Source organism: Sphingomonas leidyi (assembly GCF_011761945.1).
In the GTDB taxonomy this organism is placed as follows: domain Bacteria; phylum Pseudomonadota; class Alphaproteobacteria; order Sphingomonadales; family Sphingomonadaceae; genus Sphingomonas; species Sphingomonas leidyi.
The window spans coordinates 887,626-1,002,968 of record NZ_JAASQV010000002.1 but is presented as its reverse complement, the minus strand read 5'-3'; the positions used below and the strand labels follow the sequence as shown (position 1 = coordinate 1,002,968).

The window sequence follows — 115,343 nt, the reverse complement described above, 5'->3', positions numbered from 1 at the left end:
GCGGAATTCACGACTCATTATTGATGAGTCATCAGAATTTCTTCGTCATGCTAAAACCTATTATTCTTGGGTCAAGCGTAAATACATTGGCCGTCAGACCGCTGTCATCGCTATTGATGAACGCATCCGTAATCGGCGTCTTGTTGAATACGTTCTTGATATAGAATTGCGTCGAGAATCCACTTTCCGGACGATCGAGCGTCACGGAGATGTTCGCGTTGTCCCACGACCGCAAACGATCGATCGATGTGTTGTACACACGTGACCAGCTCGAGCTTTGGCGATAATAATCGCCCCTGAACGCGAGATTCCATTCGCCGATCGGGAGTACATATTGCGCGCCAATATTGACTGTCCAATGAGGAGAGTTCGGTAGTTCGTTCCCACCAAGATCAGCGTAAAAACCCCTGCCATTATTTGGCGCATCTGTTGCCGGATTGTACACAATCCCGGTAAGATTGGAGAAATAGCTTCCGGCGGTGAAATTCTTGCCGACTTGCCCACCGCAAAATGTCGACAGATCGCCAGGGCCGCTTGCGTTGTTGAACGAGGATCGTTTGATGATCTTCTCAACAAGCGCGCGCGGCGCAATGCAGTTGGAAGCCAGTTGGATCCAGGGTTTGACAATGACCCAATCCGGATTTCCCTGCGTGCGATTCATGACGTCGACTGACTTCATGCCGTTCGCGATGCGCGTGCCGAGATATCCGACATTGGCGTTCAGGCTGATGCGTCGCGTCGGCCGCCACAGCATTTCGAGCTCGGCACCCCAGATATCGGCATTGTAATTTTCATTCAGAGCAATGCGGTCGACGATCTGGGAAACCTGATAATCCTTGTATTTGTAATAGAAGGCGGTCGCATTCAGCGTCAGCCGTCCGCCGGCCAGGGCATTTTTCGTTCCGACCTCAAACGCATTGACGCTTTCGGGCTTGAAGGTCCGAGGCGCGGGAAAGAATTGCAGATAGGCCGGATTGGCCCCAATTCCCGGAGGGTTGGTGCCGCCCCCTTTGTAGCCATGCGCAAAGGATGCGTAGAACAGGGTCTCGTCCGTGAAAGCGAGGCGTGGCTTCCAATCCACGACGAACCTTCCCGTTACGCGGCCCCATTTCTGCACGATATCCGGTGACGCCTGATATCCCTCGTTGATCAGGCCAAATCCCAGGATCCCCGTGCCGAGGAGCAGTTGCGTCGGGATGGGCGTCGCCGTCTTCCTGTCGTCGGTGTAGCGAAGCCCTGCCGTAACTTTCAGCCGGTCGGCGGCCTTGAAATAGACTTCACCGAACCCCGCATAGGATTCCGTTTTGGCGATATTCTGGCTACGAAAATAATTGTGCCCATTTCCGTTGAGAGAGCTCAATGGATTTGGATCGACATAGGTGCAATCCGCTCCCCCGGTCCACCCGGCACAGTCCCTGACGACGCCGCTGGTATTTCCCGTTCCCAGAACTGTTCTGGCGATGGCGGTGAACAGATTATTGAATACGTAATAATCTTCTTTTATCTTGAAATTTAGATAGTTGACCCCAAGGTTGAACTCCAGCCTTCCGTCGAATGACGATTGCAGGCGGAATTCCTGATACCATTGCTTGCTATGGGAATTGACCATGTCCGCGCCGAGGATGCTGGACGAAGCGCCCAATTGGGGGTCGTCCAAAATACCTCCGATGGCGATGCCCTTGGTCGCCAACGGCCTGGTCCTAAGAGCAAATAGAACGCTCGAATCGTTGAATACACTTCCGCTATTGAATCTATTGTAGTCCTGAAAGGAATGGTATGAATCCTCGGAATATGAGGTGCTGGAATAGAATTTCAGATTCTGCCCCAGGCTTGCCTCGATATTGAGCTGAAGAATATCGTTCTTCGCACGAAACTTGGGATCTATGGCGGTCGCGATCTCTCGAAGATTGCGGGATTGCATCACGCCCGCATAGGGATCTCGCGTATCGTCGATCAACATGATCGGAGCGGCTCCGCCCACGGCTCCGGCCTTGTATCCCAATGAGATCAGGGAGGCGGCCGCGTTGATATAGGGCAGGGAGAAGCCGTTCGGAACGCCATAGGCGCCGTCGTCATAGAGCGAGCCCGGCAAGCAACCCTGGCTCAGGGCGCCCCTGATCACGGGCGTAAGGGCCTTGCCATCCACCGAGGCCGGCCCGGGATCGGTATGACAAAGCTGCTTGCCCGTGCGCGAGCGATTGTCATCTTCGTAGAAATGTTCCCACGCCGCATTGATCCTGAAACTGCGGCCCGGCTGCCAGGTCGCGGTGACGCGGCCGCCCCAGAGGTTGCGGCCGTTGACGCGCTGATCGGTGACGGTGTTGTAGTCATATCCGTCGCGGTTGGTCCAGGCGCCGGCGGCGCGCACGGCGAGCGTATCGGTGATCGGCAGATTGACCATGCCGGTTGCCCGCATCGACTTGTAATTGCCGGTCTCGAGCTTGAACTCGGCGGCAAGCCTGTCGGGGTTGGCGAAATTCGGGATCATGTTGACCACGCCCGCAGTTGCGTTGCGGCCATAGAGGGTGCCTTGCGGCCCGCGCAGCACTTCGACGCGTTGCACGTCGAAATATTCCTGTTCGAACAGACGATTGCGGATCAGCGGGGTATTGTTGAAGCTGACCGCCACGCCAGGATCGGAGGTGACCGATAGCGCCTTGGTGCCGACGCCGCGGATCGAGAAATTGTAGCTCGCGAAATTCGACTTTGAGAATGAGATGTTGGGCACCGCACGGACAAGTTCCGAGCCCCCCTCGATCTTCATTTCATCAAGCGTTTTCGAGGTGAACGCGCTCATCGCAATCGGCACGCTCTGCATCGATTCCCGGCGCTTCTGCGCGGTCACGATGATGTCATTGCTGAATGGCGCTTGCTGCCCGCTTGCGGGCTCCTCGGCTGGCGCTGTCTGTGGCGGGGAGGCCACGAATTGGGCTTTTGGGGCGGCAGATGCCGCGCCTCCCGCCCGGATGATGAAGGAGCCTGCTCGGCCCGGTTGCAGTTCGGCGAAAAGATTCGTCCCCGCGAGCAGTTCGCGCAGGCCCTCTTCCACCGATTTGGTTCCGCGTACGGCATTGGTGCGCTTGCCGCGCACGAGCCTGCCATCCGCCATGATCTGGATGCCGGCCTGTTTCGCAAAGGCCGGAATGCTTTGCTCGGCTACCCCCGCCGAAAGATCGAATGATCGTGTTTGCGCTGCAACCGGACTGCTCGCCGCAATGGCGGCAATTGCTGCGCCGCAGTAAAATGCCGACGATATGCCTTTCACCCGCTACCCCTCCCCCAAGATCGGGAGGCGTACATTGCGCCCCCCTATATAGAGATGCTTGGGCGAAGAGTTTCCGACCCTCCCGTCCAAAGATATTCATTTCCCATTTGTATCTATTCTGATCCCTTCCTGGCTGAACTGGGCGCGGGCATTGAACAATGACGCTACGGAATGCGCGAAATTATCGGGCTCATTGACCTTGAAATACCCGACGATCGGCGAACGCCCCAATTCCCTGTCACCGACGATAATTTTACGCCGATTGTACCGATTGAGCTCCTCGACCGCGTAATCGAGCGTCTCACCATTGAGGGCCAGGTCGCCATTGCGCCATGCCAATGTGCGGTCGATCTCGCTATCGGTTCGCACTACTACGGCGTTTTGAGCGATATTGACGTCGCGTCCCTTCGCATCCGCGACAAAGGCGCGTTCGCCTTGCGCGATACGCGAGGGCGTCGTGGATTGGTCATCGCGCCACGCCTCGACGACGCCCTCCGTTACCAGAATGTCCACCCCGCCATCGGTTCGGCGCACCGAGAAGGCCGTTCCGACCGCCCTTATGCTGACGTCGCCGGCCCTGACCACGAACGGCCGCGTGCGGTCATGCGCAACCTCGAACCAGGCCTCGCCATCGTCCAGCGAAACATTGCGCATGTTCTTCGACATCGCGACGGTGATACGGCTGGCCGTGTTGACGGTCGCAACCGATCCATCGGCGAGCGGCGTTCGCTTGATCTCGCCCAATTGGGTTACGATCCGTTCGGTGCGCGGCAGCGCCAGAAAGCCCGCTATCCCGACCGCGACCAGCGCAGCCATCCCGCCGCCAACCAGCTTTCGGCGCGACAGCCAATGCGCCCGCTCGATACCATCTCCGAATTCGGGCTCCGAATCCGGCACATGTCCCGATACATGCGGCGCATCGTTGAAGCCTAGCCCGGCGAGCGCACGGCCGCGATCGAGAAAGGCCAGCGCGGCATCCGCGCGCAGCAACGCACCGGCACGCCGCTCGTCGCCTGCGAGCCATGTCTCGAACGCGCGTTGTTCCGGCTCGGACAGCGGACCATTCTCACGGCGAATGGCCCAATCCGCCGCTTCGCTGTCATTCGAAGCCGACGTCACGCAGTTTCCTTTCGATACGCTGTTTTGCCGGGCTGGCGGCTTCACGATTGCCGCCCGCGATGGCCTTCAGGATCAATCGCAATCCACGGGCCGAGAGCTTTTCGACGATATGCTCCGAAACGCCCATCCGAGCGGCAATCTCTCGCTGCGGCACGCCTTCGATCCGCCGCATCTCGAAAATTTCCCGGCAGGGCGAGGGAAGGGACGCGATCATCCGATGGACCCGCTCGAGATCGATCCTTGCCGCCGCATGGCGCTCGGGTCCGGGATCGTCGTCGGCGAGCGTCAGCTCATCATAATCGGAGAGGCTGTCGATCCGTACGATCCGCTCGCGCCGCACGCGCAGCAGCATCGCCGAGCGCGCCACGGTGAACAGATAGCCACGCCCATTGCGAATATGCGCCACGCTATCGAGGTGCGAGATTCTCAAATATGCGTCCTGCATGATATCGTCGATCTCGTATTCGGGGACGCCGACCGAGCGCAGCTTGTCGCGCACGGCGCTTTCGTGCGGAACGACATTCCCCGCAACCCAGGCTACCAGTTCGGCGCGATCCTGCCTCACGATCCGCAGCCCCCCTTTTTTATCTTCCTAAGACTATAGATGCTTGGGCGCGTAATTTCCGACCCCCCGGATCGATGAAAATGAAGTCGAAGCCGGACCGTTCGGCACGGCAAGGTGCGCAGAACCGGCTCTTGGGCCCGGCAGCTCCCGCGACATGGACTCAATTACTGCAATGGATAGGCAATTCGGGCGATGCCGCTAGGCGAAGCGGCCGAGCCGGAAATTGGCAAGCGGATCGGCGACTACGCCGTCCAGTATCTCCAGCGCGGCCAGCCGGCCCAGCGCGGGCGCCAGCGTGACGCCGCTATGGGTGACCGCGACATAGAGGCCGCCCAGGCGCGGCGCGAAGCCGACGACCGGCAAGGAATCCCTGGGGACCACGCGCTGGCCAATGCTGACCCGTTCGATCTCGGCCTTCCCCAAAGCGGGAAGATAGCAGGCGGCGGCGTCCTGGATGGCCTTCCCGAAGGCCTCCACTCCGGCACCCGCCGGTGCCCCGCCTTCATGCCCGCTGATGCTGGCTACGAAGCGCCCGTCGGCCATCTGCTTGAAGGTGCTGCGCGGCCCGAAGACGACTCGATCGAGCGCCGGCCTTTGCGGCCTTGTGTGGAGGAGGACGCCGGGCGAAGCGGTGAGCGGCAGCTGCACGCCGGCCTGTGCCGCCAGCGCCTCGCTGCCCAGGCCGGCCGCCAACACCACGGTATCCGCCTCGATCGCGCCGTCCGCCGTTCGTACGCCAACGACCTTCCCTTCCCGGACGATGAGCGAATGCACCGCCACTGGCGCCCGCAGCTTCGCCCCGAGCCTGCCCGCCCGCTCGAGCAGCGCGGCCACCGCACCGGCCGGGTCCACCGCGCCCTCTTCAGGGAAGAAGGCCGCCACCGAGACCGGGCCGATGGCGAGCCCCGGCAACAGCGCCTGGAGCCCGGGCGCGTCCAGGCGACGCCCGGCATAGCCCCATTGCTGCGCGATCCGCAGGCTCTCGCCCAGCTTCGCGGACTCGGCTTCGCTATCGCGCCAATAGGTGGCACCACCCCATTGCAGGGGAAGCGCCGCCCCCGGCTCCCGCTGCCAGATCCGCCAGCCGGCCATGCCCAGCCAGTTCAGCTGGAAATAGGGCCGCGAGCCGGTCTTGGTCGAGGCGTTGAGATAGGCGAAGGAATCGCCCGTCGCCCCCGCCGCAGGCTTGGACTTCTCGAGGAGGGTGACCGTCACGCCGCGCTTTGCGAGTTCGTAGGCGATTGCGGCGCCGACGATCCCCGCACCGATCACGATCGCCGAACGGCTCCCCGGTGCAACGGGACGGGCACGCGCTGCCCCGGGGAACAGCGGAACGGCGGAGAGCAGCCCCAATGTCGCGCGGCGGTCGATCCTCACTTGCCGGCCTTCGGCTTGGCGAGCGCCTGCACCTGGCCCCAGACACGCAGGAAGTTGCCGCCCCACAGCTTCGCGATATCCGCCTCGCCATAGCCGCGACGCTGCAGCTCGGCGGTGATGTTGACGGACTCGCCGACATCGTTCCAGCCGATGACGCCGCCACCATGGTTGAAGTCGGACGAGATGCCGACATGCTCGATGCCGATCTTCTTCACGACATAGTCGATCTGGTCGGCATAATCCTTCAGCGTCGCGCGATAGTCCGGGCTGCCGGTGATCTCATGGAATTCCGCGCTGTACTTCGCAAAGACCTCGGGCGGGAGCACCTTCACGCCCTTGTCCGACAGCGGCTGGATGCCCGCAGGCGTCTTGTCCTCGGGAATGCCGTAGCGGCGGCGGATCGCATTGAGCTTGGCAAGCGCTTCGGGCGGAAAGGCCTTCACCCAGGAGCTATAGGCGTTGATCGCGACCACGCCGCCCCTGGCCGCGATCGCCTGCAACGTAGCGTCGTCGAGGTTGCGCGGATGATCGATCACCGCGCGCGCGTTCGAATGCGAGGCGATCACCGGCGCGCGACTCAGCTCCAGCACCTGCCGCACCGCCTGCCCCGTGATCTGCGACACGTCGATGACCACGCCGAGATCGTTGAGCCGAGCGACGGCCTGCCGCCCGAGCGGCGAGAGCCCGCCATGTTCGCTCGGCTTGTCGCCGCGCAGCAGATTGGGCCGGGCGGAATCCGCCAGGTCGTTGTCGCCGGCATGGGTGAAACCGAAGATCGACACGCCCTTGTCGTGCCAGGCGTCGAGCTGGCGCAGATCCTTGCCGATCAGATTGCCGTTGAGGACCGACAGGATGATCGCAACCCGGCCCGAGCCCTCGATCGCGCGCAGCGCCTCGGGCGAATGGGCAATCGCGGCCTGTTCGGGATAGCGCGCGACCACGCCCTGGATGGCGGACAGCTTCTGCTGCCCCTTGGCCGCTGCTTCGGCATAGCCGGCGGGCGTCCGGGCGTTCTGAGGCACGAAGATCGCCAGCACCACGCCCTTCAGCCGGCCGCGCTTCGCCTTGACGAAGTCGAACTGGTCGGGGCCGTCCTTGCCCGGATCATGCTCCCCGGTGCCGAAGTCGAAGGGAATGTCGAGATGGTTGTCGAGATTGGGCAGCCGCTCCTGGAGGGCGGTCGCCGCCTGGAGCTGTTCCGGCGTGAAGCTCTGGGCATGCGCGCCGGCAAGGGGCAGCGCCGTTCCTGCCAGCAGCAGGAGCAGCTTCGAACGAAGGGCAAATCGGGCCATGGAATGTCTCGCTTGGAAAGAGGGATTATTGCGCGGGGCGAGTCAGCTGGCGGGCGATGAGCTGCCAGCCGCGCCGACCCTTGGTCCACACGTCGAGGCCCGAGAGGCGCGCGGTGCTGGTGGTGCCGTCGTCCTTGCTCAGGTGGAACGTCCAGCCGGCGGTGACATAGGCGACATCGCCGTAGCTGCGGACCCGGGCATCGGCGATGTCCACCGCGGTGAAGCGCTTGCCTGGCGCCAGGGTCCGGTCGATCTGCGCAGCCTTGGAAAGCACCTCGCCATCGGTATGGCCGTAGGAAAGGTCGGGGTGAAACGCGGCGTCCAGCCCTGCCCGGTCGCCCTTCACGACAGCGACGCGATAGGCGTCGATAGCCGCGATCACTGCCGCGCGTGTCCCGGCGGGGCCATGTTCCTCGACCGCTACATGCTCCTGCGCGAGGACGGGAATGGAGGACAGGCTGGCGGCGCCGGAAAGGCCGGCCGCGGCGATCAGTAATGCACTGAGATATCTGGATTTCATGGGAAGGGGCTCCTTAGAAGGACAGGTCCAGGCGAGCGAAATAGGTGCGGCCGGCACCGCCTTCGGGCGACAGGCCCGAATAGAGGGCGACCACGGGATTGCGGGCGGCGGGCAGGACCTGGTCGGGATGGCTATCGAGCAGGTTGTTGATGCCGGCCGAGACGCGCGCATTGGCGAACAGCCGGTAGCCCGCGGAGAGATTGACGACCTCCTGCGGCCCGAAGCGCTGGTCATAGGCGACCACCGCATTGCGCGCCCAATAGGTGCCGTAGCGGGTGCCGGAGAGATGCGCGTCGAACCCGCCATTGGTGTAGTCGGCCGCCAGGCGCACGAAGGTGTCGGGGTTCCATTCCTCGATCAGCCCGCGCGCCTCGTGCCCGATCAGCGTCAGGCCGCTGCCCGCCAGCACCGCCGGGGTCGCCTTGATGTGCGTGATCCTGGTATCGCTCAGATTGAAGCCGGCGCTCAGGTCGAGCTTCTGGTCCTGGCCGAGGCGCCAGCGATAGCGCGCGGTCGCGTCGATGCCGCGCGTGCGGGTATCGACGGCGTTGGTGAAATATTGCGCGCCCGAATAGGTCGGAAAGCCGGCGCTGGTGAGCACCTGGCGGACCAGCGTGCCGGTCAGCGTCTCGGACAAGGCGATGCGGTCGTCGATCGTCGTCTGGTAGAAATCGACCGTCACCGACAGGTCGCTGCTCGGCGTCCAGACGAGGCCGGTCGACAGGTTGGTCGCCCTTTCCGGCTTGAGCGGCGTCGCGCCGAGCGCACGGGCGACCGCACTGTCCACGCGGGCGAGCTTGTTCGTCGCGAGCACGCCGTTGGTGATGTTCGGAATCGTGCGCGAATAGGCGGACTGGCCAAGCGACGGCGCGCGGTAGCCGGTGCCGGCGCTACCGCGCCAGGCGAGCTTCGGCGTTACTTCATAGCGCAGCGCCAGGCGGGCGTTCGCGGTCGTGCCGAAGTCGGAATAATGCTCGACGCGTCCGGACGCGGTTACCCGCAGGCCCTTGGCGAGTTCGGTCTCGAGCTCGAGATAGCCGCCGACGACGTCGCGCGTGCTGCGCCCCGCGTCATCGGGCGAGAAGCCGCCAAAGCCCTGCGAAGCCGGGGTCGCCACCTTGCCGGCATTGGGACCGTCGAGGATCGGCACGCCGCCATTGGCCCAGGAGCCATGGTCGCCCTCGAACACCTGGTAAGCCTCGTGGCGATAGGCCAGGCCCGCCGCGACGTTGAGCGGCGCGCGCAGGAAACCGGTCTCGAAGGGGCGCTTCCAGTCGAAGGTGACATTGGCCTGTTCGTTGAGCAGGTCGCCGGTATCGAACGAGGTCGGGCTGGCAGTGCCCAGGCTGGCATTGTTGGTGTTGTAGACCAGGCTCTCCACCCGGTTGCGGCCATAATTGGCCCCCAGGTCGAAATCGCCCGCCTTGCCCGACCAGCGCGCGCCGCCGCCGATCGAGGCGTCACGCGAATGGACACGCAGGAAGGGCTGGAAGCCGTCAGGGAACAATGCGCGCACCGTCTGGTCGGCACTGGGCTGCCGCAGATTGCCGAAGCCCTCGTCCTTCCGCCAGCCATAGCTGCCGCTGAGATAGAGCGTCACTCCACCGACCGTGCTCTCGGCATTGAGCAGCAGGTTTTCGCGCTTGGTGGCGCCGCTGCCATAGAACCAGTTGCGGTTGGGATAGTTTGCCTCGCGCGGATCGCCGGCGAAATACATGGTGCGGTTGTCGCGCCCGGAAAGGCGGGTGCGCCCGATGTCCCACACGTCGAAGGCCAGCGTGACCGAGCCGTCGCCCGGCAGCTTGGCGCCGATCGAACCTTCGATGCTTTTGGTCTCGCCATCGCCCTTGTCGTTGACGCCGTACTGAACCGCGAGATTGCCGTGCCCGGCCTGCTTCTTGAGCACGATGTTGACCACGCCTGCGATGGCGTCCGAGCCATATTGCGCGGATGCCCCGTCGAGCAGCACCTCCACGCGCTCGATCGCGCTCAGGGGAATGCTGTTGAGGTCGACGGTCTGCGCGCCCTTGGCGACACCACTGCCGGCATTGAGCTGGGCAGTCGCGTGGCGGCGTTTGCCGTTGATCAGCACCAGCGTCTCATCCGCCGCCAGCCCGCGCAGGGACACGCCCTTGACGAAACTCGCCGCGTTCGACGACGGCACCGAGGTCGGGAAATTGAAGGACGGTACGAGGCGCTGGAGCGCTTCGGACAAGGTGCGGGCACCGGTGGCCTGCAGGTCTTCGCCGCTGACGAGCTGGACTGGAGCCGAGCTCTCGAGCGCCTTGTTGCCACTGCGCGAGCCCACGACGACGATGGCGTCCTGCTCGTCCGCGGCGGCACCGGACTGTGCCTGTGCCGGACTGATCAGCGCCAACGGCGCGGTGAGTGCCGCAACCGTCACTCCTCCGAATAAACGGCAGGCGCTTGCGCGCCTTCCAGGCATATTATCCTGATTCGCGCAGTCTTCATGTCGCATGACTATGCTATCCCCCTGAATGGACATCAGGCGGGTTGACCAATATGATTTCAGCACAACTTCTCGACTGCGAATCCCATCAGGAACCTCGCAGAACGGAATCATCATCCCTTTCGGGAATCACTGCAGAAACGCGCAACCCACCTTTGTTTTGCTTGCAGCTAAAAACCTACCGAAATGGTGGGAATTGGCGAGATAGTTAGACTTTGGGCCCAACTAGGCCAGCTATCGCTCCGGCTCCCGCCTGCCCGCGTATCCAATGAGCCGCCGGTGGTTACTTGTCCGGGCGCCGGGCACGTATCGGTGCGAGTGGCCGGTCGGCAATGCGCACCCATTCCTGTCATTCAGGGCAGGCAGGATCAGCTGCCGATTCCATTCGGGCTGCTCAATGCATCAAACTGGCCCAATCCAACCCGAATTTCGCAAGGTACTTGCGAAGCCGATCGGCATCATTGGCCGAGGTTCGACGCGCGCGTGACGCTTGCCGCCACCGTCATCTTCCGGCTCTGATCAGTGAGTCCCGACCCGAGGCTGTTGCCCTTCGGACCGGAGCCAGATCGTCACGCGTAGTCCCGGTCGCGCGTCCTGGAGTTCGAGCGCACCCTGATGCAGCCGGGCAATCGCCTGGACAAGCGGCAGGCCAAGCCCGTGGCCGGCGGGGTTCCGGCGTGCCTCCAGCCGCCCGAAACGACGCAGCGCCAACGGGAAATCGGCCTCGTCTATGCCCTTGCCATCGTCGGTGACCCTCAGCGCCACTCGATCCTCGCAACGCTCGATCACCAGCGTCACCCTGGTGCCAGGTCCATTGTGATTGAGGGCGTTCTCGATCAGATTGGTCATCGCCTGAGAGAGAAGCTCCACATCTCCGTCGACGAGAATGTCCGGCTCGATATCTGACAGAAGCTGACAGCCCTTGTCTTCCGCGACCGCGGAATAGCTTTCGACGACCATCGCGGACTGAGCGCTGAGATCGAACGTCCTGAAATACCGGCGCACGGTACCGGATTCGACTTCCGATATTCGCAGCAATGCCGAGAAGAGCGACAGGATGCGCTCGCTGTCTCCGATCGCGGCATCGACGGTTTCCAGCCCCGGCGAACCCGGCGGTATCTCTTCTAGCGCTCTTTCCAGCCGGTTCTGCAGATGCGTGATCGGCGTGCGGAGTTCGTGCGCGACATCGCTGGAAACCTGGCGGAGGTTGCCGATCAACGCTTCGACGCGACCGAACATCGAGTTGAACGTACTCGCCAGCTGGTCGAATTCGTCGCCATGGCCGCTGAGCGCGATGCGGGAGTCGAGATGACCGGCGATGATCGCAACTGCCGTGCGGTTCATCAGGTCGAGCCGGCGGCGGATCGCCCGCTCGAACAGCAGCCCGCATCCGATCGCCAACACGATCAACACAAGTAACGCCAGCGCAAGGAGAACAAGGGTAGTGCGCAACAACGCGGCCGCCGGCGCCGTATCCGTGGCGACGGTCAGGCGCAGCCCATCGTCGAGAGGAGCGGTAAGGGCGCGGACCGGAATTCCGTTGCCGGCATCGTCACGGAAGACGGCATCACGCCAGCCGATGGCGAGCAGGGGATGGCCGCGCTCGCCCGACAGGCGATGGCCCCAGGCGTTCACCAGAACATAGTCGAAGCTGCCGCCACGCTCGTCATCCTCGTCGATCGCGGCGAGCAGGGCCCTGTTCCCGCCCTGCTTCTGAAGATGGCGCAGGCTGCGCATCTCCGCTTCGATGCGGGCATCGATCTGGCCCCTGATCGCGTCGTGCCCGACGAGATATGCGATCCCCCCCAGCAATACTCCGGCGATTACCAGCCCGGCGACGAAGAGCAGCGTGATCTGTCGTGCGCTTCGCACGCCTCTAGCAATCATCCCGGAGCCTGTAGCCAACCCTGCGCGCCGTCTGGATCGCATCGGAGGCGAACCCGGCATTCAGCTTCTGGCGCAGCCTGCTCATATGGGTTTCGACGATATTGGTGTCCGGGTGGAAATGGAAATTCCAGACGTTTTCCAGCATCATCGCCTTGGAGACATATCTCCCCTCGTGCAGGACAAGCTGTTCCAGCAGTTCGAACTCGCGCGGCTGCAGCATGATCCGCTGGCCGGCGCGCCAGGCTTCGCGGCGACGGCGGTTGATCGTGATCGACGCATATTCATGAACGTCCTGAAACGCGCCCTTCGATCGGCGGAACAGCGCATCTATACGCGCGAGCAGTTCCGCCTGCGCGAACGGCTTCACCAGATAGTCGTCCGCGCCGTGCCGCAGTCCTTCCACCCGATCCTCGATGGATCCGAGCGCGGTCAGCATCAATACGGGATTGGTGAAGCCCGATTTGCGCAAGCTGTCGACGACGAGCACCCCATCGCCATCGGGCAGGATGCGATCGACGATCAGCAGATCGAAATGCTCATTCTTGGTCTCCACCAGCCCGGATTGCCCTTCCGGCACCTGTCGTACCTCGTGCCCGGCATTGGACAGGCAAGCGCCGATATAGTCTGCGATGGCGATATCGTCTTCGATCAGAAGCAAGCGCATCCATCGGCTCTGCCGCCACAAGGTTACAGTTTTCAGACGGCCGTTCGTTCGTTCGTCGGCGGCGCCAGCCCGATCGCGAAGATAAAATTGCCCCAAGGTTGGCCCCGCCGAGCGTCATTGTAACGGGACCGTCACACGGCATTCCTAGCCGCCGCCGCCAGAACGGCGGGGTCGCCCCGTTATTCCGTTCGCCAGGATATCGGGGGTCACCATGAACGCCATTCACCGTCGCCGCAGCTCCTTTGCGCTCGCCGCATCCGTCATGACGATTGCCCTTGTGGGTGCGATGCCGCCCGCGCTGGCGCAGGACTCCGCAACGACCGGGCGGGCGCAGGCGAATGCAAGCATCCTCTCCGGCCGCGTGCATGACGAAAACGGCTCCCCCCTGCCCGGCGCGCGCGTCGTCGTGCCCGAGCTGAACAGCGAAACCACCACCGATCTCCAGGGCGAGTTCGTGATGCCGGCACCGGCGCAGGGCGAAGTGACGGTCCGCGTCGAATATCTCGGCCGCCCGGACGCAAGCACGCCGGTGACCCTGGCGGATCGCAGGATAGTCGTCGACATCACCGTGCCCCGCGGCGCCTCGAGCGATATCGTGGTGACCGGCGCTTCGATCGTCGACAACACCGCGCGGGCCCTCAACCAGCAGCGACAGGCCGACAATACGGTCAGCATCGTCTCGGCCGACGCCATCGGTCGCTTCCCGGATCCGAACATCGCCGAGGCGCTGCAGCGCGTTTCCGGCATCGGCATCGAGCGCGATCAGGGCGAGGGCCGCTACATCAACATCCGCGGCGCACCGATGGAGTTCAGCACCGTCACCATCGACGGCGCGACGGTTGCCGCTCCCAGCCCGACGACCCGCGCGATCGACCTTGACACCATTCCGTCGGACATCGTCGCGAACCTCGAGGTGACCAAGAGCCTGCTGCCGAGCCAGGATGCCGACGCGATCGCGGGCTCGGTGAACATCGCCACCCGCTCGGCCTTCGACAGCAAGGGCTTCCGCCTCAGCGCATCGGCCGGCGCCAGCTACAACGACTATGGCGGCACGAGCGACAGGCGCGGTTCGCTTTCGATCAGCAACCGCTTCGGCGCCGACCGGCAATTCGGCATCCTGCTCGCCGGCAGCTATTCCAAGACGGATCGCCAGCTCGACAATGTCGAGAATGGCTGGGCGGTCAATGCCGCCGGACAGGTGCGCCTCGTCGAGACCCTGTTCAAGGACTATGACACCAAGCGCGAGCGCGTTTCGCTCAACGGCGCGCTCGAATGGCGCCCCTCGCCGGGCAACCGGCTCTATGCCCGCGGTTCCTTCTCGCAATTCACGGACGACGAATATCGCAATCGCCTGAGCATCCTGTGGAGCGAAGGCGCGATGGCCGCGGGATCGACGGATAGCCGCGCGACCTTCTCGAACACCCGTATCGAGAAGCAGATCCGCCACCGCGTGCAGCGCAACAAGATCTATACCGGCGCCGTGGGCGGCGAAAACCTGATCGGCGAAGGCAAGGTCGAATATTCCGCGAGCTATTCGGAATCGAAGCAGACCTATCCGCGCCGCGACGAATTGCTGTTCCGCTCGTCGCTGCGCCCCACCCTCAGCTATGATTTCGCCAATCCGGACAATCCGACCTACTCGCTGTTCACGACGAACGAGCATCTCCAGGCCGATCGCTATGCGTTCCGCGAAAATGCCTATCGCGCGAACGATACGCTGAACAAGGAATGGGGTCTTTCGGCGAAGGTCGAGCTGCCCGTCGACCTCGGCGGCCAGCAGGTGATGGTCAGCTTCGGCGGCCGCTATCGCGATCGCGACGTCGTGTCGGACGAAGAGCGTTTCCGTGACCGCCGTGCGTCCGCGGCGCCCAGCGGTTCGCTGACCAGCTTCCTCACCGACGAGCGCTCGGCGAACTTCAACTACAATCTCGGCTACAAGATCGATCCGGGCAAGGCGGACGCCTATTTCGATGCGACCAAGGGCGCGTCCGAGCGGCGCATTCCACAATCGATCACGGCCGACTATCGGGCGAGCGAGAAGATCCTCGGCCTGTTCGGCATGGCCAAGGCGGAATTCGGGCGCACCACGGTGATCGCGGGCGTCCGCTACGAAGCGACGGATTTCGAGGGATCGGCGCCCACCGTTGCGCTCAACGGCACGGTCGGCAAGGCGAATGTCGGCTCGCACTATGGCAAATGGTTCCCGAACCTGACCGTGCGGCAGGCGTTCACGCCGGAGCTGATCGGCCGCTTCGCGCTCAGCCGCGGAATCAACCGGCCGAATTTCGTCGATCTGGTGCCGCGTCAGCTCGACGAGACCGACAGCAGCCTGACGCGCATCACCGAGGGCAATCCCAATCTGCGGCCGACGCTCTCCAATAATGTGGACGCGGGCCTGGAATATTATATTCGGCCGGTCGGCCTGATCTCGGTCAACGCCTTCTACAAGGACCTGACCGACTATCGCTACACGCTGAGCCGCACCGTCGGCAGCACCATCTATGTGCGCCCGGAAAATGCGCCCGATGGACATCTGGCGGGTATCGAGGTGAACTGGCAGCAGCAGTTCACCTTCCTGCCCGGCCTGCTCAGCGGCTTTGGCGTGTTCGCCAATTACACCTGGACGGACGCCGAGATAAAATTGTCGCAGGCCTTTGCCGGCCGCCGGGTGATGCCGTTGCCGGGCCAGTCGAAGTCGAGCTGGAACGCCGCCCTGTTCTACGAGAAGGGCCCGTTCAACGCGCGCCTCTCCTATACCAAGCGCAGCGACTATCTGAACGCAGTGGACGCCAACGAGCCGCGGCTCGATCTCTATTGGGAAGGGCGCGGCCAGCTCGACGCGACCGCCAGCTATCAGGTCGTGAAGCAGGCCACCATATTCGTGGAAGCCAAGAACCTGACCAATTCGCCGGGCGTTCGCTATTATGGCGTGCGTGAGCGCGTCTACGAATATGAGAAGTTCGGCTATTCGATCTTCGGCGGCATCCGCATCAAGCTCTAAACGGGTCGTTCCGGGCTCGAGCAGGTCGAGCCCGGAATCGCAGGCGCTCGCCTCGCCGCCGCTCCAATCACTCGAAGGGGTGCCATGCGCGTTCCGAATACCTCGTTGGTCCTCTCCGCCCTGCTGCTCTCGGCCGCGACGACACTCGATGCCTGGGCGCAGATCGCGCCGCCCCGGTCGGCCGGCACGCCCTATGCCGCGCGCAACCTGCCCGATCGCATCGTCCTGACGCCGGGCGGGGATCCCACCCGGGAAATGGCGGTCGCCTATCGCACCGATGCCACCCAGCGCGTCAGCGAGGCGGAGATCGCCGTCTCGGTCGACGGCCCCACGCTGTCCGAAAGGGCGGTCAAGGCAATCGGCGCCAACCCGCCACACGCCAAGGAAAGTGCCAACGGTTCCGCCCTGTACCACCAGATTCGGTTTACGGGGCTCAAGCCGGATACCGTCTATGCCTATCGGCTGAAGGGCAGCGCGGGCTGGAGCGAATGGCTGCAATTCCGCACTGCCGCCGCCGAGCCGAAGCCTTTCCGCTTCCTCTATCTCGGCGACATTCAGAACGGCATCCTCACCTATGCCAGCCGCGTGATCCGGCAGGCATTCCATGCAAATGGCGGTATCGAGCTCGTGCTGCACGCCGGCGATCTCGCGGCGCAACGCGACGATCTCGACCATGACGACGAATGGGGCGAGTGGAACCAGGCAGCGGGATATAATTATGCGATCGTCCCGCAGATTCCTGCCACCGGCAACCACGAATATGTCGATGTCGTGCTGCCGAACGGTATGGAGAGCCGGAAGCTCGGGCCCTATTGGCCGCTTCAGTTCGCGCTCCCTGCGAACGGCGCGGAGCCGGCCAGGGCAACCACCTATTATGTCGATTATCAGGGCGTGCGCTTCATCGTGCTGGACGGCACCTCGGCGATCGACCTCGGCACGATGGATGCCCAGACGCGCTGGCTCGACGCGACGCTCGCGTCGAGCAAGGCGAAATGGAATGTGGTGCTGTTCCACCAACCGGTCTTCACCTGTGCCCGCCCCGAGGACATCGCCGAGATCAAGTCGGCATGGAAGCCCGTGTTCGACGCGCGCAAGGTGGATCTCGTGCTGCAGGGACATGACCATTGCTACAGCCGCCTGACTTCGGAAGCGGGACGGGAAGCATCGGCATCGGCGCGCAGGAACGGCGCGATCCAGGGGCCGGTCTATCTGGTATCGGTAACCGGCTCGAAAATGTATGCGCTGAACGACCGCTCCCGTACCCAGCCCGACAGGATCGCGGAGGCGACCGAGCTGTACCAGGTCGTCGACGTTGCGGGCGATCGTCTCCAGTTCCGCACCTATACGGTGTCCGGGAAGCTCTATGACGGGTTCATGCTGGAACGCGGCGCGGATGGCCGCAATCGCCTGATCGAGTTGCGGGAGCCGATGATCGCGGTTCGTACGTGCACCGGCATGATCGGTCCGGACGGGGGCACCTGTGTCGCCCGCGCAAAATAACGCACCGGACGCGGCGGGCCCGATGGAGTTGCGCTTGCCGATGGCCGGCTTTCCCCATCCTCGCGGCCCGCGGAAACATTCGCCTTTCGTTACGGGTACGCAATATCTCTTCCTCACCCGATCCCGGGAAAGAACGGTTCCAAGTCGAGACGCGTCAGGCTTGGAGGAACGGAGAGGCAGGCGCGATGAGGCCGACGGGGCCCAAGGCGCTGACAGACGAAGCTCGAACAACGCCGCCATCCCGGTCTCTCGAAGGGCGGTTCGGGCGCCGAGACCACAGAGGATCCAGCCGACTGCTTGAAGTCTCGTGCCGGCTTTGGGGCTGGCCGGCACGAGAGGGCGATCAGCGCGCCTGGGCGAGCGCGACGGCGTCAGGGCCCGCGGGGAAACGGAGCTGACCCCGAGTATCGTGAACCGCATCCCAGACGCCTTGCGCGACATCGATCTCCGAGGTCGTCATGGCCGGCTTCCCGAACGCTTCGAGAATGGGGCGTGCGAAGTCCGCATACCCACCGGGAAGCAGGTCCTCGACCGGGATGATGGCATTGGCCCCGAAGCGAGTGGTCGGGGCATAGCCAGGCTCGACCAGCTTGGCGCGGATATCGAAATAGCCGAGCTCGATTGCGAGCGACGCCGTGAATCCTTCGATCGCCTGCTTGCTGCCGGTATAGGCGGCGGCGAGTGGGAAATCGCCCAGAGCGACGCTCGAGGTCACATTCACGATCGTGCCGGCGCGGCGCTCGCGCATCTGCGGAATGAATGCCTGGCACATCGCCATGACACCGATCGTGTTGGTCTCGAAGAGCTGTCGGACGAGCGACATCGGCATCGCCTCGAAGGCACCGACGCCGCCGACCCCGGCATTGTTCACCAGGACATCGACCGGGCCGGCCTTCTCGACCAGGACCGCGATGCTTGCTTCGCTCGTGACGTCGAGCGGCAGGATCCGCAGCCGTCCGGTGTCCCCGACGAAGGACGCCGCTTCGGGACGGCGCATCGTCGCGATGACGTCCCAGCCCTTGGCGAGGAACAGTTCAGCCGTGGCCTTGCCATAGCCCGACGAGGTGCCGGTGATGAGGATCGTCTTGGTCATGTCAGTCTCCTTGGGGATCGATGACCGGGAGATAGACAGGGAAGCCGATACCTTATATAACTCAATGTCCATAATTTATTACGGATCGTCCAAACCATGGACCCCTTGAGCGATATTATCTCCTTGCTTCGTCCGAGCGCCGCCGTGTCGAAGCCGATCTCGGCCAAAGGGCGCTGGGGCGTCCATTACCACGCCCATGACGCACCCGGCTTCACGATCATCGTTTCGGGCGAGGCGTGGTTGACGTTCGACGGAGAAGATCCCCTTCGCCTTGAACAGGGCGACTTCCTGCTACTGCCGAGCACGCCGGCTTTCTCGCTGGGGAGCGAACCGGGAATCGTCGGAGCCCCCGCCGCCCCGCGCTCCGAGGCGGTGCGGCACGGCGAGCCGGAGGGCGAGGCCGACTTTGTCGCCCTTGGCGGCAGCTTTTCCTTCGAGCGCGTCAACGCCCCTCTCCTGCTGTCGCTATTGCCCGAACGCATTCACATTCCGGCTTCGGACGGGCGCGCGACGCGTTTCGGTCGATTAATCGATTTGCTCGCCGAAGAATGCGCGACGGATTACCCAGGCAAGGAACTGATCCTCCACCGCATGCTCGAGGCGCTGCTAGTGGAGGCTCTGCGCTGGAGCAGCCTGGCCAGCCGGTCCGTCCCGGCCGGCTTGCTGAGCGGGATGCGGGATCCGGCATTGGCTCGCGCGCTGCAGGCGATCCATGCCGATGTCCGCGCCAGCTGGACCGTCGCCGAGCTCGCCAGCGTTGCCGGCATGTCGCGGTCCGCCTTCTCGGCCCGCTTTGGCGACGTTCTGGGCTGTCCGCCGATCGAGTATCTGGCTCGCTGGCGCATGGCGATTGCCAAGGACGCGCTGGCGCGCGGTATCAAGACACTCGACCGGATCGCCGAGGATATTGGATACGAGTCCGCGAGTGCATTCAGCACCGCGTTCCGCAAGCGGCTAGGGTGCGCGCCCGGCAAGTTTGCCCGTGCTGCAGGCTGAACCGGACACGCAGCCAGCCTGCCCCCGGCCGAGATCTCCAAGGACAGCCGGGTCGGTCAATCGGTGCCACGATCGAATATCTCCACTGATCGCCCGAACCTCCCAGCGCAACCGATCGGAGAGCTCGTTCGGCGCTCGGCGCCCGCCCTCCTCGCAGATCGCGCTCCGGCGGACCTCTTCTGGGAGGAATGGGTAGGTTCCGGAGCAAGCGGCACTTCGGTGCCCTCGCTATTGTCTATGGCGAGGTCTGCTGGGAGCCGGTGCTGGTGGATGCGATATGGTCCGGTTCGACCGGATTGATGACGAGCAGCAGCCGCGTCGCTCCCGCAGTGGCGATAGGGGGCGATCGATGCAGGATATGCGGCACCTCCGCCGACAGACGTCCCTTGAACAAGCCCACCGCCCCGGTCTTCATATCGAAGATATTGTCCGGCTCGTCCGCGTAGATCCACTGGGTCGCCGGTCCCGACACGGTCATCAGTAGGCGCGCGGTCACCATATCGGCGTGAAACTTTCGGCAGGCGTCGGTCTCGACGATCTCCAGCCGGAGCCGGATACGATCGCAAGCCATGATCTCGGCGAAGATGCGGGTGAGGCCAAGCGTCTCTTCGCCCAGGAGTTGGCCAATCCGGGCCGGGTAGCCCGCCTCGATCAGCGCTCCGGGAATCAGCTGGCCGCAATCCGCGACGTCCATGTTCCGGTCGATGTCGTCGATCTGGTCCCAGGACAGGTCGTCGACTGGCTTCAGTCTCGCTGGCCGGGGTCGGTCCCAGAGCGCGAGGTGGACGCTGTCGTTGCGGATGGCGGCGAGGATCGACTCGCAATTGGCGATGGCGGCGGCTTCCCCGTCCGAAAAGCCCATCGTCGACTTCAGCACAGCATTCCCAACCATCCGCAGCGATCCCTTGTGGGAGCCTTCGATCGCGAAGCTCCGGGTTGACGCCCGCAGTAACCGCCGCCATGGCACGATACAAGATATCATATCATGCCATTGGAGCGGGGAGCCATTTGTGAAGCATGTGATTTGGGGATTGGGGCTGGCCGTCATCGGCGGGACGCCCGTATCGGCACAGGGCGTCGCGGACGGCACGCCGGTTACGCAGCCCGAAGATGCGCTCGTGGTCACGGCGAACCGCACGCGCGAGAAGCGCGAGAATGTCGCATCGTCGATGGAGGTGGTTACCGAGGCGCAGCTCGACCAGACCGTCGGCGTCACCTTCCTCGATCAACTCAAGAAGAACGCCGGGCTGGACGTGATCCAGTATCCTAACGGCTTGGCGGGGATCGGCATGCGAGGGCTCCGGCCCGATTTCGAGTTCACCATCAACCCACGCACGCTGGTGCTGGTCGATGGCCGTCCTTCGGGCTCGACCAGCTTCACCACCATTTCGCCGGAAAGCATCGCGCGGGTGGAAGTCCTTAAGGGGCCGGCTTCCGCACTCTATGGTGCATCGGCTGTCGGCGGCGTGGTCAATATCATCACGCGGCGCTCGTCCGGGCCGCTCGCCGGATCGTTCAACATCGGCGGAGGCAGCTTCGAGACGATCCGCTCGGGGATGCGCCTCGGCGGCGACCTGGTCGGCGGCACCGACTTCGATCTCGAGCTCGGCTACGTCAACCAGATGGGCAACTTCCGCCTGGGCGGCGGCGAGAAGCGCCCCAACAGCGACTTCAGCCGTGCTTCCGGCCGGCTGCGCGTCGGGAGCAACCTCGGCCCGATCGTGCGCATCGACGGCAGCGTCGACTTCGCGGACCTGGACAATGATGCGCCCGGGCCGCGCTCCTTCAACCCGCAAAGCCGCTCGGCGACGGGCACCAATCGCGTCAGCGGCGATATCCGCGTGGGGATCACGCCGCGGAATCACGCGATCCGCCTGGTCGCCTATGCCTCGCGCGAGGACTACACCTATTTCGAAGTGCCGGCGGCGGCGGTGCGCTACCAGTCCAACAACACCGTCACCACCTATCGCGGCGCCCAACTGCAGGATAGCTGGCAAGTCTTCGCGCCCCTGCGGCTCACCTATGGCTTCGACTGGCAGAAGGTCTGGGCCGACAGGCTGTCGCACAATGCGAACGGCACCGGCAAGGCGCCTTCGTCTCCGAACGAAAGCCGCGAGACCAAGGCGGTGTTCGCGGAGGCCGGGCTCAACCTGTTCGGCGAGCGCGTGATCCTCACGGCGGGCGGCCGCTATGACTGGCTTACCGTGGCGACCCGGGCGACGCCCTTTCGGGCCAACTTCACGCCGGGCAAGGCCGATTTCGGCGTGTTCAATCCGCGCGGCGGCGCCGTGGTCAAGCTGGGCGCGGGCTTCCGCGCGCACGGCACGATCGGCCGTGCCTTCGTACCCGCCCAGGCGATCCAGCTTGCCGGCGAGAGCGAGGAGTTCGCCGGCATCCAGCGCCGCGTGACCTTCGGCAACGCGGATCTCAAGCCCGAACGCAACACCACCTGGGACGCCGGCTTGGGCTTTGCGCGCGGCCTGCTGAGCGCAGACGTCACCTATTTCGACGCCCGCACGCGCAACCGCATCACTACGGCGATCGTCTCCGAGACCCCGACTCTGCGCCAGACGAGCTATATCAATTCGGACAAGTCGCGGATGCGCGGGATCGAGGGGCAGTTCGCGCTCGACGCCGGCGCGGCGCTGGGCGTCGCTCCCGGGCGCTTCAGCCTGAACGGCAGCGTCACCCGCATCCTCAAGGCAGAGGACATACTGCCCTCGGGCACCGCCACACCGATCCGCAACGTGGCGAACTGGAAAGCCACCGGTTCCGCCACCGTCAATGCCGGGCCGGTCTCCGGCACGGTGACCGTGCGCTACAATGGCGACCGGCTGGATACCGACAACAGCCAGGGCAGGATCTTCACCAACGGGGCGGGCGGGCTGTTCACCTATGACCGTTTCACCACTGTCGACTTCAGCGGCCGTTGGCGGGTGACGCCCAAGGATACGCTGCGCCTCGAGGTCGCGAACGCCTTCGACATCAACTATTACGAGAAGGCCGACTACGCCATGCCCGGGCGCACCCTCTATGCCCGCTATGTGCGGAGCCTCTGAGCATGTGGGCGAAGGAAGCGCTGGCAGCGATCTCGGATCTGCTGTTCCTCCCCGTCGTCGTTGGCCTGCTCGGCGTCGTCGTCTGGACGGTGCTGGCGATCGGTCTGTTCGCGCGCAGCTATATCGGTCGCCTGCGCGGCCGGCGCCCGGCGCGGGATCGCTATCGCACCGCGATCGATGCCGCCCTGACCGGCAATGCGCATGATGACGAGCTTGCAGTAGAGGAAGTGGTAGCGCGGGCAGAGAGCGATGCCGCGCGGTCGCTCAATATGGTCCGCTTTGCCATCCGCGTGGGGCCGTCACTCGGGCTGATGGGCACGCTGATCCCGATGGCCACTGCGCTGTCGGGGCTGGCGAAGGGCGATCTCCAGATGCTCGCCTCCAACATGGTGATCGCCTTTTCGAGCACCGTCGTCGGCCTGGCGGTGGGCGTGGTCGCCTATCTGATCGCGATGGTGCGCGAGGGCTGGGCACGCAGCGATCTCGACGCGGTGCGCTTCCATGCCGAGCGCGCGCTGCGCCGTGAAGAGGACAAGGCGTGACGCGGCGGCGTGCCCTGCGCTTCGTGCGGCGCCGCGACGAAGGCAGCTGGCAGGAAGACCCCCTGTCCGGGGTTGCCAACCTGTTCGACATCAGCCTCGCCTTCATCGTGGCGATGGTGGTCGCGCTCTATTCGATGATGGGCGCCCCCTCGATGCTCGATCCGCAATCGTCCTGGACGATGACCCGCACCACGGCAGACGGGCGCATGGAGATTGTCCGCAAGGACGGCAAGACGATCAAGGTCGAGAAGGTGAGCGACAGGAAGCTGTCGGGCGATGGAGACCGGCTGGGCGTCGCCTATCGGCTGCCCGACGGCAAGGTCGTCTATGTGCCCGAAGACAAGGCCGGAGCCGCCAAGTGAGAGCGATCGTGGCGTTGTTGCTGTTGTTTTCGGGGTTCATGGCGCCGGCTTCCGTGCAGGCGCAGGGGGCGCGGCCGCGTATCGCCTTCGTCTCGATCCATATCGCGGAAATGCCGACGATCGCCCGTGCCGCGGCAAAGCGGGTCGAGGGCAGTATGGCAATCGACTTCTTCGGGTTGGGCGGAGGCTTGCTGCCCGGCATCGAAGGAGTGGATCTTGGTTCCTATGATCTCGTCCTGATCGATGCCGCCGGGCCGCGCCTGCTCAACTTCTCCGAGCAGATCGAAACCGCCAAGCGGCGAACCAAGGTGCTGATCGTCGGCGCCGGCACGCCGATCACAGGCAATGTCGATCCCGCGCAGCATCCCGATGTCGCACGCTATTGGGACAACGCGACGGAGGACAATTATGCCGGCCTCTTCGCCTATGCCGGCGCGCGCCTGCTGGGCCTGCCCCTTGTCGTGCCGCAGCCGCAGGTCTTTCCCGATCTCGCCCTGTGGCACCCCGACGCGCCCAAGCCGTTCGCGACATTTCCCGACTATCTGTCCTGGGAGGCTGGTCACCTGCCTGGTGCAGGCACCCGGCCGCGCATCGGCATTCTCTTCTATCGTAGCCTGGTGCTGGCGAACAATGCGGCGGTGGTGTCGGCGCTGATCCGCGAAATCGAGCAGCAGGGTGGCATGCCGGTGCCGATCTGGCGCGAAGGCGGCCGCGATCTGGCGTCCTCGCTGCTGGGCGGTGAGCGCCTCGATGCGCTGATCCTCTGCGCGAACCGGCTGGATTATGCCGACGCGAAGGCCGGCGCGGCGGAAGCCGCCCGGCTGGACGTTCCGCCGCTGATGTGCGCCACCGATTATCGCCGCACGCCCGAGGCCTGGCGCAAGAGCCTGGGCGGGTTCGCGCCGGACCAGACCGGCGAGCTGGCACTGAGCGAGCTGGAAGGCATTGTCGAGCCGGTGGCGGTCGGTGCCCGCGCCGTCGCACCGGACGGCACGGTCGGCTATGTCGCGCTGGCGGATCAGGTGCGCTGGCGCGTGGCTCGCGCAATGGCCTGGGCCCGGCTCCACCGGCTGCCCAATGCCGAAAAGCGCATCGTCATTCCCTATCACAATGAAGAGCCGGGCGAGGCCGATGTCGGCAGCGATCCGGACAGCTATATGGACGCGCAGGAGAGCATCGTCGCGCTGCTCACCCGGCTACGCGCCGAGGGCTATGATGTAGGCCCCGATCCAATACCCGATGCCGCAACCCTGTCGAAGCGCATGGCCGAGGCGGGTTCGAACACCCGCACCGGCGATATGGCGGCGCTGCGTACGCGGATCGCCCAGGGCGCAATCGCCGTCCCGCTCGCGACCTATCTCGACTGGTATGCCATGCTGCCCGCCGATGTCCGGCAAGCGACCGAGGCCCGCTGGGGCCCGCCGCCGGGCAGGATCATGACCGTGGATGGCCAGATCGTCATCCCGGCGCTGCGCTTCGGCAAGGTGACGCTGGTCGCGCATCCGATCTGGGGCGTCCAGGCCGATGCCGGCGCGCTCGCCGCCAAGGGCGCCCTGCCACCGCATCACCAGTATCTCGCTTTCTATCTCTGGATGCAGAGAGGCGAGCACGCCGACGCTTATCTGCCGATGTTCACCCAGCTTTCGCTGATGCCCGGCAAGCAGGAAGGCCCGGCGGCGGACGATGCGGTCGGCGTGCTGATCGGCGCGTTGCCGCATATCCAGCCGCTGCCGCTCCAGGCCAATGGCGGGGTAGGCAACAAGCGCCGCACCCAGGCAGTCACCATCGGCTTCATGCCCGAGATCGTGCGCGCCGGACTCAACCCGGACCTGGCCGCGATCGCGAAACTGCTCGATGGCAAGCCCGCCGACCAGCGGTCGGTCCGCGACGCCGCCATCCGCGCAGGGGCGGCGGGCGCACTCGGCCTCGATCCCGCAAGCGCGCCCTGGCAGGCTCTCGAACCCGCGCTTCGCCGCTATCTCGAGGAGGCGGCCGGCGCACCGATGCCGATGGGTGGCCATATCCTGGGTCGGGCGCCCGATCTGGCAACCGTGGCAAGGCTCGTCCAGGCGATGCTGGCCGGCAACGGGGGCACCGCGCCCGATCTCGCCGCCGTCACCCGTTCACTTGCCGGCGATGACGCTGCGCTCGCGCCGGAGATGGCAGCGCAGGCGCGCGACTATGCCGCACGGCTGGCCCAGGCACCGAGAGAGATGGACGCGGTCGTCGCGGCGCTCTCCGGCGGCTATGTCGCGCCGGGGCCGATGCAGGATGCGATCCGCAATCCGGATGCGCTGCCCGCCGGGCGCAATCCCTATACGCTCGATGTCCGCGCGATCCCGACCCCGGCCGCCTGGGCTACGGGAGCAAAGCTCGCCGACGACATGATCGCCCAGCACCGCGCCCGCACCGGCAAGCCGCCGCGCAAGGTCGCCTTCGTCCTGTGGTCGGGCGAGACCGCGCAGAATGGCGGCACCAGCGAAGCCCAGATCTTTCGCCTGCTCGGCGTTCGACCGGTCTGGAACAGCCGCGGCCAGGTGGTGGACGTGACGCTCGAACCGCGCGCGGCGCTTGGCCGGCCTCGGGTCGATGTGCTGGTGACCACCTCGGGCACCTATCGCGATCATTTCGGCGACAAGCTCGGTCTGGTCTCCCGCGCGGTCGCTCTGGCCTCGGCTGCCGGCGAGCCGGACAATCCGATCCGCGCCGAAACCCAGGCGCGGGCTGCTGCGCTCCGCCGGGCAGGCGTGCCGGCGGAGGTCGCCGAGCGTCGCGCGCTCCGCCGGATATTCTCCACCGCACCCGGTGCCTATTCGCCTTCGACCCAGTTCGCCAATCGGGAAGGCTGGAGTCCGGAGCGGATGAACCGGCTCTACGAGGCGCGGCTGGGCCATGCCTATGGCGATGGCAGCGACGGCGAGGCGGACGGCGCCGCGTTCGCCGCCAATCTGGAGCACGTCGATGCGGCCGTGTTCGGTCGTTCCTCCAGCGCCTATGGGCTGCTCGATACACCGATGCCTGCCGCCTATCTCGGCGGGCTGGCGATGGCGGTGCGCCAGCGCACCGGTCGCAACATCGAGACCTATGTCGCCAATGGTCAGGTTGCCGGCGAAGCGCGGATCGAGACGCTCGACCGCTTCTATGCCCGCGAGCGCGACAGCCGGTATCTCAACCCCGAATGGATCAAGGGCATGCAGGCGAGCGGCTATAATGGCGCGCGCTACATGGCCGACCTGACGGACTCGATGCTGCTGTGGGAAGCGACCAAGCCCGATCTGGTGACCGACCGCGATTGGGAAGCGGTGCGCGACGTCTATCTGCACGATCGCTATGATCTGGGCCTCGACCGCTTCTTCGCCGAAGCCAATCCGGCTGCGCGTGCCAAGCTCGTCGCGGGAATGCGTGACGCCATCGAGCGGGGGAACTGGCATGCCGATGCCGCCACTCGCCGCGAACTGGGGATGGAGGCAGCGGCCATGGCGCCGGCGCCGGATGTCGGTTCGCTCGGCCATGTGCCGGGTGCGAGCCGTCCCACCGCGGGTGGTGGCAAGATACCGGCGCGAGCGGCCCCGGCATCGCCTTCGAATGCGGTGTCCGGCTTCGAGTTGGTGCCAGAGCAGCGCACTCTCAGCCCCCAACCCGCAAGCCGGTCGTGGACCGAGCTGTTGGGGGCGCTGGCGACGCTGCTCCTCGTTTGCGGCGCAGGTTTCTCGGCGAGACCGCGATGGTAGCCAATGGGCTGGGGGCCGAAGGGGAACTCGATCGATCCTGCCTGGGCGATATCCCGTGCTGACGATGTCGTCCAAGGCAAAGGGGCCATTCCCGCTGCGCCGGAACCAGTGCCAAGCACCCGACCGCTCGGCCTTGCCGGGCAAGAATACCGTGCCGGTTCCCGCAAGGGGATTGAAATGGGAATATCCGGCGCACCCAAAGGCCGTCAGCTGGGCTCTGGCATAGGGACTGATGCGTTCTCCGCAAATCTCGAAACCAGATCGATCGCGGAGAGACCCTGCGCCACCCACGAACGGAAGTCGTCGACGAGCAAGCGAGTCGCGCGGACGCGTGAGTTCGGCGCATCCGCGATCTCGACATAGCCCGCTGCGGCCGCCGCACGGATCATGCCGCGAACATGGGCGCGGGTGGTGGCGCTGCGCTCGGCCGCCATCGAATAGAAGCCGGCTTCGCTCCAGCCGCCGGGATTGTCCTGCGCCGCGCGCATGAGCGCAGCCAGCACCCGCGAGCCGCCGGCCTGATGCATGAAGGAATCGACCGCGAGATGCTCGACCATGTTGTCCCGGGCGAGCCCGAGGGTCTTCAGCGAAGCGGCACGGTAAAGGCGATGATAGTTCGGGTCGCCCGATATCGCAGCCTGATAGCGGGCCTCTTGCGGCATCATCAGCGCGAGCGGCGCGTGGAAGACGACCGTCCATTCGCGATCGATTTCCAGCATGCGCGGACCGGGGTGCAAGCGATGGCGCCGCTTGTCTCCGGGCATCGGCGTCTCGATCAGATGGCCGTCACTGCGCATTTCCTCGACGAAACGCCGGATGCGGCGCTCCGTCCCCAGCCCCAGCAACGCTCCCAATTGGGCCAGGCGCCCGACGGTAAGCCAAGTGTCCGGCCTGTCCTCTTCCGCCGCCATCGCGATGCAGATCGCAAGCATGAAGGTTACGGCCCGGCCATATTCGGAGAGTTCGCGCACCAGCCGCCGGTCGTCGCCATAGAGATTGGCGAGGCCGTCGATCAGGTTCGACACGGCATCGTCGAAGCGCGGATGCCGCGCGATGTCCTCGGGCGAGATATAGGGCGGGAACAACGGGCAGGCTGGGGATTCTTCCGTCAATCCAGGATTCCATCACGTGAGACACGAGAGCGATATCGCTGTGTTTACAGGATTTTCTCGATCGGAGAACCCCGTGATCGACCAGATCGTACCAACTTGTTCCGTTGAGCGGCCTGCCTGCCGCACCTAAGGCCTTCCCCTAGGTCAAGCGACGGCCGGGGGCAGCGCGGATCGGGGTCAGCGACCCGATCCGCGTCCGTGCAGACGAATTTCGCATGATCGCGACCGAATTGCCACGCGCAGGCCCGTGCCTGCGCGAGAGCCTTCGCGCGCCCTGCGCGCGACGGCGAAGAACAGGGGAAGTATCGATGACCGCCGCCACCAAGCGCAACGTCCGCCGCACCCTGCTGGCCTCCACCGCGCTGATCGCCGCCGCCGCGGCGCTGCCGGCGCAGGCGCAGACCCAGATCGCATCGCCGCAACATGGCGGGGCGATCGCCGGCGCCGGCGCCGAGACGGTAGAGGACAACACCCCCGCGGGCGGCGGCATCTTCGTGATGAGCGCCGGGGCTCCGATCACGTTCACCGACGTGACGATCGCGAACACCACCGGTGCGGGCCCCACGGTGGGGCAGGCCGCGAACGCCATCGGCCTGGTGAACACCAATCCCACGTCCCAGTCGATCACGCTGAACGGCTCCAACAGCTTCGCGACGACGCAGTCGGGCGGAACGGCATTCCGGGCGCAGACCCTGAACGGGGACCTGACCCTGACGCTGAACGGCGGGACGCAGCGCTTCTCGGGCACCGACGGCCTGCATCTCCGGGCGATGGACGCGATCGACGTGGTCAACAATGGCGGACCGCTCACCATCTCGGCGACCGGCGGGGCCGGCGTGTACAGCCGGGCCAATAACGGCGCCGCGACCCTGAACCTCGGCACAGTGAGCGTCGCCGGGGGCGCGAGCACCGGCATCTATGCCTATGGCTATGCCGGCGCGAACGTGACGACCGGCGGGGGCACGATCTCGGCGCTGACCGGCATCGATGCCCGTTCCGCGGGCGTGACGACGATCCTCTCGGGCAGCACGATCATCGGCACCGGTACGGCCCAGTCGGTCGGCATTACCGGCTTTGGCGAGAGCTCATCGTCCGCCCGCTTCGACATCACCTCCAACGGCGCGATCAGCAACGTCAACACCGGCATCTATTTCGAGAACCGGATGGGGCTCGCCGGGAACGTCATCCGCGTCAACGCGAGCATCGATGCGGTTTCGGCCGGCATCGATACCGGCAGCTCCACCGCGACGGACATCCATGTCGGCTCGGACGCCACCGTCCAGGGCGGCGTATCCGGCATCGCGCGGAGCAGCGCGGGAACGACCAACAACAGCGGGACCGTCCGCGGCGGCGTGGGCATCACCAGCACCGTGGCATCCTCGGTCGTGAATTCGGGGTTGATCCAGGGCTCCACCTTCGGCGTCAATTTCCTCGCCGGCGGCACCCTGACCAACAATGCCGGCGCCACGATCAACGGCGGCGGCAACGGCGTGAACGTCGCCGGCGCGGCCGGCACGATCGAAAATCGCGGCACGATCGGCGTGGGCAATGCCGCCGGCATCATGCTCAACGCGGGCGGCACCGCGACCAACTACGGCACGATCAACGCGAGCGGCAACAACAGCACCGGCCTGCGCAGCACCGGCGCGGCCTCGACGCTCGACAATCGCGGCACGATCACGGCGAACATCGGGATCCGCACGGACGCGTCGGGATCGACGCTGAACAATTCCGGCACGATCAATTCGACCAGCTTCGCGATCTACGTGCCCTCCGGCACGGCGACCCTCACCAATTCGGGCAGCGTCAACGGCGCGATCGGCGCGACCCTCAACGGCGGCGGCAGCATCACCAACACCGGTTCGCTGATCGGCGTGTCCTACGGCATCACTTCCGCGGGCGCCGCGACGACCGTGGTCAACAGCGGCACCATCTCGGGTGGCTCCGGGGCGATCTCGCTGTCGGCCTATAACGATATCGTCACGCTCAATCCGGGTTCGGTGACGATCGGCTCGATCAGCCTCAGCAGCGGCGACGATACGCTCAACATCATGACCGGGGCGACCTTCGGGGCGCTCGCCGGCGGCGCCGGCACCGATACGCTGGTGCTCGGCGGCACGACCACCGGCACGCTGGACCTGGCGAACGTCGCGACCTTCGAGATCCTCAACAAGGTCGGCAGCGGTACCTGGACGCTGAACGGCGCGGCCGCGAGCCCGGCGATGGTGATCGGCGCCGGCAACGGCACCCCGAGCGGCACGCTGGTCTTCAACGGCAGCGGGCTCACCGGCGCGATCACCGTCAACGGCGCGATCCTCCGCGCCACGAGCGCAGGCGCTTTCGGCACCGGCAGGATCACCGCGATCGACCCGACGATCCAATATGGCGCGACCGGCACCTATACGAACCAGATCATCCTCGCTTCGGCCGACCCGACAAACGATCCCACGCGGCTCGAGGCGGACAGCGGCGTGGTCGCCACGCTCACCGGGCAGCTCCTCGAACAGGGAACGGGCCAGCCGCTGGTGATCGGCGGATCGGGGACGATCGTGCTCACCAACCAGAATAATTTCTGGAGCGGCGGCACCCGGATCCTGGCCGGGGCGACGCTTCAGGGAATGGGAACCGCGCTGGGCAACGGCTACAACCCCATCGCGAACGACGGCACGATCATCTTCGACGAAACCGGCACCTACACGCAGATCGGCGCGATCTCCGGCAGCGGCGGCGTGGTGAAGCGGGGCAGCGGCATGCTCCTGTTCAGCAGCGCGAACAACTATGCCGGCGCCACCACGATCGAGGCCGGAACGCTGCAACTCACGAGCGTCGGCGCGCTTTCCGGCACCTCCGGCATCGCGCTGACAGGCGCGACGGCGGTGCTCGACAACAACAGCTCGGACGGCGCCGTGCTGAACAACCTGTCCGGCGTCGCGGGAAGCCAGGTGCTGCTGCGCGGCAAGAGCACCACGCTGGCGAACAGCGCGAACACGATCTTTGCAGGCACGCTCAGCGGCACTTCCTCCGGCGGGATAACCAAGGCGGGATCGGGCACGCTCACTTTGTCCGGCAACAATTCCGGCCTCACCGCGCCGCTGCTGATCAGCGCCGGCACCATTGCGCTGATCGATGCCGGCTCGCTGGCGAGCGCCGGCTATATCGCAGTGAACGGCGGTGGGTTCGACATCTCCGGGGTTGGCGGTACCGGCACCTCGATCAACGATCTGCGCGGCTCTGGCGGCTCGGTGATCCTGGGCGACAAGCGGCTGACCATCGTCAATGGCAGCTACGGCAACAGCTATGCCGGCGTGATCTCGGGCACAGGCGGTGTGACCCTGTCGAGCGGCATCGCCACCTTGGCCGGCGCCAACAGCTATTCGGGCACGACCGTGATCGCGTCCGGCGCGCAACTCAATCTGAGCGGCGCGGGCTCGCTCGCCAATTCGGACGTGACGGCCAACGGCTTCTTCCAGCTGCTGAACGCCGACGCGACGGTTCGCAGCCTGTCGGGCGGCTCGCCGATGAGCGCCACCTTCATCAACGGGAACACGCTGACCGTCACCCATGGCGGCACCTATGCCGGCCAGCTCAACGGCAGCGGCACGCTCTCTCTCACCGGCGGCACCTTCGTCTACACCGGCAGCGGCGGCCCGAGCACGATCGCGCTCAACGGCGGCAACTTCACGCTGGGTGACGGCGGCACCAGCGGCTATGTCTCCGGCACGCCCTTCGTGCTCAACGCCGGCACGCTGACGATCAATCATTCGGACAATTATGCGGTCGGCTATACCGGCGGCGCGGGCAACTTCGTCCAGGCGGGCACCGGCCTCACCCAGTTGTGGCACAACACATGGACCGGCACGACCACTGCGGCCGCGGGCATCCTGCAGCTCAACTATGGCGACGCGATCGCCGACACCTCGGATCTGATCGTCCTGTCCGGCGCCACCGCGCAGCTGTTCGGCGGCAGCGAGACGGTCGGCAGCCTGTCCGGCGCGGGCGTCTTCGACCTGAACGGCAACGGGCTGACGCTCGGCAATGGCGGGAATTTCTCGGGCCTCATCCGCGACAGCTATTCGAGCGGTTCGCTCTCCGTCCTCGCAGGCACGCTCACGCTCACCGGCGACAGCAGCTTCGCCGGCACGACCTATCTGCACGGCGACGCCAATCTCACGCTCGGCAATGGCGGCACCAGCGGCTCGCTGGCCGGCCTCATCTCGTTCGGCACCGGCACGCTCACGATCAATCGTTCGGACGGCATGACGATCAACGGGCTGCTGGGTGCCGGCCGCCTGGTCCAAGCGGGGGCCGGCACCACGCATCTCTCGGGCACCGGCGGCTTCACCGGCGCCACCGTGATCGAGGCGGGTACGCTGTTCCTCGATGATGGCCAGGCGTTGCGCGGCAGCAGCTCGGTCGCGCTCGACGGCGCCGGCAGCGTACTCGATGCCAGCGCCACTGCCACCAGTGCGGCGATCAACAACCTCTCGGGCGTGAGCGGCAGCGTGGTCCGCGTCGGCATTTCCGGACTGGCCCTGTCGACCACCCAGGATACGAACTTCGCCGGCACCTTCGACGCACCGGCGCCCAACGCAATCAATTTCGGCGGCACCGCGACGCTCACGCTGACCGGACAGAGCGACGTGCGGCGAGCCGGCATCGCATCGGGGACGCTCGCAATGTCGGGTGCCGGCACGCTCGGCGCGTCCACCGATCTGCAGATGTCGGCGGGCGCCACGCTCGACCTGACTGCCCGTACCGGCGGCACCTATGCGCTCGCCAATCTCGGCGGCGCGGGCGGCACGGTCAAGCTCGGCAGCAATGTGCTGGCGATCGGCAACGCCGTGCCGGGCCACGACTTCGGCGGTGCGATCCAGGGCAGCGGCGGTGTGCATCTGAGCGGCGGCAACTGGGGGCTGGCGGCCGGCCAGGCCTATACCGGTGCCACGACGATCGATGCCGGCGCCACACTGGCGCTGTTCGGCGCGGGCAGCTTCGCCAGCGGCAACGTCGCGGTGGCGGGCACGCTCGATCTCCAGCGCATGAGCGATACGCTCACCTTGGCCACGCTCTCGGGCGCCGGCACGGTCACGCTCGGCAACCGGAGCCTGGTGATCAACGGCAATGGGGGACAGAGCGACTTCGCCGGCACCGTCACCGGCGGCACCGGCGGCGTGACGATCGGCTCGGGCATCCAGCGCGTGACAACGAACTGGACCAATAGCGGCACCACCCGGCTGCTCGGCGATGCCAGCCTGATCCTGGGCAATGGCGGCACCGGCGGCTCGGTCGGCGGCCCGATCGTGCTCGAGACGGGTACGCTCACGGTCGATCGTTCCGATGTGGCGTCGATCAACGGCCTCAGCGGCGGCGGCACCTTCGTCCAGGCCGGCACCGGCACGACCCTGGTGACCAACGCCTATGGCTTCACCGGCGATGCGGTGATCCAGAGCGGCACGCTGTCGCTCAACGACAGCACGTCCTTCTCCAATGTCGCCTCGGTCTCGCTCACCGGCGCCGGCACGGTGCTCAAGGTCGGCCAGAGCGGCTTCGGCGCCACCAACATCCACAACCTCTCGGGCGTGGCGGGCAGCACCGTCCTGATCGGCTCCAAGGGCCTCTATGTCGGCAGCAACGCCTCGACCATGTTCGCCGGCACGCTCGACAGCCTGGGCGGCGACCTGACGCTGGGCGGGCCCGAGACGCTGACGCTCACCGGCTGGAACGCACTCAACCGGATCAACCTGAACAGCGGAACGCTTGCGCTCGCGGGCAATGGGAGGCTCGGCGACACTGCGCGGCTGTTCCTCCAGGGCGGCACGTTCGATGCCTCGGGCGTCTCCACCCAGATGGCGCAATTCGCGTCGCTGGGCGGCGATCGGGGCATCGTGGCGCTCGGCGGCGCCAGGCTGACGCTGCTCGACGCCAATGACCATTTCGGCGGCACGATCACCGGCACGGGGGGGCTGACGATCGCGGGCGGCAACCTGATGCTGACCGGCGCCAGCAGCTATAGCGGCGACACGGTGATCGACAGCGGCGCAACGTTGGCGCTCCGCAACACCTTCGACTTCAATACCGGGGACGTGCTCACGTCCGGGTCGATCGCCAATTCGGCGGTGACCGTGAACGGCTTCTTCGATCTCGGCAACCTGGTCGGCAACGCCAGGGTGGCGTCGCTCTCGGGCGGAGGAAGCGTCCAGCTCGGCTTCGGCGACCTCGATGTCGGCGGCGACAATGCCGACACCAGCTTCTCGGGCGCAATCCTCGGCCCCGGCCGCGTCCGGAAGGAAGGCACCGGCACCTGGACGCTGAGCGGCCAGAACGAATTGTCGCGCCTGCTGGTGTTCGACGGCACCGTCGCGCTGGCCGGCGACGGCACGATCGGCGCCGATGCCGAGGTCGCCATCGCCTTCGGTTCGCTCGACATCTCGGGCATCACCGCCGACAGCCTCGCCATCGGCGATCTTTCCGACAATGGCGCGGTACATCTGGGCGGCAAGACGCTCGAGATCACCAATGGCTACCAGGTCTATGGCGGCGTCATGGACGGCACCGGCGGCGTGCACATCCTGGGCGGCGACGGCCAGTTCAGCGCCACGCAGCTCTACACCGGCACCACCACCGTGGATGCGGGGGCCGGCCTCTATCTGCTCGGCTTCGACGGCGCGCTGACCGGCGCGGCGCAGATCGACGGCACGCTCGACATCAGCCTGCACGCCGGCGCCGCACGCATCGGCGGACTGAGCGGCAGCGGCACGGTCCTGCTCGGCACGAACAGCCTGACACTGACCGGCGGCGGCAGCTTCTCGGGCGAGGTTTCCGGGGATGGCGGCCTGATCTTCGCGGCGGGCAGCAGCACGCTCGCCGGCGCCAACAGCTATGCCGGGACCACAACGATCGACACCGGTGCGACGCTGGCGCTGCGCGGCACGGTCGGCGCGGGCGCGGTGATCGCGAACGGCGCGTTCGACATTTCGGGCGCGGCCGGCGACGTCACCATCGCCAATCTCTCCGGCGGCGGCACGGTGGCGCTCGGCACCAACGACCTGATGCTGGGTGGCGACAATCTGGACAGCCTGTTCTCCGGCGTGATCGGCGGCAGCGGCGGGCTGGTGAAGACCGGCACCGGCGTGCTGACGCTTTCGGGCGCCAACCGCTATACCGGCCTAACCACGGTGCAGGACGGCACGCTGCGCCTCGGCGCTGCCGGCGTACTCGCCGACGATTCGACGCTCGAGGTGCTGAACGGCGCCACGCTCGACATGAACGGCTTCGACGAGACCGTCGCCAGCTTCACCATCCGCGGCAATCTGGTCGGCGCCGGCACGCTCACCGCCGCGCTCTACAATTTCCTCGGCGGCACCATCGACCACGACTTGGGCGGCGGCGCGATTCACCAGATCTCGGGTACGACGCTGCTCAATGGCAGCTCGGCGGGGTCGGCGGTGCATGTCGAGGGCGGCGCGCTGGTGCTCGGCGCCGATGATCGTCTGGCCGATACGGCGCTGGTCACGATCGCGAGCGGCGCGACGCTCGACCTCCAGGGCTTCGGCGACACAGTCGGAAGCCTGGCGCTGGCCGGCGTGCTGAACGGCACCGGTACACTGACCGCGGGCACCTATGCGCTCGATGGCGCGCTGGTGAACGCCAATCTCGGCATCGGCACGCTCGTCCAGCATTCGGGCCTTTCTCTGCTCAACGGCACCGCCGTCACCGAAGTGGTGCGCGTCGATGGCGGCACGCTCCGACTCGGCGCGTCGGACCGCCTGGCAGACACCAGCGCGGTCGCGGTCGGGACGGGGGCCACGCTCGACCTGCAGGGCTATAACGACACGGTCGCCAGCCTCGCGCTCGGCGGCACGCTCGCGGGGACCGGGACGCTCACTGCCGGCACCTATTCGCTCGACAGCGCAACGGTAGGCGCCAACCTCGGCGCGGGCACGCTGGTCCAGCATTCGGGGACCTCGTTCCTGAACGGCAGCGCCGCGGCCGAAGTGGTGCGTGTCGATGGCGGCACGCTCCGGCTCGGCGCCTCGGATCGCCTTGCCGACACCGCCGCGGTCACGGTGGCGAACGGTGCGACGCTCGCGCTGCAGGGCTATGGCGACACGATCGGGACACTGGCGCTGGCCGGCACGCTTTCGGGCACCGGCACGCTGAGCGCCGGCACTTACGCGTTGGACGGCGCGACGGTGGGCGCGAACCTCGGCGCAGGCACGCTGGTCCAGCGTTCGGGGACTTCGTTCCTGAACGGTAGGGCCGCGGCCGGGAACGTGCGCGTCGATGGCGGCACGCTCCGGCTCGGCGCCTCGGATCGGCTTGCCGACACCGCCGCGGTCACGGTGGCGAACGGTGCGACGCTCGCGCTGCAGGGCTTCAGCGACACCGTTGGGACACTGGCGCTGGCCGGCACCCTCGCGGGGACCGGGACGCTCACTGCCGGCACCTACACGCTCGACAGCGCGACACTGGATGCGAACCTTGGCGCAGGCACGCTGATCCAGCGCTCCGGCACGTCGTTCCTGAGTGGCATCGCCCAGGCTGAAACCGTGCGCGTCGACGGCGGCACACTCCGGCTCGGGGCCTCGGATCGGCTTGCCGACACCGCCGCGGTCACGGTGGCGAACGGCGCGACGCTGGCACTACAGGGCTTCAGCGACACGGTCGGGACGCTGGCGCTGGCCGGCACGCTTTCGGGCACCGGCACGCTTGCCGCCGGCACCTACACGCTCGACAGCGCGACACTGGATGCGAACCTTGGCGCAGGCACCCTGGTCCAGCGCTCGGGCATTTCGCTGCTGAACGGCACCACGTCCGCGCAGACCGTCGAGATCGACGGCGGCACGCTCCGCCTCGGCGGCTCGAACCGCCTTGCCGACAATGCCCTGATCATGGTCGCATCCGGCACGACGCTCGATCTGCAGGGCTTCAGCGACACGATCGGCAGCCTCGCGCTCTCCGGCACGCTTTCGGGCGCGGGCACGCTGTCCGCCGCGCGCTATACGCTGAACGGTGCGACGGTGAACGCCAATCTCGCCGGCGGGACGCTTGCCCAGGCGAGCGGCACCTCGATCCTCGCCGGCACCGCGACCGGCACCAATGCCGTCATCGCCGGCGGCACGCTGCGTATCGGCAATGGCGGCACTGCGGGCTGGCTGACCGGCGACGTCGCCGTGAACGGCGCGCTGGTCTTCGATCGCAGCGACGCGGTGACCTATGCCGGCGCGCTCTCGGGCAATGGCAGCGTCAGCCAGGCGCAGGGCAGCCTCACGCTCAGCGGCGGCAGCGGCGGCTTTGGCGGAACGTTCACTGCCTCCGGCGCCGGCCTCGCTGTCACCGGCCAGTTCGGCAATGCGGACGCGCACCTCAACGTCGCGAGCGGTACGCTTTCGGGTGCCGGCAGCATCGGCGGCACGGTCACGCTGGCCGACGGCGCGCATCTCGCGGGCATCAGCGGATCGACTCTGTCGATGGGCGCGCTGGTGCTCGGTTCGGGCAGCATGGTCGACATCACGCTCGGCCAGCCTTCGACCAGCGCGCTGTTCGCCATCGCCGGCGACCTCACGCTGGACGGCACGCTCAACGTCGCCACCCAGCCGGGCTATGGCACGGGCATCTACCGCCTCTTCTCCTATGGCGGCGCGCTCACCGACAAGGGCCTAGCGCTCGGCACGGGAACCGGCGACCTGTTCGTCCAGACCGCCAATGCCGGCCAGGTCAACCTGGTCAACAGCAGCGGCGTCACTCTGTCCTTCTGGGACGGCGGCATCGCCGCCAACCACGACAATGGACGGATCGAGGGTGGCAGCGGCGCCTGGAGCCTCGGCACACGCAACTGGACCGACGCGAACGGCGCGCTCAACGGGCCGATGCAGCCTGTGCCGGGGTTCGCGGTGTTCCAGGGCAATGGCGGCACGGTCACGATCGACAATGGCGCGGGCCAGGTGGGCGCGACCGGCATGCAGTTCGCCGTCAGCGGCTATACTCTCGCCGGCGGCGCGCTGGCGCTGTCGGGCGACCAGGCGATCGTCCGCGTCGGCGACGGCACCGCCGCGGGGGCAGGCATCGGCGCCACCATAGCCTCGGCGCTCACCGGCGCCGCGGCGCTCGTCAAGACCGATCTCGGTACGCTCACCCTTACCGGCGCCAACAGCTATGCCGGTGGCACAATCGTCCAGGCGGGCACGCTGATCGGCAATGCCGCCTCGATCCGCGGCAATGTCCAGAATGCTGGCACGGTCGTGTTCGACCAGGCGGGCAATGCGAGCTTCGCCGGCACGACCGGCGGGGCGGGCGGCTATATGAAGTCGGGCGCGGGAGCCTTGACCCTAACCGCGGCGAGCAGCGGCAACTGGCGGGTCACCGGCGGCAGCCTGGTCTCCACCTCGACGCTGTTCACCGGCAATCTCGATCTCGGTGCCGGCACCAGCTTCGTCTTCGACCAGGCGGTGAACGGCAGCTATGCCGGAACGCTCACCGGCGCGGGCAGCGTGCTGTTCCGCGGCGGCGGCACGGTGTTGCTCACCGGCAACTCCGCCGGCTTTGCCGGCGTCACCACGATCGGCAGCCTGCTCTCGGTCAACGGCACGCTGGGCGGCACGATCGACGTGCTGGCTGGCGGGCGCTTGCAGGGCAATGGCACGATCGGCGCGAGCCGCATCGCCGGCACGGTCGCGCCGGGCAATTCGATCGGCACGCTCACCGTGGCGGGCAATCTCAGCTTCCTCTCGGGCAGCACCTACGAGGTCGAGGCGAACGCCTCCGGCCAGAGCGACAAGATCGTCGTGAACGGCAGCGCATCGATCCAGAGCGGCGCGGTGGTCAGCGTGCTCGCGGCGGACGGCAATTACGCGGTCAACACCAGCTACACGATCCTGACCGCCACAGGCGGCCTGACCGGCACCTTCTCGAGCGTGACCTCGAACCTCGCCTTCCTGACGCCGAGCCTCGCCTATGGCGCCAACGCAGTGACGCTCAGCCTCAAGCGCAACACGATCGACTTCGCCTCGGTGGCGCAGACGCGCAATCAGCGCGGCGTTGGCACGGCGGTCGAGGCACTGGGCCTGGGCAACACCGTTTACGACGCAGTCGTCGCGCTCACCGCGCCGGAAGCGCGCGCGGCCTTCGACCAGCTTTCCGGCTCGGACTATGCCAGCATGCGCGGCCGGCTGTTGGACGACAGTCGCTTCACGCGCGAGGCGATGCTGGCGCGCGGCGACCTGGCGGGCGAGGAGGGCCTGTCGGTCTGGGGCACTGCCCTCGGCAATTGGGGCTCGATGCACGACGGCGCGCTGGCCCAGGGCTATGACCGCGATCTCAAGGGTTTCCTTGCAGGCTTCGATGCCGGGTTCGGCGGCCATTGGCGCGCGGGGCTGGTTACCGGCTACGACGCGAGCGAGCTGCGCACCGGCAATGCCACACACAAGGCCGATACCTATCATGCCGGCGGCTATCTCGCTGGCAGCTACGGCATCGCCTCGGTCCAGCTCGGCGCTGCCTATGCCTGGAACGATGTCCGCTCGCAGCGCCGGATCGGGTTCGGCGGGCTCCACCAGGCGCTGGGCGATCGCTACCACGCCAATACCGCGCAGGTGTTCGGCGAAGTCGCGGTCAAGGGCGAACTCGGCGGCGTCGCGCTCCAGCCCTTTGCCGGCCTGGCCTGGGTCCGTCTCCAGGGCTCGGACATCGCCGAGCAGGGAGGGGCGGCCGCGCTCCATGGCGGGCAGCGTGACCAGAGCATGACCTATGGCAGCTTCGGCCTGCGCACCAACATGGCGCTCGGCGGCGGCGCGCTGCGCTTCAAGGGCTCGGCGGCGCTACGCCACGCCTTTGGCGACACGGTGCCGGTGATCGACCTGGGCTTCGCAACCGGGCCGGGCTTCGTCACCGCGGGCAATGCGCTGGACCGCGACAATGCCGTGGTGGATGCCGGGCTGGAACTGGATCTGGCCAGGCACGTCACGCTCGGCATTTCCTATGCCGGCAGCTATGGCACGCGCGCGACCGATCACGGCGCGCGGGCAGCGCTGAGCTGGCGCTTCTGATCTGACCTCCTATCCGGTGTGATTGCATGTTCGACCGTCTCGTCCGCTTCTCCGCCCGTATGTCCCCGCTGGCGGTTGCCGTCTCCAACGGCGCCGAACACATCCTGTATCGGGATTTCGACCGGATCATCGATCAGGCGGCGGCGGCACTCGATCGCGCCGGTGTCGGAGGACCGGAGCTCGTGGCAGTCAGCACGCCCGACGCGTATCGCCATCTCGTCCTGATCCTTGCCTGCGCCCGCCGCGGCGTGCCGACAGTCTCGCTGATCCCGCAGACGGCGCGGCCGATGGCGGCGTTCACCGGCGCGGTGAAGCTGCTGTCGGACGATCCCGCGCACGCACCCGATCTGCTGGTCGACGCCGCCTGGCTCGCCGATGCGATCGCCACGCCGGCGCATATGCTGGAGACGCCGAAGCGCGATCCCGAGGCGCTGGGCCGCGTCCAGCTTTCCTCCGGCTCGACCGGTGAGCCCAAGGCGGTCGGCATGAGCTGGGCGCTGATGGATCGCCGCATCGAGCATACCTGGACGCGCAATTTCGGCTATGAGCGGCTGCTGTCCCTGATCGGCCCGGAAAGCGGCGCGCTGCCGCTCTTCCTCTGGTGCTGGGCGCGCGGCGGCTGCGTGCTGTTCGGCGCGCCCGATCCCCAGTTCCTTGCCCGCTCGCTCACCGTCCTGCAGCCGACCGGCATGCTGGCGGCACCGGCCCAGCTCGCCGCGCTGCTCGATGCGCTGCCCGAGGACGCGACGCCCCTGCCCGGCCTGCAGATCGCGATCGGCGGCGCCCATGCCGCGCCAAGGCTGCGCGACCGCGCGGCGCTGCGTCTCGGCACGGTCAACGTCACCTATGCTTCGACCGAGGCGGGGGTGTGCACCAATGGCTTTGCCGCCAGCCTGGGCAATGGCAGCCAGGTCGGCTGGATCACGCCGTGGAGCGAAATCGAGGTTGTCGACGAGCACGACAATGGCTTGCCGCATGGCGCCAGCGGACGCGTCCGCGTTCGGGGATCGGACGTCGTCACAGGCTATCTGGGCGTCGAGTCCGACCATCGTTTCAAGGATGGATGGTTCTATCCGGGCGATATCGGCAGCACGACCCCGAACGGCATGCTCCATATCGAAGGCCGCGAGGACGAAGTGATGAACTTCGGCGGCCAGAAGTTCCTGCCCGGTGCGCTGGAGGGACCGGTTCTCGAAGTTGCCGGCGTCGGGGCTGTGGCGGCCTTCGCGCTGGAGGACGATGACGGAATTGCGCAGCCTTGGCTCGCGATCGTCCGCAATGGCGAGATCGAGCAGGCGCATCTCGGCAAGGCACTTGCGATCCCCGAGCTTCCGCCAGTACGCATTGCGTATATCGACGCGCTGCCGGTGACGCCGCTCGGCAAGGTGCAACGCGAACGCCTGAAGGATGCGGCTCGGCAGCTCGCTGGCCGCTGAACTTCCGCGGCCCGCGCGTTCCGATCCATGCGCTGCCGAAGCGGCTGCGACCAAGGGATGAAATCCCACATGTGCAGCGCGGAAATGCGCGCCAGGAGAGATTTCCGTATTTCCGAGCCACAGGAACGAAACGCCCTTCCGCCGATTTAGGCTCCAGGGTGGACAGGTCGGTCACCGACCGACCTGATGGGTCCGATATGAGAGTGGCGCCTCGCTGATGCCCGTGCCAAGACGGGCTCCATGAGCCGGGCTCTCGCCATCGTCGCCTTCGGCCGGCTGGCCGACCGGGCCGTTCGCGAACTTGGGCTCGAGATCGACGCGCCAGGCAGCGCCGTCGCCCTGACGCCCCACGACATGCCAGGCGCGATCGACCGCGGCATATGGGTTGCCGATCTGCGCCCGACCGCCAGGGCCGGCGGCAGACCGAACCGCTGGTCGGCCGAATGATCGGCTTCGATGAAGCCTGCGCGCGCATTGCCGCGCTGCCGGAGCGCGCGGCGGTCGAGTGCATCCCGCTCGACCAGGCCGCCGGACGGATTCTCGCCACCGACATCGTCGCCAGTCTCGACGCCCCGCGCGCCGACGTCTCGGCGATGGACGGCTATGCCGTGCGCGAGGCGGATCTGGCTCGCTTGCCGGCTCGGCTGCGGCTGGCCGGCGAATCCTTTCCCGGCCAGCCCGATCTGCCTGAAGTCGGCGAGAGGGCCTGCGTGCGCATCTTCACCGGTGCCCCGGTTCCACCGGGCGCCGATCGCGTTGTGATCCAGGAGCAGGTGACGCGCGACGGCGGTGTCGTACGCTTCGAGAGGCCGCTCGGGCCTGCCAGGCACATCCGGCCGCGCGGAGGAGACTTTCGCGCTGGAGAGATATTGCTCGCCGCCGGAACGCGGCTCGACGCGCGGTCGATAGTGGCGGCGGCGGCGGCCGATCTGTCGGAGATCGAAGTCCATTGCCGGCCGCGCGTGATCGTGCTCGCCACGGGCGATGAGCTGGCGGAACCGGGCACGGCTCGCGCTTCTCCGGTCGCGATTCCTGAAAGCGTGTCCTTCGGCGTCGCTGCCATGGCAGCGCAATGGAGCGGCGCGCCGGCCGGCCGGTACCGGCTGCCCGACGATTCCGGCGTGCTGGAACACGCGGCCCGCGCCGCGCTGGATGCGGCCGACCTGATCGTCGTGACCGGCGGCGCGTCGGTGGGCGAGAAGGATCATGCCAAGGCCATGTTCGGGCCGGCGGGCCTCGAATTCATCTTCACCAAAGTCGCCATCAAGCCGGGCAAACCGGTGTGGCTCGGGCGCGCGAGGGGCAAGCTGGTGCTCGGCCTGCCGGGCAATCCGACGTCGGCGCTGGTCGCCGCACGCCTGTTCCTCGCGCCGCTATTGCTGCGCATGAGCGGCGGCGATCCGAGCTCCGCATTGTGCTGGCGGGAGGCCGTGCTGGCCGAGGGGCTTCCGGCGGTTCGCGATCGCGAGACCTTCGTGCGCGCATGCTGGGCCGGAAACCGGGTCATGCCGCTTTCGGACCAGGACAGCGGCGCGCAACGCGCGCTCGCCGCCGCCGAGTTGCTCGTACGTCGCGGCATCGGCGCGCCGGCGCGCGCGGCCGGCGAAACCGTCGACGTGCTCGATTTCTAGGCGAGGATCATCTTGGCGCCGGCGGGGAATATGTTCTACGAAAGTCGGGGAGTTGCGCGATGGTCGACGACACGCCTCGGTACAAGACCTACAACCATCCCGCCGGTGGCTGGGGCGCCGCGGCGGCGACCGCCAAGGTTCTGCTCGAGCAGAGCGTCATCACCAAGGGCTCGCGTGCCCTCCTCTCGATGAACCAGCCCGGCGGCTTCAAATGCCCGAGCTGCGCCTACCCCGACGCCGACTGCAAGAAGACGCTCGATTTCTGCGAGAATGGCGCCAAGGCGCTCGCGCATGAGGCCACCAAGTTCCGCGTTACCCGGGATTTCTTTGCACGGCACACCGTCACCGAGCTGATGGAACAGACGGACTATTGGCTGGAGATGCAGGGCCGCCTCACCGAGCCGATGCGCTATGACGCGGCGTCGGACAAATATGTGCCGGTGCACTGGGACGAGGCGTTCGCCACGATCGGCCGCCATCTCCAGGCGCTGGACAGCCGCGACGAAGCGGAATTCTATACCTCGGGACGCACGCCGAACGAAGCGGCCTTCCTCTATTCCATCTTCGTGCGCGAGTTCGGGACGAACAATTTCCCCGACTGCTCGAATATGTGCCACGAGCCGACCAGCCGCGGCCTGCCGCTCTCGATCGGGATCGGCAAGGGCACCGTGGTCATGGAGGATTTCGAGCATACCGACGCCATTTTCATCCTCGGGCAGAATACCGGCACCAATTCGCCACGCATGATGAGCAACCTGGTCGAGGCGCGGAAACGCGGCGTCCCGATCGTCGCAGTCAATCCGATGCCGGAGCGGGCGCTGATCCGCTTTACCGAGCCGCAGGACATCGTGCAGATGGCGACGTTCGGCTCGACCCCGATCACCAGCGAGTTCGTGCACATCCGGATCGGCGGCGATCTGGCGCTGCTGAAGGGCATGATGAAGGTCATGTTCGAGCGGGAAGCGGCCGGCGAGGCGATCCTCGATCATGATTTCCTCGCCGAGCACACGATCGGCATCGAGGCGGTCCGGGACGAGGTCCTGGCCCTCGCATGGCCCGACATCGTCGCCGCCTCCGGCGTCGAGGAGGCGCAGATCCGCCGCTGCGCCGAAATCTACATCCGCGCCCGCGCGACGATGATCTGCTACGGCATGGGCATCACCCAGCAGCTGCGGGGATCCGAGCTGGTCCAGCAGGTCGCGAACCTGTTGCTGCTCAAGGGCAATTTCGGCCGGCCCGGCGCCGGCATCTCGCCCATCCGCGGCCATTCCAACGTCCAGGGCGACCGCACCGTCGGCATCGACGAAAAGCCGTCAGAGGCCTATCTCGACCGCGTCCGCGACGTCTTCGGGTTCGACCCGCCCCGCGCCCACGGCCACCACACGGTCGAGAGCGTGGCGGCGATGGAGCGGGGCACCGCCAAGGTCTTCATCGGCCTTGGCGGCAATTTCGTCCGTGCCGTCCCCGACACCGACCGGTCCTATGCGGCGATGCGCAAGCTCGCCTTGACCGTCGGGATCACCACCAAGCTCAACCGCGGCCATCTCGTTCACGGCCGCGAGGCGCTCATCCTCCCCGTCGTCGCGCGCTCCGAGGCGATCCGCACGGCGCTGGGCGAGCAGTTCATCACGGTCGAGGATTCCTTCTCGAACGTCAGCGCATCGCGCGGCGTTCTGGAGCCGGCGAGCCCGGACCTCATGCCGGAGGTGGAGATCGTCTGCCGGATGGCGATGGCGACGCTGCCGGCGAGCAAGGTGCCCTGGGCCGATTATATCGACGACTATGGCCGCATCCGCGACAGGATCGCTGACGTCTATCCGGCGATCTACAGCGATTTCTCCGAGCGTATTCAGGCGCCCAACGGCTTCCACCTCGACGTGCCGCCGCGCCGACGCGTCTGGCAGACCGCCAATGGCAAGGCCAACTTCCTGGTCCTGCCCGGCCTTGAGGTGAATGCGCCGGTCGCCGACCCGGAGATGCTGCGCCTCGCCACGGTGCGCTCGCACGACCAGTTCAACACGACGATCTACAGCTACAACGACCGTTATCGCGGCGTGTACAACGATCGCATGGTCCTCTTCATGAACGCCGAGGACCGCACCTGCCGCGGACTGGAGGCTGGATCGCGCGTCGCGCTTGAGACGATCAGCGACGATGGGATCGATCGCCGTGTCGAGGGGCTGACGCTCCTTGACTATCCGATGGCTCGCGGATCGGTCGCCGGCTACTATCCGGAGCTCAATCCACTTCTGCCGCTCGACTATCACGACAAGACCAGCGGCACGCCGGCCGCCAAGTCCATTCCGGTTCGCGTGGTGGCCGGCTAGCGCGGCGCGGCGCGGGCGGCGGCCGCCTGTGCCAGGTCGGCCGGCGTATTGATGTTCGGAGGCGCAAAATCCCCCACCACCGCCCGCGCGCCGATCCGCGCGGCAAAGGCGCGGACGGATCGTCCGCCATCGCCGGCCAGCTCGGCGTCGAGGTCGGCCAGGGCGGTGGCGGGCCACAGCCCGATGACCGGCTGCCCGGCCAGGCAGGAGGGAGCAGGATCGAGAAGTCGAAGGATGTCGGGTGGCAGCCAGACGCAATCGACGGAGATGCTGAGCACCTGGGCAAATCCCTGGTCGTTGGCATAGGCCAGTGCACCGGCGAGGCCGCCCAGCGGTCCCAGCCCGGGGCGCGGCCGATCGTCGATGGACATCAGGTCGGGCGAGGCTCGCCCGGCGATCGCCAGCGCCTCGCAAAGGGGCCGTAGCGCATCGATCGCGTGGTCGAGCAGCGCCCGGCCGCCCAGCATCGCCACCGCCTTGTCCGATCCAAAGCGCCGGGATTGGCCGCCGGCCAGAACGACGCCCAGCGTTCTCATGCGATCATCCGCTGCGCATCGCTGACGATCAGCGCCGAATCCGTTCGCGCGAGCGCAACCAGCGTCAAGCCGGCCCCCGCCGCCCGCTCGGCGGCCAGGCTGGTCGGCGCGGAGATGGTGACGAGCATCGGGCAGCCGGCGCGCACCGTCTTCTCGACCAGTTCGTAGCTGCACCGCGCGGATAGCAGGATGAACCCGCCCGCCGGATCAATCCCTCCGAGCGCCAGCGCGCCGATCAGCTTGTCGAGCGCGTTGTGCCGGCCGACATCCTCTCGCACGCAAAGGATCCGGCCGTCCGCCGTGCAGAACGCGGCGGCGTGGACCGCGCCGGTCTCCCGGCCGAGCGGTTGATGGTTCCGCAGGGACGCGAGGGAGCGCGCGATGGCGGCGCTGTCCACGCGGATCCGAGCGGTGACGTTCGGCAGCGGGCGCAGCACTTCGTCGATATTGTCCATGCCGCACAATCCGCAGCTGCTTTCGGAGACGCGCCGACGCGCGCGCGCGTGCACGCGTTCCATTCGCTCGGGCGGCAGCCAGATTCGCACGGCCCACCCACCGGCGACCTCATCAACATCGACGCCGTCGACCTCGTCGGGCCGGTCCACCAGATTTTCACCCAGGGCGAAGCCGAGCGCATAGTCGTGAAGGTCGGAAGGCGTGGCCATCATGACCGCATAGCCAAGGCCACCGATCTCGACCGAGACCGGTGCCTCGATCGGCACGAGCCGCGTCAACGCCTCGTTTCCGGATTCCGCAAGGCCGAGCCGGCGCATGGGAAGCTCGATCGCGCTGGCCGGTGACGGGCTCACGCTGCCGTGGCCCGCGCGGGGCCGGACGCTGCTAAGATCGCGGAGCGCGAGAGGCGCGCGGCAACGGGCTGGGCCTCGATAGACGTCATGGTCGTCCTCCGGATTCAGACCGCCCATCATAGGCGCCGATGCCAAGGCGGCGATAGCCGGTTGCCCAGGTCGGCTCGGCAGGCTCGAAACGGCGCCAGCGCAGGGCCGGCGGCATCATATGTCGTCATGTCCACGATCTTCCCGCCATGCTCTATCGCTTCGCGCAACGGGCCAGCCTTTCGCATATCCCGGGTGAGCAGAACCGAGGTTAGGGAGGCTGCTCCAGGGGCCGCATCGGCCTCATTATGGCTAAGCTGGCTTCCACGAGATGGTTAAGTCCTGGAGTGCCCATAACCGGTCGCGCGTCAGAACGAGCCCTTGACGGCACGATATACGTTTTATAAACGATTCGTATATCGTACGACATTCGAGGTAATCCATGGGCATCGTGAAAATCGACGACCACCTGCATGATGATATTCGTCGGGCCAGCACGGTGATGTGCCGCTCCATCAATGCGCAGGCGGAGTTCTGGATGAAGATCGGAATGTTGGCTGAGGCCAACCCGACGCTTTCCTTCAACGACATCACGAAGATGCAGCTGGAAGCGGCAGACGTGCACCCAAAGGATTTGGTGGCCGCCTGACATGGTGAAGACACCCGATGAACTGGCGCTCATGCGTGCGTCAGGCAAAATGCTGGCATCGGTCTTCGAGATGCTGGACGGACAGGACCTTATCGGCATGTCGACCCTGCACATCAACGACCTGGTCGAAGCTTTCATAACCGACGATCTCGCCGCCCGCCCAGCAAGCAAGGGACAATATGGGTTCGAGTATGTCCTGAACTGTTCGATCAATCATGTAGTCTGCCACGGCGTACCCAGCTCGGGCGAGATCATCCGCGACGGCGACATCGTGAATTTCGACGTCACCCTGGAAAAGAACGGCTTCATCGCGGATTCGAGCAAGACCTACCTGGTCGGCAACGTCCTACCCGCTGCACGGCGGCTCGTGCGGGTCGCCCGCGAGGCGATGTGGCAGGGCATAGGACAGGTCCGCCCCGGAGCCCATCTTGGCGACATCGGCTTTGCGATCGAACGGCATGCCAAGAGGAACGGATACTCGGTCGTGCGAGAATTTTGCGGGCATGGCATTGGCCGAGAGATGCACGAGGAGCCACAGATCCTCAATTTCGGGCGGCCCGGAACGGGTCTGAAACTGCGCGAAGGCATGGTCTTCACCGTCGAGCCGATGTTGAACCAGGGCACCCGCAAGGTTTCCACTGCTGACGACGGCTGGACGGTCGTAACCAATGATGGGAAGCTCTCCGCCCAGTTCGAGCATACGGTCGCCGTCACGAGAACCGGCGCCGAGATCCTGACGCTGCGTGGCGACGAAACACCGATGCTGGAAGGCAGAGCGTGATGTTTCCGATGCCCGCTTTGGCCCCTAGTCGTCCAGGGCCAGCTCGCGCTCGGAATGGAGGGAGACAGCCTTGTGATTGAGGCTGGAGATCACGTCCTCGAGAGCAGCCTTGCGCATCCACACCCGTGATTCATGCCCTGTGCCATGGCGCCACCGTGTCCAACAGCGGGCGCGCGTTGGAAGAGAAGAAGACGTGAATCGCAGCCCCCTCGCAGTGCGACGGAGTGACAAACACTCCTGGTCCGGACGTCGAACCAGCTAAGCGTGGACGAAAGCCCAAGCCAATTCGCTCGCTCTACGCTCCTGACAACCGAGTGGATCGATCCGTCGACCCTCGGTGCGGTGATCGCGCCCTAGTGGATTCCGCGCGGGTACTGGATGCCTATCCTTGTGCGAGTTACCGCCTCGGCCGTGCGGTCGGCGCCGTAGAAGGCGAGCGCGCTGTTCCCCGCATCGAGCAGGAAGTTCGAACGCCTCAGCAACCCCATCCCGATCGAGGCAGGAATACTCCGCCTGGAAAGAGGCCCACCGGCCCCTCCCCAACTTCTATCAAATTGATGAGTTAATTCAGAAAAATGCCACACCCGAGAACCGGGCGCGAAAGACACGATGAACGCCGCCCCCCTTCGTTTCCTTCGAGGCAATTCAAGCTTGTTTCCGTAACATGTCCGATCCCACGATATCCCCATTTCGGTGGTACGCAACGCGTTCGGCGCAAATGGCATTGGCAAGCGGGGCCGCCACGAGCAGTATCGCCGTGCTCGAATCGAGGGGGTGTGTTCTTGCCGATCGGTAAATTTGCCCGCTGGCTGCGGCCGGTGGCGGTGCTTCTTACAGCGTTCTTGCCGTCAGCGGCCTTGGCCCAGGAACTCGGGGGCGACCCCGCGGGCTCGGGCGTGATCGTCGGCGCGGTGCATTGGATCGAGGGCACACTCCTCGGCACGGTGGCGACCGTCGTTGCGGTGATCGCGGTCGCCGCAGTCGGGTTGATGATGCTCACCGGCCGGATCAACTGGCGCTACGGCGCCACCGTCATCCTTGGCTGCTTCATCCTGTTCGGCGCCGCCAGCATCGTCGCGGGTATCCAGACCAGCGCCCAGCTGGGACAATAGCATGAACGGACTGGAGCGCGACCCGCTGTTCGTGGCGTTGACGCGCCCGCAGATGTTCGCGGGCGTCACCTACAGCTATTTCGTCGCCAACGCGATCATTGCGACTGAGCTGTTCCTGATCTTCAAATCGGCTTGGTCGCTGGTCGCGGCCCTGGTGATCCATCTGATCGGCGTGCTCGCCTGCCTGCGTGAGCCACGCTTCTTCGATTTGTGGCTGGCACGGGTGAGCCGCTGCCCCCGGGTACGCAACCACAAGATCTGGCAATGCAACTCCTACCGGCCCTGACAGGTGATCCCAAGGTCGTCGCGCGGGAGGCGCCTGCCGGGCGCCACCTGCCCTATGCGCGCCACGTCGACGACCATACGATAGAGACGCGCGACGGGATGCTTCTCCAGGTCGTCCATCTGCGCGGCCTGCTCTTCGAAACCGCCGACACGGAGGAACTCAACTATCGCAAGCGCTTGCGCGACGCGATGCTCCAGTCGATCGGCTCCTCGCGCTTCGCGGTCTATTATCACGTGGTGCGCCGCGCGATCGAACCCGAACTCGACGCCGAGTTTCCCGATGCCTTCTCCACTCGGCTCGACGAATCCTGGCGCGCGCGGCTGGCGGAGCGCCGACTCTATACCAACGACCTGTTCCTCACCCTGATCCGGCGCCCGCTGCAGGGGCGGATGGGCCTTCTCGACCGGCTTCGCGGCAGCCCGGCGGCAGCCAATACCGGACATGATCTGCGCGCGCTCGACACTGCCCGCGAAGCATTGATCGCCGCGCTCGGCAGCTACGAGCCGCGCCTGCTCTCGGTCTACCAGACTCCGCAGGGCAATTGCTCGGAACCGCTCGAATTCCTGTCCTCGCTCTACAATGGCGAGGTCCGGCCGGTGCTGCTGCCGATGCAGGATGCGGGCGCCTATCTGCCCTATCGCCGGATCAGCTTCGGCCAGGAGGCGATCGAGCTCGGCGCCGCGGGACCCAGCCCGCGCAGCTTTGCGGCGATCGTTTCGATCAAGGACTATCCCGGTCAATCGGCGCCCGGCATGCTCGACGAGCTGCTCCGCCTGCCCTTCGAGATCACGATCTCGCAGAGCTTCGGCTTCGTCGAGCGGCAGGCGGCACTGTCGCGGATGAACCTGGCGCTCCGGCGGATGCGCTCGGCCGAGGACGAGGCGGTGAGCCTGCGCGCAGACCTGTCCTACGCCAAGGACGACGTTGCCGCGGGGCGCGCCGGTTTCGGCGAGCACCACATGACGATCGCGGTGCGCGGGCAGACGCTGGCGGAAGTCGATCGCGGCGTGGCCGAGATACAGGCGACCCTGGCCGATCTCGGCATCATCGCGGTGCGGGAGGAGATTGCGCTCGAACCCGCCTTCTGGGCCCAGTTCCCCGGGAACTTCAAGTATATCGCCCGGCGCGGGCTGATCTCCACCGCCAATTTCGCCGGCTTCGCCAACGGCCATAACCTGCCCCAGGGCAAGGCGAGGGGAAACCATTGGGGAGACGCGGTGACTCTGCTCGAGACGACCGCGGCCGGCCCCTATCACTTCAATTTCCACCACGGCGATCTCGGCAACTTTACCGTGATCGGACCTTCGGGTTCGGGCAAGACGGTGGTGCTCAACTTCCTGCTCGCGCAGAGCCGCAAGTTCGCGCCGCGCATCATCTTCTTCGACAAGGATCGCGGTGCCGAGCCCTTCCTGCGCGCGATCGGCGGGCGCTACGATCTGTTGCGCCCCGGCACCCCTTCGGGCCTCAATCCGCTGCAGATGGAGGACGATCCGGCCAACCGCCAGTTCCTGATCGATTGGGTGGCGCTCTTGGCCGGCGGCGCGGACATCGACGAGCTTGCCCAGATCAGGGACGCGATCGACGCCAATTTCGGCCAGCCATACGAACAACGCCGGCTGCGCCATCTCGTCGAGCTGTTCCGGGGCAGCCACCGTCCGCATGGTGCGGACCTGTGGGCGCGGTTGCGCGCCTGGTGGGGCGATGGCGAACGCGCATGGCTGTTCGACAATGCGGAGGATCTGACCGATCTCACCGCCGATACGGTCGGCTTCGACATGACCCAGATCCTCGACGATCCCGCGGTCCGCACGCCCGCCATGATGTATCTCTTCCACCGCGTGGAGGAGCGGCTCGACGGCACCCCGGCGATCATCGTGGTGGACGAAGGCTGGAAGGCGCTCGACGACGATGTGTTCGTCCGTCGGATCAAGGATTGGGAGAAGACGATCCGCAAGCGCAACGGCATCGTCGGCTTCGCGACGCAGAGCGCGCAGGACGCGCTGGAGAGCCGCATTGCGAGCGCGATCATCGAGCAGGCGGCGACTCAGGTCTTCATGGCCAATCCCAAGGCGCGCGCCAGCGATTATATGGAGGGTTTCGGGCTCACCGCGCACGAATATGAGCTGGTGCGCACCCTGCCCGACAACGCGCATTGCTTCCTGATCAAGCACGGCAATGAAAGCGTGGTCGCACGTCTCGACCTCAGCGGCGAACGCGAGCTGCTCACCATACTTTCCGGCCGCGAGCGCACGGTGCGATTGCTCGACCAGATCCGCGCCGAGCATGGCGAAGATCCCGCGCAGTGGCTGCCCCGCCTGCTGGAGGTGGCATGAACACCTGTCCCGGCATCACGGACGGCGCCTATCTGCGAAGCGTCCTCGACTTCGTCGATTGCCAGGCGCAGACGATCGGGGCTGCGGGCTATGAGGCCGCCGCGGCGCCGGGCTCGCCGCTCGCGCTGCTGCTGACCGGGTTCGTCACGCTGTTCGTGGCCTTTTACGGCTATCGTCTGCTGTTCGGCGACACGCCGGGCGTACGCGAGACCGTGCTAGCGCTGGTGAAGGTCGGCATCGTGCTGGCGCTCGCCACGAGCTGGGGCGCTTATCGAACCCTCGCCTATGATGTGGCGATGCACGGCCCCGCCGAGCTTGCCTCGAGCGCCGGAGCGCCGGCCGGCTTGCCGGGGGCGACCGGTGGGCTGGCCGGACGGCTGCAGCAGGTGGACGATGCGCTCATCGCGCTCAACGCGCTGGGGACCGGTCCGAACGGCATCGCCACCCGGACGCGCACCGATGCGAACGGCCAGCCGGTCGCGATCACCGAAGCCAATTCCGAGCCGGCCAGCATCGTCGGCCCCTTCGCCCTGGGCACCGCGCGCATCGTCTTCCTCACCGCGACCATTGCCGCCTATGCTTCGGTCCGGCTGGTCGCCGGCCTGTTGCTCGCCCTGGGGCCGCTCTTCATCGCGCTGCTGCTGTTCGAAGGGACGCGCAGCCTGTTCGAAGGCTGGGTGCGCGGACTGGTAGCTGCGATATTGGGCGCAGTGGCGGTGACGATCCTGCTGGGAGTGGAACTCGCCCTGCTGGAGCCCTGGCTCGCGACCTTGCTGGCCCGTCGGCAGGCCGGCCTGCCGATCGGCGGAGCGACGAGCGAACTGCTCGTCACGTCGCTCGCCTTCGGGCTGGCGATGCTGGCGGGGCTTGGCATGGCGGCGCGCGTCGCGATCGCCTTCCGGCTCGGCGCGCTCTGGCGCCGCCTGGCGGAGCATGTCGCCACGACCACCGCCAATGCCGACCGGACATCATCGCCCATGCCGCTCCCCGCGCGCCAGCCGCCTGCCGAGCACCAGTCTCGCGCCGCCGCAGTGGCGGAAGCGGTCGCGCGCATCCAGCGCCAGGAAGCGGTGCTCGCGGGTGCCGCGGCCGGGCCCGCGCGCGCACCGGGCGCCACGGGCCTGCGCGATACGCCCGTCGCGGCGCCCACACCGCTCGGGCAAACTCATCGCCGTACCCGAAACCGGATCTCGGCCAGTGCAACACGACGGGATCGTCAATCATGAAGAACAAGGCGCGCGAGGCGCTGGACGCCTATTATCGCGAGGCCGGAAGCTGGGCCGAGGACAGCCAGGCCGCGCTGCGCGGATCGCAGCGCACCGCATGGATCGTCGCCGGCGTCGCCTGCGCCATCGCCCTGATGGAGGCTGCGGCGCTGCTTGCGCTCACACCGCTCAAGACCGTCGAGCCCTATACCCTGCTGGTCGACCGGCAGACCGGCTATGTCCAGGCGCTGAAGCCCCTCGACGCGCAGCAGGTGAGCGCCAATGCCGCGCTCACCCAGTCCTTCCTGGTCCAATATGTCATCGCGCGCGAAAGCTTCGATGCGACTGCGCTGCAGTCCAATTATCGCAAGGTCTCGCTCTGGTCCGCCGGCGAGGCCCGCAACGCATATGTCGCGGGCATGCAGGCGTCGAATCCCGACAGCCCCCTGGTCCGCCTGGCGCGCACGAGCGTGGTGGAGACGCGCGTGAAGAGCGTGTCGCCGCTCGGCAAGAACGCCGCGCTCGTCCGCTTCGAAACGGCGCAGCGGGACGCGAACGGCACGGTGCAGGCGCCGCGTGCCTGGGTCTCGGTGATCCGCTATCGCTATTCGGGCGAACCGATGAGCCTCGAGGATCGTTTCGTGAATCCGCTGGGCTTCGAAGTGACGCAGTATCAGCGCAATGCCGAAGCGCTGCCACCGGCCGAACCCGTCGCGACGGCGCCCGCAGCTTCGCCGGGGCCCGCGCCATCGTCCAGCACGGGCTCGCTCCCGGGGCCGGCGCCGCGATGAGGAGCCTCCTTGCCCCGATCCTGCTGCTCGTGCCGATGGCGGCCCCGGCCCAGGTGCGCCCGCAACCCGGCATCGGCAATCCGCACCTCCAATCGGTCGACTACCGGCCCGACCAGGTCGTCTGGCTGGAAGCGGCACCCGGCTATCAGGTCACGATCGAGCTGGCCCCCGACGAGCATGTCGAGAATGTCGCGTTGGGAGACAGCGGCGGGTGGCAGGTAACTGCCAATCGCCGGGGCGACCGGCTGTTCGTCAAGCTCCTCCGGCCCGATGTCTCGACCAACATGCTCGTAGTGACCGACGCGCGGCTCTATAATTTCGAGCTGTCGCCGCTTTCCGCACCGCGCGCGGACACGGCCTGGACTATCCGCTTCCGCTATCCGGGACCGCTGGCGGGATCGGGTGCAACCACACCGGTCGCAGAGCAGGTCGTCGGCCGCTACAAGGTTCGCGGCAGCGCGGACCTTCGCCCAAGCGGAATCCATGACGACGGCGTCCACACCTATCTCGAATGGCCCGAGGATCGCGCCCTTCCGGCCATTTACGCCGTGAACGGACGCGGCCCCGAAACGCTCGTCAACGGGATGATGCGCGACGGAAGGATGGTGATCGACAGCGTGCAGGACAGGCTGGTGTTCCGCATCGACAATCGCAGCGCCGAAGCCGTGCGCACGATGGACGGGCAATGACGGATCCCGGTCCGCCCGCCTCGGCTGGCTCCCAGCCAGTGGCCGATACCGGCATGCTTCCGATGGTCGCACGTCCGCGCTCGGGGCCACCGGCCTGGGTCCTGTTGCTCGTCGCCATCGGTATCGGCCTGGTGCTGTTCGCGATCCTCGATGCGCGCCGGCGCTCACTGAGCGCGCCCGCAGTTCGGGCGCGTGCCGCCGACGCCGTGTCGACGCCCGCCACCGTTCCCCCGCTCTACGTTCCGCCCGTGGCAGAGCCTCGCCCCGCACCCCCGCCTGCGCCGCTGCCTGCATCCGGCCTCGCCACGCCGCTTCCACCCCAGCGCACCGCGCCGCAGGCCCAGCCGCCGGCCTATGTTCCACCGCCAGCCTATGCGCCGCCGCAACAGGCACCGGCTCCCGCAGCGCCCGCGCGCATCGCGAGCGAGCCGACGCTGGTGATCGATACGACCGGCGCCGAAAGGCCGCGGGCCTCCGGTGATGCCGGTGCCGCGCCCGCCACCGGCCAGTCCGCGAAGAGCAGCGTTGCCGGCACGCGCACCGCCGCGGGCGTGCTCGCCAACAAGGCGACGACGGTGCCCCAGGGCACATTGATTCCCGCGGTGCTCGAGACCGCGCTCGACTCGACGAGCCCCGGCCTGGCCCGCGCCCTCGTCTCGCGCGACATTCGCGGCTTCGACGGCACGCGGGTGCTCATCCCGCGCGGCAGCCGGCTGATCGGCGAATATGGCTCCGATACCGAATCCGGCCAGAAGCGGATGCTCGTCAACTGGATCCGCCTGATCCGCCCGGACGGCGCCACCATCGCGATCGGCTCGCCGGCCACCGATCCGCTCGGCCAGGGCGGCATCCGCGCCAGCGTCAACGCGCATTTCTTCGAGCGCTTTGCCGGCGCGATCCTGCAATCCGCACTCGATGTCGGCGTGAACCTTGCCGCCCGCGCGGTGGACAGCCCGGTGATCGTGGCGGTGCCTGGCTCGATCGGCGGCGCCGTGCGCCCTGCCGCGCCGGCCCCGATCAAGCCGACGCTGAAGGTGAGGGCCGCGACCAGCATCTCGGTCTTCGTCGCGCGCGATCTGGACTTCACGAGCGTCGAAAGCCGATGAGCGCACCCGCCGCCGCGAACGACGCGCGAGTCTATCTGAAGGCCTATCTGGCGCCGCTCGCCGACGTGCTGGCCCGACCCGACGTGACCGACATCTATGTCAACCGCCCGGGCGAGATCTGGGCGGAGACACTCGGCGGCACGGTGGAGCGGCACCCGGCGCCGGATCTCGATGCCGCTACGCTCGACCGGCTCGCCCGCCAGATCGCCGCGCTCTCGCACCAGGGGATCAGCCGTGAGCACCCCCTGCTTTCCGCCAGCCTGCCCGACGGATCACGCGTGCAGGTCGTAGCGCCCCCGGCAACGCGCGGTCCCACGGCGCTTGCCATCCGCAAGCACGTCTCCTCCGATCTCACGCTCGACGATTATGTCGCTGCCGGCGCATTCGCCGCGACCAGCCGGAGCACGGCACCGGGAAGATCGGAGGCCGACGTGCAACTTGCCGCGCTGCTCGAAGCGGGCGACATCGCGGGCATGCTCGCCGCCGCCGTGAAGGCGCGCAAGAACATCCTCGTCTCCGGCGGCACCTCGACCGGCAAGACCACCTTCCTCAATGCGCTGATCCGCGAGATCCCGGCCGAGGAGCGGCTGATCCTGATCGAGGACACGCCCGAACTCCACCAGCATCATGAGAATCTCGTCGGCCTGCTGGCGGTGCGCGGCGCGCTGGGCGAAGCGCGGGTGACCGCGACCGACCTGCTCGCCGCGTCGCTCCGCATGCGCCCCGACCGCATCATCCTGGGCGAGTTGCGCGGCGAGGAAGCCTATACCTTCCTGCGCGCGATCAACACCGGGCATCCCGGCTCGATGACTTCGGTCCATGCCGACTCCGCCGAGCGCGCGATCGAGCAGATCGTGCTGCTGGTGCTGCAGGCGGGCACCCAGCTCAGCCGCGACGATGTGCGCCATTATGTGCGCAGCACGGTGGACGTCTATGTCCAGCTTGCCCGCACCGGCGGACAGCGGCGCGTGGCGGAGGTGCTGCTCGCATGACCATGCCCGCCCTCGCCTATGCAGTCGCGCCTTCGCTGGCCGATCCCGCGGTATCGAGCCCCTTCCTGGCCGCGATCGGCTGGATCGAGGGCGTGGCCCTCGGCACCATCGCGACCAGCATCGCGCTGATCGCCGTGGCGAGCATCGGCTTCCTGATGCTCGGCGGGCACATGCCCGTCCGTCGCGGCGCTACCGTCATCGCGGGCTGCTTCGTGCTGTTCGGCGCGCCGGCGATCGCGGCCGGCCTGCTGGGATCGCTGCAATCGAGGCGGAATATTCCCGTGCAGACGATGCCTCCGCCTTCACCGCTCGCCGCTGCCATACCCAGGCCGACACCGGCGCCAACGCCCGCGCCAAGCTACGATCCCTATGCCGGGGCGGCGGTTCCGCAGCGATAGGTTGCGATGCGATGGACGCGTGCGCGGCGGCGGAAGGCTCCGGCAGTTACTTGACTGGACGGAACTCTACCGAGGGTTCTTCAAAGAGCGGAATCAGTACGCTCTCAATGTCATTCAAACGCTCGGCAAAGGGCGGATTCGCGACAGGCAGGCTTGGGTAAGCTGTCAATGGAAGTGGGCGTTCAATCGCTTATCGGTTGGCGCCCGTAGCGCTCTTGAAAGCAACCCCGTGCCTCAGATGACCAGCCCCGCTGGTCACGGGAGAGGTTCGTCGTGGGAACGGGCAGCAGGCGGCAACTGCCAATCTCCCGCACAATTTGACCCAGAACGGGGCGAACACGCGGGAAGTGCCATCGCTTTGTAAACAACGCTGGATAGTTTCGTTGATGAAATTGAGTTTTCCCGGAAAGTGCTGGGGGAGCTTTGATCCTGTCGCATACGTGGCGGGGCATCGGGAAGGTGTTTCGTGATCGGGGATGCGATGCGCGTTCGATTGCTCGCTTGCTCAATGGTACCGGGTTTCGTTCTGGTGCCGCACATGCGGGCGCAGGAAGCGACGACCTAGCAGCTATGGCGCGCTCGGTGGCGGGCCAAGGGGCGGAGATTTGTCCGATGTGCGAAGGGGTATGTCACTCTCGGTCAACACCGCGCCCCATCGCGAAGCGAGTAACTGAAAGTTGATCGATACCTCGGCGGATAAGGTTCGCGTTCTCTATGACAAATATTCTGAAAAGCAATCATGACTGCTGAAGTTTCATAATATCCCCAGAAGGTTGATCATATGGTGAATTGCCTCAACAAGTCCCCATAGGACCAGAAATCCCGCAGAGATTACGGAAACTTTGTTTGGCTCCTGCTATTCTCAAGATATCCTATGCATTCCCGATGCATATACGAGCTTAAGTAATCAAGCGCCGCAACTGGGGTGCGCGCGTTGCAGCGTGACGCCACCTTCGGGCTGTAGCGAGTATCTGGAGGTGATATGCGAGAAAAGGTATTCGCGGTCGTTCTTGCTTCCGCCATGTTGTGCGCCCCGGGCTTGGCAAAGGCCCAGGAAACAACAGCATATACATATGACGCCCTGGGTCGGCTAACCAGCGTAGCGGTGTCAGGCGGCGCCGCTTCGGGCGTAACGCAATCCTATAAGTTCGATGCGGCCGGCAACAGGACCAGCGTTACCGTTGTGGGCGCTCCCAGCGGTGGCGGACAGTCAAATTGTTCGTTCCGAATCCACGATGCCGTCGGCAACGACGAATTCACTCTGCAAGTTTCCATAGAAAAAGTGGGAACCTGCTCAGGTGTCGCGCAAATATCCTACAAGACAAATCACCACGGAAATCCATCTGGCGTTATCAGCTTTTCGGCAAATCAGATGTGGGGATCGATAGATATTCCACCAGAATGCTGCAGGTCGGATGGACTTACCATCCCCTATAACGCCGACATAAGCGTGTATAGCGGGAACGCCACAATCACCAGATCTCAAGCTAGATTTACCATTTCAGGAAATGGTTAAGGTGGTTGCTTCGCGAAATAGAAAGCGAGCATGTCTGCCGGTCAGGCCGGCGTGCGCAGCTACGCTTCGGTGCATGCGGAGCAGCGGCGCTCGACCGTCCAGGTCATAGGGAGCCCGGCGATCTGCAGCCGCTCCACTGCAGCGCTTACGAATTTCATGAATTCTATCTTGGGATTGCTTGTATGAAGAAAATTCTTCTTGCAACTACTGCGCTTGTCATCCTTGGAGCGACGAGCGCGAAGGCGCAGATTTCCGTTGAGGGCACGCTTCCTAACGTGGTCTTCTCGGATGAGAACGCGGTCGATCTGCGCTCCGGGCAACTGACAAAATCGAGTACCAAGCTCACCATTGGTCCTGCAGACGCGCCGTTATTGTCATATGATGTCTTCAACACGTTCATGGATGCGTTGAATTCGGCGCCTCCACTGAGCGTTCGGTTAAAGACCACGCAGTGCCCGAACGGCACGACATCCATCCCCGCCGGGTGTTTTGTTCAGATCATCGCCGAAGTCGGGGCAAAGGCGTACGACTTCGGCTGGGACGGCGGCTTCCCCCGTACAAGCCCGGATGGAGCGAGGCTGGAACAAACCTCCACCGGGTATGTCCTGACCGATGAGAGTGGTGCGAAGTACGTTTTTGATTGGCGCTCCTTTACCCCTGTCGGCTCCGGCTCCGATTTGATGGGAACGCTGCGTGAAATCGCTCGCCCCAACGGCGATCGTCTCACATATGTTTTTGGCGGATCTGGTCCGCATGGGCTTCTTTCGATAACTTCGAACTCTGGATATCAGCTCCGCTTCGAGGGCAGCTACAACGATCAGACTGTGCGGCTCGTCAATCTCGCGGTGGACTATTGCGATCCGGCGGCAACCTCATGCGCGACCACACGAAACTGGCCGCGGATCCGTACTATCTACTCGTTAGCGAGCACTAGGCAGCAGTGGACGGCGGTAGATCAGTCATCGCGAACGTACACAACGACGTCTTCGGACGGAACTTGGGAAGTAACCAGTCCCAATGGTGGGTTGAACTATAAGTTCAAACGCGCCTCATTCGGCCAGGCTGGTATTCCTGGCAACACCGTTCCACGCAATATCATAGCAACAGTATGGTATGAGGATTCGGACGGGCGGACTAACTACAACTATGACGTTGATCGCTTTCAGCGTGTAAACAGCGCTATTGCTACAGCCCCCGATCTATCGACACGGCGGTTCTATATCGATCGTGACACACCCTATAGGGAAGGCGATCCTTCGCCTGGTGTGTACAGGTTTGGTCTCACGGATGAGAACGGGCGCACCACAAAAGTCGATGTCAAGAAAGCCTCGAGCTTGAACTTCAGCTATTGGCCGCGGGAGTTCGATATATCCCGGATCTCGTACCCGGAGGGGAACTCTGTCTGGATCGACCGTGAGGTCGTGCGCAATCGCCTCGTATCGGTTACGGGCAATCCGAAGCCCGGCAGCTCCGGATCGATAGGTTCGACGGCGAGCTACACCGATTGCGCCGACTGGAGCTTGTGCCTGCGGCCGGACTATACGCTGGACGCGAAGGGCAATCGAACCGATTACAGCTACGACCCGCTGACGGGGCTCGTGACCGTAAAGACGCTTCCTGCCGACAATAACGGCGTTCGTCCGCGAACCCGATATTATTATCGCCAGGTGCAGGCGGTCTACAAGAATGCCGCGGGGCTGCTCGTGGGCTCCGGCAGCCCGGTCTGGAAGCTCGACTACACCACCACCTGCCGAGTTGCCACCGAGTGTCCGGGATCTTCCGGCGAGTTGCGCATAACCTATGGTTACGATGGCAACCTCCTGCCGACCACCGAGGCGACCAGCACCGGGGATGGTGCGTTGGTCAGCACCGTCACGCGCGCCTATGACGCCGTTGGCAATGTGATCTCGGTCGATGGTCCCCGGCCGGGCCCGGATGACACGACATTCTCCTTCCATGATGATGCTCGCCAGCTGGTGGGCGAAATTGGCCCGGATCCGGATGGCGCCGGCCCCTTGCCGCGCGCGGCCGCCCGCTATGGTTATGATGCGGATGGGTTTCGTACGTCGGTGGAGCTGGGGACGGCGTTCGGGGTCTCGGTCTCCGATCTGCAGAGCATGGCCGTCCGCGAGCATATGGTCTCCCTGTACGACCAGGGTCGAAAGGTTGGAGAGCGGCGATATGTTGGCGCCAGCATCGAGGCCGCGACCGACTTCTCCTACGACTCCCATGGCCGGCTTCTCTGCACCGCCGTTCGAATGAACAAGGCAGCCTTCACCCCGAACAGGGGCGATGCCTGCAGCCTCGGCGCCGAGGGGACGCAAGGCCCCGACCGCGTAACCCGAAACTATTACGACGCCGCAGGGCAGCTCCTGCAGGTGCGCAAAGCGATCGGCACCTCATTTGAGCAGCCTTACGTCACCTACTCCTACACGCCGAACGGCAAACAGGGCGACGTCATCGATGCGAACGGAAACCGAGCCTCCTACGCCTATGATGCGCACGACCGGCTCTCGCGCTGGACGTTCCCCTCTGCCGCACGGTCCGCAAGCTTCAATCCGCAGAGCGTTTCCACGGTTCTGAGTTCGGCCGGCGCCGCCAATTCGTGGGACTATGAGGAATATCAGTACGATAATAACTGGAATCGCACCCAGCTGCGCAAGCGTGACGGGCAGGTCCTGACATATGGCTACGATGCGCTGAACCGTGTCACGTCCAAGCGTGGCGCGACCACGCCGGGCGTCGATTTCACCTATGACCTGTTTGGGCTGCAGCTTACTGCGAAATTCAGCGCAACGGGCCGCGGCGTCACGAACGGCTATGATGGACTGGGACGGCAGACCTTCACCGTCAACGACATGGATGGAACGGCGCGGACGCTCAGTTTCCAGTATGACGTTGCAGGCAACCGGACCCGGATCACGTTCCCGGATGGGCAATATTTCAGCTATGATTATGACACGCTGAATCGGGCTGTCGCCATTCGCGAGAATGGAGGCCCGGGCGTCGCGGCGATGTCCTGGGATGCCCAGGGGCGCCGGTCCGGCGAAACCCGTGGGGCGGTGAACTCCGCCTATCAGTATGACGGGGCGTCGCGTCTCGCACAGCTTACGAACGATCTGGCCGGAACCGCGCAGGATGTGGTCACGACCTTTGGATATAATCCCGCAAACCAGATAGTCAGCCGTACGCGTTCGAGTGACGCCTATCGCTTCACGAGATATGAGAATTTCAATCGTACCTACATCGTCAACGGCCTGAATCAGTATAGCGGCTTCCAGTATAGCGGCGTCCCGGGCCCGACCTACGGCTATGACGGCAATGGGAATCTGACCAGCGATGGCGAGAAGACCTACGCCTATGATTCCGAGAACCGCCTGATTTCGACCTCGGCAGGCACGGGCCTGGTCTACGATCCGCTTGGGCGCCTCTATCAAGTATCGAGCGGAAGCGGAGCCGTGACGCGCTTTCTCCACGACGGCGACCAGCTTGTCGCTGAATATGGAAGCGACGGCACGCTTCTGAGCCGCTATGTGCATGGCACCGGCGAGGACGATCCGCTCCTTTGGTACAAGGGCGCCTGGCTCGGCGATCGCCACAGCCTGCAGATCGATCATCAGGGTTCCATCGTGTCCGTGGCGGATGCGGGCGGCACGGGGAAGATCTATAGCTATGACGACTATGGAATTCCCGGTGCCGGCCAGGATGGGCGCTTCCAATATACCGGCCAGGCATGGATCCCCGAACTGGGGATGTACTATTACAAGGCCCGCATCTACTCGCCGACGCTAGGCCGGTTCCTGCAGACCGATCCGATCGGGTACAAGGATCAGGCCAATCTCTACGCCTATGTCGGGAATGATCCGGTCAATGGACGGGATCCCGATGGCAATCAAACTGTGCCGATCATGCCCACTGTCGCACAGAACCGGGAAGTCGCTAGGCAGATCAAGGATGACCCCGTGGGTGCGGCGATCAACGTCGTTACGGCCGCCGCCGTTGTTCTCGATGTCGCTGATGGTCCAGCTCCGGATGTAGGCGCCATCGCCCTCACGGGACGAGCTGCGCGCCTGGAGGCGGCAGCCGCAAAGGGGGCGGCAGCCGGAAAGGGGGCGGCAGCCGGAAAGGGGGCATCGCCTGTTGGCAACGCAGCTACGCACAATTATTCATACGCCGATCGGGTGAGGCAGCGGGGCATTGAGGATCCTGTCAGTCACAACTTTCCCTATTCGATGGACGACGCTATCCTGAGAACCAATCCGATCCCAAAGAAGAATGGCTACACCATCTACCAAATGCCGGGTAATATGAACGACAGATCAGGTGTATTTGAGATTGGCGTCACCAAAGGCGGCGTTATCGATCACCGCTTTTTTAGGCCAAAGAAATGACCGAACTTTCTATTTTTATTGACGGAATGCTCTCTGGGACCGGCATTAGAGATGCCAAAAATGGAGGGTACTTGGAAACCGATGAGCTTGGCTTGTCCGACGAGCTTGCACATAGGATAAGCGCATGGCTATCGGCCTATGAAGATGCTCATTTCTACCAATACGAAGACAAGGCCAGCAACGAAGCGCTCGACCTTGAAGGTTTGAACATTGCGCGCGCGGTTCGTGCAGAACTTCCTGCAGCACGAGTGGGATATTTTTCAAATGCCAATATGTGCGAGATGAATATCTAACAAAAATCAGTTGCCGCAAAGGGAACTCCAAGACTCACCCGATCGACTATCACTGACTATTTATCCGGTGTATCGACCAAGACGCACAGCTCGATCGCAAGCGACCTGCAAAGGCTTGGTTTGAAAATAAAAGGGCAGAGCCCTGACGGAAAGTTTATGTCGTTCGTTGATAAGTCTGGAAGAGTTCGTGCCCAGCTCCACCCGGCGGACAAAGTGACTACGACACCTCACCTCCACATTTACGATGCGCGAGGTAATCCACTGGGTGCTAATCTAAATAGGGCGCCGCGAACCTCACCAGATGTGCATATTCCGACCGTAGGCTACTAACTATGTATCTGGAACTTGAAGCCAGCGACGCAAATCGAGCCAGTTTTCCAGACTGTCAGATCGGCTCCTTTGTAGCGAGTGACAGGGAGATCAGCTTCCGTAGCGACGGCATTTTTGTGGAAGATATCGGCTTTATCGGTCCGGACGCCAATGTGCAGTGCGTAATCTCCGGCCCCATTCAGTTGCGAGAATATGCTGACGGGGTGTGGGTCGATATTGAGATAAATCCTTCGGTGGGCTTGCGGGAAATATGTGAATGGAACGCTAGCGAAGGTAACCTTATTTTCGCGGGATTCGAGTCCGTTTCAGGTCTTTGGGCAGAATATAGAGTTACTTCTTTCTCGATGAGTATGAGTATCTCACACGAACAATAAGAGTCGCAAAAGGGGGGGGCGCCGATCTGGTCTCAGACGGCCAAAGTCTCCGGTCGAGAACGCGTTTGGGCATTGGCAGAAGCACGGTAGCGAATTCCCTGAGTTCGCGAACTCAAAGCAATACATGGAGGGTGCTAAGCGGTTCTTTGACAGCCCGCCCGCCGGAACGCTGACAAGAACTCGCCCGAATGGCGATCGGCTTTTCTATGATCCACGCACAAACACGCTCTGAGTTCAGGCTCAAGCGGTTCGCCACGAACAATATTCATGCCTAAGGACGACCCAAATTATTGGAATAGGCAATGGGAAGTGATGCCGGTGAATCCCTCTTTCCATGTCCCTGCTGTGCTTCCGAAGTCCTGAGTGAAGTCGGAGTGTATGAGATATGTCATGTCTTTGGCTGGGAGGATGATCCTGTCCAGCGAGACGACCCCGATTATTCCGGAGGAGCAAATCAACTGAGTCTGAACCAATGTCGTGAAGCTCACCTCAGGAAATAATCTATCAGCGAGGTGGCGCAGGTATGGAATTCCCGGTGCCGGTCAGGATGGACGCTTCCAATATACCGGCCAGGCGTGGATCCCCGAGCTGGGGATGTACTATTACAAGGCCCGCATCTACTCGCCGACGCTAGGCCGGTTCCTCCAGACCGATCCGATCGGGTATGACGATCAGGCCAATCTCTATGCCTATGTCGGGAATGATCCGGTCAATGGACGGGACCCCGATGGCAATCAAACTGTGCCGATCATGCCCATTGTCGCACAGAACCGGGAAGTCGCTAGGCAAATCAAGGATGATCCCGTGGGTGCGGCGATCAACGTCGTTACGGCCGCCGCCGTTGTTCTCGATGTCGCTGATGGTCCAACTCCGGATGTAGGCGCCATCGCCCCCTCACGGGACGAGCTGCGCGCCTATCTGCGCGGCGCCACCAGCGTCATAGCGCCGGTCACCGATCGGTTGTGTGCCATCCTCAACGACGAGGGGCAGTCCGAGAGTGAATTTTGCGGCGCCCAGCGTGCCCTGGCAGGAATGGCTGACGTCGACCAAGAGGGGTTCCACGACGTTCCAGCCATGCAGCGAGGCTCGCGCGCACGCCCGCCGTCAGTTCGAATTGCACCGGCCGGCCGGTCTTCTTCTGGATCACGGTCGACCTGGTCCTCACATCAACTCCAGAAACCAAGATCGCCTATCTTGATCTTGACCAGATCGCATCCGCGCAGCTTGCCATCGAGCGCGAGATCGAACAGCGCCCGATCACGCAGCCTCCCTTCGCGGTCGAGAAAGAACCGGACTGCCCAGATCTGCTTCTGCGTCAGCGGGCGTTTGGTGCCGATCATCTTGCCGGCGTTCCACGCAGGCCGGTGGTGGAATGCGGGATCGAGGTGTGAATGTCCCATCGTTCATCTCCAGCGGCCGTAATTGGCATCCGATGAACGCGTCGAAGTCGGCCACCCTTGCAGAAGGCCAGGGGCGGCATGCGCCTCAAATATCGACCATTTCAGCCTGGTTCCCGGAGTCCCGATTGCAGACATTGCCGGGGGGTGCGAACAGGGAGGATGAGCAAGCTCACCCTTCGCTACCAGTACGACGCCAGCTTCTTCGATCCCAAGAAACCGAGGGACGACTTCGGTTGGCTTGCCGTCCAAGTGCAGGCAGACCGCCTTTCAGGTGATGGTGGCTTTTGGGTTCAATGGCAGGACGTCAAGGAGTTCGGCGAAGCGCTGAGTGTTTTCCCTATTGCGACGGATCGTCCGATCGTCGCGCAATGGGGCTTTGGCATGCAGGAAGGAGCCGATCTGAGGCTTAAGATCGAGATAGCGCCGGCCAACAACCGCGGCGATCTCAATGTTCGATTTGAGGTGGCCGATTATCACGAGCCCGACAACCGCACGCGCGGCTGTTTCACAACTAACTACCCTGATCTCGACGCCTTCCGCGCAGATATTGCACGCCTGATGGATCGAGAAGCTGACGAGGCCACGCTGAACGGAAGATGACGTCTATTTTGAAGGGAATCCCGCCGTTCTGCCTTCCAGCCAATCTCCGTCGTTCCAGCTGAAATTTCCGGCTCTGAAAGCCGCCCGGCGGCAACCACCCTAATTGCGGACATCGACATCCCGGCGTAGCATTCTGCCATGCCAATCGTAGAAGCCTTCGGCGACAAGGACGCCTTAGAGCCGCTTTTCACAGCAGAGTTCGATTTCCTGCCTCGCCTCGGTGAGTATCTGGCCCGAGACACACCGCCTGGTTATTTCGTGCATCACAAAGTGGTCGAGATTTGGCATCGACAGGATGCTGAGGGGGGTAGGTTCCGCGCTTGCATACGCCTTGAAATGGACGACTGACGAACGACCGCATTCCAGCCGGTAGCTGCCGTTCGATGATCGTCCGAACGAATGACGGCTTTCGGGACCAGAAGCGGCCAAGGCGACCGACCGAGATTGGGGCGCTTAGCGGCCGACCGGCGCCCTCGCATGGCCTGCGTTGAGGCAGTCTTATTTCACGGATGAGGCACTTTTATCCGGGCTCAACAAACCGGTGGGAAATGGTGGGCGCTGACGGGCTCGAACCGCCGACCCTCTCGGTGTAAACGAGATGCTCTACCAACTGAGCTAAGCGCCCCGGGCACGATGCCGGTCCTGATCCGATGCCAAAGCCGGAGCGCTGGAGCAAGCCCTCAAACGAGACTCAACCCCGCCCGGCGTACGGCGCCCACATAGCTGCGCATGCCTTGCTGCGCCTTCTCGCTCAACACGATATAGGCGCGGCGCCGGTCGCCGGGATCGGCCTCGCGGCGAAACAGGCCGGCATCGTGCATCGTGCCGATCCAGCGCAACGCCGTGGTCGGCGGAACCGCCGCAGCGATGCACAGGCTGGATACCGATACGCGCCGCCGCTCGAGCCCGGCGGCGAACAGGTCCAGCAGCATGTCCCAGGCGGGGTCGGCGAACAGGTCGGATGCGAAATACTGGGCGCGCAGCCGGCGCGCGCGGATGACCGCACGGATCTCGGCGGCGGCGATCTCGGGCATGGGCTCGTCGGGCCCGCGATACTCCATGTCGGGCGCCCGGATGCCGGCGCGGCGCTCGATCTCGTCTTCCTCCGCAAACTCGCCCCGGGTCAGGCGCGCAAGGATATCGGCGATGCGCGCCACTTCGTCGTTGAGCCGGCGCAGGCGCACGGCCTCGGAATCGCGCGTGACGTCCGCCAAGGAAAGCCGCGCCGCCGCCTCTCCCCCGGCGACGACACCCAACAGCGCGGCCAGCAGCTCGCCGGCTCCCGGATCGCAGAGGAGCTGAGCGCGCGGCGCCCCCAGCAGCGCGCCGGCAAGGTCGATCTGGTCGGCCGGAAAGATGGCGACCAGCGCAGGCCCATCCTCCAAGCCGCACATCGCCAGGCGATCGAGCAGGGGCGCCGGCACGGCCGCGCCGCTGGCCCGGGCGTCGAGCAGGACGAGATCGAGCCGGGCCGAGTCCAGCAAGGGCGCCGCAGCCGCGAAATCGGCCCGATCCCGCACCCGGATCCCGAGCGCGGCGAACGCCGCGTCCACGTCCGCGCCCGCCGCCTCCGCGATCAGCACCGCGTTGACGGCCAGGGCATAGGGCGCGCCGATCAGTTCGGGGGCCGCGGAAAGATTCGTCATCGCCCTCTCGGAGTCGCTCCATGCGCCGGAGAGGCCCAACCTCCGAAACGGATGCTCTGTCCGCTCCATTCCGGTTCTGATGGCGCGGCGCGGACGGGCGCAGGATTCATTGCCCGTCCGTTCCGAATCAGTCCATGACTGATCCGTCGGATTCGGCTGCAAACACCGCGGCTTCGCTCTCGTCGCCAAGAAGCTCGCGGGTGGCGCTGGCGAGCAGGCCCGGCCCCAGCGCCAGCCCCACCGCGAAGAACACCGCCCCCACCACGCCGAACAGGATCTTGGCGGCGAGCGGCATGGCGAACTGTTTGGCAGCGAACGCCTCGGCCGCCAGGCGCATCTGCTCCTGGTCGCCATTGGCCTGGATCAGCGCGACGAAATACTCGCCCATCACCGCCCACATCACGATGCCGGTGGCGACGGCGAAGATCAGCCCGATCAGGAAATAACAAGCGAAGAGCAGCCAGAAGCGGCCGCGCGTCAGCTCCCAGGCGGCGTCCAGGCTCATCCGGCGGCGGTGGAAGCTCAGCGGGAAGATCAGCGAGATGCGGACCTCCAGCCAGACCATGGCGCAGAGAAAGGCCAAGGCGAGCACGACCGAGATCGCGCCGGCGATCGCCCCCGTTCCCAGCGCGAAGCCGATGATCGTGATCAGCAGCAGCAACAGCAACTCGCCGATCAGCACCGCGGCGAAGACGCCGACACAGACCAGGACCACCAGCCCGAGCATCCGGAACTCGTCCATGCCGAGCCGCATGAAGGCGAAGCCGCCCTCCTGTGGCCGCAGCATCGCGCGGAACACCGCGTTCATCAGCACCACGACGAGCAGCAGCAGGCAGAGATAGAGGAGCAGCATCAGGCTGAACATCGGGCCCGCCCAGACCGAGAGCGCCGCCCCGGCATCGGCGCTGGCCGGCATCACCGTGCCGAACATCAACAGGCCCATGATCAGCGAAATGGCCAGCGAGCCGACGCAATAGGTAACGGCCCAGATCACCACCGCACCCGGCCGCTCGCGCAACAGCCCGAACGCACCGCCCAGAATCGAACCCACGCTCGCCATCACAATCTCCCCGTTCGCCGCCGTCAGTCGAGGCTCTTCACGATCTCCTCGACCATCTTCTTCGCGTCTGCCAGCAGCATCATGGTATTGTCGCGGTAGAACAGCTCGTTGTCGACACCCGCATAGCCCACGCCGCCCATCGAACGCTTGATGAAGAGTACCGTCTTGGCCTTTTCGACGTCGAGCACCGGCATGCCGTAGATCGGCGAGGACTTGTCGGTCTTCGCCGCCGGATTGGTCACATCGTTGGCGCCGATCACGAAGGCGACGTCGGTCTGGGCGAATTCCGAGTTGATGTCCTCCAGCTCGAAGACTTCGTCATAGGGCACGTTCGCCTCGGCCAGCAGCACGTTCATATGGCCCGGCATGCGCCCCGCGACCGGATGGATCGCATATTTCACCCGGACGCCATGCTCCTTGAGCTTGTCGGCCATCTCGCGCAGCGCATGCTGCGCCTGGGCGACCGCCATGCCATAGCCCGGCACGATGATCACCTGCTCGGCCTGGCTCATCAGGAAGGCCGCGTCCTCGGCCGAGCCGCGCTTCCACGGCCGGTCGATCGCCTGGCCCGCCGCGCCGCCGCCATCGGTGGCGCCGAAGCCGCCGGCGATCACGCTGAGGAAGCTGCGGTTCATCGCGCGGCACATGATGTAGCTGAGGATCGCGCCCGAGCTGCCGACCAGCGCGCCGGTGATGATCATCGCGCTGTTGTGCAGCGTGAAGCCCATCGCCGCCGCCGCCCAGCCCGAATAGGAATTGAGCATCGAGACGACCACCGGCATGTCCGCGCCGCCGATCGGCACGATCAGCAGGAAGCCGATGACGAAGCTGAGCGCAGTGACGGTCCAGAACACCCAGGGGCTCTGGTCGGTCACGAAATAGGCGATCAGGCCGAGGATGCCGGCAAGCACGCCCAGGTTGATGACGTGCCGGCCGGGCAGCAGGATCGGCTTGCCCGACATGTTGCCGTTGAGCTTGAGGAAGGCGATCACCGATCCCGAGAAGGTGATCGCGCCGATCGCGACGCCCAGCCCCATCTCGATCCGGCTGACGCTGAGGATCTCGCCGTCCGCGCCCAGGATGCCGAACGCGCCCGGATTGAGGAACGCCGCCGCGGCGACCAGCACCGCCGCCATGCCGACCAGCGAGTGGAAGGCGGCGACGAGCTGCGGCATCGCGGTCATCGCGATCCTCCGCGCGGTGACGAAGCCGATCGCGCCGCCGATCGCGATCGCCGCGCCCAGCTCGATCGGGCTGGCGATCTCGTGCGTGATCAGGGTGGTGACGACGGCGATGGCCATGCCGAGCATGCCCAGCCGGTTGCCCCGCCGGCTGCTCGCCGGGCTGGAGAGCCCGCGCAGCGCGAGGATGAAGCAGATGCCGGCGACCAGATAGGCCAGCGCCACCCAGGGATTGACAGGTGCCCCCTCATGCATGGCTCAGCCCTTCTTCTTGTACATGGCGAGCATGCGCTCGGTGACGGCGAAGCCGCCGAAGATGTTCACGGATGCCAGCGCCACGGCGACCAGGCCGAGCCATTTGGCGATCTCCGCGCCCGAGGCCGCCGACGCGATCAGCGCGCCGACGATGATCACCGAGGAAATGGCGTTGGTCACCGCCATCAGCGGCGTGTGCAGCGCCGGCGTGACCGACCAGACCACGTAATAGCCGACGAAGCACGCCAGCACGAAGATCGACAGGATCGAGATGAAGTCCACTTATCATTCCTCCCCGGAACGGGGAGGGGGACCATGCGAAGCATGGTGGAGGGGGCGTTCGGCAAGGAAGATGATCGACGAAACGACCGCTCCCAAGTCTTGCAGCACATCTACTGCACGCACCCGCATTACCCTGTACCCGTTCTCGTTCAAAAATCGGTCACGCAATTCGTCACGCTCTGGCCGATTTCCTCGTTCGTGCGCCTCGCCATCGACTTCGATGATCAACGAAGGCTCACGCGCGAAGAAATCCACTACATGGGGACCTACCGGATGTTGCCGGCGAAACTTGATCCCGGTCTTCGCCCCGCGAAGCGCCTGCCAGAGCAGCACTTCGGGGAGCTGCATCTCCCGTCTTAGCCTCCGCGCGGTGGAAACCTCGGGCCTCAGCATTTGCCTCCCTCCCCCTCCACCGCCTTCGGCGGTCCCCCTCCCCGTTCCGGGGAGGAATTCTACAGCAGCCTCTCGTGCACCACCTTGCCGCCCTGGGTCAGGCGGATGGCGTTGCCGATCTCCTCGTCGAGCACGGGCTTGCCCTGCTCCTTGTCCCAGAAGGCCGAGAGGAAGTTGAACAGGTTGCGCGCGAACAGCGCCGAGGCATCGGCGGCGAGGCGCGAGGGCACGTTGCGGTGCCCGACAATCTTCACGCCGTGCCGCTCGACGATCTCGCCGGCCACGGCACCCTCGACATTGCCGCCGGCCTCGACCGCGAGGTCGACGATCACGCTGCCCGGCTTCATGCTGGCGATCTGCGCGTCGCTGATCAGGCGCGGTGCGGCCCGGCCGGGGATCAGCGCGGTGGTGATCACGATGTCCTGCTTGGCAATGTGTGCGGAGACCAGCTCGGCCTGGGCGGCCTTGTACTCGTCGCTCATCTCGGTGGCATAGCCGCCGGCGCCTTCGCCCTCGATGCCCTGCACCGCTTCGACGAAGATCGGCTTGGCGCCGAGCGAGAGGATCTGCTCCCTGGTCGCGGCGCGCACGTCGGTGGCCGAGACCTGGGCGCCGAGGCGCCGCGCGGTGGCGATCGCCTGCAGCCCCGCCACGCCAACGCCCATCACGAAGGCCTTGGCGGCGGAGACGGTGCCCGCCGCGGTCATCATCATCGGGAAGGCGCGGCCATATTCGGCCGCCGCATCGAGCACCGCCTTGTAGCCCGACAGGTTCGACTGCGAGGACAGGATGTCCATCGACTGGGCGCGCGTGATGCGCGGCATGAACTCCATCGCCAGCGCCTCGAACCCGCCGCTGGCATAGGCATCGACGCGGGCACGCTCGCCAAAGGGATTGAGGCCCGCGACGATCCACGCCCCCGGCTTCGCGCCCTTCAGGCTCGCCGGATCGGGGCCCTGCACGCCCAGCACGATGTCGGCGTCCTTCAGCGTCCCCGCACGGTCGCCGATGGCGGCGCCCATGTCGGCATAGGCCTGGTCGGCGATCGAGGCGTCCAGGCCCGCATTTGCCTCGACGGCCACTTCGGCACCCAGCGCGACGAACTTCTTCACCGTTTCCGGAGTCGCGGAGACGCGCCGCTCGCCGGCGGCGGCCTCCTTCAGGACCGCGATCTTCACTTGGCGGAGATCAGGAAGACGACGAGGGCGGCGATCAGGGCCACGCCGATCGTGCCCCAGAACATCATCGCCTTGAAACCATTCCAGGTCTGCTCGTGCGCCTTGAGCTGTTCGGCGCTGTCGACCGTATCGACCATTCGTCTCTCCCCTTGAAACGTGAATTGGCCTGACCTTAGCTCCGCCCCTCCACCCGCTCAACCCTCGTGCCGCTACGTCAGGCTTAAGCCCGCCTTTACCCATCCGTTCTATGAGTGACGCCCTGAAACGGGACATTGGGGACAGAAAGAGCGATGACGCGCAACGGCCAGCGCCTCCTGATGCTGATCGACGACGAGCCGGCACAGCGCCGCCTCGTCGCGGCCATCGCCGCACGCCGCGGCTGGCGCACCATCTTCGCGAGCGAGGCCGAGACGGGCATCGCCACGCTGGGCACCCCCGACGGGATGGCGCTCGACGCGATCCTGCTCGACCATAGTTCGCCCGACGCCGATGCGGCGGGGCTGATCGGCGAGTTGCGCACCCGCCGGCCGCAGCTGCCCATCCTGATGCTCACCGCCAACGGATCGGTGGCCAATGCCGTGAACGCGATGCGCGCCGGCGCGACCGATTTCCTGGTGAAGCCGCTCGCCGCCGAGCGGCTGCTCGCCGCGCTCGAGGCCGCGGTGGGCGGCAAGACCGCGGGCGAGCTGCGCCCGCTCACCGAGAAACTCTCCGCGCCGCTCGCCTTTGACGAGATCGTGGGCAGCGCTCCCTTGTTCCGCGCCGCGCTGGCGATCGCCGCCAAGGCCGCCCGCGCCCGGGTGCCCGTCCTGATCGAAGGCGAGAGCGGCGTCGGCAAGGAAGTGGTGGCCGAGGCGATCCACGCCGCTTCCCCGCGCAGCAAGAAGGACATGGTCTGCGTCAATTGCGGCGCGATTCCCGCCAACCTGGTGGAAAGCGAGCTGTTCGGGCACGAGAAGGGCGCCTTCACCGGCGCCTTCGAGCGCAAGATCGGCCGCTTCGCCGACGCCGATGGCGGCACGCTGTTCCTCGACGAAGTGGGCGAGATGCCGCTCGACGCGCAAGTGAAGCTGCTGCGCGTGCTGCAATCGGGCGAGATCCAGCCGATCGGCGCGCGCCACGCCCGCGAAGTCGACGTCCGCGTGATCGCCGCGACCAACAAGACGCTGCAGGCCGAAGTGGAGGCCGGGCGTTTCCGCGAGGACCTTTATTACCGCCTGAACGTCGTCCAGGTGACGATCCCGCCCCTGCGCGAGCGCATCGGCGACATCCCGGCGCTGGCGCGCCACCTGCTCGCGCGCATCGCCGAGCAGCCCGGCCTGCGCCCGCTCGGCATCACCGACGACGCGCTGCAACTGCTGGGCAGCTATGACTGGCCGGGCAATGTCCGCCAGCTCCAGAACGCGCTGTTCCGCGCCGCCGTGCTGTGCGACGGCGACGGGCTGGCCCGCGCCGATTTCCCGCAGATCGCCCAGCTCGCGGCCGGCCGGCCGGCGGCCAATGGCGCGCAGGCGCCGGGCAACGGCCATGCCGGCGTCACCCTGTTCCGCCCCGACGGCAATCTGCGCGCGCTCGACGAGATCGAGGCCGATGTGATCCGCCTCGCCATCGGCCATTATCGCGGCCGGATGACCGAGGTCGCCCGGCGGCTGGGGATCGGTCGCTCGACGCTCTACCGCAAGCTCGGCGAACTGGGGATCGACCAGAGCGCGGCCTGAGCCTAGGCTCGCCGCCATGCTGGCCGAAGCGCTCCGACTGCTCGAACAGGCTGCCGAACCCGGCGTGGCCGACGGGATGCCGCGCTTCGGCATCGCCACGGCGGACCGCGTCATCGGGATCAAGGTCGGCACCGTCCGCGGCGTCGCCAAGACGCTGGGGCGCGACCAGGCGCTTGCCGAGCAGCTATGGGATGCCGGCGTGTATGAAGCGCGGCTGCTCGCCTGCTTCGTCGGCGAGCCCAAGGCGCTGACGGCGGAGGGGATGGACCGCTGGGCCGCGGGGTTCGACAATTGGGCGACCTGCGACACGGCCTGTTTCGACCTGTTCGACAAGAGCCCGCTCGCCTGGGGCGCCGTCCCTCGCTGGGCGGAGGACGAGCGCGAGTTCGTGCGCCGCGCCGCCTTCGCCCTGCTCGCCGGGCTGGCGCTGCACGCCAAGAAGCTGGGCGACGCCCCCTTCCTCGAAGCGCTGCCGCTGATCGAGGCCCATGCCGGAGACCCGCGCAACTTCGTCAAGAAGGGCGTGAGCTGGGCCTTGCGCGGGATCGGCATGCGCAACCCCGCCCTCCATGCGGCCGCGGGCGAAATGGCCGAGCGGCTTTCCGCCTCGCCCCTGTCCGCCACGCGCTGGATCGGGCGGGACGCGGCGCGCGACCTGGCGCGCCCGGCGGCCAGGCGGAAGGCCGGGCTCGGCTAGACCGTCAGCCACTGCCAGAGCAGCCGGCCCGGCAGGAAGGCGAACATGCCCGGCAGCAGCAGCGCCAGCACATAGAGCCGCCACATGTTGCGCTTGTGCGCGGCGAATTGCCCGGCACGGGCCTGGCGGACGGCACGGTACAGCGTGAAGAACACGACGGGCACGAACAGGTGCAGCCAGCTGAACTGGCCGTGGTTCAAATAGCGGATGAACAGCGCCGACACCGCCGCGGTGACCATCAGCAGCGCCCAGATCCGGCCGAGCAGCTTGTGCGTCGCATCGCCCTTGCGGGCCAGCAGCACCCAGAGGCCGAGCGGGATCGCCGGCAGCACCGCGACGAGATGGACGAGGATGGCGACCTGCCGGATCTCATAGGTCGCCGGCGTCAGGCCGAGCAGCACCCGAGCCACGGCAAGCCCGGTAGCTCCCGCCAAAGTGCCCGCCGCGACGAACATGACTCCCTTGGCGATCCGCGACAGATCGATCCCCCCTGCTTCCCGAACGATTGCATTGCTGGCCATTGCCTGCCTCCCGACACTATTGGCACGAGCAGGATCGCAGCTGGCGGTGCACCCGCAATCGCGGCTACGTGGACCGGCAAGGCGCTTCGCCGGCCGGCAGCGGCGCGGAGGGCGCCGCCATTTGGCGAAGCGCGAACGGGACGAGGAAGACAGGCTTTGGGCGGCACGCGGCGGATCCTGATCGACTGCGCGATCATCCTGGGCGTCGGGCTGGTGCTGGCGCTGGTCGGGCCGTTCGGCAGCTTCGCGGCTCCGTTCGGCCTCAGGCTGCTCTATTGGCTGGCGATGAGCTATGCGGGATATTTCCTCTATTTCCCGGCAATGCGCGCCATGGGTGCGCTGGCCCCGCGGCTCGACCTGCCCGAGCCGGCGCTCTGGGCGGCAGCCTGCCTGATCGTCTCGCTGCCGATGAGCGCCGTGGTGTGGATCGCCAATTTCGTCTGGCATCCCCCGCGCTGGCCGAGCCTCGAACAGGCACTCGCCCATTATTTCAACGTGCTCCTCCTCGGCGCCCTGGTCTGCGCCCTCTTCTGGTTCGCGCGGCAGCGGCATCTCGCCAGGCCCGAACCGGCCGCGGAGCCGGGAGCGCCCGGCCCGCCCCGGCTGGTCGAGCGCCTCCCGCCTCATCTCCGCGCGCTCCCGATCGCGCTGGAGATGGAAGACCATTATGTCCGCGTCCACACCCCCCATGGCTCCGCCCTCCTCCTGATGCGCATGCGCGACGCGGTGGCCGAGCTCGACGGCACGCCCGGCGCACTGGTCCATCGCAGCTGGTGGGTGGCGCGCGGCGCCGTGCAGGGCGTGCGGCGCGAGGGGCGCAACATCCGCCTCCAGCTCGCCGGCGGGATCGAGGCGCCGGTCGCCCGCACCCAGGCACCGGCGCTCGAGGAACAGGGCTGGTTCTAGCGGACCGCCACCAGCTTCGCCTTCGACAGATGCCAGCGGCTGTCGGCAGGATTGTCGCTCACCCCCGCGGCCACGCGGTGGAGCGTGTAGCTGCCGCGGAAATGCTGGCGCCTGCCGTTCTTGAGCGTGGCACGGACATCGACCGGCACCTCGATCCAGCGCTGGCTCATCCCGGCATCGGCATTGCGCGGCGTGCCCGTCGCCACCCTGCTGTGCGCCGTCGCGGCAAAGCCCTGGCGGAAGTCGGCATAGCTCTTGCCGCTCGCCTTGCCGCCATCGTCCCAGGCCGCATAGGCGGCACGGAAATCGCCGCGCTCGATCGCGGCATAGTAGTTCTCGACCGTCCGGCGCGCGGCGGCGGGGGAGCCGGCATCCTGGGCGAGCGCCGCCGAGGGAGCGGCAATCAGAGCGAGAGCAAGGGCAAGACGCATGGGCTGTTCTCCTAGCGCGCGATCAGCGCCGCATCGCGCAGGCCGCGCCAGACGCGTAACGCCTGAACCGTCTCGAATACATCATGAACGCGGATCAGCTGGACCCCGGCATCGGCTCCCTTCAGCGCGAGCGCCAGGCTGCCGCCCAGGCGCAGGTCCGCCGGCGCCTCGTTCGAAAGCGCCCCGATCATCCGCTTGCGGCTGGCGCCGAGCACCAGGCCGCAGCCGATCCCATGGAAGAGCGCCAGCCCGTTCAGCAGCGCGAGATTGTCCTGAAGCGACTTGCCGAAGCCGATGCCGGGATCGACCAGAATCCTCGCGCGATCGACGCCGGCGGCGGCGACGTCCTCGACCCGCTTCTCCAGCCAGTCGTACACGTCGAGCAGCACGTCGCCATAGCCCTCGCCGCCATGCGGGCCCCTTTGCGGTTCGGGCGAGTGCATCAGCACCACCGGACATCCGGCCGCTACCACCACTTCGAGCGCGCCGGGATCATGGAGCAGCGCCGCGACATCGTTGACGAGATGCGCCCCCGCCTGGAGCGCGGCAGCCATCACCGCGGCCCGGCGCGTGTCGACCGAAATCGCCGCGCCGCCGCGCGCGAGCCGGCGGATCACCGGAACGACACGCTCGATTTCCTCGCCTTCCCATATTTCCGCCGCGCCGGGCCGAGTCGATTCGCCGCCAATGTCGAGGATCGCCGCGCCGGCCGCCGCCATGTCGACGCCTGCGCCGGCGGCGGCATCGGCGTCCTGCATGTGCGTGCCGGCGTCCGAAAAGCTGTCCGGCGTGCGGTTGAGGATCGCCATCACCTGGGGCTGATCGAGCCGGACGATGCGCGGACCGAGCGCGAGCGGCGCGCGCGGGGCGGCGATGCGCTCGAGGATCGCGGCGATGCGCGGGTCCTCGGGCAGGTCGGCGATCGCGACGGTGCGCTGGAGCACGCGCTTGCCCTTCTCCCGCGCGATCAGCTCGACGGCCGAGCACCAGCTGAGGCCGCCTGCCAGGCGGACGAGCTCGCCGTCGCGGTCCACCGGCGAATCGGCGAGCTGGACGGGGCGGAGATAGAGCTTCGCCGAAGCGGGCAGATCGAGGGTCATGCGGCGCGGAAAGTCGCTGACGTCGCGGCATCTACGCGCGGGCGTACGGCACGGTGGTCGACGGGAGGGGGCGGGAGACGGCTGGCCATATGGCAACCGTCCCAGACGCAATCCTGCATTGGAAGCGGAAAGTGCAGGAAGCGAGGCCTTGCGCGCCCTTCTGTTCCCCGGCCAAGGCCGGGGCCCAGTTTCGGCGCACTCGTCTAGGCGGGAAGCCCCCTCGAACGACATTGCAACTGGGCCCCGGCCTTGGCCGGGGAACAGCTTCGGGAATCGTCGATCGCCATTTGCGCGGGAGAATTACGGCTGGGTCGCCAGCAGATAGGTCTGCCGCAGCGCATCGATCGGCCTGAGGCCGTCGGCGGCTTCATAGTTCCAGAAGGTCCAGCCATTGCACGACGGCGCGTTCTGCAGCGTCGCGCCCAGCTTGTGGATCGAACCGCTCTGGCCGTCGCAGCGCAGCGAGCCGTCCGCGCCGACCACTGCGCGCCAGCGGCGCTTGCCGTCGGTGAGCACGGTGCCGGGCGCGAGATAGCCGTTCTCGACCAGCTGGCCAAAGGCGACGCGCGGCTGGCTCTTGGGCGCCTGCATCGTCTTCAGCGCCGATTCGTCGAGCGGCAGCGCCGCCTCGATGCGCTCCTGCGCCGCCTCGACATAGGCGCTCTCGCGCTCGATGCCGATCCAGCGCCGGCCAAGCCGCTTGGCGACCGCGCCGGTGGTGCCGGTGCCGAAAAAGGGATCGAGCACGACGTCGCCCGGCTTGGTGCTGGCGAGCATGATCCGGTAGAGCAGGGCTTCGGGCTTCTGCGTCGGGTGGACCTTGGTGCCGCCCCGCTTCAGCCGCTCCTGGCCGCCGCAGATCGGGAATTCCCAATCCGAGCGCATCTGGATCTCGTCGTTGAGCGTCTTCATCGAGCGATAGTTGAAGGTGTATTTCGCCTTCTCGCCGGTCGACGCCCAGATCAGCGTCTCGTGCGCGTTGGTGAAACGCGTGCCCTTGAAATTGGGCATCGGGTTGGCCTTGCGCCAGATGATGTCGTTGAGGATCCAGAAGCCCAGGTCCTGGATCGCCGAGCCCACCTTGAAGATGTTGTGATAGCTGCCGATCACCCAGATCGTGCCGTCGTCCTTCAGGATGCGGCGCGCCTCGGCCAGCCATTCGCGGGTGAACGCGTCATAGGCGGCGAGGCTGTCGAACTTGTCCCATGCATCGGTGACGGCATCGACATGGCTGCCGTCGGGCCGGTTGAGGTCGCCGCCGAGCTGGAGGTTGTAGGGCGGATCGGCGAAGATGCAGTCGATCGACTTGGCCGGCAGCGCGCGCATGGCCTCGATGCAGTCCTGCTGCAGGATCGTGTCATAGGGCAATACGTCGACCCAGCTACGCGCCGTCGCCGGCTTGAGCCTGCCCTTTTCGAGAACCCCCATTAACCTCTTTCCCTTTGTTGGAGAGGCGGTTTCTGTCGCGGAACGATCCTACGTCAAGCACAGATTGGTTAACGAAAAACCCTGCGATTCCGTTAACTTGTGGAACGGTTCGGAAACTTATCCACATGCTGAGTCGCGAAGTTATCCACAGCCACTAGATATGGGGTGTGGCGAAAAAGACTCAATCCGCCGCCGCCCGGCGCTTTTCGTCGCCATCCCCGCACAGGCGGGGATCCCGGATAACTTCGCGTGCCGCTTCGGGCTCTGGATCCCGCCTGTGCGGGGGTGACGGAGAATCATGTGGCGACGGCTATTCCGCCCCCCGGGTCCCGAAGTCGAAATGCGCCTGCGCCACCGGGGCGAAGCTCCTGCGGTGGTGCGGCGTGGGGCCGAGCGACCGCAGCGCCTCCTGATGGACCTTCGCCGCATAGCCCTTGTTGCTCGCCCAGCCATAGCCGGGGTGGAGCGCGTCCAGCGCGATCATCATCGTGTCGCGCCGGTGCTTGGCGACGATCGAGGCGGCGGCGATCGACAGGCAGAGCGCGTCGCCGCCGACCACGGCATGGCTCTGGTGGCTCCAGTCCGGACAGCGATTGCCGTCGACCAGCACGAAGGCGGGGGCCGGTCCGAGCGCCTCGACCGCCCGCGTCATCGCCAGCATCGTCGCCCAGAAGATGTTGAGGCTGTCGATCTCCTCGACCGAGGCGATGCCGACGCCGACCCGGGCACAGGCGAGGATCTCGGCGCAGAGCCGCTCGCGCCGGGCCGGGGTGAGCGCCTTGGAATCGTCGATGCCCTCGGGAATGCACTGTGCGTCGAGCACCACGGCGGCGGCGACCACCGGGCCGGCGAGCGGGCCGCGCCCGGCCTCGTCGACGCCCGCCACCGGGCCATTGTGCAGCTTTCCGTATTTCCGCTCGAACTTCAGGTCAGGCATCGCCGACCCGCCATGGCGGATAGCGGCGCATCTCGCCGGCCTGGTAGAGGCGCACCGAATTGCCCGCCGGATCGCGCAGCCGCGCCTCGCGCCAGCCCCAGGTCTCGTCCCTGGGCTCCTGCTCGAAGGCGATGCCCTGTTGCTGGAGATAGGCGACAGTGACGTCGAGGTCGCCGCATTCGAAATAGACGACCGGCGCGGTGTATCCCGGATCGGTGGCGATGCTGAACGTGGCGCCGCCCTCGGTCTCGAACCGGGCATAGCGGGGGCTGGCACGGACGACCTGGGTGAGGCCGAGCAACCGGTAGAAGCGTTCGCTGGCGGCAAGATCGGTGGCGGGGACGGTCACCTGGTTGAGCATCGGCTCGAAGAAGCTCAGATTGAGGTCGAGCCGCACCGCCTGGTGCCCCATCGGGCCATGGCCGCGGCCCAGCCCCGGCGCCTCGCGCATCGCGATGCGCACGAAGCGGCGGGCGCGGCGAACGGCCTCGGGCAGGTCCCATTCCTCGGCCAGCCCGCAGGCGATGGCGGTGGAAAGCGTGCAGCCCGTGCCATGGGTGTTGTCGGTCTCGATGCGCGGATTGCTCCACTCGATCTCGGGCGGATCCTCGGGATCGGCGGAATAGAGCCGGTCGGTGATGATCGGGCCTTCGACATGGCCACCCTTGACCAGCACCGCGCAGCGATGCGTCGCGACCAGCGCGCGGGCGTCGCCGCCCAATGCCGCCAGTTCGGGGATGTTGGGCGTGACGACGCTGGCGCGGTCCATCAGCCGCTCGAACGCGGCGATGGTCGCATCGTCGGCGAGCGTGGCGCCGCTGGTCGCGACCATGACGGGATCGAACACCACCGGCACGCCGGGCAGTTCGCCGAGCTTCTCGGCCAGCGCCAGCGCGGTGCGGGCCGAGCCGATCATGCCGATCTTGATCGCGTCGACGCCGATATCGGTGACGCAGGCGTCGATCTGGGCGAGCACCATCTCGGTGGGCACCGCATGGACGCCGGTGACGCCCAGGGTGTTCTGCGCGGTGATCGCGGTGATCGCGGTCATCGCATGGCCGCCGAGCATGGTGACGGTCTTGATGTCGGCCTGGATGCCGGCGCCGCCGCCGGAGTCCGATCCGGCGATGATCAGGATGCGAGGCGTCATAGACATCAGCCCTTGAACCGGCGCTCCGTGCTGGCCGGGTTGTTCGCCAGTGCCTTACCCACGCGCGCCGGCCGGTCCAACAGCTCGCCGCCGCAATTGGGGCAGCGTTCGTCGAGCGCGTCGGCGCAGGCGGCGCAGAAGGTGCATTCGAACGAGCAGATGAAGGCGCCGCCCTCGTCGGCGGGCAGGTCGGCGCCGCAGCGCTCGCAATCGGGGCGCATCTCAAGCATCAGGCGGCCGCCGCGCGCACGACGTCGCAGATGCGGTCGACCACCGCCTCTACCTGCGCCTTGTCGTCGCCCTCTGCCATCACCCGGATCACCGGCTCGGTGCCCGAGGCGCGGATGACGAGGCGGCCCTTGCCGTCGAGCTCCGTCTCGGCCGCGGCGATCGCATCCTGCACGCGCGGATCCTCCAGCGGCTTGCCGCCCTTGAAGCGGACGTTCTTGAGCAGCTGGGGCAAGGGATCGAAGCGGTGGAGCACTTCGCTGGCGGGCGCGCCGGCGCGGACCAGCTCGGCGAGCACCTGGAGCGACGCGACCAGGCCGTCGCCGGTGGTCGCATAGTCGGACAGGATGATGTGGCCCGACTGCTCGCCGCCGACATTGTAGCCGGAGCCGCGCATCTTCTCGAGCACATAGCGGTCGCCCACCTTGGTGCGGATCAGGCCGAGGCCCTGCGCCGAGAGATGACGCTCGAGCCCGAGGTTCGACATGACGGTGGCGACCAGGCCGCCGCCCGCGAGCCGGCCCTGGCGCGCCCAGCCGCCGGCGATCGTCGCCATCAGCTGGTCGCCATCGACCACCTTGCCATGCTCGTCGACCACGATCAGCCGGTCGGCGTCGCCGTCGAGCGCGATGCCGATATGCGCGCCCGAACCGACCACCGTCTCGCACAGCGTGTCGGGCGCGGTGGAGCCGACGCCGTCGTTGATGTTCTTGCCGTTGGGGGTGACGCCGATCGCGATCACGTCGGCCCCCAGCTCCCACAGCGCCGAGGGCGCGACCTGATAGGCGGCGCCATTGGCGCAGTCGACGACGATCCTGAGTCCGTCGAGCGTGAGATCGGAGGGGAAGGTAGACTTGGCGAAATGGATGTAGCGGCCGCGCGCATCCTCGACCCGGCGGGCCCGGCCGATATCGGCCGAGGCGGCTAGCGCCACCTCGCCGTCGATCAGCGCCTCGATCGCCAGCTCGTCCGCGTCGGACAGCTTGTAGCCATCCGGGCCGAACAGCTTGATCCCGTTGTCGGCATAGGGATTGTGGCTGGCCGAGATCATCACGCCCATGTCGGCGCGCATCGAATGGGTGAGCATCGCCACCGCGGGCGTGGGCATCGGCCCGACCAGCACCACGTCCATGCCCACCGAAGTGAAGCCCGCGACCAGCGCGTTCTCGAGCATATAGCCCGAAAGCCGCGTGTCCTTGCCGATCACCACCCGGTGCCGGTGATCGCCGCGCCGGAAATGCGCGCCGGCCGCCATGCCGACCTTCATCGCCATCGCCGCCGTCATCGGCGACAGGTTCGTCGCGCCCCGGATTCCGTCGGTACCGAAATATTTTCTTGCCATGTGCCGTTTTCTCGCGACCTTGCGGGTCCTCAACCGCCACCGGATAGCGCGGAATTTCTCAAAGGGCGAGCATGTCGCAACCAACCCGTATCCTGTTGTCCCTGATCGCGGGACTGATCCTCGGCGCCGTGCTCGCCGCCTGGGCGCCCGCCGCGGCGCTGACCGCGGCCGAATTCGCGCAGCCGATCGGCCAGGCCTGGCTCAACGGCCTGCAGATGACGATCGTGCCGCTGGTCGTCGCGCTGCTGATCACCGGCGTCGCCGCCACCGCCGAGGCCGCCCAGGCCGGCCGCCTGGCGGGCCGCGCGATCGCGCTCTACGTCGTCGTGCTGTTCCTCTCGGCCACGGCCGCGGCGATCCTCACGCCGCTGTTCCTCCACATCGCGCCGCTGCCGCACGAATCGGCCGAGGCGCTGCGCGGCGCGCTGGCCGGCGCCGAGAAGATCGGGCCGGTCCCGCCGATCGGCGAGTTCCTGGCCGCGATCGTCCCCGCCAACATCGTCAAGGCCGCGGCCGAGAACGCCTTCCTGTCGCTGATCATCTTCTCGCTGATCTTCGCCTTCGCGATGACACGGGTGGGCGGCGAGGCCCAGGCGCTGCTGACCAACTTCTTCAAGGCGCTGCGCGACGTGATGCTGGTGGTGATCGACTGGGTGCTGTGGGTGGGGCCGCTCGGCGTGTTCGCCCTCGCCCTCGTCGTCGGCGCCAAGGCCGGCACCGGCGCGTTCGGCGCGCTGATCCATTATATCCTCACCGTCGCCGGCGTCGGCCTGGCGGTGACGATCTTCGCCTATCCCGTGGCGGTGTTCGGCGGGCGCGTGAAGCTCGGCCGCTATGTCCGCGCCGCCCTGCCGAGCCAGGCGGTGGCGCTCAGCACGCAATCCTCGCTCGCCACCCTGCCGGTGATGATCGAGGGCTCGGGCAAGCTCGGCGTGCCGGTGGCGGTGTCGGGCGTGACGCTGCCGCTGGCGGTGGCGATCTTCCGCGCGACCGGACCGGCGATGAATTTCGCCGTCGCCATCTATGTCGCCGAATGGTTCGGCGTGCCGCTGAGCCCGGCGACGCTGGCGGTGGGCGTGGTGGTCGCGACGCTGACTTCGCTCGGTTCGGTGAGCCTGCCCGGCACGGTAAGCTATGTCAGCGCCATCGCCCCCGTCGCGGCGACGATCGGTGCGCCGGTGAGCCCGCTCGGCCTGCTCGTCGCGGTCGAGACCATCCCCGACATCATGCGCACCGTCGGCAACGTCACCTGGGACATCGCCGCGACCAGCTGGCTGTCGCGCCGCGCCGGCAAGGTGCCGCTGGACGAGGCCGACGCGATACTCGCCCACGATACGTGAACGGGCGGACCGCGGGACTCCGGCTGGCCCGGCTCGCGGCGGGGCGGTTCGCCAGGCCTATGGGCAGGGACTCGCCCGGCCGCTCACTTCATCAGCACCAGCTCTTCCGACATGGTCGGGTGCAGCGCCACGGTCTGGTCGAACGCGTCCTTGGTCAGCCCCGCCTTCACCGCCACCGCCGCGGCCTGGAGGATCTCCGGCGCGTCCGGACCGATCATGTGAAGGCCGACCACGCGGCCGGTCGTGCCGTCGCAGATCATCTTGTAGAGCGCGCGCTCGTTGCGATCGGCGAGCACATTCTTCATCGCGCGGAAATCGGACTGGTAGACCGCGATCGAGCCCAACTTGTTGCGCGCCTCGCTCTCGGTCATGCCGACGCCGGCCATCGGCGGGTGGCTGAACACCGCGCTGGGGATGCAGCCATAATCCACCCGGTGCGGCTTGTTGCCGAAGATCGTGTCGGCGAACGCCTGGCCCTCGCGGATCGCGACCGGCGTGAGCTGCACCCGGTTGGTCACGTCGCCCACCGCATAGATCGAATCGACCGACGACTTGTTGTCCGCATCGACCTTCACCGCGCCCTTGTCGTCGAGCTCGACGCCGATCTCCGCCAGCCCCAGCCCCTCGGTATTGGGCACGCGGCCGGTGGCGAAGAGCACGCAATCGACTTCGATGGGTTCGTGCCTGGTCAGCGTCACCTTGAAGGCGCCGCTCTCCAGCTTCTCGATCGACTTGAACTCGGCATGGAAGCGGAAATCGATGCCCTTCATCAGCGAGATCTGGAGCAGCCGGTCGCGCATCGAATGGTCATAGCCGCGCAGGATCACGTCGGTGCGGTTGACCAGCGTGACATGGCTGCCGAACTCGTTGAAGATGCCGGCGAACTCGTTGGCGATATAGCCGCCGCCCGCGATCAGCACCCGCTTGGGCAGCTTGTCCAGGTGGAACACTTCGTTCGACGTGATGCCGAGGTCGCTGCCGGGGAAATCGGGCACGTGCGGATGCGCGCCCGTGGCGATCAGGATGTGCTTGGCGGTGATCTTGCGGCCGCTCGCCAGCGTCACTTCGTGCGGGCCGGTGACGGTGGCACGCTCGAGAAAGGTCTCGACCTGGTTGTTGTGCAGCGTCTGGGTGTATAGGCCGTTGAGCCGGTCGACGTCCGCCAGGACATTGTCGCGCAGCACCGCCCAGTCGAAATCGCATTCGGGCACGTTCCAGCCGAAGCGGCGCGCGTCCTTCAGGTCCTCGGCGAAATGCGCGCCATAGACGAGCAGCTTCTTGGGCACGCAGCCGCGGATCACGCAGGTGCCGCCGATGCGATATTCCTCGGCCACCGCGACCCTGGCGCCATGGGCGGCCGATACGCGCGAGGCGCGGACGCCACCGGAGCCGGCGCCGATGACGAAGAGGTCATAGTCATATTCGGCCACCGGCAATCCTCCGCTCGTTTCGAGGCCGGGAGATAGGGCGCATGCGGCCCGATGCCAATGTCAGCCCCGGCGCAGGTCGATCCGGCGCGAGAGGAAATGGAGGACCCAGCCGATCCCCACCGCCGCCAGCGCGGCCGGGATCACGGCCGCCGGCACGTCCTGCGGCTCGACGAAATGCTGCGCGCCGATGCCGAGCGCGACGAGGCCCCAGACCCAGACATGGAGTGCGACCCGCCACGGATTGCGGCGGCGGAAGCGCGCGGCCAGCTCGCGCGGGATCGGCACCCGCCCCGCCAGCTCGCCGCGGATGCGCTCCCGCAGGCGGCGCAGGTCGCGGCGGAAGCGATAGAGCTGCCAGATCGGCCAGCCGTGCAGCACCGCGCCGCCGGCCGCGCCGCCGATCACCATGGTGGGGCCGATCGGCAGATGCGCGGCCATCGCGATGAGGAAGAGCCCGACGAAGAACAGGCCGAACAGCCAGCCATGGACCTGGCCGGCGACATGGTCTTGCTCGACATGGCGATCGATCCGCGCGAACGCCTCGGCCTGCCAGCCCGGGATCGCCGCGGCCGGGGCGGGAAGCAGGTCCCCCGTCCCGGGATCGAAGAGCGGCCCCAGCGGACTCGCCGGAAACCAGCGCTCGATCGCCGCCCGCTCGCTCTCCCGCACGCTTCGCCCGTGATCCATCGGCCGCCCCCTTGCCGTGAGAGCAGCGAGTCTAGCGGAGGAGAGTAAACGGGGGCTTTCGCTTCACCGTCGCACCGTCGGCCGGGGCCCCTAGCGCTTGCGCACGAACTCGGCGCGCAACACCAGGCCCTTGATGCCGTCGAACTTGCAGTCGATCTCCTGGCTGTCGCCGGTGAGGCGGATCGACTTGATCAGCGTGCCGCGCTTCAGCGTCTGCCCGGCGCCCTTGACGGTCAGGTCCTTGATCAGCGTCACCTGGTCGCCGTCCTGGAGCAGGTTGCCGACCGAATCGCGCACCTCGACCGCATCCGCCGCGCCCATTTTCGCGGCGGCCTCGGCGGCGGGGATCCACTCCCCGCTCGCCTCGTCATAGACATAATCGTCGTCGTCGCTCATCCGAATGCCCGCGCGATGAGGTCGCTGGTCGAGGCGTCGAAGTCCTGGCCGCCGGCTCCCGCCGCCTTCGCCATTTCCTTGCCGAGCTCGACGCCGAACTGGTCGAACGGATTGATGCCGAGCAGCACCGCGTTCACGAAGGTGCGCTGCTCGTAGAACGCCAGGATGGCCCCGAGCGTGCGCGGATCGACGCGGTCGAGCAGCAGCGTGGCCGAGGGCCGGTCGCCCGGATAGGCGCGCGCCGGATCGTCGTTCGCGCGGCCGGCCATCAGCGCGGCGCCCTGGGCGAACATGTTGAGCAGCAGCTGGCGATGATGCTCCTCGGCCAACCCGTCGCCCGGTTCGATCGAACCGACGAATTCCAGCGGCACCAGGCGGGTGCCCTGATGGAGCAGCTGGAACACCGCATGCTGGGCATCGGTGCCGACGCCGCCCCAGGTGATCGGCGCGGTCGGCCAGGAAACCGGCTGTCCCTCGGCAGTGACGCGCTTGCCGTTCGATTCCATCTCGAGCTGCTGGAGATAGCTGGGCAGCAGGCGGAGCCGCTCGTCATAGGCGAAAGTGGCGCGCGTCTCGCAGCCGCGGACCTGCGTGTAGTAAAGGTCGGCGAATGCGGCGAGCACCGGCGCGTTCGCCTCGAACGGGGCGAGGCGGAAATGGCGGTCCATCTCGGCGGCGCCTTCGAGCAGTTCCTCGAACGCGTCCCAGCCCAGCGCCAGCGCGGCGGGGAAGCCGATCGACGACCAGAGCGAATAGCGCCCGCCCACCGATTCGGCGAAGGGCAGCACGCGCGTCTCGTCGATGCCGAACGCGATTGCCTTTTCCGGCGCGGCGGTGAGCGCGACGAGCTTGCCATAGGGATCGGCGACGCCGCCCTGCATCAGCCACGAGATCGCGCTCTCGGCATTGAGCATCGTCTCGGTGGTGGTGAAGGTCTTCGAAGCGATGGCGATCAGGGTGGTCTGCGGATCGAAGCGGTCGAGCGCGCTTTCCAGCGCGACGCCGTCGACGTTGGAGACCACGGCGACTTCGTAGCGGCCGGCATCGCGGCCCAGCGCGTCGACGAGCAGGTCCGGGCCCAGGGCCGAGCCGCCGATGCCGATATGGAGGATGCTGCGCACGGGCCCGAACGCCTCGGCCTCGATCGCGTCGATCAGCGCGCGCATGCGGGCATGATAGGCCTGGGCGCGGGCGACGCTGTCGGGCGAGCCCTCGCCGCGCTCGGCCGTGTGCTCGGCGGCGCGGCCTTCGGTGACGTTGATCTTCTCGCCGGCGAACAGCGCGTCGCGCTTGGCGACCAGGCCCATCTCCGCCGCGATCCGGGTGAAGGCGGCGATCAGATCGGGGGTCAGGTGCGTCTTCGACCAGTCGAAACGAATGCCCGCGACATCGGCGGAGAGCGTGGCGACCCGGCGCGAATCGCGCGCGAACAGTTCGGCGAGCGTCGGGACTTCGAGCGACTTGACGGCGGACCAGTCGGGCAATGCCATGTTCATCTCCTTTGCGGCAATCGAGCCCCTATCGTCCCGGGATCGCCGCCGCCACTCCATTCATCGGCTTGACCTCACCGCCCGCCCCAAGCAGAGCAGGTACCCATGGAAAACACGCCCGCCGATTCCCTGAACGAGAAGCCCGCCGCTGCGGCCGCGGCTGTGGAGGAAAAGCCCAAGAACGAATGGAAGGACCTCGGCGTCTTCCTCGTCAAGCTGGCGCTGATCGTCTTCGTGGTGCGAAGCTTCATCTTCTCGCCCTTCTCGATCCCCTCCGAATCGATGATGCCGCGGCTGCTGATCGGCGACTATCTGTTCATCACCAAATGGAACTACGGCTATTCCAAGCACTCGCTGCCCTGGAGCCTGCCGCTGATCCCGGGCCGCATCTTCCCCGGCACGCCGGCACGCGGCGACGTGGTGGTGTTCAAGGCGCCGGGCCATGACGGCGAGGACTGGATCAAGCGCGTGATCGGCCTGCCGGGCGACAGCGTCCAGGTGGTGAACGGCCAGGTGGTGCTGAACGGCAAGGCGATCCCCAAGCAGAAGGTCGCCGATCTGGAACTGCCGATCACGCCGAACTTCACCAATTGCCCCGCCCTGTTCCAGGGCATCAGCGGCAAGGGCGATCCGGTGTGCAAGCTGCCGCGCTTCCGCGAGACGCTGCCGGGCGGCAAGACCTATGACGTGCTCGACCAGGGGCTGACGCCGCAGGACAATACCGAGGTGTTCCACGTGCCGGCCGGCCATGTCTTCCTGATGGGCGACAATCGCGACAATTCGACCGACAGCCGCTTCGCCCAGCCGCCCGAGGGCCAGGGCATCGCCTATGTCCCGCTGGAGAATCTCGAGGGCAAGGCGGTGCTGAGCTTCTGGTCGACCGATGGCAGCGCCAACTGGTTCCTGCCCTGGACCTGGTTCACCGCGGCACGCTGGGGCCGGATCGGGGAAGGCTTTTGAGCGCTCCCGATCTGGGGGAGTGGATCGTCAGGACCTTCGGCCAGCGCCCATCCGACCTGGCCCCGTATCAGCGCGCGCTGACGCATGGCAGCCAGGCGGCCGAGAATTACGAGCGGCTGGAGTTCCTGGGTGACCGGGTGCTCGGCCTCGCCATCGCCGAATGGCTGTACGAGCGCTTCCCCGGCGAGCCCGAGGGCGCGCTTTCCCGCCGCCTCAATGCGCTGGTGACCGGGCCGATGTGCGCGAATGTGGCACGCGAAGTCGGCGTGCCGCCGCTGCTGCGCCTCGGCAAGCAGGCGCGGGGCGACGGCGCGGCGGACAGCGACAATGTCCTGGGCGACGCGATGGAGGCGCTGATCGGCGCGCTCTATCTCGAGTTCGGCTTCGCGCCGGCGCGCGATTTCGTCCGCAAGGCCTGGGCGAAGCATATCGACGCGCATGCCAGCGCGCCCCGGCACCCCAAATCGGCGCTGCAGGAATGGGCCGCCGCGAACAATCGCCGCCCGCCCGAATATGTGGTGACCGACCGTTCGGGCCCCAACCATGCGCCGCGCTTCACCGTGAAGGTGTCGATCGGCAGCTTCGCCGAGGCCGAGGCGCCGGGCACCAGCAAGCAGGACGCCGAGACCGCGGCCGCGGCGGCTTTGCTGGCGAAGCTCAAGGCTTGATCCCCGCTCCCGCTTGCGGGCGCGCGAACTGGAAATGAGATGACCGATACCACCGAAACCCAGCGCTGCGGCCTGATCGCGATCGTCGGCGCCCCCAATGCCGGCAAGTCCACGCTGGTCAACGCGCTGGTCGGCCAGAAGGTAGCCATCGTCAGCCCCAAGGCGCAGACCACGCGCACCCGGGTGATGGGCATCGCGATCGACGGCGATGCGCAGCTGATCCTGGTCGACACGCCGGGCATCTTCACCCCCGAGCGCCGGCTGGACCGCGCGATGGTCGCCGCCGCCTGGGAGGGAGCCGAGGGCGCGGACCTGGTCGCCCTGGTGGTCGACGGCAAGGGGGGGATCGGCCCCAAGGTGCAAACCGTGATCGAGAGCCTGAAGGGCCGGCGCGAGCGCAAGATCCTGATCCTCAACAAGGTCGACGTCGCCGACAAGCCGCGGCTGCTCGGCCATGCGGCCAAGCTCAACGAGCTGCTGCCGTTCGACGAGACCTGGTTCGTCTCGGCCCAGACCGGCGACGGCGTGGCCGAGCTGAAGGCCGCGCTCGCCGGCGCGATGCCCGAAGGGCCGTGGCACTTCCCCGAGGACCAGGTGAGCGACGCGACCGATCGCATGCTCGCCGCCGAAGTGACGCGCGAGCAGCTCTATCTCCAGCTCCACAAGGAACTGCCCTATTCGAGCGCGATCGAGACCGAGCAGTACAAGGAGCGCGAGGACGGGTCGGTCGAGATCCACCAGCAGATCCTGGTCGAGCGCGAGACCCAGCGCGCGATCGTGCTCGGCAAGGGCGGCGCCCGCATCAAGGAAATCGGCGCCCGCGCCCGCGCCGAACTGTCCCGTCTCATGGGCGTAAAGGTCCATCTCTATCTTCACGTCAAAGTAAGGCCCGAATGGCAGGAAGACCGTTCGCTTTACCGTGAGATAGGGTTGGACTGGGTCGAGTGACGCACAAGCTCAAGGTTGCCATCGTACAGGATTCGCCGGTTCCCCTCGCGATTGCGCCGGGGCTGGACAAGGCCGTCGCCAAGGCGCGCGAAGCGATCGAGAAGGGCGCGCGCGTGGTCGCGTTCGGCGAAGGCTTCCTCGGTGGCTATCCTGCCTGGCTGGAGCATGTCGCCCCGGCCCGGCTATGGGACCATCCGGGTACGCGCGAGCTGCACGCGCTGCTGCTCGACCAGGCGCTTAGCGGCGAGGATCCGCGTTTCCAGCCGCTGCAATGGACGGTGGACATCGCCGATGTCGCCGTCTCGGTCGGCGGCTATGAGCGGGTGCGCCAGAGCCTCTACGCGACGCAGTTCCTGTTCCGGCCCAAGGCGCCGGTACTGCGCCACCGCAAGCTGATCCTTTCGCCCGCCGAGAAGCTGATGCTGGGCCAGGGCGACGGATCGACGCTCGGGCTGCATAGCGCGCCCTGGGGCAGGATCGGCCAGCTCGCCTCGACCGAGCATTGGATGCCGCTCGCGCGCGCGGCGATGCATCACGAAGGCGAGACGGTGCACGTCGCCGCCTGGCCTTCGCTCACCGACATCGCGATGCTCGCCTCGGCGCATTATGCCTATGAAGGGCGCGCCTTCGTGCTCGCGGCGGGGACGGTGCAGCACAAGCAGGAACTGATCGCCGGCTATGAGAAGGCCGGCGGCGACGGCTCGGCGCGCAAGCTGCTCGACCGGCTGCCCGAGGGCCAGGTCCAGCACGGCCATAGCGCAATCCTGGCGCCGGACGGCGCAGTGATCGCCCAGGCCGGCGCCGCCCCCGAGATGCTGATGGCGGAGATCGATCTCGACGAAGTCGATCGCGGCCTCGCCACGATGGACGTGGACGGCGCCCAGGCGCGGCACGACGTGTTCGAGCTCTCGGTCGATCGGCGCGCGCGGGCGGGGATCGTCGAGAAGGCGGCCTGAGGCCCGCTATCGCTCCAGCGTGAAGGCGACTCGATAGAGCCCGGGATGCGCCTCGCCGTAGCGCCGGTTGCCGTCGATCAGCCCCCTGGCCTTCAGATGCGCGAACACCCGGCGCGCGGCATCGCCATCGGCGCTCTGCGCGTAATTGACGACGCGCGTGCCATCGAGGCTCCGGTGCAGGCTGGCGGAGAGCCAGCCCTCGACTTCGCGCGCCGCACGGGCGGCATCGGCAAGATAGGCGATCAACGCCTCCTGCCCGCCCGCGGGCACGTCGAAGACGTTGATCTGCGTAATGATGGCGGGATCGGCAGTGATGATCGGCATGGCCTCGCTCCTTTTCGGGCACGGCCATCGGGGATCGGTTCGGGCAGGATCGCACGCGCCAAGCCCCGGCGGCGCGCGCCGGTTGCTTGTCGCGGGTTCGCTCGGGGAGCGACACGGAGCCTCGCCAGCGAGGGAGCGGGCTTACCGATGCCGCCCAGGTCCTTTTCGACGGGCCGAGCCTAGCAGATCGCAGGGCCCCCGCCCAGCATCTGCTCCACCCATTCCGGCACCAGCGTCCCCGCCGGACCCAGCCGGCTCTCGCCGAACCATTGGCTTCCCGCGCTGGGATCGAGGTTCAATTCCAGCGTCCGCGCGCCGTGATAGCGCGCCGTCCGGACGAAACCCGCCGCCGGATAGACCGCGCCCGAGGTACCGATCGAAACGAACAGATCGGCATCGGCCAGCGCCCGCTCGATCGTTTCCATATGATAGGGCATCTCGCCGAAGAACACGATGTCGGGCCGCAGCGCCGGGGTGCCGCAATCGGGGCATTCGGTTTCGGGCGCCAGCGCCCCTTCCCAAGCCACGCTGTCGCCGCACGCCGCGCACAGCGCCGATCTCAGCGCGCCATGCATGTGGAGCATCCGCCTGGCGCCGGCGCGCTCGTGCAGATCGTCGACATTCTGGGTAACGATCAGCAGCCCGCCCCGCCATTCCGCGTCGAGCCGGGCGAGCGCCCGGTGCGCGGCATTGGGCTCGACCTCGCCCAGCTTCGCCCGGCGCGCGTCATAGAAGCGGTGCACCAGCTCGGGATCGTGCGCGAGCGCCTGGGGCGTGCAGACATCCTCGACCCGGTGCCCCTCCCACAGCCCGCCTGGCCCGCGAAAGGTGGCGATGCCGCTCTCCGCCGAAAGGCCGGCACCGGTGAGGACGACGATGTTGCGGATGGTGCGCATGCGCATCGTCTAGCGCGATGTTGACGGCTTAGCGACCATGGCCCAGCATTCGCCCGACCCGATGTCGCAGCACGACTGGCCATTCCCCTGCCGCAAACCGGGCGCTCACTCCCGCCCATGCTTGCCGCTCTCCTCCTCATCGCCCTCGCCGTGCAGGATCGCGCGCCGATCTTCCCCAGCCCCGACGAGGCCGGCGACGCCGCGATGGTGCCGAAGCGCCCCTGCCGGCCCGGCAGCGACACGATCACCGTATGCGGCAATCGCGGCGGCAGCCGCCTGCCCACGCTCGACGAGGCGCGCTGGGCCGAGAAGCCGCTCCGGCCCGATTTCCGCCTGCCCGGCGGCGGCAGCGGCACGGTGGCGGCAGTGCAGCGCGAATTGCCCGGCGCCAAGGGCGTGGGGCTGATGGCCACTGCCACCATCCCGCTCGGCCGGAAGCCGAAGCAGCGGGAAGACGACGCGAAATAACGCTGTCGCGCTCGGCCCCGGCCTGTGCCAGAGGAGCATGCATGACCAGCATCGGCATCTATGGCAGCCTCGGCCGGATGGGGCAGGCGATCGCGGCGGCGGCGCCCGGGATGAGCGCACGGGTCGCGGGCGGGGCGGACGTGAAGGACGACCCCTTGGCGATCGCCGCGGCGGCCGACGTGCTGATCGACTTCTCCGCCCCCCAGGCGCTCGAGGCGCATCTGGCGGCGGCGCGGGCGGCAAGGAAGCCGATAGTGATCGGCACCACCGGCCTCTTGCCCCAGCATCATGCGCTGATCGATGCCGCCGCCCGCGAGATCGCGGTGCTGCAGACCGGCAATACCTCGCTCGGCATCGGCCTGCTCCAGCGGCTGGTGCGCGAGGCGGCGGCGCGGCTCGGTCCCGATTGGGACATCGAGATCGTCGAGATGCACCACCGCAACAAGGCGGACGCGCCGTCGGGCACCGCGCTGATGCTCGGCAACGCCGCGGCAGCGGGCATGGGCACCACCCTTGCGGAAGCGGAAGTGACCGACCGCGCCGGCACGATCGGCCCGCGTTCCTCGGGCACGATCGGGCTGGCGAGCCTGCGCGGCGGCTCGGTGGTCGGCGATCACAGCGTGGTGTTCGCCACCAATGGCGAGCGGATCGAACTGATCCACCGCGCCGACGACCGCGCCATCTTCGCGCGCGGCGCGGTGAAGGCGGCACTGTGGCTCGCGGGCAAGCCGGCCGGGCGCTACACGATGGACCAGGTGCTGGGCGAGTGAGGAAGGACGACGTCTTCGAGTTCTTTTCCAGGCTCGCGGCGGACAATCCCCATCCCGAGACCGAGCTGGAATATGTCAACGACTATACGCTGCTGGTGGCCGTGGTGCTGTCCGCCCAGGCCACCGATGCCGGCGTGAACAAGGCGACGCGCGCGCTGTTCCGCACAGTCGACACGCCCGAGAAGATGGTCGCGCTGGGCGAGGAGGGCCTGAAACGGCACATCAAGACGATCGGGCTGTTCAACACCAAGGCCAGGAACGTGATCGCGCTTTCCGAAGCGCTGATCCGCGACCATGGCGGCCAGGTTCCCGCGAATCGCGACGCGCTCGAGCAGCTGCCGGGCGTCGGGCGCAAGACCGCCAATGTGGTGATGAACACGGCATTCGGCGCGGAGACCTTTGCCGTGGACACGCATATCTTCCGCGTCGGCAACCGCACGAAGCTGGCGCCGGGCAAGACGCCGCTGGCGGTGGAGAAGAAGCTGGAACGCGTGGTGCCGCAGCCCTTTCGCCTGCACGCGCATCACTGGCTGATCCTGCACGGCCGCTACACCTGCAAGGCACGCACGCCGGAATGCTGGCGCTGCGTGGTCGCGGATCTTTGTCCCTACACGCCCAAGCCATCCGAGCCGAAACGCGCGAAGCCGGCCCCGGCACATTGATTCCACAGGCGGCGGCAAGGCTTTACCGGGCCTGCCGAAAGCCGTAGCTGAAGGGGATGGAGCGCTGTCCGGCGACGGAAGGATGCCATCGGTCCGGACAGGACCGGAGGCGCCGCCTTCCCGGCATTCGCTCTCCTTTCGCTGGATCCGGCTTTGGGGGAACGCGTGGATCGTAGGCAAGTCTTCCTGATAACGCTGGGCCTGTGGCTCGGGACGATGGCGGCGTTCGCCTCGATCGGAGCGGCCTCGGCAAGCGGCATGCTTCATCCCTGGTATCTGTGCTACGTGGCCGGGGTGCCGGTCAGCGGCATCCTGCTTTCGCTGGTCCTGCAGGCGGGGATAAGGCGGCTGGAGACACGGTCGCTGACCGCCCGCTGGATCCGGCTGATCCCGCTGCTCCTCGTCATCGTCGTCATCCAGGCGGCCATCGACCAGTGGTTCTATGAGCTGATGCGGGAGGTATTCGGCCGCAAGCCGACCGGGGAGTATATGCGGGCCGTGGCGCTCAACGTCGCCGTGTATATCTGGGTGTTCGTCATCCAGGCGCTGATCTTCGAGCTGATCGCCGCGATGGACCGGGCGGCACGCAACGCCCGCAATGCCGAGGATGCCCGGGAGGCCGCGCGCGCGGCGCAGATCGAGGCGCTGCGCAACGAACTCAACCCGCACATGCTGTTCAACACCTTCAACGGCCTGTCCTCGCTGGTGCTGTCCGGGCGCAACGCGGAGGCGGAGATGCTGCTGGAGCGCCTCTCCACCTATATGCGCGCCTGCCTCGACGGCGCGGATGCCGCCCTTGTCACGCTCGCCGAGGAAATCGAACTCGTCGAAGCCTATCTGGCCATCGAATCGGTGCGTTTCGCCAGCACGCCGGACGTGCGCATCGATTGCCCGGACGATCTGGCGGAAGCGGCGGTGCCGCGGCTCATCCTCCAGCCATTGGTCGAGAATGCGCTGAAATATGCGGTGCACCCGTCCCGCGGCGCGGCTTCGGTGACCGTGCGGGCGGCGCGCGATTCCGGCCGACTGCGGCTGACGGTGGAGGACACGGGCACCGGCGCCGGCGCGGTCCCTCCCGGCACGGGGCGCGGGCTCTCCATCGTGAGCCGGCGCCTGGAGACGCTGTTCGGCGCCGACGCGTCGGTGAATGCGGGCCGGGACGAGTCCGGCTTCCGCGTCGACATGCTGTTGCCGCTGAACGCCGTGGCGCTCGAATCCACCGCCCGCCCGCACTAGAATCCGGGCAATATGCAGTCATGCTTTCGGGATTGAGGCCCGCGCCATCCTGCTGTAGAGGCCTGTTCCCGGCGTTTCGCCATCATGCACCCGTAGCTCAGCTGGATAGAGCGCTGCCCTCCGAAGGCAGAGGCCACAGGTTCGAATCCTGTCGGGTGCGCCATTCTTGTTTTTGGGGCCTCGCATAGGCTCGGGCGGCCGTTCGGCCTTGCGAACCCTGGCGGGTTCGATGTCGCTCCCTTCGGGTGCGCCATTCTTGTTTTCGGAGCCTCGCATAGGCTCGGGCGGCCGTTCGGCCTTGCGAACCTTGGCGGGTTCGATGTCGCCCGCCATGCCCAATCCCGCGAGCAGGCCGGACCGGCCCCGTACGGATCTCCCTATCCGGATGCCTGTCCGGATCGACGCCAGGTCATCACCAGCACATCGCGATAGGCGGCCCTGGACGGGTCGAGCGCATGAATCGCGGTAACGCCGTGCCGGATGCGCCGGTCATCCAGCAGAACGGCCTCGCCGGGCTCGGACAGGATGAAGCTGTCGCGGCGGCCGGTCTCGTCGAGAATCTCGGTCATCCCCGCTTCGACATTGGCGCGGGCGACCAGCATGACCAGCACCCAGTCGACGCCGTCGCGATGCATGCCTTCCGGTGTCGGCAATCCGACCTGGCTTCCCAGTGCCTCGATCCGGAACTGATGAAGCTCGCCATCCCATCGCAGATCGGCGCCGCCGCCCTCGAGCGCGGAGAAGAGCGGCGTGCAAAGCGCGAACAGGTTCCGCAGGATCGGATGGCTGACAAGGCCCTGGGTCGCGGGGGCAAACCATCGCGCCACATCTCCGTTCAGCGGGTTGTAGGCGCTGCTCTGGAAATGCGGCTGGTCGGGCTTGCGCAGCGCGGCCGTGTCGTGCAGCGCGAACGCGGCATGCCTGCGGCGGCGATAGCGCCCACCATCGGCCATGAACCCGTCGGGTTCCAGATCGTCCCAGAGGCCGGCAAAGCTCCCGAACGCGCCGGCATCGGCGGCCCCTGCCATCTCCCGAAAGCCGGCGGCATCGACATGTACATAACCCGCCCCGGCCAGGGCCGAGCGCAGTTCCGCAATCCGCTGGGTGAGATCGACGATGTCACGGCCCTCGATGTTCGAACCGCATCTCCTTCGCGCCAAAGGCCGCGCGGGGCAAGTGCGTCCGGTCCCGACGTCACGCCAGCAGCTCGCGCCTGAGCTGCGCGCCCAACGCCTCGGCGCCGGGACCTATGATCAGGTGAAGACGATTGCCCGAGCCCAGCGCCGCGCGCACGCCCGCGCCCGTCAGCCCGCGCATATCGACCGCGGCCGGATCCGCGACGTCGATCAGCACGCGAGTGGCATTGGCGGCGACGGCACGGACCTTGGTCCCCGCGAGCGCGGCACGGATGCCGCCGGTATCGGCATGCGCCGCCGCAACCGCCGGCGCGGTGAGCGCGGGAGCCGTCGCCACGGCACCGCCGCCGATCGCGGCGCGCACCTCGGCGACAACCTGGTCGGCGATCGGCCCGAGCACCACCTGCAGCCCGCCGTCGCGCAGCTTGACCACTCCGCGCGCGCCCAGCGCCTTCAGGCGCGGCTCGTCGGCAATGCCGTTGTCGGCAAGGACGAGGCGGAGCCGCGTGGTGCAGGCATCGACCGAACGGATATTGGCCGCCCCGCCCAGCGCCGCGGCGATCGCGGCACCGCGATCGGCGACGGCCGCATCCGGATCGCCCGCCGCCGTCTCGATCGGCTCGCGGCCGGGAGTCTTGAGATCGAACTTCCGGATGCACCAGCTGAAGGCGAAATAATAGATCGCGGCATAGGCGATCCCCACCGGGATCAGCAGCAGCGGCCGGGTGGATAGGCCATAGTTCAGCACATAGTCGAACAGGCCGGCCGAGAAGCCGAAGCCCAGCTTCACCCCGAGCAGGTCCATCACCACCATCGCGATGCCGGTGAGCACCGCATGGATCAGGTAGAGCACCGGCGCCAGGAAGATGAAGCTGAACTCGATCGGCTCGGTCACGCCGGTGAGCAGCGACGTGAGCGCGAGGCTGAGCAGCAGGCCGCCGACCGCCTTGCGCCGCTCGGGCAGCGCATTGCGGTACATGGCGAGGCAGGCGGCGGGCAGGCCGAACATCATCACCGGGAAGAAGCCGGCCATGAACGATCCCGCCGTCGGGTCCCCCGCGAAGAAGCGCTTGATGTCGCCGGTCGCGCCGTGGAAGTCGCCCAGCAGGAACCAGGCGATGTTGTTGATGATGTGGTGCAGCCCGGTGATCAGCAACAGCCGGTTGAGCAGCCCGTAGAGGAACAGCCCGAGCGAACCGGCGCCGAGCACCCAGTGGCTGAGCGCGTCGATCCCCGCCTCGAACCAGGGGAAGCCGAGCCCGAAGGCGGCGGCGAAGACCAGCCCGGCCAGGCCCGAGACGATCGGCACGAAGCGGCGGCCGCCGAAGAAGGACAGATAGTCGGGCAGCCGGATGGCGTGGAAGCGATTGTAGAGCAGCCCGGCGACGATGCCCGAGCAGATGCCGACGGGAACGCTGAGCTTGGAAATCTCCTTGGCGCGCCACGCCGCCTGCTCCAGCGCGCCGGCGCCGGCAAGATCGGGCGGCAAATGGAGCAGCACCTTGGCTCCCTCGGTCGCGACCAGATAGGTGACCACGCCGGCCAGCGAGGCCGCGCCGTGATTCTCCCGGGCAAGACCGACCGCCACGCCCGCCGCAAAGAGCAGGCCGAGATTCGAGAAGATCGCATCGCCCGCCGCCGCGATGAAGGGGACGTTCAGCATGTCCGGCTGGCCGAGCCGCAGCAGCAGCGCCGCGATCGGCAGCACCGCGATCGGCAGCATCAGTGCCCGGCCGAGCGGCTGGGCCTTGGCGAGCAGGGTCGAAGGGCTGAAGCTCATGCGGACGCTTCCATGGCTAGGGCGCGGACCGCGTCCGCGGATTGGGCATCGCAGGCGCGCGCGGCCAGCGCGGCACAGGCAGCCATGTCGAACCGAGCGACCGCGGCCTTGACCGCGGGCACCTGGGCGGGCGTCGCCGAAAGCTCGGTGATGCCGAGCCCGATCAGGATCGGCGCGGCGAGCGGATCGGAAGCGAGCCCGCCGCACATGCCGGCCCAGCGGCCCGCCTCCGCGGCGCCCCTGCCCACTTCGCGAACCAGGCGCAGTACCGCCGGATGCATCGCGTCGATCCGCTGCGAGACCGCCGCGTTGCCGCGATCGGCGGCGAGCGTATATTGGGTGAGGTCGTTGGTGCCGATCGAGAGGAAGTCGGCCTCCCGGGCAATCTGCCCCGCGAGCAGGGCCGCGGCGGGCGTCTCGATCATCACGCCGAGCGGCACCGCTTCCGCCATGCCAAGCTCGGCGCGCATTTCGTCGAGCAGCGCGCGGACCGGGCGATAGTCTCCCAGGTCCGCGACCATCGGCAGCATGATCCGGCATTGGGCGGCCGGCACCGCGCGCAGGATCGCGCGCAGCTGGACGCGCATCAGGTCCGGCCGGGCGAGCGTCAGCCGCACGCCGCGCAGGCCCAGCGCCGGATTCTCCTCGCCGTCCATCGGCAGATAGGGCACCGGCTTGTCGCCGCCGATATCGAGCGTGCGGACGATCAGCGGGCGCTCGCCGAGCGTGGCGGCGATGGCGGAATAGGTCTCGCGCTGTTCTTCCTCGCTCGGCGCGGTCTCGCGCTCGAGGAACAGGAATTCGGTGCGCAGCAGGCCGCAGCCCTCCGCGCCGGCGCTGACCGCGGCCGCGGCATCGGCGACCGAGCCGAGATTGGCGAAGACTTCGATGCGCGTGCCGTCGGCGGTATGCGCGGGCGCATGCGCGGCGGCGAGTTCGCGGGCACGGCGCTCGCGCAGGGCCGCGAGCCGCACGCTCGCCGCCGCCAGGGCATCGGCATCGGGACCGACGGCGAGCGTCCCGGCATCGGCATCGAGGATCACCGGCGTGCCGTCGGCGATCGCCAGCACGCCCTCGCCCGCCGCGACCAGCATCGGCACGCCCGCCGATGCCGCCAGGATCGCGACATGCGACGTCGGCCCGCCATGCGCGGTGCAGATGCCGGCAAGGCGCGTCGCGTCGAGGCCCAGGAACTGCGACGGCAACAGGTCCTCGCCGAACAGGATCGCGCCCTTGGGCAGCGCGGGCGCGGCCGGCGCGGCGGCGCCGAGCAGGCGGGCGATCACCTGGCGCTCCAGATCGGTGAGGTCGGCGATACGCTCGATCAGCAGCGGATCCCCCGTGGCGCGGAGTGCCGCGGCGGCTTCGGCCGTAGCGGCACGCCATGCAAAGGCAGCACTGCGTCCCTCCGCGACATGGCGGGCGGCGATGGCGGCCAGTTCGGGATCGGCGAGCAGCGCGCGGTGCGCCTCGGCAATCTCGGCGGCGGGGCCATGCGCGCCGTCCAGGCCGGCGGCGATGGCGGCGAGCGCGCCGGACAGGGCAAGCCGCTCGGCGCCGGCACCCTTGCCATCGGCCGGCACCGCGAGATCGACGCCGCGCAGCTGGAAGGCCTGGCCGATGGCGAGGCCGGGCGCGGCGCGGACCGGACCGGTGGCGGTCGCGGACAGCCTGGGCGCGGATGCGTGCGCGGTCTCGTGGAAGTTGGCGAGGACCAGCTCGGCCACGGCGTCGACCGCGGCCTGGGCATCGCTCCCCCGCGCGACGATCCGCACATCGTCGTCCTTGCCTGCGCCCAGCCCGAGCATCGCGACGGTGCTGCGGGCATTGGCGCTGCGACCGGCGACATGCAGCGCGACATCGGCGACGAAGGGCTTCAGCGCCGCGACGATGCGCGCGGCCGGCCGGGCATGGATGCCATTGGCGGCGGCGATCCGCACGCTGCGCTCGGCGGCGGCGCCGGACAGGGGGATGGCGCCCTGGGCCGCGCGCGCGATCGCACCTTCATCCCGGCTGCGCGCGATGTGCCCGATCCGCGCGCCGGCTTCCACCATGCGGCCGAGCGGCTCCAGCGCGAGCGCATAGCCCTGATTCGCCACCACCACCGGCGTGATCAGCGCGCGGGCAGCGACGGCGATCTCATCCAGGTCGAACGCGATCAGCGCGTCGCCGGCCGCCACCCGCGCGCCGGGAGCGACCCTGGCCGCGAAGCCCTTGCCGTTCAGCGCAACCGTCTCGAGCCCGATATGGAGCAGCAGCTCGGCGCCATTGTCGAGCCGCAGCGTCACCGCATGCGCGCTCGCCGGGAGCGAGATCACTTCCCCCGCGGCGGGCGCGCGCAGCACGCCCTCGACCGGATCGACCGCGAAGCCGTCGCCCATCATCCGTTCGGCGAAGACCGCGTCGGGCACTTCGTCGAGCGGGGCGAGCCAGCCCGCAAAGGGGGAAACCAGCGTGATCGCGTCGCTCACTGCACCAGCTCCACCGACTCCAGCGCCCACATCGGATCGAGGCCCCTGGCGGTGGTGCGAATGCACAGCGTCTCGTTCCCGGCGCGCACCGGGAACGGCGCGACCAGCCGGGTAAGCCCGGGATTGCCGGCCGCGGCGGCGAGCGGCACCGTCGCGAGCAGCGGGCCCTCGCACGTGCCGGCACGGACCTCGAACTCGCCTTCGGGTGTCGCCGAGGGCGGGATCTTCACATGCGCGAGATCGGCGCCGAGCTGGAAGTTGAACGGGATCTGCCCGACGGTGAGCGCGATCGCCTTCGCCCCGCCCACCGGCGCGGCTTCCCATTGCCAGCAGGGCGCGAAGATGTCGGTGAGGAACACCGCGCGCTTGCCGGCGGCGGGATAGTCGTCCTCGAGCGCCAGCACGACCTTGCGCGAGCAGGTCTTCAGGTCCTCGTCGTTGCGGAACCGTACGCTACGCGCGTCGAGGCGCTGGTCGATGGCGCCGCCGACGGTGGCGGTGCCGCGGAAGCTTGCGGCGCGCAGCCGCGTCGGCAGCGACAGCGCGAGCGGGCCGGCATAGAGCGGCGCGCGCGCGGTGACCGGCGTGCCGTCGATCGTGTAGCGGATCGGCAGGCCCGACTGGTTCGCCAGCGTCACCGACACGCGCTTCTCCCCCGCCTTGTAGTCGAGCGTCGGGCGCACGGCGAAGGCGCTGGTAGCGGGGGTCATGCCGAGCGGCTTCATCCGGTCCATCTGCGGCACCAGCCGGTCGACGAAATCGGCATAGTCGCGCCCCTGCGCCTTCGACCAGCCGATCTCCGCCACCGCGCTGGCGCGCGGGAAGAATTGCCAGGTGGCGCGCGCCTCGGTGCGGGCATGCTCGGTCCACAGATTCGCCTGCAGGCCGAGGATATGGTGCTGCTGCTCGGCCGGAATCGCGCTGGGCGCCGGATCGAAGGCATAGACGGTCCTGAGGTCCATCACGTCGCCGCGGCCCGGCGGCTCGTCGGGGCCCTGGCCCTGGCGATGGTTGACGTAGAGCGCCGGCGACGGGCTCAGCACCGCGTCATGCCCGGCCTTGGCCGCGGTGATCGCGCCTTCGATGCCCCGCCACGACGTGATCGTCGCATCCGCGGGCACATCGCCCTCGAGGATCTCGTCCCAGCCGATCAGCTTGCGGTGATGCGCCTGGAGGAAACCGGCGATGCGGTGGACGAACCAGGCCTGGAGCGCAGTCTCGTCCTTGATGCCCAGCGCCTTGATCTTCGCCTGGATGGCGGGCGAGCCCTTCCACTGGTCCTTCACCGCCTCGTCGCCGCCGACATGGATATATTGCGACGGAAACAGCTCCATCACCTCGGTCAGCACGTCCTCGAGAAAGGCAAAGGTCTTGTCGTCGACATTGTAGAGCCAGGGGAAGACGCCCCAGTCGCTCTCGGTGCCCGGCGGGATCGGCACGCCCATGCCGAGCTCGGGATAGGCGCGGATCGCGGCGAGCGCGTGGCCGGGCATCTCGATCTCGGGCACGATGGTGATGCCCCGCTTCGCGGCATGGGCGACGATCGCGCGGATCTCGGCCTGGGTGTAGAAGCCGCCGGTCCTGGGCAGCAGCGGCGCGCCCGGCGCGACCGCCGGGTAGCGCCAGCCCGAGATGCCGGTGAGCTTCGGATATTTGCGGATCTCGACGCGCCAGCCCTGGTCGTCGACCAGGTGCCAGTGCAGCGTGTTGAGCTTGTTGACCGCCATCCAGTCGATCAGCTGGCGGACATAGGCGGGCGACTGGAAGTGGCGGGCGCTGTCGAGCATCAACCCGCGCCAGGCGAAGCGGGGGGCATCATGGATGGCGAGGCCGGCGACGGTGACCGGGCCCTTGCCGCCGTCCTGGGTCAGCACCTGCCACAGCGTCACGGCGCCGTAGAGCAGGCCGGCATCGTCGCCGGCGGTGATGGTGGCGCCGTCCCCACCGATCTCGAGCCGGTAGCTCTCCGCCTTGCCGGTGTCGGCACGCACGAAGCGGATCGCCGGGCGCGGCGATGCGGCGGCGGTCCGCAGCGCTAGGCCGCGCGAGAGGCGGAGCAGCTCGGCAAGGCGATCGGCGGCGGCGCGCGCGCCGGCATCGCCTGCCGGCACGACCAGCGCGGTCGACGCGGTCAGCGCGAAACGGCCGGCGGCGGGCGCCATCTCGGCGGGAACGGGAAGCAGGCGCGGCAGCTGCTGGGCGGCGGCGGGCATGGCGGCGCAGAGCGCAGCGGCGAGGGCAAGGGCGAGGCGGCAGGAAATCACGCGGACGGCTCCCGGCTTGGATCGAGCGAGCTTAGGCGGTTTCGCCCCGCGCTCAATCGCGGCGTGCCCGATGGGCAGGCGCCGCGGATAGGAAAAGGGGGGCGGATGAGAAAAAGGGGCGGCGGTGGTGCGATCGCTCGTCCATCCGCCGCCCCAGTGCACTACACCAGGCTGGAGATCAGAAGTTCACATTGACGGTCGCGAGCAGCTTGCGGCCGGTCTTGTACACGCCGCGCGGCAGGCTCGGCGTGTTGGCATAGGCATAATATTGGCTGTCGGTCAGGTTCATGCCCGACAGGGTGAGCCCGACTTCCTTGGTGAAGTTGTACGTCGCCGACACATCGACATTGGCGGTGCCGCGCACGTACATCTGATCGCCGCGATCGATGCCCGTGAAGTATTTCGAGCGCCAGGTATAGGTCGCGCGCAGCGCCACCGGGCCACTCTCGAAGAACGGGCTCAGGCTGGCCTGGTGCCGCGAATTGTAGGGCAGGTCGGCGCCCGTGCTCGCCTTGCCGTCCGAATAGGTATAGTTGGCCAGCACGCCGAAGCCGAGCGGGAAGCTCTGCTGATAGGCCACGGCGAAGCCCTTCACCTCGGCCGAGCCCGCATTGAACGGGCGGCTGATCTGATAGGTCGTCACCCGCCCCTGCGCGGTGTTGTAATGCTGCTCGGGCGCAGTCTGCTGCAGGATGTAGTTGCTGATGTCCTTGTAGAAGATCTCACCCGACAGGATCGAACGGGGCGCCAGATACCATTCGAGCGACGCGTTGAAGTTGTTCGACTTGTAGGGCTTCAGGTCCGGATTGCCGCCGCCGCCGCTCAGGATCTGGTCCGACAGCCAGAAATAGTTGGTCAGATCGGCATAGTTCGGACGGGCGATCACCTGCGCCGCGGCGAAGCGGAACACCAGGTCCTTGCGCACGTCGGCGATGATGTTCACGCTGGGCAGGACATTGTCGTAGCTGGTCTTGGTCGTCTGCCACACCCAGTCGGCCTGGGCGTTGCACATCGCGCCCGGCTTGCAGACGAAGCCCGCGCTGTCGGTCGCGGTGTGGACGTAGCGCACGCCGAAATTGCCGCGGAAGCCGCCGGCGTCGAAATTCGCCTGGGCATAGGCGGCGTGGATCTGCTCCTTGATGTCCCAATTGCCGGCAGTGAATTCCGAGGCGGAGAACATCGAGGGCGTCGGCAGGCCCGGCCGGCCCTGGACATAGTTCACCATCGAATCGCCGTTGATGATGAAGCGGCCGCGCATCTGGTCGTTGATGCCGTCGAAGCCCGACAGGTAATTGTCCCTGACGATGCTGGTGTCGAAGTTCGACGCCGGCACCGCGAAGCCGTTGATGCCGGCCAGGCTGACGCCGGCATAGGCCTGCGCGGTCTCGTGGCTGCGATATTTGTAGCCGACCTGGATGCGCTTCAGCACTCCGTCGAACTTCAGGCCGAAATCGACCTGGCCGTAGCGTTCCTTGTCGGTGGTCGGCTTGGTGACGAGATTGCCGCTCCAGCCGGCATCGGTGACGAAGGCCGCCGGATTGCCGAGCACGTTGCTGGTATAGGAGATCGTGCCCGGCTTGCCGGGCGCGCCGCTGATGTCGACCGTGTAGTTGGCCTTGTTCAGGAACTCCAGGAACACCTGCTTCTTGGTGCCGCCATCGGCATCCGAGACGCCGCCCTGGACATTCAGGTCCCAATGCACGTCTTCCCAGCCGATCTGGCCGTGGAAGGTCTGCGAATGCATCTCCGCCACGCGATACTGCGCATCGAGCACCGAGAGCCCGTTGTTGAAGGTCGCCGAGCGGACGATGCCGTTGTCCACCGTCAGGCCGGTCAGCGAGCCGGCGCTGTTCCAGACATTGCCCGGAAAGGCGAACATCGACTGATTGAGATTGTCATAGGTCGCGTCGATGCGCAGCCAGTCGGCCGTGATGGTGAGCTGATCGACCGGCTTCCACTGAGCGGTCGCCGAATAGGTCAGCCGCTCGCGGCCCTGCTCGAAATAGGACGTGCCGAACGCATTCGGGAACTTGGCGTTCGGGTTCGCCGTCAGCGTGCTGGCGCAGGTGCCGGTGCAATTGCCGGTATAGGTCCGCCCCACGACCGGAACCGCAGGCGCGGCCAGCGAGCTGGTATTGGCATCGTTGTTCCCCGCCCAGAAGTTCGCGCTGATCGTGCCATAGCTCTCCAGGCCGTCGCGGCGCAGCCGGTCCTTGGTGCGCTGGAACGAGGCGAGGATGCCGAGGGTCTTGTCCTCATTGTGCCAGCTGACCAGCGCCGAGCCCTGGACGTCGCCCTTCTTCGAACGGTCATTGTAGAGATAGCTGAGCGAGCCGGCGACCACGAAGGGCTTCAGCTCGAGCGGCTTGCGGGTGAGCACGTTGACCGTGCCGCCGATCGAGCCCTCGTCGATCCGCGGCTCGGGCGACTTGTAGACGTCGACGCGGTTGACGAGCTGCGGGGCGAGCAGCGCATAGTTGAAGGTGCGGCCCGGATTGTCGAGGATGAACCAGTCGGCCGAGGCGACCGTCTGGCCGTTCAGCAGCGTGCGGTTCAGCGCCGGATCGGTGCCGAGGATCGAGACCTTCTCGCCCTGGCCGAACGCGCGGTCGACGGTGACGCCCGGAACCAGCGTCAGCGCTTCGGCGACGTTGGTGTTCGGGAACTTGCCGACATCTTCCGACGAGACCGAGTCGATGATCGCATCGGCCTTGCGCTTGGCTTCGATCGACTGGGCGAGCGAAGCGCGGAAGCCGGTGACGACGATCTCGTGATCGTCGGCAGGCTGGGCGGCGGTGTCGCTGGTCTGTGCATGCGCGGCACCGGTGAGCAGCGCCATCGCGCTGGCCGTGCCGATAAGAAATCCCCGGATCCCCATCTCTCATCCCCTTGGTCAGAATGATTCTGAACTTGCTTATGATTCGTTGTGGTACGGCTCTGGCAGACCAGTCGCATACCAATATCCGTACCATTCCTCACTGTTGAGGGGCCGTCAAGACAGATTTTTACAGTGCGGTTACAGACCAGCGTAATTTTTTTGCTGACATGTGGTACGTTATTGGTACTAGTGTTGCATCCGGCACACAGCCGACCGATGATGGGGAACCGATGCCGCTGCTGGCGCAAAAGATCAGGCCGCTCGACGGAGCAGGCAGGGGGCCGCTCTACCGGCAGCTCGAGACCGCGTTGCGCGAGGCGCTGCGCGACAATCTGCTCAAGCCCAACGAAGCGCTTCCCGCCGAGCGCGACCTGGCTGCCGATCTCTCGGTCTCGCGGATCACGCTGCGCAAGGCGATCGACAAGCTGGTCGACGAGGGGCTGCTGGTCCGCCGGCACGGCGCCGGCACCTTCGTCGCCGGCCGTGTCGAGAAGCAGTTCGCCAAGCTCTCGTCCTTCTCGGAGGACATGGCCTCGCGCGGGCGGAGCGTGCGCAGCGAATGGCTGATCCGCGAATCGGGCGTGGTCACGGGCGAGGAATCGCTCACCTTCGGGCTCAGCCCCGGCACCGCGGTCTATCGCTTCCACCGTATCCGCTATGCCGACGACGTGCCGATGGCACTCGAATTCGCGATCATCCCGGGCTTCGGCCTGTCGGGGCTCGATGCAGTCGATTCGTCGCTCTATGCCGCGCTCGAGGCGACCGGCAACCGCCCGGTGCGCGCGCTCCAGCGGCTGCGCGCGGCCCTGTGCGACGCCGAGCGCGCCGCCCTGCTCGGCGTGGAGGTGGGCGCGCCGGTCCTCTATATCGAGCGCCGCGGCTTTCTTGCCGATGGCCGGGTGATCGAGGCGACGACCAGCTGGTATCGCGGCGACGCCTATGACTTCGTCGCCGAACTCGACATGCGGGGCTGAGCGGATGACCAACCCCGAATCGACCCGCATGTTCGCCGAGGCGGCCGAAGCCGGCGCGGCGGTGCGCCGGCAGCTCGAGCGGAATGCGGAAGCGGTCCGCGAGCTGGGCGCCCGCTTGCGCGCTACCCGCCCGCGCGGCGTGCTCACCTGCGCGCGCGGCAGCTCGGATCATGCCGCCACCTTCGGCCGCTATCTGATCGAGACGCGGCTGGGCTTGCTGACCACTTCGGTCTCGCCGTCGATCGCCTCGGTCTATGGCGTCGAGACCGACTATTCCGACATGCTGGCGCTCGGCATCTCGCAATCGGGCAAGAGCCCCGACATCCTGGCCGCGATGCGCGCCGCGAAGGAAAGCGGCGCCCGCACCGTGGCGATGGTCAATGTCGAGGATTCGCCCCTCGCCGCCGAATCGGACACGCTGGTGCCGCTCCGCGCCGGACCCGAGATCAGCGTCGCGGCGACCAAGTCGTACATCGCCGCGCTCGCCGCCCAGCTCCACCTGGTGTGCGAATGGGCAGGCGACGAGTCGCTCGCGGCCGGCCTCGCCGCACTGCCCGACCGGCTCGAGGCCGCCTGGGCCGCCGACTGGTCGCCGCTGGTCGAGCGGCTGCATGGCGCGCGCGGCCTCTATGTGATCGGCCGCGGCCTGGGCTTCGGCGTGGCGCAGGAAGCCGCGCTCAAGTTCAAGGAGACTTGCGGCCTCCATGCCGAGGCGTTCAGCGCCGCCGAGGTCCGGCACGGGCCGATGGCCCTGGTCGGCCCCGGCTTCCCGCTGCTCGTCTTCCGCCAGGACGATGCCACTGCCGACGGCGTCGACGACCTGGTCGCCGATGTGCTCGCGCGGGGCGGCGAAGTGCTGGTGAGCGGCGGCAAGGTGCCGGGCGCGATCCATCTGCCGCACCCGGCGGCGGGCCCGGCGATCGAGCCGATCCTGCAGATCCAGGCTTTCTACCGCGCCGCCAACGCGCTCTCGATCGCGCGCGGCTTCGATCCCGATCGGCCGCCGTCGCTCGCCAAGGTGACCGAGACCATCTGATGCAGGCGCTGATCCCGACATGCGCGCTGGTCGACGGCGCGCTCCGCGAAGATGTCGCCGTCCTGGTCGACGGCGCGCGCATCGCCGGCGTGGTGCCGGCCGGCGCGATTCCCGCCGGCGCCGAGCCGCGGCGGCTGGACGGCACGCTCGTCCCCGGATTCATCGATACCCAGGTCAATGGCGGCGGCGGCGTGCTGTTCAACGACGCGCCGACCGTGGAGGGCATCGCCGCGATCGGCGCCGCGCATCGCCGCTTCGGCACCACCGGCTTCCTCCCCACGCTGATCAGCGACGATCTCGACGTCATCCGCCGCGCGGTGGCGGCCGTGGACGCGGCGATCGCGGCGGGCATACCGGGCGTGCTCGGCATCCATGTCGAGGGCCCGTTCCTCAACGTCGATCGCAAGGGCATCCATTCGGCCGAGAAGATCCGCCCGCTCGACGCGGAGGGGATCGCAGCGCTGACCGGCCTGACGCGCGGCCGCACGCTGGTGACGCTCGCGCCGGAACGCGTGGCGGTTTCGGACATCGAGCAGCTCGTCGCCGCCGGCGTGGTGGTCGCGGCGGGGCATACCAATGCGCGCTACGACCAGGCCAAGGCGGCGGTGGCCGCGGGCATGCGCGGCGTCACCCATTTGTTCAATGCCATGTCGCCGCTCGGCTCGCGCGAGCCGGGCATGGTCGGCGCCGCGCTCGATTCGGATGCGCTGGTCTGCGGGCTGATCGTCGACGGGCATCATGTGAACCCGGCCACGCTCCGCCTGGCGCTGCGCTGCAAGCCGGCCAGCGGCTTCATGCTGGTGACCGATGCGATGCCCTCGGTCGGATCGGAGGCGAGCGAGTTCGTGCTGCAGGGCCGCCACATCACCGTGAAGGACGGCGCCTGCCGCAGCGACGACGGCACGCTGGCCGGATCGCATCTCGACATGGCGGCGGCGGTGCGCAACGCGGTCTCGATGCTGGGCGTCGATCTCGCCACTGCGGTGACGATGGCAAGCACCAGCCCGGCCGCGCTGATGGGCCTGGGCGATAGGCATGGCCGGATCGCGACCGGCCATGCTGCCGACCTGGTGCTGCTCGACGCGGCGGGGTGGGTCCGCGAGACCTGGATCGGCGGGGCTTAGGGCAAGCCGGCCCGCGCCGGCTTGCCCCGCCCCGCCCACAGGCGTAGCGCTCCCGCATGACCGACTCCACCAAGGCGCTCGACTATGTCGAGGCGCATCTCGACGACAGCCTGGACCGACTCTTCGCGCTGATGCGCGTCCCCTCGGTCTCGACCGATCCCGCCTATGCCGAACAATGCCAGCGCGCCGCCAGCCTGCTGTCCGACGAGCTGACCGGCCTGGGCTTCGCCGCCCGCGTCGCGCAGACGCCGGGCCATCCGATGGTGGTGGCACATCACGACGGTCCGGCGGATGGGAACGCGCCGCACATCCTGTTCTATGGCCATTACGACGTCCAGCCGGTCGACCCGATCGCGCTGTGGCGGCGCGATCCGTTCGACCCGGTGATCGAGACGCGCGGCGACGGCGCGAAGCAGATCGTCGGCCGCGGCGCGTCGGACGACAAGGGCCAGCTGCGCACCTTCGTCGAGGCCTGCCGCGCCTGGAAGGAAACCGCGGGCGCGCTGCCCTGCAAGGTGACGATCCTGTTCGAGGGCGAGGAGGAATCGGGCTCGAAGAGCCTCGAGCCGTTCCTTCATGCCAATGCCGAGGAGCTGAAGGCCGATTTCGCCCTGATCTGCGACACGCTGATGTGGGATACCGAGACGCCGGGCCTCACCATCGGCCTGCGCGGCATGGCGGCAGGCGAGGTGACGATCCGTGCGGCCTCGCGCGACCTCCATTCCGGCCTCTATGGCGGCGCGGCGCGCAACCCGATCCAGCTGCTCTGCTCGATCCTGGGCGAGATGAAGGACGCCGATGGCCGCGTGACGCTCGCCGGCTTCTATGACGGCGTGCCCGAGCTCGATCCCGTCGTGCGCGGGAGCTGGGATGCGCTCGGCTTCGACGCCGGCGCGTTCCTCGGCGACATCGGCCTGAGCGTGCCGGCCGGCGAGCGGGGCCATGACGTGCTCGAGCAGATCTGGTCGCGGCCGACCGCCGAGGTCAACGGCATCTGGGGCGGCTATACGGGCGAAGGCTTCAAGACGGTGATCCCGGCCGAAGCCCATGCCAAGGTGAGCTTCCGCCTGACCGGTGCCCAGGATCCCGCCAGGGTCTGGGCATCCTTCGAGGAACATGTCCGTTCGCGCCTGCCCGCCGATTGCTCGGTTGCCTTCACCGGGCGCGGCCCCGGCAGCCCCGCGGTCTCGGTATCGAGCGACAGCCCGCCGCTCGAGGCCACCCAGGCGGCGCTGGACGCCGAATGGGGCAAGGCGGCGCTGATCGGCTGCGGCGGGGGCATCCCGGTCGTCACTTCGATCTCGAAGATCCTGGGGATGGACACGGTGCTGGTCGGCTTCGCGCTGACCGACGACAATATCCATTCGCCCAACGAGAAATATGATCTGAAGAGCTTCCACAAGGGCATTCGCTCCTGGGTGCGGATCCTGGCGAAGATCGGCGAGATGGCGAAGATGCCGGCCTGATCGCGCTGGCCCGAATCGACCATCTGGGCTAGATTCGGGCCATGCATGAGGGGGCTCGATTCATCGCTTTGATGCTCGGCGGCGCGGCGCTGGCGGCGTGCCAGCCCGATGCGGCCAAGCCGGTACAGAAGGCAGAGGCGAGCGAAGCAGCGCCGGCCGCCCGCGCCGCGGCGGCCCCCGCCAGCGCGCCGCTGCGCGACTGGCTGGTCGGCAGCTGGTCGTTCGAAGCCAGTTGTGCGAGCGACTTCATCGCCCATTTTGCCGCCGATGGCAGCCTCGACAATAGCGGCGAGATGGGTGGCTGGGCGCTGGCCGGAAACACCGTGACCGAGACGATCCGCGAGCGCTATGACGCCGCCGCGAGCGACGGCGCCGAGAAGGTGAACCCGCCCGAGACACGCAGCTACACGATCGAGCGCGCCGATCAGGACCATGGCACGATCACCTATCAGGGCCGCAAGGTGCCGATGCTGCGCTGTTGACGGCACGGCCGCGAGGATCGATATCGGCACGATGGTTCCCCTTTCGTTCGCCGGCCATGAGCTGATGGCGCTGCCCGAGGGCGGGCTCTACTGGCCGGCGCGCAAGGCCCTGCTCGTTGCCGACCTGCATTTCGAGAAGGGCAGCTGGTTCGCCGCGCGCGGACAGATGCTGCCCCCCTATGATTCGATCGCGACCCTGCATGCCATCGAGGCGCTGGCGGAGCGCACCCAGGCGCGCGAGCTCTGGTGCCTGGGCGACAGCTTTCACGATTCGGAAGGCTGCGAGCGGCTGCCCGGGGATGCGCGCGCACTGCTCGCCCGCCTCACCGCCCGGCTAGACTGGCGCTGGATCACCGGCAATCATGACAGCCTGCTGATCGATCCCTTTGGCGGCACGATCCTGGAGGAAGCCGAGGTCGACGGGCTGGTCCTGCGCCACGAGGCCGAACCGCGCGATCCGCGGCCCGAGCTTTCGGGCCATTTCCACCCCAAGCTGCGGCTGCGCATCCGGGGGCGGCAAGTGGCGCGGCGCTGCTTCGTCGCCTCGCCGACCAAGCTGATCCTGCCGGCCTTCGGCGCGCTCACCGGCGGGCTGGATGCGCATCATCCGGAGATCGCCCGCGCAGTGGGGCGCAGCGCGCAGGCGCTGGTCGCGCTCGAGGACCGGCTGCTGCGCTTCCCGCTCGCGGCTTAGCTTCCCCGGCGCGGCTCGAGATCGGCGCATTCCACCGGGCCCTGCCCGATCACCCGGCATTTGGCCGGGCCGAGCACGCGGACCACGCCGCTCGACGTCGCGCTGATCTGGGCGTTGTAGCGCACGTTCATCACCAGCGCCCCGCCGCTTCCCGAGACGAGCAGCGCGTCGGCGGTGGTCAGCGCGGCGGCATCGAGGCTGCTGGTGCCATAGAGCCGCACGCGCGTGTGCAGCGCATTGCCCGCCAGCGTCACCGTGCCCGCGCCGGCCAGGGTGACGCCCAGGTCCTGCGCATCGACCTTGCCGATATCGATCCGCCCCGTACCGTTGAGCGAGACGTCGAGACGGTTGCCGCGCATCTCGGCGATCTTCAGCAACGCGCCGCCATTGGTCTGCACCACGCGCAGCCCCGGCACCGCGACCCGGATGCGCGCACCGCTCGCGGTCTTGCCCGCCGCCGATTCCCAGCTCTGCGTGCCGGCATTGATGACCAGCGTGCCCGCCTCGACCCGCACGCCGACCCGGTCGAGCGCGGCACGGTCGCCCGCGAGCGTCACGCCGGGCGATCCGGGCACGACTTCCACCGCGAACGGCCCGTCGATGCGCAGCCGGTCGAAACCGGTGACCATCACGACGCGCTCGTCTCCCGGCGCGGCGGCGCCGACGAGCAGCAGCAGGGGAGCGAGGGCGAGCCGATACATGGGCGTACCCTCGCGCGGCTTCAGCGCCGAGGCAAGCTCAGGAGCAATGCGCCTCGCCCGAGCCGACCGCGCTCACCGAGCATTTCGCGCCGCCGGTGAGATCGACATCGCCCGAGCCCGCGATCGAGACCGAGGCACCGCCCCTGACCACGCCGCGCAGGCTGCCCGAACCGATGACCGAGATGCTGGCGCCGGTGGCGGTCAGCTTGCTGGCGTCGATGTCGCCCGAACCGGCGATCGAGGCGTTGAGCCGGCTGACCGTACCTGCCACGGTGAGGTCTCCGGAGCCCGCGATCGAGAGATCGGCATCGGTCGCGGTGAGCGTGGCGATGCCGAGATTGCCCGAGCCGGCGATCGCGCCGCGGAAAGCGCCTTCGGCCTTGTCGACGCTCATGTTGCCGGAGCCGCTGACGCTCGCACCATCGAGCTTCGGCAGGACGACATGGACCTTCACTCCGCGATCGTTGCTGAACGAGAAGCCGTTGCGGTCCTTGCGGCCAACGCGCAGCGTGCCGTCGACCACCCGGACCTCGAGCTGGTCGAGGATCGCCGTATCGCCCTCGGCCGTGACCGCGAACTGCGCGCCGTTCCGCACCTCGATATCGTCGGGCCCGCGCAGATCGACCTTGGTGAAGCCGTTCGCATCGTAGCTGCGCTTGGCGCCGACGCCACTCGGCTTGACCTTGTGGCCCTCCTTTTCCCAGCTGGCATGGCAGGCACCGGTGGCCGTGAGCGGCAGCAGGGCCAGGGCGATCAGGGCAGCGCGCATCGAAACTTCCTCCCGAAGCAGTATGTGTGTTGGATGTATAATACACTATCGATTAGGCAAGGAAAAGGGGCGGTTTTCAAGGCCGCCCCTTCGTTCGGGCTTCGCTGCCGATCGGGATCAGGCCGGAACCTTGTCCTTGTTGTGGATCGCCGCCGCCTTGCGCAGGATCTCGAGGATCTTCTCGAGCGCGGCCGGCTCGTCCACCTCTTCCATCGCCGCGAGCTCGCGGGCGAGGCGGCTGGCGGCCGCTTCGAAGATCTGGCGCTCCGAATAGCTCTGCTCGGGCTGGTCGTCGGCACGGAACAGGTCGCGGACCACTTCGGCGATCGACACCAGGTCGCCCGAGTTGATCTTCGCTTCATATTCCTGGGCGCGGCGCGACCACATGGTGCGCTTGACCTTCGGCTTCCCCTTCAGCGTATCGAGCGCTTCCTTGAGCGTCTTGTCGCTCGAAAGCTTGCGCATGCCTACGCTCTCGGCCTTGTTGGTCGGAACGCGCAGCGTCATCTTTTCCTTTTCGAAGCGCAACACGTAGAGTTCGAGCTGCATCCCCGCAATTTCGGACTTCTGCAGCTCAATCACACGGCCCACGCCGTGCTTGGGGTAAACGACATAATCGCCGACATCGAAGGACAGCGCCTTGGCAGCCATGTGCGAGGAACCTTTCGTGATAACCGGCCCCGACGGGCTCGGCGTCCGCCCCGGCGAATGCAGGGCGGGCTGATCGGGGCGACTTCTCTTTGCTTCTCCGGGCGGAGGCGAGTTTTCCTCCGTCTTGAGCCATTTAACACGTTTGCAATAAAATTACCAGACCGAGTGTGCCGCCTTGCAGCGAAAATATGCAATTAATCGCAGGATTGTGGCTGCCTCTCGACTCAGCCGGCGCCACGAACATGTCCGCGCCATTTCCGCAGTTCGCCGGCCAGGACACCGGCTCCACCTTCTCGGCGGCGCTCAAGAGGTTACTCGACGCAGGTGAGACGCCGCCACCGGGCGCGTTCGTCTGCCGGGTCGACAGCCGTGCTGCGGGGGCAATGCATCCGCCATCCTGCCGGCGGTCGAATTCCGGCCAAGCCGGCCCCGCGATCCGGCAAGGGTCCCTAGCCGATTCGAACGTGCTGCGCCGCAGCGACGCGATTCGCCGCCGGCAGAAGGCCGGCGTCCCTGCGGGTGCCGGCCATGCCCGGGGCGCTAGCTGCCCGAACCGGGCTCGGGCGAGAAGAACTGCTCGAACTTGCCCTCGACGCCCTTCATCGCGTCGGCATCGGCGGGC

89 protein-coding genes, 2 tRNA genes and 3 pseudogenes (1 of these 94 running past the window's edge) are annotated in these 115,343 nt (G+C 66.9%); 48 read left to right on the top strand and 46 right to left on the bottom strand.

The features are described 5' to 3' along the window. Window positions 1-31 precede the first annotated feature (31 nt). From FHR20_RS14570 to FHR20_RS14530, 9 genes are all read right to left on the bottom strand, one after another. Window positions 32-3,265, bottom strand: coding sequence for a TonB-dependent receptor (locus FHR20_RS14570; RefSeq protein ID WP_341786455.1), 3,234 nt, complete (start codon window positions 3,263-3,265; stop codon window positions 32-34). A gap of 96 nt (window positions 3,266-3,361) precedes the next feature. Beyond that, entirely contained in the window at window positions 3,362-4,384 is a 1,023-nt protein-coding gene (locus tag FHR20_RS14565; protein ID WP_167300284.1) for a FecR domain-containing protein, read from the bottom strand. Continuing rightward, window positions 4,365-4,883 (bottom strand): sigma-70 family RNA polymerase sigma factor, encoded by a 519-nt coding sequence (locus FHR20_RS14560; protein ID WP_208413590.1) that lies wholly within the window; start codon window positions 4,881-4,883, stop codon window positions 4,365-4,367. The genes FHR20_RS14565 and FHR20_RS14560 overlap by 20 nt, the downstream gene beginning before the upstream one ends. Before the next feature lie 264 nt (window positions 4,884-5,147). Next, window positions 5,148-6,326 (bottom strand): NAD(P)/FAD-dependent oxidoreductase, encoded by a 1,179-nt coding sequence (locus FHR20_RS14555; protein WP_341786454.1) that lies wholly within the window; start codon window positions 6,324-6,326, stop codon window positions 5,148-5,150. Further along, a complete protein-coding gene (locus FHR20_RS14550) occupies window positions 6,323-7,618 on the bottom strand; it encodes a dipeptidase (RefSeq protein ID WP_167300282.1) in 1,296 nt (431 codons plus the stop codon). Before FHR20_RS14550 ends, FHR20_RS14555 begins: the two co-directional genes overlap by 4 nt. A 25-nt stretch (window positions 7,619-7,643) precedes the next feature. Then, complete coding sequence (locus tag FHR20_RS14545) at window positions 7,644-8,138, bottom strand: nuclear transport factor 2 family protein (protein WP_167300281.1); 495 nt, start codon at window positions 8,136-8,138, stop codon at window positions 7,644-7,646. 13 nt (window positions 8,139-8,151) lie between these two features. After that, window positions 8,152-10,542: a TonB-dependent receptor plug domain-containing protein gene (locus FHR20_RS14540; protein ID WP_341786453.1), complete on the bottom strand. Its 2,391-nt coding sequence runs from the start codon at window positions 10,540-10,542 to the stop codon at window positions 8,152-8,154. A 585-nt stretch (window positions 10,543-11,127) separates the two neighbouring features. Then, window positions 11,128-12,480, bottom strand: coding sequence for an ATP-binding protein (locus tag FHR20_RS22895; protein ID WP_167300279.1), 1,353 nt, complete (start codon window positions 12,478-12,480; stop codon window positions 11,128-11,130). 4 nt (window positions 12,481-12,484) lie between these two features. Continuing rightward, window positions 12,485-13,255 (bottom strand): response regulator transcription factor, encoded by a 771-nt coding sequence (locus tag FHR20_RS14530; RefSeq protein WP_341786452.1) that lies wholly within the window; start codon window positions 13,253-13,255, stop codon window positions 12,485-12,487. Between the two features lie 166 nt (window positions 13,256-13,421). Here FHR20_RS14530 and FHR20_RS14525 point away from each other — a divergent pair, with 166 nt between their 5' ends. Together FHR20_RS14525 and FHR20_RS14520 are read left to right on the top strand one after the other, a co-directional pair. Beyond that, window positions 13,422-16,160, top strand: a complete 2,739-nt coding sequence (locus FHR20_RS14525) for a TonB-dependent receptor (RefSeq protein ID WP_208413589.1) — start codon at window positions 13,422-13,424, stop codon at window positions 16,158-16,160. An 84-nt stretch (window positions 16,161-16,244) separates the two neighbouring features. Then, window positions 16,245-17,660, top strand: coding sequence for a purple acid phosphatase family protein (locus FHR20_RS14520; protein WP_167300278.1), 1,416 nt, complete (start codon window positions 16,245-16,247; stop codon window positions 17,658-17,660). Window positions 17,661-18,003: 343 nt separating this feature from the next. Here the strand turns inward: FHR20_RS14520 and FHR20_RS14515 are convergent, their stop codons facing one another. Continuing rightward, the gene (locus tag FHR20_RS14515) at window positions 18,004-18,753 is read right to left on the bottom strand and encodes an SDR family oxidoreductase (RefSeq protein ID WP_167300277.1); all 750 of its coding nucleotides are present in this window, start codon (window positions 18,751-18,753) and stop codon (window positions 18,004-18,006) included. A 96-nt stretch (window positions 18,754-18,849) separates the two neighbouring features. Here FHR20_RS14515 and FHR20_RS14510 point away from each other — a divergent pair, with 96 nt between their 5' ends. Next, window positions 18,850-19,749 carry an AraC family transcriptional regulator gene (locus FHR20_RS14510; RefSeq protein ID WP_167300276.1) on the top strand — a complete coding sequence of 300 codons (900 nt, stop codon included), beginning with the start codon at window positions 18,850-18,852 and terminating at the stop codon, window positions 19,747-19,749. A gap of 235 nt (window positions 19,750-19,984) precedes the next feature. On the opposite strand, the gene FHR20_RS14505 is transcribed toward FHR20_RS14510, so the two are convergent. Beyond that, a complete protein-coding gene (locus FHR20_RS14505) occupies window positions 19,985-20,626 on the bottom strand; it encodes a DUF1826 domain-containing protein (protein ID WP_341786451.1) in 642 nt (213 codons plus the stop codon). A 133-nt stretch (window positions 20,627-20,759) separates the two neighbouring features. Here FHR20_RS14505 and FHR20_RS14500 point away from each other — a divergent pair, with 133 nt between their 5' ends. From FHR20_RS14500 to FHR20_RS14485, 4 genes are read left to right on the top strand one after another with little or no spacing between them, the layout of a single operon-like run. Then, the gene (locus FHR20_RS14500; protein WP_341786450.1) at window positions 20,760-22,808 is read left to right on the top strand and encodes a TonB-dependent receptor; all 2,049 of its coding nucleotides are present in this window, start codon (window positions 20,760-20,762) and stop codon (window positions 22,806-22,808) included. 2 nt (window positions 22,809-22,810) lie between these two features. Continuing rightward, on the top strand, window positions 22,811-23,350 hold the full coding sequence (locus FHR20_RS14495; RefSeq protein WP_167300273.1) for a MotA/TolQ/ExbB proton channel family protein: 540 nt from the start codon (window positions 22,811-22,813) through the stop codon (window positions 23,348-23,350). Next, the gene (locus FHR20_RS14490; RefSeq protein ID WP_167300272.1) at window positions 23,347-23,712 is read left to right on the top strand and encodes a DUF2149 domain-containing protein; all 366 of its coding nucleotides are present in this window, start codon (window positions 23,347-23,349) and stop codon (window positions 23,710-23,712) included. Before FHR20_RS14495 ends, FHR20_RS14490 begins: the two co-directional genes overlap by 4 nt. Then, the gene (locus tag FHR20_RS14485) at window positions 23,709-27,443 is read left to right on the top strand and encodes a cobaltochelatase subunit CobN (RefSeq protein ID WP_167300271.1); all 3,735 of its coding nucleotides are present in this window, start codon (window positions 23,709-23,711) and stop codon (window positions 27,441-27,443) included. The genes FHR20_RS14490 and FHR20_RS14485 overlap by 4 nt, the downstream gene beginning before the upstream one ends. Before the next feature lie 206 nt (window positions 27,444-27,649). On the opposite strand, the gene FHR20_RS14480 is transcribed toward FHR20_RS14485, so the two are convergent. Continuing rightward, the gene (locus tag FHR20_RS14480) at window positions 27,650-28,555 is read right to left on the bottom strand and encodes a hypothetical protein (protein ID WP_167300270.1); all 906 of its coding nucleotides are present in this window, start codon (window positions 28,553-28,555) and stop codon (window positions 27,650-27,652) included. Between the two features lie 215 nt (window positions 28,556-28,770). Between FHR20_RS14480 and FHR20_RS14475 the strand changes: the two are divergent. The 5 genes and pseudogenes from FHR20_RS14475 to FHR20_RS14455 form a co-directional block, all read left to right on the top strand. After that, window positions 28,771-38,733: pseudogene (locus tag FHR20_RS14475) on the top strand (beta strand repeat-containing protein); the annotation flags it as partial. Between the two features lie 1,892 nt (window positions 38,734-40,625). Continuing rightward, window positions 40,626-42,035 carry an AMP-binding protein gene (locus tag FHR20_RS14470; RefSeq protein WP_167300268.1) on the top strand — a complete coding sequence of 470 codons (1,410 nt, stop codon included), beginning with the start codon at window positions 40,626-40,628 and terminating at the stop codon, window positions 42,033-42,035. A gap of 240 nt (window positions 42,036-42,275) precedes the next feature. Then, window positions 42,276-42,482: a hypothetical protein gene (locus FHR20_RS14465; RefSeq protein ID WP_167300267.1), complete on the top strand. Its 207-nt coding sequence runs from the start codon at window positions 42,276-42,278 to the stop codon at window positions 42,480-42,482. Beyond that, entirely contained in the window at window positions 42,479-43,666 is a 1,188-nt protein-coding gene (locus FHR20_RS14460; protein ID WP_167300266.1) for a molybdopterin molybdotransferase MoeA, read from the top strand. Before FHR20_RS14465 ends, FHR20_RS14460 begins: the two co-directional genes overlap by 4 nt. A gap of 59 nt (window positions 43,667-43,725) precedes the next feature. Next, on the top strand, window positions 43,726-45,993 hold the full coding sequence (locus tag FHR20_RS14455) for an FdhF/YdeP family oxidoreductase (RefSeq protein WP_167300265.1): 2,268 nt from the start codon (window positions 43,726-43,728) through the stop codon (window positions 45,991-45,993). Here the strand turns inward: FHR20_RS14455 and FHR20_RS14450 are convergent. Continuing rightward, window positions 45,990-46,529 (bottom strand): NTP transferase domain-containing protein, encoded by a 540-nt coding sequence (locus FHR20_RS14450; protein WP_167300264.1) that lies wholly within the window; start codon window positions 46,527-46,529, stop codon window positions 45,990-45,992. The genes FHR20_RS14455 and FHR20_RS14450 overlap by 4 nt on opposite strands. After that, window positions 46,526-47,302 carry a formate dehydrogenase accessory sulfurtransferase FdhD gene (fdhD, locus tag FHR20_RS14445; protein WP_167300263.1) on the bottom strand — a complete coding sequence of 259 codons (777 nt, stop codon included), beginning with the start codon at window positions 47,300-47,302 and terminating at the stop codon, window positions 46,526-46,528. Before fdhD ends, FHR20_RS14450 begins: the two co-directional genes overlap by 4 nt. A 505-nt stretch (window positions 47,303-47,807) precedes the next feature. On the opposite strand from fdhD, the gene FHR20_RS14440 reads away from it, so the two are divergent. From FHR20_RS14440 to FHR20_RS23050, 16 genes and pseudogenes are all read left to right on the top strand, one after another. Further along, entirely contained in the window at window positions 47,808-48,014 is a 207-nt protein-coding gene (locus FHR20_RS14440; protein ID WP_167300262.1) for a ParD-like family protein, read from the top strand. A 1-nt stretch (window position 48,015) separates the two neighbouring features. Continuing rightward, on the top strand, window positions 48,016-48,795 hold the full coding sequence (gene map, locus FHR20_RS14435) for a type I methionyl aminopeptidase (protein WP_167300261.1): 780 nt from the start codon (window positions 48,016-48,018) through the stop codon (window positions 48,793-48,795). Window positions 48,796-49,604: 809 nt separating this feature from the next. Beyond that, the gene (locus FHR20_RS14430; protein ID WP_208413668.1) at window positions 49,605-49,907 is read left to right on the top strand and encodes a TrbC/VirB2 family protein; all 303 of its coding nucleotides are present in this window, start codon (window positions 49,605-49,607) and stop codon (window positions 49,905-49,907) included. Between the two features lies 1 nt (window position 49,908). After that, window positions 49,909-50,193 carry a VirB3 family type IV secretion system protein gene (locus FHR20_RS14425; protein ID WP_167300260.1) on the top strand — a complete coding sequence of 95 codons (285 nt, stop codon included), beginning with the start codon at window positions 49,909-49,911 and terminating at the stop codon, window positions 50,191-50,193. Beyond that, window positions 50,172-52,526 carry a VirB4 family type IV secretion/conjugal transfer ATPase gene (locus FHR20_RS14420; protein ID WP_167300259.1) on the top strand — a complete coding sequence of 785 codons (2,355 nt, stop codon included), beginning with the start codon at window positions 50,172-50,174 and terminating at the stop codon, window positions 52,524-52,526. The genes FHR20_RS14425 and FHR20_RS14420 overlap by 22 nt, the downstream gene beginning before the upstream one ends. After that, window positions 52,523-53,752 carry a TrbL/VirB6 family protein gene (locus tag FHR20_RS14415; protein WP_167300258.1) on the top strand — a complete coding sequence of 410 codons (1,230 nt, stop codon included), beginning with the start codon at window positions 52,523-52,525 and terminating at the stop codon, window positions 53,750-53,752. The genes FHR20_RS14420 and FHR20_RS14415 overlap by 4 nt, the downstream gene beginning before the upstream one ends. Next, window positions 53,749-54,522: a VirB8 family type IV secretion system protein gene (locus FHR20_RS14410; protein WP_167300257.1), complete on the top strand. Its 774-nt coding sequence runs from the start codon at window positions 53,749-53,751 to the stop codon at window positions 54,520-54,522. The genes FHR20_RS14415 and FHR20_RS14410 overlap by 4 nt, the downstream gene beginning before the upstream one ends. Further along, window positions 54,519-55,211: a TrbG/VirB9 family P-type conjugative transfer protein gene (locus FHR20_RS14405; protein WP_167300256.1), complete on the top strand. Its 693-nt coding sequence runs from the start codon at window positions 54,519-54,521 to the stop codon at window positions 55,209-55,211. Before FHR20_RS14410 ends, FHR20_RS14405 begins: the two co-directional genes overlap by 4 nt. Continuing rightward, complete coding sequence (locus FHR20_RS22710; RefSeq protein WP_243857325.1) at window positions 55,208-56,317, top strand: TrbI/VirB10 family protein; 1,110 nt, start codon at window positions 55,208-55,210, stop codon at window positions 56,315-56,317. Before FHR20_RS14405 ends, FHR20_RS22710 begins: the two co-directional genes overlap by 4 nt. Then, a complete protein-coding gene (virB11, locus tag FHR20_RS14395) occupies window positions 56,314-57,309 on the top strand; it encodes a P-type DNA transfer ATPase VirB11 (protein WP_167300255.1) in 996 nt (331 codons plus the stop codon). The genes FHR20_RS22710 and virB11 overlap by 4 nt, the downstream gene beginning before the upstream one ends. Then, the gene (locus FHR20_RS14390; protein WP_167300254.1) at window positions 57,306-57,707 is read left to right on the top strand and encodes a TrbC/VirB2 family protein; all 402 of its coding nucleotides are present in this window, start codon (window positions 57,306-57,308) and stop codon (window positions 57,705-57,707) included. The genes virB11 and FHR20_RS14390 overlap by 4 nt, the downstream gene beginning before the upstream one ends. A 1,698-nt stretch (window positions 57,708-59,405) precedes the next feature. After that, on the top strand, window positions 59,406-63,614 hold the full coding sequence (locus tag FHR20_RS14380; protein WP_167300252.1) for an RHS repeat domain-containing protein: 4,209 nt from the start codon (window positions 59,406-59,408) through the stop codon (window positions 63,612-63,614). Then, complete coding sequence (locus FHR20_RS14375) at window positions 63,611-63,907, top strand: hypothetical protein (RefSeq protein ID WP_167300251.1); 297 nt, start codon at window positions 63,611-63,613, stop codon at window positions 63,905-63,907. Before FHR20_RS14380 ends, FHR20_RS14375 begins: the two co-directional genes overlap by 4 nt. Before the next feature lie 332 nt (window positions 63,908-64,239). Then, on the top strand, window positions 64,240-64,611 hold the full coding sequence (locus FHR20_RS14370) for a hypothetical protein (protein ID WP_167300250.1): 372 nt from the start codon (window positions 64,240-64,242) through the stop codon (window positions 64,609-64,611). Between the two features lie 302 nt (window positions 64,612-64,913). Continuing rightward, on the top strand, window positions 64,914-65,111 hold the full coding sequence (locus tag FHR20_RS23235) for a CPCC family cysteine-rich protein (protein ID WP_167300249.1): 198 nt from the start codon (window positions 64,914-64,916) through the stop codon (window positions 65,109-65,111). Then, a pseudogene (locus FHR20_RS23050) lies at window positions 65,089-65,331 on the top strand (RHS repeat-associated core domain-containing protein); the annotation flags it as partial. The gene FHR20_RS23235 and the pseudogene FHR20_RS23050, both read left to right, overlap by 23 nt. 337 nt (window positions 65,332-65,668) lie before the next feature. On the opposite strand, the pseudogene FHR20_RS14355 reads toward FHR20_RS23050, so the two are convergent. Further along, window positions 65,669-66,011 (bottom strand): annotated as a pseudogene (locus FHR20_RS14355) (site-specific integrase); the annotation flags it as partial. Window positions 66,012-66,170: 159 nt separating this feature from the next. Here FHR20_RS14355 and FHR20_RS14350 point away from each other — a divergent pair. Further along, window positions 66,171-66,611, top strand: coding sequence for a hypothetical protein (locus FHR20_RS14350; protein WP_167300248.1), 441 nt, complete (start codon window positions 66,171-66,173; stop codon window positions 66,609-66,611). A 549-nt stretch (window positions 66,612-67,160) separates the two neighbouring features. On the opposite strand, the gene FHR20_RS14345 is transcribed toward FHR20_RS14350, so the two are convergent. The 8 genes from FHR20_RS14345 to FHR20_RS14310 form a co-directional block, all read right to left on the bottom strand. Continuing rightward, window positions 67,161-67,236: transfer RNA gene (locus FHR20_RS14345), tRNA-Val, on the bottom strand. A gap of 55 nt (window positions 67,237-67,291) precedes the next feature. Then, window positions 67,292-68,257 (bottom strand): helix-turn-helix domain-containing protein, encoded by a 966-nt coding sequence (locus tag FHR20_RS14340; RefSeq protein ID WP_167300247.1) that lies wholly within the window; start codon window positions 68,255-68,257, stop codon window positions 67,292-67,294. A gap of 127 nt (window positions 68,258-68,384) precedes the next feature. Continuing rightward, window positions 68,385-69,317 (bottom strand): hypothetical protein, encoded by a 933-nt coding sequence (locus FHR20_RS14335; RefSeq protein WP_167300246.1) that lies wholly within the window; start codon window positions 69,315-69,317, stop codon window positions 68,385-68,387. A 23-nt stretch (window positions 69,318-69,340) separates the two neighbouring features. Then, window positions 69,341-70,753, bottom strand: coding sequence for an NAD(P)(+) transhydrogenase (Re/Si-specific) subunit beta (locus FHR20_RS14330; protein WP_167300245.1), 1,413 nt, complete (start codon window positions 70,751-70,753; stop codon window positions 69,341-69,343). 3 nt (window positions 70,754-70,756) lie between these two features. Continuing rightward, window positions 70,757-71,035 (bottom strand): NAD(P) transhydrogenase subunit alpha part 2, encoded by a 279-nt coding sequence (locus tag FHR20_RS14325; RefSeq protein WP_086127554.1) that lies wholly within the window; start codon window positions 71,033-71,035, stop codon window positions 70,757-70,759. A gap of 3 nt (window positions 71,036-71,038) precedes the next feature. Then, on the bottom strand, window positions 71,039-71,383 hold the full coding sequence (locus FHR20_RS14320) for an endonuclease domain-containing protein (protein WP_243857324.1): 345 nt from the start codon (window positions 71,381-71,383) through the stop codon (window positions 71,039-71,041). A gap of 104 nt (window positions 71,384-71,487) precedes the next feature. Continuing rightward, a complete protein-coding gene (locus FHR20_RS14315) occupies window positions 71,488-72,606 on the bottom strand; it encodes a Rossmann-fold NAD(P)-binding domain-containing protein (RefSeq protein ID WP_167300243.1) in 1,119 nt (372 codons plus the stop codon). Continuing rightward, window positions 72,603-72,743, bottom strand: a complete 141-nt coding sequence (locus tag FHR20_RS14310) for an aa3-type cytochrome c oxidase subunit IV (protein WP_167300242.1) — start codon at window positions 72,741-72,743, stop codon at window positions 72,603-72,605. Before FHR20_RS14310 ends, FHR20_RS14315 begins: the two co-directional genes overlap by 4 nt. A gap of 153 nt (window positions 72,744-72,896) precedes the next feature. Between FHR20_RS14310 and FHR20_RS14305 the strand changes: the two genes are divergently transcribed. Together FHR20_RS14305 and FHR20_RS14300 are read left to right on the top strand one after the other, a co-directional pair. Continuing rightward, the gene (locus tag FHR20_RS14305; RefSeq protein WP_167300241.1) at window positions 72,897-74,324 is read left to right on the top strand and encodes a sigma-54-dependent transcriptional regulator; all 1,428 of its coding nucleotides are present in this window, start codon (window positions 72,897-72,899) and stop codon (window positions 74,322-74,324) included. Window positions 74,325-74,340: 16 nt separating this feature from the next. Next, a complete protein-coding gene (locus FHR20_RS14300; protein WP_167300240.1) occupies window positions 74,341-75,021 on the top strand; it encodes a DNA alkylation repair protein in 681 nt (226 codons plus the stop codon). On the opposite strand, the gene FHR20_RS14295 is transcribed toward FHR20_RS14300, so the two are convergent. Further along, window positions 75,018-75,542, bottom strand: coding sequence for a DUF2306 domain-containing protein (locus tag FHR20_RS14295; RefSeq protein WP_243857322.1), 525 nt, complete (start codon window positions 75,540-75,542; stop codon window positions 75,018-75,020). The genes FHR20_RS14300 and FHR20_RS14295 overlap by 4 nt on opposite strands. A 156-nt stretch (window positions 75,543-75,698) precedes the next feature. On the opposite strand from FHR20_RS14295, the gene FHR20_RS14290 reads away from it, so the two are divergent. After that, complete coding sequence (locus FHR20_RS14290) at window positions 75,699-76,448, top strand: LytTR family DNA-binding domain-containing protein (protein WP_243857321.1); 750 nt, start codon at window positions 75,699-75,701, stop codon at window positions 76,446-76,448. Here the strand turns inward: FHR20_RS14290 and FHR20_RS14285 are convergent. The 7 genes from FHR20_RS14285 to glmM form a co-directional block, all read right to left on the bottom strand. Continuing rightward, window positions 76,445-76,879 carry a hypothetical protein gene (locus tag FHR20_RS14285; protein WP_167300237.1) on the bottom strand — a complete coding sequence of 145 codons (435 nt, stop codon included), beginning with the start codon at window positions 76,877-76,879 and terminating at the stop codon, window positions 76,445-76,447. The genes FHR20_RS14290 and FHR20_RS14285 overlap by 4 nt on opposite strands. Before the next feature lie 11 nt (window positions 76,880-76,890). Further along, on the bottom strand, window positions 76,891-77,979 hold the full coding sequence (gene folP, locus FHR20_RS14280; RefSeq protein ID WP_167300236.1) for a dihydropteroate synthase: 1,089 nt from the start codon (window positions 77,977-77,979) through the stop codon (window positions 76,891-76,893). 300 nt (window positions 77,980-78,279) lie between these two features. Continuing rightward, window positions 78,280-79,407, bottom strand: a complete 1,128-nt coding sequence (locus FHR20_RS14275) for a site-specific DNA-methyltransferase (protein WP_167300235.1) — start codon at window positions 79,405-79,407, stop codon at window positions 78,280-78,282. Window positions 79,408-79,717: 310 nt separating this feature from the next. After that, complete coding sequence (locus FHR20_RS14270; protein WP_167300234.1) at window positions 79,718-80,344, bottom strand: ribonuclease HII; 627 nt, start codon at window positions 80,342-80,344, stop codon at window positions 79,718-79,720. After that, on the bottom strand, window positions 80,337-81,494 hold the full coding sequence (gene thiD / locus FHR20_RS14265; protein ID WP_167300233.1) for a bifunctional hydroxymethylpyrimidine kinase/phosphomethylpyrimidine kinase: 1,158 nt from the start codon (window positions 81,492-81,494) through the stop codon (window positions 80,337-80,339). The genes FHR20_RS14270 and thiD overlap by 8 nt, the downstream gene beginning before the upstream one ends. 5 nt (window positions 81,495-81,499) lie before the next feature. Next, window positions 81,500-81,724, bottom strand: a complete 225-nt coding sequence (locus FHR20_RS14260; protein ID WP_137861968.1) for a DUF1272 domain-containing protein — start codon at window positions 81,722-81,724, stop codon at window positions 81,500-81,502. Continuing rightward, window positions 81,724-83,064 carry a phosphoglucosamine mutase gene (gene glmM / locus FHR20_RS14255; protein ID WP_167300232.1) on the bottom strand — a complete coding sequence of 447 codons (1,341 nt, stop codon included), beginning with the start codon at window positions 83,062-83,064 and terminating at the stop codon, window positions 81,724-81,726. The genes FHR20_RS14260 and glmM overlap by 1 nt, the downstream gene beginning before the upstream one ends. 71 nt (window positions 83,065-83,135) lie before the next feature. Here glmM and FHR20_RS14250 point away from each other — a divergent pair, with 71 nt between their 5' ends. After that, window positions 83,136-84,404: a dicarboxylate/amino acid:cation symporter gene (locus tag FHR20_RS14250; RefSeq protein WP_167300231.1), complete on the top strand. Its 1,269-nt coding sequence runs from the start codon at window positions 83,136-83,138 to the stop codon at window positions 84,402-84,404. Between the two features lie 83 nt (window positions 84,405-84,487). Here the strand turns inward: FHR20_RS14250 and gorA are convergent, their stop codons facing one another. The 4 genes from gorA to pgi all read right to left on the bottom strand — a co-directional run bounded on the left by gorA (window position 84,488) and on the right by pgi (window position 88,407). Beyond that, on the bottom strand, window positions 84,488-85,834 hold the full coding sequence (gene gorA, locus FHR20_RS14245) for a glutathione-disulfide reductase (RefSeq protein WP_167300230.1): 1,347 nt from the start codon (window positions 85,832-85,834) through the stop codon (window positions 84,488-84,490). Window positions 85,835-85,894: 60 nt separating this feature from the next. Continuing rightward, window positions 85,895-86,521, bottom strand: a complete 627-nt coding sequence (locus FHR20_RS14240; protein WP_167300229.1) for a hypothetical protein — start codon at window positions 86,519-86,521, stop codon at window positions 85,895-85,897. A gap of 90 nt (window positions 86,522-86,611) precedes the next feature. Then, entirely contained in the window at window positions 86,612-86,917 is a 306-nt protein-coding gene (locus tag FHR20_RS14235; protein WP_167300228.1) for an alkylphosphonate utilization protein, read from the bottom strand. Beyond that, window positions 86,914-88,407, bottom strand: a complete 1,494-nt coding sequence (gene pgi, locus FHR20_RS14230) for a glucose-6-phosphate isomerase (RefSeq protein ID WP_243857320.1) — start codon at window positions 88,405-88,407, stop codon at window positions 86,914-86,916. Before pgi ends, FHR20_RS14235 begins: the two co-directional genes overlap by 4 nt. 105 nt (window positions 88,408-88,512) lie before the next feature. Here pgi and lepB point away from each other — a divergent pair, with 105 nt between their 5' ends. Genes lepB through FHR20_RS14210 form a run of 4 tightly spaced genes read left to right on the top strand, consistent with a single transcriptional unit; the run spans window position 88,513 to window position 91,939 of the window. Further along, the gene (gene lepB, locus FHR20_RS14225) at window positions 88,513-89,367 is read left to right on the top strand and encodes a signal peptidase I (RefSeq protein WP_167300226.1); all 855 of its coding nucleotides are present in this window, start codon (window positions 88,513-88,515) and stop codon (window positions 89,365-89,367) included. 11 nt (window positions 89,368-89,378) lie between these two features. Continuing rightward, entirely contained in the window at window positions 89,379-90,035 is a 657-nt protein-coding gene (gene rnc, locus FHR20_RS14220) for a ribonuclease III (RefSeq protein WP_167300538.1), read from the top strand. A gap of 39 nt (window positions 90,036-90,074) precedes the next feature. Beyond that, window positions 90,075-90,983 carry a GTPase Era gene (gene era / locus FHR20_RS14215; protein ID WP_167300225.1) on the top strand — a complete coding sequence of 303 codons (909 nt, stop codon included), beginning with the start codon at window positions 90,075-90,077 and terminating at the stop codon, window positions 90,981-90,983. Next, window positions 90,980-91,939, top strand: coding sequence for a nitrilase-related carbon-nitrogen hydrolase (locus FHR20_RS14210; protein WP_167300224.1), 960 nt, complete (start codon window positions 90,980-90,982; stop codon window positions 91,937-91,939). Before era ends, FHR20_RS14210 begins: the two co-directional genes overlap by 4 nt. Before the next feature lie 6 nt (window positions 91,940-91,945). Here the strand turns inward: FHR20_RS14210 and FHR20_RS14205 are convergent, their stop codons facing one another. Together FHR20_RS14205 and FHR20_RS14200 are read right to left on the bottom strand one after the other, a co-directional pair. Next, on the bottom strand, window positions 91,946-92,263 hold the full coding sequence (locus tag FHR20_RS14205) for an antibiotic biosynthesis monooxygenase (RefSeq protein WP_167300223.1): 318 nt from the start codon (window positions 92,261-92,263) through the stop codon (window positions 91,946-91,948). 179 nt (window positions 92,264-92,442) lie between these two features. Further along, window positions 92,443-93,159 carry an NAD-dependent deacylase gene (locus FHR20_RS14200; protein ID WP_167300222.1) on the bottom strand — a complete coding sequence of 239 codons (717 nt, stop codon included), beginning with the start codon at window positions 93,157-93,159 and terminating at the stop codon, window positions 92,443-92,445. Window positions 93,160-93,276: 117 nt separating this feature from the next. Between FHR20_RS14200 and FHR20_RS14195 the strand changes: the two genes are divergently transcribed. The 5 genes from FHR20_RS14195 to FHR20_RS14175 all read left to right on the top strand — a co-directional run bounded on the left by FHR20_RS14195 (window position 93,277) and on the right by FHR20_RS14175 (window position 96,458). Further along, a complete protein-coding gene (locus FHR20_RS14195) occupies window positions 93,277-93,627 on the top strand; it encodes a hypothetical protein (RefSeq protein ID WP_167300221.1) in 351 nt (116 codons plus the stop codon). A 41-nt stretch (window positions 93,628-93,668) separates the two neighbouring features. Next, window positions 93,669-94,397: a 4-hydroxy-tetrahydrodipicolinate reductase gene (gene dapB, locus FHR20_RS14190; RefSeq protein WP_167300220.1), complete on the top strand. Its 729-nt coding sequence runs from the start codon at window positions 93,669-93,671 to the stop codon at window positions 94,395-94,397. Next, window positions 94,394-95,059 carry an endonuclease III gene (gene nth / locus FHR20_RS14185; protein ID WP_167300219.1) on the top strand — a complete coding sequence of 222 codons (666 nt, stop codon included), beginning with the start codon at window positions 94,394-94,396 and terminating at the stop codon, window positions 95,057-95,059. The genes dapB and nth overlap by 4 nt, the downstream gene beginning before the upstream one ends. A 165-nt stretch (window positions 95,060-95,224) precedes the next feature. After that, on the top strand, window positions 95,225-96,295 hold the full coding sequence (locus FHR20_RS23170) for a histidine kinase (RefSeq protein WP_167300218.1): 1,071 nt from the start codon (window positions 95,225-95,227) through the stop codon (window positions 96,293-96,295). Between the two features lie 86 nt (window positions 96,296-96,381). Then, window positions 96,382-96,458, top strand: a tRNA-Arg gene (locus tag FHR20_RS14175). A 214-nt stretch (window positions 96,459-96,672) separates the two neighbouring features. On the opposite strand, the gene FHR20_RS14170 is transcribed toward FHR20_RS14175, so the two are convergent. The 5 genes from FHR20_RS14170 to FHR20_RS14150 all read right to left on the bottom strand — a co-directional run bounded on the left by FHR20_RS14170 (window position 96,673) and on the right by FHR20_RS14150 (window position 106,824). Next, complete coding sequence (locus tag FHR20_RS14170) at window positions 96,673-97,323, bottom strand: 2OG-Fe dioxygenase family protein (RefSeq protein WP_167300217.1); 651 nt, start codon at window positions 97,321-97,323, stop codon at window positions 96,673-96,675. A gap of 166 nt (window positions 97,324-97,489) precedes the next feature. Continuing rightward, the gene (gene nagE, locus FHR20_RS14165; RefSeq protein WP_167300216.1) at window positions 97,490-99,211 is read right to left on the bottom strand and encodes an N-acetylglucosamine-specific PTS transporter subunit IIBC; all 1,722 of its coding nucleotides are present in this window, start codon (window positions 99,209-99,211) and stop codon (window positions 97,490-97,492) included. Continuing rightward, on the bottom strand, window positions 99,208-101,682 hold the full coding sequence (gene ptsP / locus FHR20_RS14160) for a phosphoenolpyruvate--protein phosphotransferase (protein WP_341786449.1): 2,475 nt from the start codon (window positions 101,680-101,682) through the stop codon (window positions 99,208-99,210). Before ptsP ends, nagE begins: the two co-directional genes overlap by 4 nt. After that, window positions 101,679-103,946, bottom strand: coding sequence for a beta-N-acetylhexosaminidase (locus FHR20_RS14155; protein ID WP_341786448.1), 2,268 nt, complete (start codon window positions 103,944-103,946; stop codon window positions 101,679-101,681). The genes ptsP and FHR20_RS14155 overlap by 4 nt, the downstream gene beginning before the upstream one ends. Window positions 103,947-104,124: 178 nt before the next feature. Continuing rightward, complete coding sequence (locus FHR20_RS14150) at window positions 104,125-106,824, bottom strand: TonB-dependent receptor (protein ID WP_167300215.1); 2,700 nt, start codon at window positions 106,822-106,824, stop codon at window positions 104,125-104,127. 230 nt (window positions 106,825-107,054) lie between these two features. On the opposite strand from FHR20_RS14150, the gene FHR20_RS14145 reads away from it, so the two are divergent. Genes FHR20_RS14145 through pdeM form a run of 6 tightly spaced genes read left to right on the top strand, consistent with a single transcriptional unit; the run spans window position 107,055 to window position 112,600 of the window. Further along, window positions 107,055-107,798: a GntR family transcriptional regulator gene (locus FHR20_RS14145; protein WP_086127602.1), complete on the top strand. Its 744-nt coding sequence runs from the start codon at window positions 107,055-107,057 to the stop codon at window positions 107,796-107,798. A gap of 4 nt (window positions 107,799-107,802) precedes the next feature. Further along, window positions 107,803-108,834 carry an SIS domain-containing protein gene (locus tag FHR20_RS14140; RefSeq protein ID WP_167300214.1) on the top strand — a complete coding sequence of 344 codons (1,032 nt, stop codon included), beginning with the start codon at window positions 107,803-107,805 and terminating at the stop codon, window positions 108,832-108,834. Then, window positions 108,831-109,958 carry an N-acetylglucosamine-6-phosphate deacetylase gene (gene nagA, locus FHR20_RS14135; protein ID WP_425057386.1) on the top strand — a complete coding sequence of 376 codons (1,128 nt, stop codon included), beginning with the start codon at window positions 108,831-108,833 and terminating at the stop codon, window positions 109,956-109,958. The genes FHR20_RS14140 and nagA overlap by 4 nt, the downstream gene beginning before the upstream one ends. Before the next feature lie 56 nt (window positions 109,959-110,014). Next, complete coding sequence (locus FHR20_RS14130) at window positions 110,015-111,424, top strand: M20/M25/M40 family metallo-hydrolase (RefSeq protein ID WP_167300212.1); 1,410 nt, start codon at window positions 110,015-110,017, stop codon at window positions 111,422-111,424. A 41-nt stretch (window positions 111,425-111,465) separates the two neighbouring features. Beyond that, window positions 111,466-111,906, top strand: coding sequence for a hypothetical protein (locus FHR20_RS22705; protein WP_208413586.1), 441 nt, complete (start codon window positions 111,466-111,468; stop codon window positions 111,904-111,906). Window positions 111,907-111,937: 31 nt separating this feature from the next. Next, on the top strand, window positions 111,938-112,600 hold the full coding sequence (pdeM, locus tag FHR20_RS14120; RefSeq protein ID WP_167300211.1) for a ligase-associated DNA damage response endonuclease PdeM: 663 nt from the start codon (window positions 111,938-111,940) through the stop codon (window positions 112,598-112,600). Here pdeM and FHR20_RS14115 read toward each other — a convergent pair. From FHR20_RS14115 to fdxA, 4 genes are all read right to left on the bottom strand, one after another. After that, entirely contained in the window at window positions 112,597-113,301 is a 705-nt protein-coding gene (locus FHR20_RS14115) for a GIN domain-containing protein (protein ID WP_167300210.1), read from the bottom strand. The genes pdeM and FHR20_RS14115 overlap by 4 nt on opposite strands. A gap of 37 nt (window positions 113,302-113,338) precedes the next feature. Next, entirely contained in the window at window positions 113,339-114,070 is a 732-nt protein-coding gene (locus tag FHR20_RS14110; protein ID WP_167300209.1) for a head GIN domain-containing protein, read from the bottom strand. A gap of 117 nt (window positions 114,071-114,187) precedes the next feature. Then, entirely contained in the window at window positions 114,188-114,721 is a 534-nt protein-coding gene (locus FHR20_RS14105; protein WP_086127610.1) for a CarD family transcriptional regulator, read from the bottom strand. Between the two features lie 540 nt (window positions 114,722-115,261). Then, window positions 115,262-115,343 carry the final stretch of a ferredoxin FdxA gene (gene fdxA, locus FHR20_RS14100; RefSeq protein ID WP_167300208.1) on the bottom strand. 257 nt of this gene lie beyond the right edge of the window, so the window shows 82 of its 339 coding nt (coding positions 258-339); its start codon lies beyond the right edge, outside the window — the gene reads right to left on this strand; its stop codon occupies window positions 115,262-115,264.

Excerpts from the sequence above, each read along its gene's own strand:
- FHR20_RS23235 (WP_167300249.1), top strand. The coding sequence starts at position 64,914 with ATGGGAAGTGATGCCGGTGAATCCCTCTTTCCATGTCCCTGCTGTGCT.
- FHR20_RS14545 (WP_167300281.1), bottom strand. The coding sequence starts at position 8,138 with ATGAAATCCAGATATCTCAGTGCATTACTGATCGCCGCGGCCGGCCTT.
- FHR20_RS14170 (WP_167300217.1), bottom strand. The coding sequence starts at position 97,323 with ATGGCAGGGGCCGCCGATGCCGGCGCGTTCGGGAGCTTTGCCGGCCTC.
- FHR20_RS14320 (WP_243857324.1), bottom strand. The coding sequence starts at position 71,383 with ATGCAGCTCCCCGAAGTGCTGCTCTGGCAGGCGCTTCGCGGGGCGAAG.
- FHR20_RS14390 (WP_167300254.1), top strand. The coding sequence starts at position 57,306 with ATGACCATGCCCGCCCTCGCCTATGCAGTCGCGCCTTCGCTGGCCGAT.
- FHR20_RS14495 (WP_167300273.1), top strand. The coding sequence starts at position 22,811 with ATGTGGGCGAAGGAAGCGCTGGCAGCGATCTCGGATCTGCTGTTCCTC.
- FHR20_RS14330 (WP_167300245.1), bottom strand. The coding sequence starts at position 70,753 with ATGCATGAGGGGGCACCTGTCAATCCCTGGGTGGCGCTGGCCTATCTG.
- FHR20_RS14145 (WP_086127602.1), top strand. The coding sequence starts at position 107,055 with ATGCCGCTGCTGGCGCAAAAGATCAGGCCGCTCGACGGAGCAGGCAGG.
- FHR20_RS14410 (WP_167300257.1), top strand. The coding sequence starts at position 53,749 with ATGAAGAACAAGGCGCGCGAGGCGCTGGACGCCTATTATCGCGAGGCC.
- FHR20_RS22705 (WP_208413586.1), top strand. The coding sequence starts at position 111,466 with ATGCATGAGGGGGCTCGATTCATCGCTTTGATGCTCGGCGGCGCGGCG.
- FHR20_RS14300 (WP_167300240.1), top strand. The coding sequence starts at position 74,341 with ATGCTGGCCGAAGCGCTCCGACTGCTCGAACAGGCTGCCGAACCCGGC.
- FHR20_RS14140 (WP_167300214.1), top strand. The coding sequence starts at position 107,803 with ATGACCAACCCCGAATCGACCCGCATGTTCGCCGAGGCGGCCGAAGCC.
- FHR20_RS14205 (WP_167300223.1), bottom strand. The coding sequence starts at position 92,263 with ATGCCGATCATCACTGCCGATCCCGCCATCATTACGCAGATCAACGTC.
- FHR20_RS14370 (WP_167300250.1), top strand. The coding sequence starts at position 64,240 with ATGTATCTGGAACTTGAAGCCAGCGACGCAAATCGAGCCAGTTTTCCA.
- FHR20_RS14260 (WP_137861968.1), bottom strand. The coding sequence starts at position 81,724 with ATGCTTGAGATGCGCCCCGATTGCGAGCGCTGCGGCGCCGACCTGCCC.
- FHR20_RS14250 (WP_167300231.1), top strand. The coding sequence starts at position 83,136 with ATGTCGCAACCAACCCGTATCCTGTTGTCCCTGATCGCGGGACTGATC.
- FHR20_RS14240 (WP_167300229.1), bottom strand. The coding sequence starts at position 86,521 with ATGGATCACGGGCGAAGCGTGCGGGAGAGCGAGCGGGCGGCGATCGAG.
- FHR20_RS14195 (WP_167300221.1), top strand. The coding sequence starts at position 93,277 with ATGCTTGCCGCTCTCCTCCTCATCGCCCTCGCCGTGCAGGATCGCGCG.
- FHR20_RS14465 (WP_167300267.1), top strand. The coding sequence starts at position 42,276 with ATGAGCCGGGCTCTCGCCATCGTCGCCTTCGGCCGGCTGGCCGACCGG.
- folP (WP_167300236.1), bottom strand. The coding sequence starts at position 77,979 with ATGACCCTCGATCTGCCCGCTTCGGCGAAGCTCTATCTCCGCCCCGTC.
- lepB (WP_167300226.1), top strand. The coding sequence starts at position 88,513 with ATGGAAAACACGCCCGCCGATTCCCTGAACGAGAAGCCCGCCGCTGCG.
- FHR20_RS14470 (WP_167300268.1), top strand. The coding sequence starts at position 40,626 with ATGTTCGACCGTCTCGTCCGCTTCTCCGCCCGTATGTCCCCGCTGGCG.
- FHR20_RS14440 (WP_167300262.1), top strand. The coding sequence starts at position 47,808 with ATGGGCATCGTGAAAATCGACGACCACCTGCATGATGATATTCGTCGG.
- FHR20_RS22710 (WP_243857325.1), top strand. The coding sequence starts at position 55,208 with ATGACGGATCCCGGTCCGCCCGCCTCGGCTGGCTCCCAGCCAGTGGCC.
- pdeM (WP_167300211.1), top strand. The coding sequence starts at position 111,938 with ATGGTTCCCCTTTCGTTCGCCGGCCATGAGCTGATGGCGCTGCCCGAG.
- FHR20_RS14200 (WP_167300222.1), bottom strand. The coding sequence starts at position 93,159 with ATGCGCACCATCCGCAACATCGTCGTCCTCACCGGTGCCGGCCTTTCG.
- FHR20_RS14270 (WP_167300234.1), bottom strand. The coding sequence starts at position 80,344 with ATGCCTGACCTGAAGTTCGAGCGGAAATACGGAAAGCTGCACAATGGC.
- fdhD (WP_167300263.1), bottom strand. The coding sequence starts at position 47,302 with ATGCGCCGGCTCGGCCTTGCGGAATCCGGAAACGAGGCGTTGACGCGG.
- FHR20_RS14130 (WP_167300212.1), top strand. The coding sequence starts at position 110,015 with ATGACCGACTCCACCAAGGCGCTCGACTATGTCGAGGCGCATCTCGAC.
- FHR20_RS14420 (WP_167300259.1), top strand. The coding sequence starts at position 50,172 with ATGCAACTCCTACCGGCCCTGACAGGTGATCCCAAGGTCGTCGCGCGG.
- FHR20_RS14295 (WP_243857322.1), bottom strand. The coding sequence starts at position 75,542 with ATGGCCAGCAATGCAATCGTTCGGGAAGCAGGGGGGATCGATCTGTCG.
- FHR20_RS14515 (WP_167300277.1), bottom strand. The coding sequence starts at position 18,753 with ATGACCAAGACGATCCTCATCACCGGCACCTCGTCGGGCTATGGCAAG.
- FHR20_RS14455 (WP_167300265.1), top strand. The coding sequence starts at position 43,726 with ATGGTCGACGACACGCCTCGGTACAAGACCTACAACCATCCCGCCGGT.
- era (WP_167300225.1), top strand. The coding sequence starts at position 90,075 with ATGACCGATACCACCGAAACCCAGCGCTGCGGCCTGATCGCGATCGTC.
- FHR20_RS14275 (WP_167300235.1), bottom strand. The coding sequence starts at position 79,407 with ATGGGGGTTCTCGAAAAGGGCAGGCTCAAGCCGGCGACGGCGCGTAGC.
- FHR20_RS14150 (WP_167300215.1), bottom strand. The coding sequence starts at position 106,824 with ATGGGGATCCGGGGATTTCTTATCGGCACGGCCAGCGCGATGGCGCTG.
- FHR20_RS14550 (WP_167300282.1), bottom strand. The coding sequence starts at position 7,618 with ATGGCCCGATTTGCCCTTCGTTCGAAGCTGCTCCTGCTGCTGGCAGGA.
- dapB (WP_167300220.1), top strand. The coding sequence starts at position 93,669 with ATGACCAGCATCGGCATCTATGGCAGCCTCGGCCGGATGGGGCAGGCG.
- nagE (WP_167300216.1), bottom strand. The coding sequence starts at position 99,211 with ATGAGCTTCAGCCCTTCGACCCTGCTCGCCAAGGCCCAGCCGCTCGGC.
- map (WP_167300261.1), top strand. The coding sequence starts at position 48,016 with ATGGTGAAGACACCCGATGAACTGGCGCTCATGCGTGCGTCAGGCAAA.
- FHR20_RS14305 (WP_167300241.1), top strand. The coding sequence starts at position 72,897 with ATGACGCGCAACGGCCAGCGCCTCCTGATGCTGATCGACGACGAGCCG.
- FHR20_RS14110 (WP_167300209.1), bottom strand. The coding sequence starts at position 114,070 with ATGCGCGCTGCCCTGATCGCCCTGGCCCTGCTGCCGCTCACGGCCACC.
- thiD (WP_167300233.1), bottom strand. The coding sequence starts at position 81,494 with ATGACGCCTCGCATCCTGATCATCGCCGGATCGGACTCCGGCGGCGGC.
- virB11 (WP_167300255.1), top strand. The coding sequence starts at position 56,314 with ATGAGCGCACCCGCCGCCGCGAACGACGCGCGAGTCTATCTGAAGGCC.
- FHR20_RS14115 (WP_167300210.1), bottom strand. The coding sequence starts at position 113,301 with ATGTATCGGCTCGCCCTCGCTCCCCTGCTGCTGCTCGTCGGCGCCGCC.
- FHR20_RS14510 (WP_167300276.1), top strand. The coding sequence starts at position 18,850 with ATGGACCCCTTGAGCGATATTATCTCCTTGCTTCGTCCGAGCGCCGCC.
- glmM (WP_167300232.1), bottom strand. The coding sequence starts at position 83,064 with ATGGCAAGAAAATATTTCGGTACCGACGGAATCCGGGGCGCGACGAAC.
- FHR20_RS14350 (WP_167300248.1), top strand. The coding sequence starts at position 66,171 with ATGAGCAAGCTCACCCTTCGCTACCAGTACGACGCCAGCTTCTTCGAT.
- FHR20_RS14335 (WP_167300246.1), bottom strand. The coding sequence starts at position 69,317 with ATGGCGAGCGTGGGTTCGATTCTGGGCGGTGCGTTCGGGCTGTTGCGC.
- FHR20_RS14520 (WP_167300278.1), top strand. The coding sequence starts at position 16,245 with ATGCGCGTTCCGAATACCTCGTTGGTCCTCTCCGCCCTGCTGCTCTCG.
- FHR20_RS14340 (WP_167300247.1), bottom strand. The coding sequence starts at position 68,257 with ATGACGAATCTTTCCGCGGCCCCCGAACTGATCGGCGCGCCCTATGCC.
- FHR20_RS14425 (WP_167300260.1), top strand. The coding sequence starts at position 49,909 with ATGAACGGACTGGAGCGCGACCCGCTGTTCGTGGCGTTGACGCGCCCG.
- FHR20_RS14525 (WP_208413589.1), top strand. The coding sequence starts at position 13,422 with ATGACGATTGCCCTTGTGGGTGCGATGCCGCCCGCGCTGGCGCAGGAC.
- FHR20_RS14285 (WP_167300237.1), bottom strand. The coding sequence starts at position 76,879 with ATGCGTCTTGCCCTTGCTCTCGCTCTGATTGCCGCTCCCTCGGCGGCG.
- FHR20_RS14235 (WP_167300228.1), bottom strand. The coding sequence starts at position 86,917 with ATGAGCGACGACGACGATTATGTCTATGACGAGGCGAGCGGGGAGTGG.
- FHR20_RS14415 (WP_167300258.1), top strand. The coding sequence starts at position 52,523 with ATGAACACCTGTCCCGGCATCACGGACGGCGCCTATCTGCGAAGCGTC.
- FHR20_RS14460 (WP_167300266.1), top strand. The coding sequence starts at position 42,479 with ATGATCGGCTTCGATGAAGCCTGCGCGCGCATTGCCGCGCTGCCGGAG.
- pgi (WP_243857320.1), bottom strand. The coding sequence starts at position 88,407 with ATGGCATTGCCCGACTGGTCCGCCGTCAAGTCGCTCGAAGTCCCGACG.
- FHR20_RS14405 (WP_167300256.1), top strand. The coding sequence starts at position 54,519 with ATGAGGAGCCTCCTTGCCCCGATCCTGCTGCTCGTGCCGATGGCGGCC.
- FHR20_RS14105 (WP_086127610.1), bottom strand. The coding sequence starts at position 114,721 with ATGGCTGCCAAGGCGCTGTCCTTCGATGTCGGCGATTATGTCGTTTAC.
- FHR20_RS14310 (WP_167300242.1), bottom strand. The coding sequence starts at position 72,743 with ATGGTCGATACGGTCGACAGCGCCGAACAGCTCAAGGCGCACGAGCAG.
- FHR20_RS14380 (WP_167300252.1), top strand. The coding sequence starts at position 59,406 with ATGAAGAAAATTCTTCTTGCAACTACTGCGCTTGTCATCCTTGGAGCG.
- FHR20_RS14450 (WP_167300264.1), bottom strand. The coding sequence starts at position 46,529 with ATGAGAACGCTGGGCGTCGTTCTGGCCGGCGGCCAATCCCGGCGCTTT.
- FHR20_RS14375 (WP_167300251.1), top strand. The coding sequence starts at position 63,611 with ATGACCGAACTTTCTATTTTTATTGACGGAATGCTCTCTGGGACCGGC.